General features: G+C 60.1%; 102 protein-coding genes, 5 tRNA genes, 1 other RNA gene and 1 pseudogene (1 of these 109 cut by a window edge). 58 read left to right on the top strand and 51 right to left on the bottom strand.

What is annotated here, in order from left to right; genetic code table 11:
• A protein-coding gene (locus ACFSJC_RS05665) for a class I SAM-dependent methyltransferase (RefSeq protein WP_386024429.1) crosses the window boundary here: on the bottom strand, window positions 1-484 show its 5' portion. It extends 326 nt beyond the left edge of the window; 484 of the gene's 810 nt are visible here — the first part of the coding sequence; its start codon is at window positions 482-484; its stop codon lies off the left edge, out of view.
• Between the two features lie 204 nt (window positions 485-688).
• Between ACFSJC_RS05665 and ACFSJC_RS05660 the strand changes: the two genes are divergently transcribed.
• A tRNA-Ser gene (locus tag ACFSJC_RS05660) sits at window positions 689-779 on the top strand.
• Between the two features lie 466 nt (window positions 780-1245).
• Here ACFSJC_RS05660 and ACFSJC_RS05655 read toward each other — a convergent pair.
• The 17 genes from ACFSJC_RS05655 to folD all read right to left on the bottom strand — a co-directional run bounded on the left by ACFSJC_RS05655 (window position 1246) and on the right by folD (window position 19601).
• The gene (locus ACFSJC_RS05655) at window positions 1246-2871 is read right to left on the bottom strand and encodes an AAA family ATPase (protein WP_386024426.1); all 1626 of its coding nucleotides are present in this window, start codon (window positions 2869-2871) and stop codon (window positions 1246-1248) included.
• The gene (locus ACFSJC_RS05650; protein ID WP_386024423.1) at window positions 2868-3161 is read right to left on the bottom strand and encodes a hypothetical protein; all 294 of its coding nucleotides are present in this window, start codon (window positions 3159-3161) and stop codon (window positions 2868-2870) included. Before ACFSJC_RS05650 ends, ACFSJC_RS05655 begins: the two co-directional genes overlap by 4 nt.
• 748 nt (window positions 3162-3909) lie before the next feature.
• The gene (locus ACFSJC_RS05645; RefSeq protein ID WP_386024420.1) at window positions 3910-4143 is read right to left on the bottom strand and encodes a hypothetical protein; all 234 of its coding nucleotides are present in this window, start codon (window positions 4141-4143) and stop codon (window positions 3910-3912) included.
• Between the two features lie 332 nt (window positions 4144-4475).
• Complete coding sequence (locus ACFSJC_RS05640) at window positions 4476-5348, bottom strand: hypothetical protein (RefSeq protein ID WP_386024417.1); 873 nt, start codon at window positions 5346-5348, stop codon at window positions 4476-4478.
• 27 nt (window positions 5349-5375) lie between these two features.
• Window positions 5376-6023, bottom strand: coding sequence for a class I SAM-dependent methyltransferase (locus ACFSJC_RS05635; RefSeq protein WP_386024414.1), 648 nt, complete (start codon window positions 6021-6023; stop codon window positions 5376-5378).
• Between the two features lie 16 nt (window positions 6024-6039).
• The gene (locus ACFSJC_RS05630) at window positions 6040-6903 is read right to left on the bottom strand and encodes a hypothetical protein (RefSeq protein ID WP_386024411.1); all 864 of its coding nucleotides are present in this window, start codon (window positions 6901-6903) and stop codon (window positions 6040-6042) included.
• Window positions 6904-7964: 1061 nt separating this feature from the next.
• Entirely contained in the window at window positions 7965-8396 is a 432-nt protein-coding gene (locus tag ACFSJC_RS05625) for a KilA-N domain-containing protein (RefSeq protein ID WP_386024408.1), read from the bottom strand.
• Between the two features lie 3 nt (window positions 8397-8399).
• Window positions 8400-8609 carry a hypothetical protein gene (locus tag ACFSJC_RS05620; RefSeq protein WP_386024405.1) on the bottom strand — a complete coding sequence of 70 codons (210 nt, stop codon included), beginning with the start codon at window positions 8607-8609 and terminating at the stop codon, window positions 8400-8402.
• 728 nt (window positions 8610-9337) lie between these two features.
• Window positions 9338-9565, bottom strand: a complete 228-nt coding sequence (locus ACFSJC_RS05615) for a hypothetical protein (RefSeq protein ID WP_386024402.1) — start codon at window positions 9563-9565, stop codon at window positions 9338-9340.
• A gap of 180 nt (window positions 9566-9745) precedes the next feature.
• Window positions 9746-10258: a hypothetical protein gene (locus tag ACFSJC_RS05610; RefSeq protein ID WP_386024399.1), complete on the bottom strand. Its 513-nt coding sequence runs from the start codon at window positions 10256-10258 to the stop codon at window positions 9746-9748.
• Between the two features lie 60 nt (window positions 10259-10318).
• Window positions 10319-11758 carry a hypothetical protein gene (locus tag ACFSJC_RS05605; RefSeq protein ID WP_386024396.1) on the bottom strand — a complete coding sequence of 480 codons (1440 nt, stop codon included), beginning with the start codon at window positions 11756-11758 and terminating at the stop codon, window positions 10319-10321.
• Between the two features lie 564 nt (window positions 11759-12322).
• A complete protein-coding gene (locus tag ACFSJC_RS05600; RefSeq protein WP_386024393.1) occupies window positions 12323-13225 on the bottom strand; it encodes a BRO family protein in 903 nt (300 codons plus the stop codon).
• Between the two features lie 406 nt (window positions 13226-13631).
• Entirely contained in the window at window positions 13632-14573 is a 942-nt protein-coding gene (locus tag ACFSJC_RS05595; RefSeq protein ID WP_386024390.1) for a hypothetical protein, read from the bottom strand.
• Between the two features lie 948 nt (window positions 14574-15521).
• Window positions 15522-16073 carry a recombinase family protein gene (locus ACFSJC_RS05590; protein ID WP_386024387.1) on the bottom strand — a complete coding sequence of 184 codons (552 nt, stop codon included), beginning with the start codon at window positions 16071-16073 and terminating at the stop codon, window positions 15522-15524.
• Between the two features lie 609 nt (window positions 16074-16682).
• Window positions 16683-18002, bottom strand: a complete 1320-nt coding sequence (locus tag ACFSJC_RS05585; protein WP_386024384.1) for a tyrosine-type recombinase/integrase — start codon at window positions 18000-18002, stop codon at window positions 16683-16685.
• Between the two features lie 187 nt (window positions 18003-18189).
• Complete coding sequence (locus ACFSJC_RS05580; RefSeq protein WP_386024381.1) at window positions 18190-18648, bottom strand: PGPGW domain-containing protein; 459 nt, start codon at window positions 18646-18648, stop codon at window positions 18190-18192.
• 92 nt (window positions 18649-18740) lie between these two features.
• Window positions 18741-19601: a bifunctional methylenetetrahydrofolate dehydrogenase/methenyltetrahydrofolate cyclohydrolase FolD gene (gene folD / locus ACFSJC_RS05575; RefSeq protein ID WP_386024378.1), complete on the bottom strand. Its 861-nt coding sequence runs from the start codon at window positions 19599-19601 to the stop codon at window positions 18741-18743.
• A 185-nt stretch (window positions 19602-19786) separates the two neighbouring features.
• Here folD and ACFSJC_RS05570 point away from each other — a divergent pair.
• The 10 genes from ACFSJC_RS05570 (at window position 19787) to mgtE (ending at window position 26850) form a co-directional block, all read left to right on the top strand.
• Window positions 19787-19863, top strand: a tRNA-Pro gene (locus ACFSJC_RS05570).
• A 58-nt stretch (window positions 19864-19921) separates the two neighbouring features.
• Window positions 19922-19998: transfer RNA gene (locus ACFSJC_RS05565), tRNA-Arg, on the top strand.
• Window positions 19999-20142: 144 nt separating this feature from the next.
• Window positions 20143-20218: transfer RNA gene (locus ACFSJC_RS05560), tRNA-His, on the top strand.
• A gap of 52 nt (window positions 20219-20270) precedes the next feature.
• Window positions 20271-20346 (top strand) — tRNA-Lys (locus tag ACFSJC_RS05555).
• Between the two features lie 249 nt (window positions 20347-20595).
• Window positions 20596-20793 (top strand): hypothetical protein, encoded by a 198-nt coding sequence (locus tag ACFSJC_RS05550; protein ID WP_386024375.1) that lies wholly within the window; start codon window positions 20596-20598, stop codon window positions 20791-20793.
• Between the two features lie 25 nt (window positions 20794-20818).
• A complete protein-coding gene (locus tag ACFSJC_RS05545) occupies window positions 20819-21553 on the top strand; it encodes a HipA family kinase (RefSeq protein WP_386024372.1) in 735 nt (244 codons plus the stop codon).
• Window positions 21550-22389 carry a DUF3037 domain-containing protein gene (locus ACFSJC_RS05540; RefSeq protein WP_386024369.1) on the top strand — a complete coding sequence of 280 codons (840 nt, stop codon included), beginning with the start codon at window positions 21550-21552 and terminating at the stop codon, window positions 22387-22389. The genes ACFSJC_RS05545 and ACFSJC_RS05540 overlap by 4 nt, the downstream gene beginning before the upstream one ends.
• Window positions 22390-22623: 234 nt before the next feature.
• Complete coding sequence (locus ACFSJC_RS05535; protein WP_386024366.1) at window positions 22624-24432, top strand: AAA family ATPase; 1809 nt, start codon at window positions 22624-22626, stop codon at window positions 24430-24432.
• Window positions 24429-25313, top strand: coding sequence for a general secretion pathway protein GspB (locus ACFSJC_RS05530; RefSeq protein ID WP_386024363.1), 885 nt, complete (start codon window positions 24429-24431; stop codon window positions 25311-25313). The genes ACFSJC_RS05535 and ACFSJC_RS05530 overlap by 4 nt, the downstream gene beginning before the upstream one ends.
• 94 nt (window positions 25314-25407) lie before the next feature.
• The gene (gene mgtE, locus ACFSJC_RS05525) at window positions 25408-26850 is read left to right on the top strand and encodes a magnesium transporter (RefSeq protein WP_386024361.1); all 1443 of its coding nucleotides are present in this window, start codon (window positions 25408-25410) and stop codon (window positions 26848-26850) included.
• A gap of 70 nt (window positions 26851-26920) precedes the next feature.
• On the opposite strand, the gene ACFSJC_RS05520 is transcribed toward mgtE, so the two are convergent.
• Window positions 26921-27409, bottom strand: a complete 489-nt coding sequence (locus tag ACFSJC_RS05520; protein WP_386024358.1) for a peptidylprolyl isomerase — start codon at window positions 27407-27409, stop codon at window positions 26921-26923.
• Between the two features lie 182 nt (window positions 27410-27591).
• Here ACFSJC_RS05520 and cysS point away from each other — a divergent pair, with 182 nt between their 5' ends.
• From cysS to ACFSJC_RS05500, 4 genes are all read left to right on the top strand, one after another.
• Window positions 27592-28983, top strand: a complete 1392-nt coding sequence (cysS, locus tag ACFSJC_RS05515) for a cysteine--tRNA ligase (protein ID WP_386024355.1) — start codon at window positions 27592-27594, stop codon at window positions 28981-28983.
• A 122-nt stretch (window positions 28984-29105) separates the two neighbouring features.
• On the top strand, window positions 29106-30503 hold the full coding sequence (locus tag ACFSJC_RS05510) for a PAS domain-containing sensor histidine kinase (RefSeq protein ID WP_386024352.1): 1398 nt from the start codon (window positions 29106-29108) through the stop codon (window positions 30501-30503).
• Window positions 30500-31507 carry an NADH-quinone oxidoreductase subunit B family protein gene (locus ACFSJC_RS05505; RefSeq protein ID WP_386024349.1) on the top strand — a complete coding sequence of 336 codons (1008 nt, stop codon included), beginning with the start codon at window positions 30500-30502 and terminating at the stop codon, window positions 31505-31507. The genes ACFSJC_RS05510 and ACFSJC_RS05505 overlap by 4 nt, the downstream gene beginning before the upstream one ends.
• 52 nt (window positions 31508-31559) lie before the next feature.
• Complete coding sequence (locus ACFSJC_RS05500; protein WP_386024346.1) at window positions 31560-33008, top strand: nickel-dependent hydrogenase large subunit; 1449 nt, start codon at window positions 31560-31562, stop codon at window positions 33006-33008.
• A gap of 27 nt (window positions 33009-33035) precedes the next feature.
• Here ACFSJC_RS05500 and ACFSJC_RS05495 read toward each other — a convergent pair whose 3' ends face one another.
• Window positions 33036-33425, bottom strand: a complete 390-nt coding sequence (locus tag ACFSJC_RS05495) for a hypothetical protein (RefSeq protein ID WP_386024344.1) — start codon at window positions 33423-33425, stop codon at window positions 33036-33038.
• A 191-nt stretch (window positions 33426-33616) separates the two neighbouring features.
• On the opposite strand from ACFSJC_RS05495, the gene ACFSJC_RS05490 reads away from it, so the two are divergent.
• Window positions 33617-34156 (top strand): hypothetical protein, encoded by a 540-nt coding sequence (locus ACFSJC_RS05490; protein ID WP_386024342.1) that lies wholly within the window; start codon window positions 33617-33619, stop codon window positions 34154-34156.
• A gap of 17 nt (window positions 34157-34173) precedes the next feature.
• Here ACFSJC_RS05490 and ACFSJC_RS05485 read toward each other — a convergent pair whose 3' ends face one another.
• Window positions 34174-35421 (bottom strand): hypothetical protein, encoded by a 1248-nt coding sequence (locus ACFSJC_RS05485; RefSeq protein WP_386024339.1) that lies wholly within the window; start codon window positions 35419-35421, stop codon window positions 34174-34176.
• Window positions 35422-35656: 235 nt separating this feature from the next.
• Between ACFSJC_RS05485 and ffs the strand changes: the two genes are divergently transcribed.
• The 8 genes from ffs (at window position 35657) to minE (ending at window position 41420) form a co-directional block, all read left to right on the top strand.
• Window positions 35657-35753, top strand: an RNA gene (ffs, locus tag ACFSJC_RS05480) — signal recognition particle sRNA small type.
• A 141-nt stretch (window positions 35754-35894) separates the two neighbouring features.
• Entirely contained in the window at window positions 35895-37601 is a 1707-nt protein-coding gene (gene dnaX, locus ACFSJC_RS05475) for a DNA polymerase III subunit gamma/tau (RefSeq protein ID WP_386024336.1), read from the top strand.
• 141 nt (window positions 37602-37742) lie between these two features.
• Window positions 37743-38066 (top strand): YbaB/EbfC family nucleoid-associated protein, encoded by a 324-nt coding sequence (locus tag ACFSJC_RS05470; protein WP_386024333.1) that lies wholly within the window; start codon window positions 37743-37745, stop codon window positions 38064-38066.
• A gap of 49 nt (window positions 38067-38115) precedes the next feature.
• Entirely contained in the window at window positions 38116-38712 is a 597-nt protein-coding gene (recR, locus tag ACFSJC_RS05465) for a recombination mediator RecR (protein ID WP_386024484.1), read from the top strand.
• Window positions 38713-38932: 220 nt separating this feature from the next.
• Window positions 38933-39277 (top strand): histidine triad nucleotide-binding protein, encoded by a 345-nt coding sequence (locus tag ACFSJC_RS05460; RefSeq protein ID WP_386024330.1) that lies wholly within the window; start codon window positions 38933-38935, stop codon window positions 39275-39277.
• A gap of 211 nt (window positions 39278-39488) precedes the next feature.
• On the top strand, window positions 39489-40280 hold the full coding sequence (minC, locus tag ACFSJC_RS05455; protein ID WP_386024327.1) for a septum site-determining protein MinC: 792 nt from the start codon (window positions 39489-39491) through the stop codon (window positions 40278-40280).
• A gap of 51 nt (window positions 40281-40331) precedes the next feature.
• Entirely contained in the window at window positions 40332-41141 is an 810-nt protein-coding gene (minD, locus tag ACFSJC_RS05450; RefSeq protein ID WP_007043158.1) for a septum site-determining protein MinD, read from the top strand.
• A gap of 3 nt (window positions 41142-41144) precedes the next feature.
• Window positions 41145-41420 (top strand): cell division topological specificity factor MinE, encoded by a 276-nt coding sequence (gene minE, locus ACFSJC_RS05445; RefSeq protein ID WP_386024323.1) that lies wholly within the window; start codon window positions 41145-41147, stop codon window positions 41418-41420.
• Window positions 41421-41479: 59 nt separating this feature from the next.
• Here the strand turns inward: minE and dapE are convergent, their stop codons facing one another.
• The 6 genes from dapE to ACFSJC_RS05415 all read right to left on the bottom strand — a co-directional run bounded on the left by dapE (window position 41480) and on the right by ACFSJC_RS05415 (window position 48203).
• Window positions 41480-42613: a succinyl-diaminopimelate desuccinylase gene (gene dapE / locus ACFSJC_RS05440; RefSeq protein WP_386024320.1), complete on the bottom strand. Its 1134-nt coding sequence runs from the start codon at window positions 42611-42613 to the stop codon at window positions 41480-41482.
• Complete coding sequence (locus ACFSJC_RS05435) at window positions 42613-42957, bottom strand: ArsC family reductase (RefSeq protein WP_386024317.1); 345 nt, start codon at window positions 42955-42957, stop codon at window positions 42613-42615. Before ACFSJC_RS05435 ends, dapE begins: the two co-directional genes overlap by 1 nt.
• Window positions 42957-43778 (bottom strand): 2,3,4,5-tetrahydropyridine-2,6-dicarboxylate N-succinyltransferase, encoded by an 822-nt coding sequence (dapD, locus tag ACFSJC_RS05430; RefSeq protein ID WP_386024314.1) that lies wholly within the window; start codon window positions 43776-43778, stop codon window positions 42957-42959. Before dapD ends, ACFSJC_RS05435 begins: the two co-directional genes overlap by 1 nt.
• Before the next feature lie 56 nt (window positions 43779-43834).
• The gene (gene dapC, locus ACFSJC_RS05425; RefSeq protein WP_386024311.1) at window positions 43835-45031 is read right to left on the bottom strand and encodes a succinyldiaminopimelate transaminase; all 1197 of its coding nucleotides are present in this window, start codon (window positions 45029-45031) and stop codon (window positions 43835-43837) included.
• 119 nt (window positions 45032-45150) lie between these two features.
• On the bottom strand, window positions 45151-46980 hold the full coding sequence (gene xrtD / locus ACFSJC_RS05420) for a VPLPA-CTERM-specific exosortase XrtD (protein WP_386024308.1): 1830 nt from the start codon (window positions 46978-46980) through the stop codon (window positions 45151-45153).
• Complete coding sequence (locus ACFSJC_RS05415) at window positions 46905-48203, bottom strand: lipopolysaccharide biosynthesis protein (RefSeq protein WP_386024305.1); 1299 nt, start codon at window positions 48201-48203, stop codon at window positions 46905-46907. The genes xrtD and ACFSJC_RS05415 overlap by 76 nt, the downstream gene beginning before the upstream one ends.
• Window positions 48204-48859: 656 nt before the next feature.
• Between ACFSJC_RS05415 and ACFSJC_RS05410 the strand changes: the two are divergent.
• Window positions 48860-49866, top strand: a pseudogene (locus ACFSJC_RS05410) (IS481 family transposase).
• 52 nt (window positions 49867-49918) lie between these two features.
• Here the strand turns inward: ACFSJC_RS05410 and ACFSJC_RS05405 are convergent.
• From ACFSJC_RS05405 to map, 10 genes are all read right to left on the bottom strand, one after another.
• Window positions 49919-51505, bottom strand: a complete 1587-nt coding sequence (locus tag ACFSJC_RS05405) for a right-handed parallel beta-helix repeat-containing protein (RefSeq protein WP_386024303.1) — start codon at window positions 51503-51505, stop codon at window positions 49919-49921.
• A 249-nt stretch (window positions 51506-51754) separates the two neighbouring features.
• Window positions 51755-52513, bottom strand: a complete 759-nt coding sequence (locus ACFSJC_RS05400) for a WecB/TagA/CpsF family glycosyltransferase (protein WP_386024300.1) — start codon at window positions 52511-52513, stop codon at window positions 51755-51757.
• A gap of 199 nt (window positions 52514-52712) precedes the next feature.
• A complete protein-coding gene (locus tag ACFSJC_RS05395; protein WP_386024297.1) occupies window positions 52713-53840 on the bottom strand; it encodes a glycosyltransferase family 4 protein in 1128 nt (375 codons plus the stop codon).
• A 44-nt stretch (window positions 53841-53884) separates the two neighbouring features.
• Complete coding sequence (locus ACFSJC_RS05390) at window positions 53885-55159, bottom strand: glycosyltransferase family 4 protein (protein WP_386024294.1); 1275 nt, start codon at window positions 55157-55159, stop codon at window positions 53885-53887.
• A 17-nt stretch (window positions 55160-55176) separates the two neighbouring features.
• Window positions 55177-56091, bottom strand: coding sequence for a class I SAM-dependent methyltransferase (locus ACFSJC_RS05385; RefSeq protein WP_386024291.1), 915 nt, complete (start codon window positions 56089-56091; stop codon window positions 55177-55179).
• A complete protein-coding gene (locus tag ACFSJC_RS05380; RefSeq protein WP_386024288.1) occupies window positions 56088-57515 on the bottom strand; it encodes an O-antigen ligase family protein in 1428 nt (475 codons plus the stop codon). The genes ACFSJC_RS05385 and ACFSJC_RS05380 overlap by 4 nt, the downstream gene beginning before the upstream one ends.
• A gap of 11 nt (window positions 57516-57526) precedes the next feature.
• Window positions 57527-59737, bottom strand: coding sequence for a glycosyltransferase (locus tag ACFSJC_RS05375; protein ID WP_386024285.1), 2211 nt, complete (start codon window positions 59735-59737; stop codon window positions 57527-57529).
• 17 nt (window positions 59738-59754) lie between these two features.
• Window positions 59755-60594: a hypothetical protein gene (locus ACFSJC_RS05370; RefSeq protein ID WP_386024282.1), complete on the bottom strand. Its 840-nt coding sequence runs from the start codon at window positions 60592-60594 to the stop codon at window positions 59755-59757.
• 138 nt (window positions 60595-60732) lie between these two features.
• Window positions 60733-63417 (bottom strand): [protein-PII] uridylyltransferase, encoded by a 2685-nt coding sequence (gene glnD / locus ACFSJC_RS05365; protein WP_386024279.1) that lies wholly within the window; start codon window positions 63415-63417, stop codon window positions 60733-60735.
• Window positions 63414-64274 carry a type I methionyl aminopeptidase gene (map, locus tag ACFSJC_RS05360; RefSeq protein ID WP_386024482.1) on the bottom strand — a complete coding sequence of 287 codons (861 nt, stop codon included), beginning with the start codon at window positions 64272-64274 and terminating at the stop codon, window positions 63414-63416. Before map ends, glnD begins: the two co-directional genes overlap by 4 nt.
• Window positions 64275-64634: 360 nt before the next feature.
• Between map and rpsB the strand changes: the two genes are divergently transcribed.
• The 18 genes from rpsB (at window position 64635) to ACFSJC_RS05270 (ending at window position 84342) form a co-directional block, all read left to right on the top strand.
• On the top strand, window positions 64635-65381 hold the full coding sequence (rpsB, locus tag ACFSJC_RS05355) for a 30S ribosomal protein S2 (protein ID WP_386024479.1): 747 nt from the start codon (window positions 64635-64637) through the stop codon (window positions 65379-65381).
• 138 nt (window positions 65382-65519) lie between these two features.
• Window positions 65520-66407 carry a translation elongation factor Ts gene (gene tsf, locus ACFSJC_RS05350; protein ID WP_386024276.1) on the top strand — a complete coding sequence of 296 codons (888 nt, stop codon included), beginning with the start codon at window positions 65520-65522 and terminating at the stop codon, window positions 66405-66407.
• 93 nt (window positions 66408-66500) lie between these two features.
• Window positions 66501-67223 carry a UMP kinase gene (pyrH, locus tag ACFSJC_RS05345; RefSeq protein WP_386024273.1) on the top strand — a complete coding sequence of 241 codons (723 nt, stop codon included), beginning with the start codon at window positions 66501-66503 and terminating at the stop codon, window positions 67221-67223.
• 1 nt (window position 67224) lies between these two features.
• On the top strand, window positions 67225-67782 hold the full coding sequence (frr, locus tag ACFSJC_RS05340) for a ribosome recycling factor (protein ID WP_007042250.1): 558 nt from the start codon (window positions 67225-67227) through the stop codon (window positions 67780-67782).
• A 59-nt stretch (window positions 67783-67841) separates the two neighbouring features.
• Complete coding sequence (locus tag ACFSJC_RS05335; RefSeq protein ID WP_386024476.1) at window positions 67842-68600, top strand: isoprenyl transferase; 759 nt, start codon at window positions 67842-67844, stop codon at window positions 68598-68600.
• Entirely contained in the window at window positions 68590-69429 is an 840-nt protein-coding gene (locus ACFSJC_RS05330) for a phosphatidate cytidylyltransferase (protein ID WP_386024270.1), read from the top strand. Before ACFSJC_RS05335 ends, ACFSJC_RS05330 begins: the two co-directional genes overlap by 11 nt.
• Before the next feature lie 13 nt (window positions 69430-69442).
• Window positions 69443-70630: a 1-deoxy-D-xylulose-5-phosphate reductoisomerase gene (ispC, locus tag ACFSJC_RS05325; RefSeq protein WP_386024267.1), complete on the top strand. Its 1188-nt coding sequence runs from the start codon at window positions 69443-69445 to the stop codon at window positions 70628-70630.
• A gap of 5 nt (window positions 70631-70635) precedes the next feature.
• Complete coding sequence (rseP, locus tag ACFSJC_RS05320; protein WP_386024264.1) at window positions 70636-72003, top strand: RIP metalloprotease RseP; 1368 nt, start codon at window positions 70636-70638, stop codon at window positions 72001-72003.
• Window positions 72004-72079: 76 nt separating this feature from the next.
• Window positions 72080-74425, top strand: a complete 2346-nt coding sequence (gene bamA, locus ACFSJC_RS05315; protein ID WP_386024262.1) for an outer membrane protein assembly factor BamA — start codon at window positions 72080-72082, stop codon at window positions 74423-74425.
• A gap of 54 nt (window positions 74426-74479) precedes the next feature.
• The gene (locus ACFSJC_RS05310) at window positions 74480-74986 is read left to right on the top strand and encodes an OmpH/Skp family outer membrane protein (protein ID WP_386024259.1); all 507 of its coding nucleotides are present in this window, start codon (window positions 74480-74482) and stop codon (window positions 74984-74986) included.
• Window positions 74987-75058: 72 nt separating this feature from the next.
• Window positions 75059-76105 (top strand): UDP-3-O-(3-hydroxymyristoyl)glucosamine N-acyltransferase, encoded by a 1047-nt coding sequence (gene lpxD / locus ACFSJC_RS05305; RefSeq protein WP_386024256.1) that lies wholly within the window; start codon window positions 75059-75061, stop codon window positions 76103-76105.
• Window positions 76105-76617, top strand: coding sequence for a 3-hydroxyacyl-ACP dehydratase FabZ (gene fabZ, locus ACFSJC_RS05300; protein WP_386024253.1), 513 nt, complete (start codon window positions 76105-76107; stop codon window positions 76615-76617). Before lpxD ends, fabZ begins: the two co-directional genes overlap by 1 nt.
• A complete protein-coding gene (lpxA, locus tag ACFSJC_RS05295) occupies window positions 76614-77384 on the top strand; it encodes an acyl-ACP--UDP-N-acetylglucosamine O-acyltransferase (RefSeq protein ID WP_386024251.1) in 771 nt (256 codons plus the stop codon). The genes fabZ and lpxA overlap by 4 nt, the downstream gene beginning before the upstream one ends.
• 49 nt (window positions 77385-77433) lie before the next feature.
• Window positions 77434-78591 (top strand): lipid-A-disaccharide synthase, encoded by a 1158-nt coding sequence (lpxB, locus tag ACFSJC_RS05290; RefSeq protein WP_386024248.1) that lies wholly within the window; start codon window positions 77434-77436, stop codon window positions 78589-78591.
• A complete protein-coding gene (rnhB, locus tag ACFSJC_RS05285) occupies window positions 78588-79169 on the top strand; it encodes a ribonuclease HII (protein ID WP_386024245.1) in 582 nt (193 codons plus the stop codon). Before lpxB ends, rnhB begins: the two co-directional genes overlap by 4 nt.
• A 160-nt stretch (window positions 79170-79329) precedes the next feature.
• On the top strand, window positions 79330-80976 hold the full coding sequence (locus ACFSJC_RS05280) for a glycosyltransferase family 39 protein (RefSeq protein ID WP_386024242.1): 1647 nt from the start codon (window positions 79330-79332) through the stop codon (window positions 80974-80976).
• A 63-nt stretch (window positions 80977-81039) separates the two neighbouring features.
• Window positions 81040-83679, top strand: coding sequence for a glycosyltransferase family 2 protein (locus ACFSJC_RS05275; protein ID WP_386024239.1), 2640 nt, complete (start codon window positions 81040-81042; stop codon window positions 83677-83679).
• 267 nt (window positions 83680-83946) lie between these two features.
• On the top strand, window positions 83947-84342 hold the full coding sequence (locus ACFSJC_RS05270; RefSeq protein ID WP_386024237.1) for a septal ring lytic transglycosylase RlpA family protein: 396 nt from the start codon (window positions 83947-83949) through the stop codon (window positions 84340-84342).
• A 43-nt stretch (window positions 84343-84385) separates the two neighbouring features.
• Here the strand turns inward: ACFSJC_RS05270 and ACFSJC_RS05265 are convergent, their stop codons facing one another.
• The 5 genes from ACFSJC_RS05265 to egtB form a co-directional block, all read right to left on the bottom strand.
• Window positions 84386-85417, bottom strand: coding sequence for an ABC transporter permease (locus ACFSJC_RS05265; RefSeq protein WP_386024473.1), 1032 nt, complete (start codon window positions 85415-85417; stop codon window positions 84386-84388).
• Between the two features lie 34 nt (window positions 85418-85451).
• Window positions 85452-86333, bottom strand: a complete 882-nt coding sequence (locus ACFSJC_RS05260; RefSeq protein WP_386024234.1) for an ABC transporter ATP-binding protein — start codon at window positions 86331-86333, stop codon at window positions 85452-85454.
• Window positions 86334-86342: 9 nt separating this feature from the next.
• Complete coding sequence (gene ppc, locus ACFSJC_RS05255) at window positions 86343-89135, bottom strand: phosphoenolpyruvate carboxylase (RefSeq protein ID WP_386024231.1); 2793 nt, start codon at window positions 89133-89135, stop codon at window positions 86343-86345.
• Window positions 89136-89413: 278 nt separating this feature from the next.
• Entirely contained in the window at window positions 89414-90445 is a 1032-nt protein-coding gene (gene egtD / locus ACFSJC_RS05250) for an L-histidine N(alpha)-methyltransferase (RefSeq protein ID WP_386024228.1), read from the bottom strand.
• Window positions 90442-91749, bottom strand: a complete 1308-nt coding sequence (gene egtB / locus ACFSJC_RS05245) for an ergothioneine biosynthesis protein EgtB (protein WP_386024225.1) — start codon at window positions 91747-91749, stop codon at window positions 90442-90444. The genes egtD and egtB overlap by 4 nt, the downstream gene beginning before the upstream one ends.
• A gap of 389 nt (window positions 91750-92138) precedes the next feature.
• Here egtB and ACFSJC_RS05240 point away from each other — a divergent pair, with 389 nt between their 5' ends.
• Window positions 92139-92801 (top strand): LON peptidase substrate-binding domain-containing protein, encoded by a 663-nt coding sequence (locus tag ACFSJC_RS05240; protein ID WP_386024222.1) that lies wholly within the window; start codon window positions 92139-92141, stop codon window positions 92799-92801.
• Between the two features lie 23 nt (window positions 92802-92824).
• Here ACFSJC_RS05240 and ACFSJC_RS05235 read toward each other — a convergent pair whose 3' ends face one another.
• Entirely contained in the window at window positions 92825-95482 is a 2658-nt protein-coding gene (locus ACFSJC_RS05235; RefSeq protein WP_386024219.1) for a hybrid sensor histidine kinase/response regulator, read from the bottom strand.
• A gap of 141 nt (window positions 95483-95623) precedes the next feature.
• Between ACFSJC_RS05235 and ACFSJC_RS05230 the strand changes: the two genes are divergently transcribed.
• Both ACFSJC_RS05230 and ACFSJC_RS05225 read left to right on the top strand, forming a co-directional pair.
• Window positions 95624-95950 (top strand): HesB/IscA family protein, encoded by a 327-nt coding sequence (locus ACFSJC_RS05230; RefSeq protein ID WP_386024216.1) that lies wholly within the window; start codon window positions 95624-95626, stop codon window positions 95948-95950.
• Window positions 95951-96020: 70 nt separating this feature from the next.
• Entirely contained in the window at window positions 96021-96443 is a 423-nt protein-coding gene (locus ACFSJC_RS05225; RefSeq protein WP_386024213.1) for a SufE family protein, read from the top strand.
• Window positions 96444-96498: 55 nt separating this feature from the next.
• Here the strand turns inward: ACFSJC_RS05225 and ACFSJC_RS05220 are convergent, their stop codons facing one another.
• Together ACFSJC_RS05220 and ACFSJC_RS05215 are read right to left on the bottom strand one after the other, a co-directional pair.
• The gene (locus tag ACFSJC_RS05220) at window positions 96499-98658 is read right to left on the bottom strand and encodes a xanthine dehydrogenase family protein molybdopterin-binding subunit (protein ID WP_386024211.1); all 2160 of its coding nucleotides are present in this window, start codon (window positions 98656-98658) and stop codon (window positions 96499-96501) included.
• The gene (locus tag ACFSJC_RS05215; RefSeq protein ID WP_386024208.1) at window positions 98651-99115 is read right to left on the bottom strand and encodes a (2Fe-2S)-binding protein; all 465 of its coding nucleotides are present in this window, start codon (window positions 99113-99115) and stop codon (window positions 98651-98653) included. Before ACFSJC_RS05215 ends, ACFSJC_RS05220 begins: the two co-directional genes overlap by 8 nt.
• A 308-nt stretch (window positions 99116-99423) precedes the next feature.
• Between ACFSJC_RS05215 and ACFSJC_RS05210 the strand changes: the two genes are divergently transcribed.
• Both ACFSJC_RS05210 and ACFSJC_RS05205 read left to right on the top strand, forming a co-directional pair.
• A complete protein-coding gene (locus ACFSJC_RS05210) occupies window positions 99424-100473 on the top strand; it encodes an efflux RND transporter periplasmic adaptor subunit (RefSeq protein ID WP_386024471.1) in 1050 nt (349 codons plus the stop codon).
• The gene (locus ACFSJC_RS05205) at window positions 100470-103577 is read left to right on the top strand and encodes an efflux RND transporter permease subunit (RefSeq protein ID WP_386024206.1); all 3108 of its coding nucleotides are present in this window, start codon (window positions 100470-100472) and stop codon (window positions 103575-103577) included. The genes ACFSJC_RS05210 and ACFSJC_RS05205 overlap by 4 nt, the downstream gene beginning before the upstream one ends.
• Window positions 103578-103661: 84 nt before the next feature.
• Here ACFSJC_RS05205 and ACFSJC_RS05200 read toward each other — a convergent pair whose 3' ends face one another.
• The 4 genes from ACFSJC_RS05200 to dmeF form a co-directional block, all read right to left on the bottom strand.
• Window positions 103662-104039 (bottom strand): c-type cytochrome domain-containing protein, encoded by a 378-nt coding sequence (locus ACFSJC_RS05200; RefSeq protein WP_386024204.1) that lies wholly within the window; start codon window positions 104037-104039, stop codon window positions 103662-103664.
• 267 nt (window positions 104040-104306) lie between these two features.
• Window positions 104307-105011, bottom strand: coding sequence for a response regulator (locus ACFSJC_RS05195; RefSeq protein WP_386024201.1), 705 nt, complete (start codon window positions 105009-105011; stop codon window positions 104307-104309).
• Between the two features lie 40 nt (window positions 105012-105051).
• On the bottom strand, window positions 105052-106512 hold the full coding sequence (locus ACFSJC_RS05190) for an ATP-binding protein (protein WP_386024198.1): 1461 nt from the start codon (window positions 106510-106512) through the stop codon (window positions 105052-105054).
• Window positions 106513-106636: 124 nt separating this feature from the next.
• Window positions 106637-107587 (bottom strand): CDF family Co(II)/Ni(II) efflux transporter DmeF, encoded by a 951-nt coding sequence (dmeF, locus tag ACFSJC_RS05185; RefSeq protein WP_386024195.1) that lies wholly within the window; start codon window positions 107585-107587, stop codon window positions 106637-106639.
• Between the two features lie 208 nt (window positions 107588-107795).
• On the opposite strand from dmeF, the gene ACFSJC_RS05180 reads away from it, so the two are divergent.
• From ACFSJC_RS05180 to ACFSJC_RS05135, 10 genes are all read left to right on the top strand, one after another.
• Window positions 107796-108425: a hypothetical protein gene (locus ACFSJC_RS05180; RefSeq protein WP_386024192.1), complete on the top strand. Its 630-nt coding sequence runs from the start codon at window positions 107796-107798 to the stop codon at window positions 108423-108425.
• Window positions 108426-108726: 301 nt separating this feature from the next.
• Window positions 108727-108870, top strand: a complete 144-nt coding sequence (gene pufB, locus ACFSJC_RS05175) for a light-harvesting antenna LH1, beta subunit (RefSeq protein WP_007042216.1) — start codon at window positions 108727-108729, stop codon at window positions 108868-108870.
• Window positions 108871-108888: 18 nt separating this feature from the next.
• Entirely contained in the window at window positions 108889-109086 is a 198-nt protein-coding gene (pufA, locus tag ACFSJC_RS05170) for a light-harvesting antenna LH1, alpha subunit (RefSeq protein ID WP_007043387.1), read from the top strand.
• A 93-nt stretch (window positions 109087-109179) separates the two neighbouring features.
• The gene (pufB, locus tag ACFSJC_RS05165; RefSeq protein ID WP_007043386.1) at window positions 109180-109320 is read left to right on the top strand and encodes a light-harvesting antenna LH1, beta subunit; all 141 of its coding nucleotides are present in this window, start codon (window positions 109180-109182) and stop codon (window positions 109318-109320) included.
• Between the two features lie 43 nt (window positions 109321-109363).
• A complete protein-coding gene (gene pufA / locus ACFSJC_RS05160) occupies window positions 109364-109525 on the top strand; it encodes a light-harvesting antenna LH1, alpha subunit (protein WP_386024189.1) in 162 nt (53 codons plus the stop codon).
• A 489-nt stretch (window positions 109526-110014) separates the two neighbouring features.
• A complete protein-coding gene (gene pufB / locus ACFSJC_RS05155) occupies window positions 110015-110158 on the top strand; it encodes a light-harvesting antenna LH1, beta subunit (protein WP_007042216.1) in 144 nt (47 codons plus the stop codon).
• An 18-nt stretch (window positions 110159-110176) separates the two neighbouring features.
• Window positions 110177-110374: a light-harvesting antenna LH1, alpha subunit gene (pufA, locus tag ACFSJC_RS05150; protein WP_007043387.1), complete on the top strand. Its 198-nt coding sequence runs from the start codon at window positions 110177-110179 to the stop codon at window positions 110372-110374.
• Window positions 110375-110466: 92 nt separating this feature from the next.
• A complete protein-coding gene (gene pufB / locus ACFSJC_RS05145; RefSeq protein WP_007043386.1) occupies window positions 110467-110607 on the top strand; it encodes a light-harvesting antenna LH1, beta subunit in 141 nt (46 codons plus the stop codon).
• A 38-nt stretch (window positions 110608-110645) separates the two neighbouring features.
• Window positions 110646-110804 (top strand): light-harvesting antenna LH1, alpha subunit, encoded by a 159-nt coding sequence (pufA, locus tag ACFSJC_RS05140; protein ID WP_007042213.1) that lies wholly within the window; start codon window positions 110646-110648, stop codon window positions 110802-110804.
• A gap of 642 nt (window positions 110805-111446) precedes the next feature.
• Window positions 111447-112880, top strand: a complete 1434-nt coding sequence (locus ACFSJC_RS05135; RefSeq protein WP_386024184.1) for a BCD family MFS transporter — start codon at window positions 111447-111449, stop codon at window positions 112878-112880.
• Between the two features lie 146 nt (window positions 112881-113026).
• Here ACFSJC_RS05135 and ACFSJC_RS05130 read toward each other — a convergent pair whose 3' ends face one another.
• A complete protein-coding gene (locus ACFSJC_RS05130; protein WP_386024181.1) occupies window positions 113027-113674 on the bottom strand; it encodes a thiol:disulfide interchange protein DsbA/DsbL in 648 nt (215 codons plus the stop codon).
• 25 nt (window positions 113675-113699) lie between these two features.
• Window positions 113700-114239 (bottom strand): disulfide bond formation protein B, encoded by a 540-nt coding sequence (locus tag ACFSJC_RS05125; protein WP_386024178.1) that lies wholly within the window; start codon window positions 114237-114239, stop codon window positions 113700-113702.
• Window positions 114240-114979 lie beyond the last annotated feature (740 nt).

Genomic DNA, 114979 nt, shown 5'->3' with positions numbered 1-114979 from the left:
CGGTGAGCCGACGGAATGAATCGTAACCCCCGTAGGCATCGAGAAAGAAGACACCACCCTCCTTCAGCGTCGATCTGACCGAGCTGAAATAGCGCAGCATGGCGGGGCGTTCGTTCAGCAGCCAATAGCTGAAATTCATCGCCAGCACGATGTCCGGTCGGCGTTCGGGCGGTTCGAGGACGTCGGTCTGGATGAGTTCGGCGCGTACTCGTTGATCCTCGGCCAGTGTGTCGAGGTTGTTTCGGCGCCCCCAGTCGAGCACCTCGCCGTCCAGGTCCAGCCCCCATGCATGATTGGTCTTGCGCCGACGCACCCACTCGCGGCACACCGCGCCGGTTCCGCAGAAATCTTCGCGCAACAGATGGGCCGAGCGTCCGCGCAGCATCCGAAAGGTCTTGTCGATAAAGTCGATCTCAGCGGGCGGGTTTTGGACCGAGAGTTCATAGAGCCGATGCGGATCGGCGTTGGAGGCTTGATTTTGCATGCCGATCGCTGGCGGGGCTCCGATCGAAAGGGTGGTTGATGGTGCTCATTATGGCGGGGTCGGCCTCCTTACGAAAGAAGAGGGTTTGTAAGCGGACGAAGGATACTGTATATTTGCGCGCTCTCACCGGACAGGAAGTCTGAAATCGCCGGTTTTCGCCCCTTTGAGATCGGGCTGCGGCGTTGAGAATGGCACTACACCCCCGGAGAGGTGTCCGAGTGGCTTAAGGAGCACGCCTGGAAAGTGTGTATAGGTTAATAGCCTATCGAGGGTTCGAATCCCTCCCTCTCCGCCATCTGTTCTAAAACCGTGTATCTTGTTTAAAATCAGCAGGTTGAAGCATAAGCAAATGCTGATGACCCACACGGTTCACCCACACGCAGCTCAGTGCTGGCAGGTTCCGAGAAGGACCGGGCTAGACTGGGCTGTTTGTCGTTGTGGGATTCTGCTTCCGCGAGTGCATGGTGCTTGTGCTGTCACTGACGGATTTGCTTCCGAGTCGGCTCTCGTCGTCGTCGATGGCCGAGTATCGCGTGATGGTCGCTTGCCCCAAGGGAGCAGAAGAAGGCGAAGGGGGCGCTCAAATTCCAGTGCTCCCTTCTGCTCCCTTGCACTCTTCTGCTCCCTTTGAGCCGTGGTCGCGCCAAAAAATGCTGAAGAATGCATTCAAAGAGTGCGGAAGGGAGCAAAGAGCGCGGAAGGGAGCACGTAGACTTGAGTCCATTTCTTCGCCCCCTTCCGCTCCCTTTGGCGGCTAACCGCTAGGCGGCGGCAGCCTCTCCCAGCGTCCAGGTCCACGGTCCCTGGTAACCGGACTTCTGGCGCTCGATGCCCAGTTTGGCTGCGGTTCGCTTGCCTTGATCCCAGGAATAGCCGGCTTCCTCGATCATGACCTTCATCTCCTGGGCTGTGCGTTCTCCCTTAGCCAGGGCATCCCGGATCAGCTCCTCCAGAGCGACCGCCCTTGAGCGACCGTCATGGTCCGTGGAGAGCGACCACACCCAGCCCTTGCTGAAGTCCTCCTTCCTCCGCTCCACTCCGATCCGGCTGGCAGCTCGCTTCACCCGATCCCAGGAGTAGCCGGCTCCATCGGTATCGGCCTTCATCTGCTTGGCGGATACTGGACCGTCGGCCAGGATCCCGCGAACGAAGGACTCGACATCGGCGTTGCTCTCTCCTTCACCATCAGGGACCGGCTCTGCCATGCCCAGGAGTTCCCTGGCGCTGCCTTCAAGCATCTCGCCCCAGAGGACTCGGGTTGCCTCGATCCCCTCGACCGGTTCCTCCAGTTCCAGGTCGTACCCGAACCCCTGGCCATCCTCGCCGATGTTGCTCTTGGCTCGGGCTAGGATCCGCCTCACTCCACTCGGATGGTCGTCCGGCAGCCGAGCGGTCGCCATAACCACCCGCGCCAGGGCACCGAAGGCGAGCGAGCCGGTCACCCGATCAATCGGATCTCGTCCCGAGCTGCCCTTGCTGAAGTGAGAGATCCCCAGAACAGCGCAGTGACGGGAAGCGGCGAGATCGACCAAGGGCTGCAGGGCTCGCCGGACCTCGGCGTTCCTGTGACTGTCTCCTGAGACCGCCGCCACGATGGGATCGACGATCAGCAAGGAAGGGCAAGGATCCATCCAGGCCATCTTGTCGGCCAGGAGGTCGATGTCGACGGCTGGATCGAAGGCTCTCAGGCCATCCTCGGTGTTGGTGGTCGTGATGAAGTGGACCCGATTGAGATCAGCGCCCACAGCCATGAGCCTCGGAACCAGGGTGTCCTTGATGTCGTCCTCCCCGGACCAGATCAGGACATCGCCTTGGAGGGCTTCGGTTCCATCGGGCCAGCGGCTCCCGAGCGAGACCGTCGCCGCCAGAGCCATGCTGACGGTGGTCTTCCCGGTGCCTGGGGCTCCAGCCAGGAGGTGGACCTTCCCGGCCGCGAGCCATCCGGGCCAGAGCCAACGCACGGGATCGGGCTTGATGGTCGAGGCAGCCTTGGTGTTCACGTCGATGAATCCCTCGGATGATGCGCCGAAGATGTCTCTGGGATGGATCACGCTGCCATCGGTGGCATGGACGATCCCGGTCTCGCGCTCGATCCAGTTGCCCGCTCCGTCTCGATGGACCCGGACCCATCCGGGGTTGTCGGGAGAGTGCAGCAGGTGGCTGCCTGTGCGGTCTCGAACGACCTGGGTCTCTTGGCCATCGGGTCGGCGGATGGTGACGACTGGGGTGAAGTCCGGCAGCGGAGTGTCGGGGGCTTCGGCTTTGCTGGGTGTGGAAGCTCCAGTGGATCTGGATGCTGAGGCTCCAGAGGCTCTGGATGGGGAGGTGTGCCTGGAGGTGCTGGACACCCCCTCGGCTGCGACTGCAAGGAGGGGGCTCGGGTTCATACGGACGGCACCTCCGAGGCAGCGACATTGGCTCGGATGGCGTTGATGTTCGAGCCGGTGACGGCCGACACGATCCGATCCCATTCCATCAGTCCGGCTTGGCTGGCCTCGGCGTGGGTGTCGTACCCACTCCGACTCGTCAGCTCGGCCTTGTTGAGGTAGACCTTCCACATCCAGGAATTCTGGCCGACATCGACATCCAGACTGATGGTGCTGCGGATCTTCAGATCAGCCGTCGCGATGGTCTTGTCGGTGGAGCCAGGGGCGAGGATTTGGTCGTGGGTTCTCATGGGTCGATCTCTCCAGAGTTGGATTTGAGAAATCGACCGCTCACACAGGCAATCCGATGCTGTCACTGAAGAGCAGCGTCAGAAGCAGAGGCTCTCCCAGGAGGGAGGAATGGGAACTCCAGGCACAACTTGGCCATGGATCGGCACAGTTGGGCCTTGAGCGGACAGACCAACCCCTAGGGCGGTATCATGTCCGAGCCGGTGCAAGCCGTTCAGAGCGGTCTTGCTTTGCCGTCGGGGTGCTGGTAACACCTCGGCGGACGGTTTTTACTCTACGTCAAGTTTTCCCTTCCTGCCAGCTCTCTCGTTCCTCACCTGTCAGGCGTATCGTTCGCACTGGGGCTCGCAAGGGTTCGACTCACCTTTCTCGCTCAACGGCATTGCTTGACTATGGCAATGTCAGCCCGTGTTACGCGGGAAGTGGCTAGATTTCCCTGAGATCTTTATCAGGGCGCGGCCTCGAAATGATGTGTCGCTCAAGATCCTGAGGGCGTTTCAATCATCTGATGCTCAAATGGCTTCGCGTAACCTATAGTAGTAGATTAATACATTATCGGTAGGCGCCTCCTTAATCGAGGAGGTACTGGTAGTGGCCACTTAGAATTCTAAGTAGGGCTCTAATCCAGCCGACACCAAAACCGCCGCGAGTTCTTGGTGTCGGCTGGGTGCCTTGTTTGCGCCGATTTGCAGTATGAGCAGGCCAGTAGAATAATTATCTGGCTCTCAGGTTTATCGCGGATGCACTAAGCTAACGATACTCTCTGGTGTTTTTCCTCGTATGCTTGATATTGGCAGCCAATACAAAAGCAAAGAAAGCGATAGCACCAGAGACTAATGTGCTTCCACCATCCCCTTTTTGGTAGCTGCCATATGCAAATAGACCAGCAATTACCGCGACGATAAACAACAATTTCTGCAGACCCGATAAAAATGGGTTGTGAACCGTATCTGAAACGTGACCACTTTTGTGTTGCCAGCCCATAATTTGCTCCTCTAAGTTAAAGTAGATCAAAGCGCTGGGGCTTTCCTGAATTGAGGCGTCCCTTTTCGAAGACGCCTAGTTGACACTCTTTCTATGCGTTCAGAAGCCGCCCGTAAATAGCTTGAACGGTTGGCATTCAGCAATCAAATTCAGATCAGACGTGAAGTATCAAGTCCACACAATTTTTTAGCGGACGATCTCTGATTTTATTTAGTGTGGTACAGCGATAAGACTAACCTGCACCACATTGTGCTGTGATATCGCTCTATGTAATTTCGGAAATTGGCAGCTTATTGATATTTCAAAAAGATCTGACAAATGTGTTGCGCAGCCTACCCTAGAGCATCTGGCGATGCGGTGTCATAAATCCAGTCTGCCATCCCGAAAAATTCAAATAACCTTTTAAATTTCTCTATCAAAAAAAACTCCCCGTTTACGTAAGCAACAATCATATGGAAGCTACACATAGGGAGGCCCGCTGTCACAGCCTGTGGTTCGATGGTGAAAGCACAAGAGTCAGAGATAATGTATTCGCTGGACTTGCTTATGAACTCGCGTCCGCCGCCAATTAAGCTGGCGATACTCCGAGCATCCTCCATCGTTTGCCCGTCCGGCGGTGCTCCCGTCGAAAAATAAGGGATAGTATGGCCGATGTCTGCAGCCAAACCCCCGGTTAAGCTATATGTATTATTTTTTGCGCCAAGCGTGAGCAACTTCTCCTCTGCCAATGAATGCAGTTCCGAAAAAGTCATGCCAATATTTACGGACAACGCTATTTGTCTTGTTGCCTCATAAACAGCACGGTACCACTGTCTGATGTTTGGGTCTCGTCCGCTATAGTACGTTGCAACGTGATCGCCAATCATCTTCGTTGCTCTATCAACGGCTGAAAAATAAGGATATAAAACTGTATTTTGGTTAAAGTAAACATCCGGACTAGGCCAATTGCACTGATCTCGGAGAGATTGGTATTCAAGACGATTGAAGTCGTCGGGTTCGCCAATTAATACGGAAACGCCATTTGGTGGAGGCGAGTACCAGCCAAAGGGATGAATGCTCGTTTTTGTTTTGATGTATTGCAGCCACTTGTCTGCCAGGTGCTGCTCTGTAAAGTGCATTCCAAGTTCTTGAAGCGCCTCTAGCAATGTGGTTGCCGAGGCGTCGCGGGCATGAATAATTGCTTCTAATCGGGTTGTGGCATTCATGAAAACCTCTGGTTCAAGGAAAGCAAACTATGCAAGATTGGGGCGTCTCCAAGTAAGATCTGAATCGCGATTGAATAGGGCTAATGTCATATCGCCCCCTCCTTGATGATAGCTATGGTCGATACACCAAAATTTGGTTTTAGATTTAGCAAATGCCACTACGGCTTCTGGATTCAAATATAGTTCGTTAATAACCTTATTCGAATCGTCTCGTGATGCGCTTAGCAGGTTAACAGCTAAAGCTTTCTTGCATGAAGCGAAAAGCTGAGCGATAAGTTCGAAATGATATTGAGGCTTATCCAGATCGACAAATTGAAAAACACCACTGGCAAATACATAGTCTGCGGCACCAAAGCAAACCGCGTCAAAAGCAATCTTTTCAAATTGGCCTCCGTAACGAGATCGAGCCACTGTGAGCATATGCTCGCTGTGGTCTAGGCCGCGATACTCTAGAGGAAGCCCTAAGCTTGATAAGTATGCATAAAGGTCGCCTGGCCCGCAGCCATAGTCAATAACTGAACCTCCCTTGAATTGAGACGCACGAACGAGTGAATTGAATCGCGCTACCTGGCTTTCCGAACTGCTCCAGCCGGCTAAATGATATCCAGCGCTGTTAGTTTCACTGCAAGAAATTAGCGCGTTGTGAAAATTATCGATTGTTGCTTTACGTCCCATGGAGCACCTCAAGGTATTACAGAGACAAAATTCGAGCGCCTGCATTAACCGTTAAAAAAACAAAGCACCAAAATAAAACGCTCAATACTGCCAAAGCAAATCTACCGTATTCCGAAGCGAGAAACGCTTTTCGATACTTTATGTTATCGTTAGACTCTCTCTTGGCAAAATCAGCTGCTTGTTTGAGCCAATATGCAACATTTACCAAGGTTCCAAAGATAACAACGACTACCCCTCCGCCAGGAGCCGTTGCGCTGCGGAATTGCGGGATAAAGAATAGACTCAATGACGGCAAAGATACGATTGCAAAACGAAATGCGGACCGTTGTAAACCAACTTGCAAAAATTTCTTTCTAGGTAGAGGTTCTTGGAGTTCTCCTAAGCCTATACTCGTATAAAAAGCCGTAGTCATAAGTACATACATTGTGGCGTCATAGAAAAGCAAAGCTATGGGCACAGAAATGGAAATGAGAATATTTGTAACCAGTGGGTCATTTGTTGATATTGCTGCAATAGCTAGCGCAGAAATGAAAGAAATAATTGCTCCAACAGTTAATCGAACAAAGGAAAGGACTTTGCGCCCATCCGAGTAGGCGGTTGTCGCGTCACGGATGAAAAGCATTTGAAGAACGATAAAAATATACCTCCAGATTTCAGAGAAGCTCATCTTCCACGAAAACAGGTTGTTCAGGAATGCAATTGCAATCTTTATTGCTGGATCAAGCTGGCCGATAGTAAGGTCTACGGCATGCACATATACGCTGATAATGATTGCAAAGGCTTCACTGAGTCCAAATTCTAGGGAGTGACGTAGAAGGGCAAATATGGAAAGCGCTGCGAATAGTTGACCGAGAAATCCATATATTGAGGGCGGACTCATTCCCTCTCGTGCAATCCGTAGCGCAGACTTAACCTGCAGCCGAGCAAATCTTAAGTAGATAACGATTCTTAATCGCGGAATTCTGTACGGCATTGGTAGCAGCACATGCCTTCTTATGATGATGAATTGGGAGGCAAATCAAAGCTTAAACTATTTCTGTAGGGTTAATTGAAGCATGCTCTATGCCATCCTTGTAATATTGTGCTCGACAGGCATAGCTTTACCCATAATCTCTATAGAGCGATTTGTGTGCGCCGCTATAAGGCGTCGATTCGACGCCTTGACGCCGGCAGCAACTAAATTCGCGTAACTGTTCAGACCCCCTGTTGATTTCCTGCTTCTCGGGTCATCAGTCTCTGATTCTGCTTTCTCCGACGTGGATTCTGTGGAGGGGGTCTGAACGGTTACGAATTCGCAAGGTCGAAGACAGGTGCCGTAAGTGGGCCTTGATCATTGTTCGATCCACCTGTCGCGATTTAGCCTCGGAAGAGCAATCAAGGCTCTGATCATCAAGAACTTAAATGGCGTTAGTTGACCGTGCAACAGGGTCTTGGGCGAAACGATGATCAAGGCCCGTAAGTGCTTGAGCGAGCAGGTCAGTCCGGCTTATGGGTAAAGATATGAAATCGACAGATTCCGTCTAACCATCTCATTACATTGCCCTCTCTGTCCTCGCGGTGAAGTTAAGCGAATTGCATGCCAAAACCGCTGCTGGCGGGTCATGTTATTTTTGCGGCATCAAACACGGTTTGGTCCACGTTGCTAGACGTGAAGCCCCTCTACTTGTGCCTTGATGTTGTGGCGCCGACAAGGGGCGCGCACACGGTTAGATATTAAACCTCCGTCCTCAATGGATGCAATTAGAGTCTCATGGTAGATAGTTCCGGAGGTGGCCTAGGTAAATCGTGACACGGGCCGGCGTCTGTTGTCCTGGCGCAGAATCAGGCGGACACAAATCAACTGCTTGCGGTGGGGCCGAAAGGGCGCAGCTAAGGCTACGGGAAAAATAACTGAGGCTTTGTTGATTCTTCAGCGATAATTCTCTCCGTGTGCGCCAATGCCTACTTCTGTGAAATCGCTTGTACCTCACGAGCCTGGTCGAGGATCGCACCCATGTACTTGAGCGGATCGTTGAGCACGTTTTCGGCTGCCGTGTGGTGGACAGCCACGCCTCGGGTAGCCAGCCGGTCGTAGGAGCGAATGACTTCGAGGTGGAACTTCGGGGAGATCCACATCGCATAGGCGTAGACCAACTCCTTCACGACGAAGGTGCCACCGCTGCGACCCCGGATGCGGGAAACTCCTCGAATCTGAGGAGTATCCAACTCGGCAATCAGATCGACAGCCTGCTCGGACCGTAGCCAGTTGGACGGCTGATGCTTCTTCAGTCCACCAGCAGCCGTGTGCAGATCGTTCAGGTTGAAGCGACCATCGGAATCCTGGCGGACGGTGACATCGGCGACGACGAGAGAAGAGGAAGTCAGGTTGCTCATGTCTTACTCCTCACCCAGAACAGCGACGCCATCCAAGGAACTGTCCCGTTCGAGGAACTCTTCGGGCGCAGAGAAGTAAGCCCGCTCCATGCGAGAGATCTCCTCGCCAGTCCAGCCATCGTCGAGCAACGCTCGGACGTGGTCACGATTGATGTGCTGGCCATGGCTCCAGAGGTCGATGGCTTGAGCGAGAGGGGTTTCGTAGTTGGTCATGGACCCCTTGATCGGGGGACCAACCTGAGAGGGGACGCTCGTGTCCACTGGTGGTGAAGAGGTGAGTACCCCAGTGGATGACCCAGAATCGCGCCGAATTGAAGACCTTGGCTTGACCTTCCTGGCTGATCAGAGGGGCTCTAGCGGCGAGCCTGGTGAGGCTTGAGGGGGATCATGCGGAGGCACGGGAGACGTCCCCTTGAAAACCCACAGATAGATCGAGACTGGTGGTCGAGGAGGGCGCTGGGGATCCGGGGGCAAGCTGCGGGGAAGGCGAGGAGGGGCAGAGGTCGTGCTCTTGAAAACCTACAGATATGAGCTGACAGACTACCAAAGGATTCGGCCACCTTCGAGCCACCAGGCCAGCGAGATTTGGGGAAGACCAGGGGAGCCTGTCTCGATCCCCCTTGCTGATCCCTGCGCCATCTCCGAACTACGCCATGGTCTCCCCGATCAGGGGACCATGAGCCAATCATCGCCCCCTTCTGACACTTGGAGCTAACCGCCGCAGCAGTCAGTGGGCGAACCTCGGGGCATCAAGACCGTCGCAACGGTTCCATGCCGAGCCTGGACCCTATGGTCAGGACGACACACAGCCCTGGGGTTGCCTGCAGTGCTCTGGGGACAGATCGGGGTGGAGCGAGGTGGATCTGAGGTGGTTCGGTGACCATGATCATTTCCCTGTCCTTCCAAACAAGGCGGCGCCCTGGTCGTGGTGTCGATCCGCCTCAGCGGCCACCGAAGTGGTGACGACAGATCAGCCAGGGACCAGCCAGGATTGGAGGGGTAAGGATGATGGTGATGATCCTCGGCCTTTGGCCTTCCTTGGCCATGCGAATATTCCCCGATTCAAAGGCTGCTTCTTCCTTCAATCCGGGAACATTCAGTCGCGTCATGCGGCTTGCCTGACCAAGACCCAGCCTTTGCCGCTGAGACCTACAGCCTTCCTTGGCCATGCTGAGAAACGGCCCCTGAAACCCCTAAAGAAATACTTTAGAGATGTTGGGGGCCGATTCCGGGTCAGCCTTTCACCAACGTCGCCCTTGCTCCACGTCCCTGGCCTTGAGACTTTAAGCACCATCTTCCCTATAGAAAGGAAAGCTATTAGGGACATTGGTGCCTAACCTGTGGGGGGCTCAAGCTGTCACCGCGCCGAACGGTCGAACCAGAGATCTGCCCTCTTTCATCCAGGACGGCTCCAGCTCCAACGCAATATCGATTGCTCTGGTCCCGGACATCTTTGGCAGCTCCCCAAGCTCGGGCACCAAGGACTTCAGAGCCCTGGTGCTGACCTGATCCTCGTCGAACTGCTTCAAGAACCCAGCCACGATCTGGCCAACCTTCTCGACCTTCCCTTCCTTCTGCTGGCCATAGTCCCCGATCCACTTCTCGAACCGAGCACCCCGGAAGACCAACTGCAGTCCTTTGGTCAGCTCCTTCAACTTGGGAGCGACCAACCAGAGAGTCATCCGTCCACTCTGGCATCGGTTATCCGTCGACCGACAGGCTCCACGAGAGGCGGCTTGGTAGATCAGATGCAGCGACTCGGTGACGCTGATACGGCTGGCTTGGGCCTTGTCATAGCCTGCCTCCATGTTGTCCCTGGCAGCCAGATGACAGCCCAGCAGATGGTCTGGAGGCAACTGCATGACGCCAGCCAGGATGACATGACGGCAGTACGCCCAGTTGTTGCTGGAGGTCTCCGAGCCCTAGGTGGCAATGTTGATCCTGGGTCTCTGTTCGCCGCCGATGTTCACGGTCTTGAGGGTGTCGATCCCGGCATCATCCAGAGCCTTGAGCAGCACCTGTCGCTGAGAGATCCGACCACGATCCTTGTAGGTGAAGACGAGGATTCCTTCATCCTCGGGGATCTGCTTGATCGTCCTCACCAGATCATTGACGAACCGCTTGCCGGAAGCCTGCTTGACCATGTCCTTCTGAGAAGGGATGTCGCCGAATTCCTGCTCCATGGAGTAGCGTCCCCAAGGAGCCACCATGGTTTTGATGGTCATGGCGGGGTAGGTCTTCAGTCCCTTCTCGAAGAACGGCTTCAGTCCCTGGAACTTGCCGGGGAGATCCTCGATAGCGACCGTGCGGATGTCCTCGCGCACCAGCTCACGAACGATGTAGGAGGCATCGAGAACGACCACTCGCTTCAGTTCCGACTGAACCACGGTCGTGTAGGTCGCCACCATGCCCGCTTCGGAGGGGTGAATGCGGACAGTGGATCCGGCCATGGCCAGGACAGCATGGGCAGCCTGGGACCAGTCACGCTGATAGAGGCTCTGCTGGTAGTGGACCATGTCCTCCTCGGACAGCTTGGGCAGATCGATCAGCATTCCATCGGGACCGACCTCGTCTTCCCTGGCTGCCTGGAGTGTCGCCTGGACAGCGTTGAGCCACTGGATCAGTCCGACATACTTCTTGTCGTACATGGCCTCGATGTACGCCAGGTCGGCCTTGAGCTGCCGAAGGCGGAAGGAGGTGATGTCTGCCGGAAGGAGGCTTTCGTCGTAGATCAACAGCGAGCGTTCCTGACCCTGGTAGGTGTTGAACACTGCCGTCGATTGCTCGTCACCGTTACGGACTCGGGCATGGGTGACCAGCATGAACTGCTTCTGCTCCGGCGCTTCCCAGACCGCAGGCTCGGAGGCAAAGCCATCGGGTAGCGGGGCCTCGCCTTCAAGGTAACGACGGGCGACCTCCTGGTCGTGCTTGTAGGAGTGCATGAAGCCGATCTTGTCGGCGATCTCGGGGCCAGCCAGCTTGACCAGTTCCCGCTTCAGCTCGGACAGGGCTTCCACCTTGCTGGCCGAGACTGCCAGGGAGATGTCCTCGATCCCGAACTCATGGAGAGCCAGGACCATGGCCACAATGCTGGAGGTCTTTCCGTAGCCGGTCGGTAGCGCCGCCACGACACGGGATTCCAGTTCGCTTAGACCGCCGGTAGCCAGCTTGAAGTAGAGCAAGAGCAGGTAAAGCAGCACCTGCTGTTGTTCCATGCTGGGGCTGTTGCCGTGCTCGGTCAGGATCTTGAGCAAGATCTCGTAGGCACGATAGGCAGCCAGCATCAGATGCTCTGGCAGCTCGGGATTGGTCAGGGTGTAGGTCTTGTCGTTCAGGGTGATGTCGATGGATTGGGTTGTCATTTGGGTAAACCTCATTCTGGTGGGCACCCTCATCCAGGCGACATCCATCCTCCCTGTCCCCAGCGGCCTCAAATGACGAAAGCGCTACAAGGGGATGGCAAGGATGAAGATGCCGACCAGAATGTCGGTGCTGGGGATTGATTCGATTGGGTCGGTCGATGCCTGGGATTCCAGGTATCTCAAGGCTCGGTGATGTCGGCACCGATGGGTGCGCCTTGGTGGCGCGGGTGGATCAGATTTGAGCCATACCGAGATTCCCTCCGATGGAGAAAATCTCAGGGCAGCCCGTGGGATCGGGCTTGGGTGCGCCGGGAGAGCGCGGAGTGGATCTTGGTGGGGCCATTGACCACGTTGAGTGTCGCCTTCTTAGGGGAAGGCTTCCCGACCAGAGCGGTCAGGGATTAGATATGAAGTCTGTTGCGCATCTGAAGCCCCGGTATTGCTGGGCTCATGGGCCATTATGCATCAGACTTTTGCGTCCCTTCAGTCTGATGTCGGGACACACACTGAGACAGGTGTCTCGACAGTCCACTGAGGGTGCTCTCGGTGGCGAGGTCGCTTGCGTTACGCTGTAACGGCTCTCTGGGCCAACCAGGCATTCAGGTCTCGGAGGTAGTCAGCCGCGATCTCTTCGACCGCCCAGGCGTCCCGGTGCCGCTTCGAGAAGCTGGCCAGCTCCAGGGCAGAGGGAAGGCCGCGCTGCTTGGCGATCTCCCGCAGCCTGGGAGCCAGAGCCTCGACCCAGTGCCACGGCTCCAGGTGTTCGGGGATGGAGATGCCCTGGTTCAGCAGGTAGGTGAAGGCGTCGACCAGGGACCGCTTGGTTCCACGGGCATTGAGCTTCAGCGCCTCGACGGATGGGACGGCGATCGGTTGTTCCATGGTCCCCTCGACTGGGGGCTCATGGATGGTAGGAGCCAGGCTGTCCTCTGTGGTCTCCTGATCCGGGGGGGCATGGTCTGTAGGGTGCTCCATCGTCATGGTCCCCTCTCTCAGGGGTTCATGGTCAGACGCCGATCCCTCGGTCTTCATGGTCCCCTCAACCGGGGGTTCATGGCTGACGGGAGCCAGGGCAGTCTCCATGGTCTCCTTATCCGGGGGTTCATGATCAGCGGGGCTCTGGCCAACCTCAGTGTTCCCCCTATCGAGGGGTTCATGGGGCTGCTCGACCACGATGGCCGAGGTGATCAGCTCCAGCATCGCTGTCTTGACCGGGGCTGTCTGCGGGCGGTCGCTCTTGAAGACCAGTGCAGTTAGGCCAGCAAGGCTGACCAAGCCGATCATCGGGTTGATGCCTGCCGCATCCGGGTCTCTGTAGAGCATCCGGTGCTCGGAGCTGATGTGCTTGGTCATGCCTTTGGTCTTGGCATAGCCCAAGATAGCGGCGAGCGCGGAGGCTTTGAGCCAAGGACGACCGTCGATGGTGACCATGGCCAAGCGGAGTTGATCGATAGTGTCGATGTGCATGTGTGGTGATTTCTGTTCTGGTCGCCATTCTCCAGACGCACCATCCCCCAATGCCCGAGACCAGCAACCTCACCACAAGGCGAGCACCGGAGGCATCTGAAGAATAGCGACCGGATCAGGCTGATCTTGGAATGGACGGCTTGGTGTTGTCGTGGCGGTGAATCGACTGGGTGTGTCGATCCCTGCACAGCAGGTGCGAAGCGTTCGCTGGACCGGAGAGGGTCAGGCAGTGACCTATGGACCCCCAGTTCGGGGGATCATGCATAGGTCGTGTGTGCATGGGATCAGGCTGTCGAGGGACGGTGCGGTGAAGGCTTCAGGCTCCACCTCGGTACTCTTCGCATCCTGGAGGGTCGTAGGTTCAGCCCCGGTGCTCTCCAGAATCGGGAGGGATCCCCGGTGACAGCTAGAAGTAGCTGTCCATCTGCCTCGGCGTGTCCAGGTTGCGCTTTACCTTGCTCGTGGCGATGTGCTTCTTCACATCTGCCAGATCAGGATCGAGACCCTTGGTCTCCAGATAGGGCCGCATGTCGATAGCCCTTGAGAAGGTCGGGCCAAGGATACTTTTCAGCTCGGCGTCATCGGCTTTCCCGGCCTTCAGCAACACCTCAACCGTCTTGTAAGCGGATTCGTAGGTGGCAAGGTCGTCGTTGTCGAGAACGTCTCGGATACCACAGCCGAAGAGATCGCTCCAATATCCAGCCCGGAATCCAGTCAGGATCACTGACACCTTGCTCTTCAGTCGCTGCTCTTCGCTGTTGACCGCACCCTTCAGCGCAAGCCCCTTGACTCCAGCCTCGGCGAAGGTCTTGGTGGCGTGATGATGGATGGCGTTGTCAATGCCGATGATCCGTTCACCTCGAAGCTGGTTGCGGTTCGCGAGCTTCAGGACTACGGATTCCATCAAGAGGAAGTACCGGCGGATCTCAGCGCCTTCAGGCGTGTTGGCCTGCATGGCGAGATCGGCCGCCACGCTGCGGCTGAGGGTGTAGTTTGCGGCGGGACGACCACGCTTTCCGGTCTTCTCGATTTTCGAGGAAATTTCCTCGTTATTCGCGATGGGCTTGATGTAGTGGTCAGCCCAGAAGCGGAACTGGCCATGCGGCTTCCCGATCCGCTTCCAGAGTTTCTGTGCGTCAATCTGAGGCTCCATCGGATCCTCGACGACTGGCAGAACTCGACGGGCATTCAGAATCAGCTTGGCTGCCTGCTCCTCAAAGCCCATTGCCCGGAGATCCTTGGTCGGAACTCGGTTGATGTCGTGGGTGACACTGCGACCGTCTCGCTTGGTTTTGCGCTTGCGGTTCTTCTTGCCTTCAAGCTCGATGATGTTGTCGTTGATAGACATGGTGGTTCGTTTCCTTTTCAGGTGAGCACCCACAGGCAAGCACCATCCCAAGCCAGCCCATCAACTCCCCGAACCACGGGAAACTGACCTGAGCAAGCCTGTAGATGCTGACCTGAATGGGTTGATGTAAATGAGATAGCCCTGGTGTGGGCTGTTGATCGAACGATCAGAGTTGGCGTGTTGCCGGATGGATCATTCCTGCAGAGCAGGTGCGAGAAGTCGCTAGACCGGGAAAGGACGGCACCGTGACCAAGGACCGATAGCGGTGATGGTCGTTGGCCGAGCCAGTAAAAAGAGACCCTGGCCAGCATGGAGCCGACCAGGGTTTACCGTAGGAGCAGCTGATGGCATTCAGCCTCGGGGACTCTCGGTCTCTGCCAAGAGCATCCTGGGCTGATCTACCAGGGTGACGTGTCGAGGATCCAGCGGCTTGCTTCGACCATCATGATCGGGACGATTCCCGGAACAGGCTGTTCTGAGGTCGGGGCAAGGTGTCCTCCTATGGGGTCGCTATCGTTCGGCTTCAGTGGATGCATTGCTTCCCATCGACCAAGCCTTCGGAGGGGATCTATTCGAGATGGTCATGATGGAAGACGCCACTGAAGCACCACCATCGTCACACTTCGAGCTGGGTCTTTAGTGTCTCTTCAGTGACACTTCAGTCTGTTCATCCGGGATGGAGGGATTGGGATCTCCGTCGAAGAGGGGGCAGCAATCAAGAGGTCGTCCGTAACCTATTGACCTGAATGAGGATCTCAGCGGGTGGCTCTTTCTGGATCGTGTCGGTTCCGGGTGCGGATACCCGATGCATGACCAGGACAGCCCAGAAGGGCTTCTGAGCCGCCCGCAACCTCGGTCAGCAATCCCCTTCGGTCAGGCTCCGGTCGTCTTCATGGGCTTCTCGCGGGGCCAGAGCGGCGCTCTCGCTCCTCTCTTGGCCCGCCAGGCTCAATCCCCGAGAATCCGGTAGACACTCGCTCTGCCGATTCCGAGCTGGCTGGCAATGGCTGTCGCTCCCATGCCTTCAGCGGCCAGCTTGCGGACCTCTTCGGCCTTGGCTCGGGCTGTCGGCTTCCTGCCCTTGTACTTGCCCTCGGCCTTGGCCTTGGCGATGCCTTCCCGCTGGCGCTCCAGCATGATCTCCCGCTCGAACTGGGCGATGCTGCCGACGATGTTGAACATGAGCCGACCCTGAGCCGTGCTGGTGTCCAGTCCCATGTCCAGGATCTTCAGTGCCACTCCCTTGGCCTCCAGTCGCTGCTGGATCTCGACGAGGTGTGGGACCGATCTGGCCAGCCGATCCAGCTTGGTGCAGACCAGGACATCCCCCTTGCGGCAGAACTTGACCGCTTCCTCGAACCGCTCCCGTCTCACGAGATCCACCGAGCTGACCTGCTCGATGTAGACCTCCTCGCATCCGGCTGCCCTTAGCTCGCGCTCCTGGCTCTCGATGCTGGCGACTTGGTCGATGGTGCTACTGCGGGCGTATCCGACAAGCATGGGTGTCTCTCCTGGGTCGGCTGTCTCATAAGGATCTTATATATCATGAGACGGATTGTCTCAAAACGCAATAACCACTCATGTGAGACGCGATGCCGAGGGCTTCGGTGGTTCCCACTAGGGCTTGCCCTATTGAGACACTGCTTCGGGTTGCTGTGGTGTCGACAGCCAATCGCTCCTGTCGGCGCGGACGGGATCCGGTGTGATGAATGAGGATGGAGAGAGCGGATCGGCGTCTGCCTGTGCATCAACCTGGCGGGGTTGGGCATGAGGAGGAAGAGGACCAGTAGCAGGCAGAGGCAGTCGATGGATGCCCGGCTGTCTGTCGACGATCCCAGCCTGGGGCAGGCGATGAGGTGAAGCGGAGCGATGCGGTCAGATGCATACCGAGGGGTGGGCACGGTGAATCATCGCGCATGGCAGGGAACGCCCTGGGGGTAGAGGGGGGGATGATCCAACCGGCCGGATTAGGAAGGGCATTCAGATTTTTGCGGCAAAACACTCGTGGCTCTCGTCGGGTCAGCCTCCATCTATATAGAGGAGTAGGGCGGGGGCGGCAGCCGTCCAGGCGGTATCTGCCATCCCCGCCAAAGCGCGGGCACACTACCTTCAGCTCGACGTACTTGGTCTCGGGTAGTCCAGAGCCATGATGGCGTGAGTCTGTCGCTCCAAGTTGAAGCCTTTGTGATAGACGCCCAAGGTGACGCTGTCAGCCGAGTCGTGTCCCACGATCGAGGCAACGACCGATTGCTGGACATCGGCGTTCAACAGCCGTGTGATCACGGTGTGGCGGAAGGAGTGGAATCCATGCTGGCTGGTGAAGCCCAGTTTCTTCTTCAGCCGTCCGAACCGTTTGCCGATAGCGTTTGAGCGATCCCCGTATTTGTCGGGTGTGAGCCCTGACAGGACGTATCCATCGTCAGATGACTTCGTCAAACGCTCCAAGGTCTCCTTCAGCTCTGGGTGAACTGGGACGGTTCGGATACCTGCGGCGGTTTTTGAGTCCTCGATCCTGAAGAAAGGGAAGGGCGCGTCCAGGTGGACTTGCTCGACCTTGAGACCGCACAGCTCGCTGATTCTGGCTCCGGTCCACATGCCAAGGCGAATCAGATCGGCCAATGGGGTGTCCTTGGGGGATGCTGCCTCCAGTAACTGGAAGACTTCGTCCGGGGTGTAGTCCTTTCGTTTGTCGCGTGGGCGGACAGATTTGGAGCCGTTCTGCTGGACGGATAGCTTGGTGAAAGGCTCCACGTCGTCTGGCACCTTGCCGATGTCTTGCAGGTATTTCCAGTAACCCCGGTAGGCTGGGAGAAGCCGGTCCAAAGTCTTCCGGTTCATCCCCTCCTGTTGAAGGAGGTCTTTGGCGATCCAGGAAGTCACATCAGCCTTGTTGATGTCTTGAAGATAGGCGAACTTCCGCGCCAGCCGCTCCAGATCCGAGCGGTACATCCTTTCTGTCTTGGGCTGGATGTTGTCCTTGGTGGCGAGCCAGTCGTCAATGTAGCTGTCGGTTTTGGTGATCTTTCCTGTGGCGATCTTGTAGGTTCGGATGGCTTCATCCGCCTCGGGAAGATCGCTGAGATCGTTGCCGGTGTAACCCTGCTGTCGGGCTGCACGCTCAAGTTGGTTGTCGAGCTTATCTTGCAGAATGCTGCTCAGTATCTCTCGCTCGAAGTCTGATGAGCAGGCATCGAACGCTTGGCGCCAGTATTCCCTCTCTTGTTCCAGAGGATCGATGTTCGAGTTCTTGGCCTTGGCGAGTTCCCGATGCCATCTCACTTCACAGAGGGCTGCGCGTCGCTTGGCTTCCTGTTCGTCCTCTGTCTTCAAGCTCACGACGAGTCGTTTCTTCCCTCCCATTGCCTCCCGGAGATTCGGGGGGATTTCCTGGAGTGCATACCATTTGCGGCGGCGTTTTTCGAGGTACATTGTTGGGGATCCTTGCGTGTTGACCCACACGTTTCACCCACACATATTACCTTCTATCCCTTTATACGCAAGGTTACTGGGATCGTCGGTCTGAAAATTGAGAGTCCCTCCCTCTCCGCCATCTATTCGTATCCCCCCCTCTTATTTCCCTTTAATCCCCGCTTGAGCAATCCGCTTGCCTATTTGGTCAAGGTCGTTCGCTTGCGTGCGATTTCTGCTGTCCGCAGTCGGGCGCGATCAATGGGGCGCTCCCGCCTTTTTTGCGCAGCCAATTGATGCCGCCGAGGATTCGCGGGTTGCTTGCCAGTCTGCGCTCCAACGCGAATTTGCCTGGAAAATCGCTCAGGATAATTCCCATGATGATCGTGAGCAGGCCCTGTCCAGGGAGTACCAGCATCGCGATTCCCGCAAGGATCAGAATCCCCCCTGTGAGATTCTTGAGCGCCAGAATGCCGTAATGAAGCAGTCGATGGAGGCGTTTGCGAGTCCGTTGGTGCTCGCGGTCGCAGAAATAGTCCTCGGGTATCCGAGCCACGATGAAGGGCAGGGATGCCAGGGACGCGAGACAGAGGGCCACCGATAGCCCGGCCATCCAGAGGATCTTGGCTTGATGGGCAAGCGCCCAGACGGTGAAGGTGTCGATCATGGTGGCGGCTTTTGGTGTGGCGGTATCCGGCGGATCGGTGAGATCGGGGGCAGCTCGGTCCCCCCGGTCTCTATGCGGTTTTGCTAGGGCGATCAGTGCGCCTGTGCGTGCAGTTCGGCGGCTTGAAGGGTGTTTTCCAGCAGGCTGGCGATGGTCATGGGGCCGACGCCGCCTGGCACTGGGGTTATCCAGGAGGCGCGCTCGGCGCAGGCCGCGAAGTCGACGTCTCCGATCAGCTTGCCTTCCGGCGTGCGGTTGATGCCGACATCGATGACGATGGCGCCGTCCTTGACCCAGTCGCCCGGGACGAACTCGGGTCGGCCGACGGCGGCGACCAGAATGTCCGCCGCGCGTGCTTTGTCGGCGAGGTCCTTGGTCCGGCTGTGGCAGATGGTGACGGTACAGCGCGCGGCGAGGAGTTCCAGCGCCATGGGGCGGCCGACGATGTTGGATTGTCCGATGACGAGCGCGTCGAGCCCCGCGAGTTCGCGACCGGTGCGCGCGAGCATGGTCATGACGCCCTTGGGCGTGCAGGGCCGCAGCAGTGGCATGCGCAGCACCAGTCGGCCGACGTTATAGGGATGGAACCCATCGACGTCCTTGGTCGGTGAGATGCGCTCGGTGACGGCGTTCTCGTCCAGGTGCGCGGGCAGGGGCAGTTGAACCAGGATGCCGTCGATCGCCGGGTCTGCGTTGAGTTGGTCGATCAGCGAGAGCAATGCGTCCTGTGTGATGGTCTCGGGCAGTTCGTGCAGCTCCGAATGGAAGCCGACCTCGGCGCAGGCCTTGCGTTTGTTGCGGACGTAGACCTGAGAGGCCGGATTGGCGCCGACCAAGACCACGGCGAGCCCCGGCGAGCGTTTGCCGCTGGCCAGGAGGGCGTCGACTCGGCTCTTGATGTCTTGGCGGATTTCAGCGGCGATGGATTTGCCGTCGAGAATGGCTGCGTTCATGTTGATCCTGTTTTGCGGAACGAATAGCGCATCATAGCCAGGCGCCGAGTGGGATGAAAACGTGCCGACCGGTGGATGCTGCGCCGTAAAGAAAAAATCGATCGTGGGTTGACGGCTGCTGGCCTGTTGCGTATAGTGCCCGCTCTTCGATTCGGGGTTGCTTTGAAACGCGCCGCGTCCGAAGCCGGGGTATAGCGCAGTCTGGTAGCGCGCCTGCTTTGGGAGCAGGATGTCGGGGGTTCGAATCCCTCTACCCCGACCAAACGCCGACCATGAGCGAAATGCGCTTCAGCGTGACGCTGGCGCGGAACCCAGATTCAGCGCTCGTAGCTCAGCTGGATAGAGCAACGGCCTTCTAAGCCGTGGGTCGCAGGTTCGAGTCCTGCCGGGCGCGCCAAAGGCATCGTCTCGACAGCGGACCGGCGAGGCGGATCGCTTCGTGATGATGGCACGTCTTCAAGTGTGATGGATGCAACGAAGACGTTTCGGCGAACGAATGATTACGGTATAATGCACCGTACAGGGATGATAGAGTTTTATGGTGGGTGTAGCTCAGTTGGTAGAGCGCAGGATTGTGATTCCTGTGGTCGTGGGTTCGATCCCCATCGCCCACCCCATGTGCTGAAAGCGTTGTCCTGATGATATATCGGACGGCGTAATTGAAAGATCGGGTCGTTAGCTCAGTTGGTAGAGCAGTGGACTCTTAATCCATCGGTCGTAGGTTCGAATCCTACACGACCCACCAATAAAGAGAAGGGCTTAGCCGCAAGGTTAAGCCCTTTTTGTTTTGCGCGGCCCGTTCGCGATAGGGTGCGCTCTTCGCGAAGTGTTCTTGACGCTCGACGCTCCTCCTGGCTAATCTCGCGCTGGTATGGGGACGCCGGAGCAGGTTCCGCGATCTCTTAAGCATTCACCTCTCCTGACTGCCGCCGATACAGGTTCCGCAGATCCATGATGCGGCGATGGCGTCGTTGAACTTCGCCGAGTAGCCAGCGTGTATCCGAAATACTTCGGGCTCAAAGAGCCCAGTTTCTCCATCGCCCCAGATCCTCAATACCTCTATCTGAGCGAGCAGCAAAGGAGGCAGATGCTCGAAATCGATAGGATTGGGCAGACTCACATCGACATCTATAACGAGATCGACACCCTCCTGCCCGCCATTTTCGACCGCGCATTCCAGGGGGGGCTGTGAGCGAATCCAGTCGAGCCAACATTTCATGAGGCTGCAAATCGTCGAGGTCCTACGTCGCTCCGCGCAGGGGGTGACGCGCCCTTTCATCTGCCGGTGCGAAGACGGCGAGGTCTACTTCGTCAAGGGCGTTGGTGCTGGCCGCCGCAGTCAGATCTGTGAATGGATCGCGGGCAAGCTGGGCGTGGCCCTTGGGCTGCCAGTTGCCCCTTTCCGCATCCTAGACGTGCCGGCAGAACTCATTGAGGCGGATGGTGGCCTCATGCTTGCAGACCTGGGAGCGGGGCCGGTCTTTGGGTCGCAATGGCAGGAAGCCATGGAGCTGGCGGTCTCAGCCGTTCGGGAGATTCCAGACGAGATTCAGCAAGACGTGTTGGCTTTTGACTGGTGGGTTCATAACGGCGATCGACTCCTGACCGAGCGGGGTGGCAATCCCAATCTTTTTTGGCGTCCAGCTTCGCGTGAGCTGGTCGTTATCGACCACAACCAGGCATTTGATTCTGATTTCGAACCTGATAATTTTTTGGATTGCCATGTATTTGCCGCTCAGCGGCTCCACCTCTTCGATGACATGCTGAAGCGCCATGACTACAATCTTCGCTTCGCCTCAGCGCTCGCTGATTGGCCCGAGATATGCGCCGCGATCCCCGAGGCATGGCTGTTCGCCGACCCTGAGATGACTGTGCCGGTGGATTTTGACTTGGACGCCGCCCATCAATTACTTAAGAAACACGATCACGACGATTTCTGGACGACACCATGAGCAAGGTCGCCTGCCAATACGCCATCATACGTTTTGCCCCCTATGTGGAGACGGGCGAATTTGCGAATGTTGGCATCCTACTCATGGCGTCTAAGGTTCGCTTCTTCGGATTCAGGCTACAAGCCCGCCGCTACAAGAGAATTGCCGGTTTTTTCGAGGAATTGGACTCCAAACTCTATCGCGAAGCCATTCATGCGCTCAAAGATGAATTGGAGAGAATTCATTGGGTGCTGAAGGCGAATGGATTCGATCGGCGCAGAAGCGCCAACGACATCGAATTTGCAAAGCAACTCTTTTCTGAAATTGTACGTCCTCGCGAAAGCATCCTCCGCTTTAGCGATCCTGGTGTCGTGCTTACCGACGATCCCGAGGAGAAATTGCAGGAACTATTCTCATTTTATGTTGAGCGGAGCTTCGTGACGAAGCAGTACCAGGAAACGATCTTGGAAGATGGGGTGCGCAAATGGCTGAACAATGCCCGGATTGGCGATCGCTTTCAGCGCTTGACCATCGGTGACGAGGACTATCAGGCGACCTTTCCTTTTGTCGAGCAGATCGATCAGAAACCAGTCAAAGCCATCAAGCCCCTGCATCTCGCCCAAGGTCAGCCGAGCAAAATCATGGAACACGGTGCCGCTTGGCTGTTTCGCGTGAACGAGCTGAAACATCGCGCCAGACTGCCCGAAAACGTCTTGTTTACTGTAAGTGGCCCAGAGGATAAGGATGAACGGCGTCAGCGTGCCTTCACTGATATCGTGGGGCGTTTGGAAGACACCGGCGTTGAGGTAACTGAGTACGTCAATCGGCAACGTATCCTTGAGTTCGCAGCTACCTGATACTGTTGCGAGTGCTTTTTGTTTTGCGTGCTCCGTTTACGCTAGGTCGCGCTCTTCGCTGCGAGGAGTTCTTGACGCTCAGGCCTCCTCCTGGCTAATCTGCCGCTGGTCCGGGGATGCCGGAGCAGATCCTGCGATTCCTTAAGAAAGAATTCTCTCCTGACTGCCGCCGACAGAGGTTCCGCAGATCCATGATGCGGCGATGGCGTCGTTGAACTTCGCCGAGTAGCCAGCGTGTATCCGAAATACTTCGGGCTCAAAGAGCCCAGTTTCTCCATCGCCCCCGATCCTCAATACCTCTATCTGAGCGAGCAGCACAGAGAGGCGCTCGCGCATCTGCTCTACGGAGCGGGCGAGGGCGGCGGGTTCGTGCTGCTGACGGGTGAGGTCGGTACTGGCAAGACGACCGTGTGCCGGGCCTTTCTGGAACAGTTGCCCGACGGCGTCGATGTGGCCCTGATTCTGAATTCGGCTCAGAGCGCCAACGAACTGCTGTGCAGCATCTGCGATGAGTTTCGTGTTTCGCTGCCCTCGGGACAGCTGTCGAACAAGGTGCTGGTCGATCGGCTGAACCAGTATCTTCTGGAGGCGCACGGTCGCGGTCATCGCCCGGTGCTCATCATCGATGAGGCGCAGAACCTCCGGCCCCAAGTGATGGAGCAGATCCGCCTCCTGACCAACCTGGAGACGACCAAGCACAAGCTGCTGCAGATCTTTCTGATCGGCCAGCCGGAGCTGCGGCGCATGCTGGAAAGCGATCGCTTGCGTCAGCTCAACCAGCGCATCACCGCCCGCTTCCATCTTAACCCCTTCAGCCTCAAGGAAACTGGCGACTACATTCGTCACCGTGTGGCGGTCGGCGGTGTGGACCGTCCTCTCTTCACGGCTGGCGCCATCCGGCTTATCTATCGCTATTCCGGCGGTATCCCGCGCCTCATCAACATCCTTTGCGATCGCGCGTTGCTGGGCGCTTGCGTGACGCGATCCTCCCAGGTGACACCGTCGATTACAGCCAAGGCCGCACGCGAGGTGCATGGCGAATCGGACGCTAAGCCGACCCTATCGATCGGCCGTCTCGTCATGCTGGCCTCGATCTCGTTCGTGCTGGCGCTGGGTATCGGCCTGGGGACCTTCTATCTCACCAATGGCGACCCCGAGCGCATCCTCGCCTGGGTCGAGCGCGAAGTCGGGTGGCCCGGTGTCGCGTCTTCGGATTCCATCACGGCCGAGGATGTTCCCGCCGCCGCGACCCTGTCGGAGGGAGTGAAGGAACCTTCGGCGCCGGAATCTTCCTCTGCGTCCTCGACGTCGGTCGAGGCTGGCGCTGGAACGTCTAGCGAGCCAGTTGCTTCTGAGCCGCCCGAGATCCCCTTGGCCGACTTCGCGCCCGATCAATTGGGCGCGACCCTCGGTCGTCTGTCCTTGAGCGAATCCCAGGCCATGCTGTTGCTGCTGAAACGCTGGGGGGTCGAACTCGATGAATTGGGCGCTGGGGATCCGTGCGCGCGCGCGATGCGTTTCGGTTTGAGTTGCCAGCGCGAGACCGGCAAGCTCAGTAACGTGCGTTTCTTCGATCTGCCCGCCTTGATGCGGCTCAACGGATCCGGCGCGGACGCGCGCTTCCTCGTGCTCACCGCACTGGGTGCGCGGGAGGCCGTGGTCGTGCTTCCCGACGGTCCCCGGCGCATCCCCGTCGAGGGGTTGGAGCGCATCTGGAGCGGCGACTACATCCTGCTCTGGCAGACGCCGCCGGGTGGAACCACGGTCATCGGCTCTGGGTCTCCCGGGGACGATGTGCACTGGTTGCGCGAGCTGTTGGCGCAGGTCCCGGGAATCGAGGTACCGGATCGCGAGTCGAGCCGCTACGATGCCTCATTGGTTGGGGCGCTGAAGACCTTTCAGTCGTCGAAGGGGCTTCAGCCCGATGGATTGGCCGGGCCGCGAACCCTGATCCAGCTGCATCACGCCGTCGAGATGCCCGGCGTGCCTCGGCTCGACAGGATCGACACGTCGGACGCGGCAGCGGAGGTGGAGGTGCCATGAGCTACATCCTGGAGGCGCTCCGGAAATCCCAGCAGGAACGAGAGCTTGGGCAGGTTCCGACCCTGGATTCGAGCGACCTCTTTGCCGAGGACAAGGAACCGCCTCCGACCAACCATTGGGGGCTGTTGGCGGTCGGGCTCGCCAGCCTCGCGGTGGTCATCGCGCTCTACGCGGCCTTCAGGTCACCGACCTCGTCTACAAGTGGTGTGGGCGGGCCGATGACCGACAGCGTGCCGCCAGACGTTTCGTCGGTGAATTTGGGGACCTCCGGTCGGGGCGTCCAGGATAGGGTTCCAGTCAATCTGGACGATCGGGGGATGGCGTTGCCTTCGACTCCGCTGGTCGAGGCGCCGGGACCCCGGCGTCAGGTGTCGGATGTGGTCTCGGGTCCGCCCGTCCGTCGCAATGCGCCGACCGAGCAGGTACGCTCCGAGGCGTTCGATCCCTACGGGGCCGATCTCGAAGAGGCGCTGCAGCGCCAACTCGAGGCCGAGTCCGATTTCGAGTCCGCGTCGTCCCCGGTCGAGCGTGCGTCGCGTTCCCAGGTGCCACCCGATCTGGTTCAGGATATCGAGGCGTTCAAGCAGCAGGTGCGTCGCGAGCAGGGGATTCCTCCTCCGTCGACCAAGGGGCGAGCCAAAGTCCGGATACCGAGCGATCCGACGACCTTGCGTCTGACGGCCATGCAGGCGGCCCAGATCCCCGCTTATCTGATGACCGCCCATGTCTACGATAAAGATCGGACCAAGCGCTTCGTGGTGATCAATACGCTCAGGTATCGCGAGGGCGAGCAGACCCGGGAGGGCTTCTGGGTCGAGCGCATCGTTCCAGAGGGCGCGGTCCTCAGTTATCTGGGCAATCCTTTCTTCGTCGCCCGCTGATTCCCCTGTTCGCGTTCCCGTGTCTCGCATTGATGGACCGAAGTCCGTAAAGTGCGCGGCTCGATTCCATCGACTCAGCCCTGGTGCTCTGACCATGACCGAGCAGAAGCCGCGCGATCCGGATGCCTTTCACCAACATCTTCACGATATTCAGGATCTGCTGGCGCGTCAGCAGCTGGTCGAGAGCCTGGAGCATCGCCAGAACATGCCGCATCGGGCGCTGGTCGAGACCATCACCCATAAGCAGAATCTGGCGCGCCTGAGTCGCAAGCTCGAACGTCTGCATCCAGCCGATATCGCTCGCATCCTGGAGGCGCTGCCGCTTGCGGACCGCTGGTTCGTCTGGGATATGGTGCGCGCGGACAAGGATGGCGAGATCCTCCTGGAGGTCTCGGACGCGGTGCGCGCCACGCTGCTTCGGACCATGGATCCGGACGAGCTCAAGGCCGTGGCCGAGTCGCTCGATGCCGACGAACTGGCCGATCTGGCCCCCGAACTGCCGTCCGAGATCATCCAGGACGTGCTCGATTCGTTGGATCAGAAGGAGCAGGAGCAGGTACGGGCGGCCATGTCCTACCCGGAGGGTACGGTCGGCGCCCTGATGGACTTTGACATGGTGACGGTGCGCGAGGACGTCACGCTGGAGGTGGTGCTGCGTTATCTGCGTCGTTTCGAGGCGTTGCCGGATCATACCGACAAGCTCTTCGTCATCGATCGCGATGATCGGCTTCATGGTGTTCTGACGCTCGAATCGCTGCTTATCAATGAGCCGGAGAAACAGGTGGGGCAGGTCATGAAGTCGCGCTCGCTGGTGACCTTCGGCCCGGATGACGACGCCAACGCCGCTGCCAATGCCTTCGAGCGTTACGACCTGGTCTCTGTGCCCGTGATCGACGACGAGCGCCGCCTGATCGCGCGCGTCACCATCGCCGACATGGTCGATCAGATTCGCGAGGAATCGGAGGCCGAGATCCTCAGCCATGCCGGTCTGCGCGAGGAAGAGGACATCTTTGCCTCCGTCATCCAATCGGTGAAGAACCGCTGGGCCTGGCTGGCGATCAATCTGGTGACGGCCTTTCTCGCCTCTCGGGTTATCGACCTATTTCATGACTCGATCGAGGAATTGGTCGCCTTGGCCGCGTTGATGCCGATCGTCGCCGGGATCGGCGGCAATGCCGGCAATCAGGCGATCACCATGATCGTGCGCGCCCTGGCCATGGGGCAGGTCGAGCCGTCCGGCATGTGGCGTCTGTTGAGGAAGGAGGTCGGCGTCGCGCTCATCAACGGTCTCGTCTGGGGTGGCGTGGTCGGGGTGCTGGCCTGGTGGCTCTATCGCGACCCCTATCTCGGTCTGGTGATGACCGCTGCCATGACGCTCAATCTGCTGTTGGCCGCGACGGCCGGGGTACTCATTCCGCTGATTCGTCAGCGCCTCGGGCGGGATCCGGCGCTCGGCAGCTCGGTGCTCATCACGGCGCTGACCGATTCGGGTGGGTTCTTCATCTTCCTTGGGCTGGCGACGCTCTTTTTGCTCTGAGAGCCGCCAGGCGTCAGATTTCGCCTCATGTGCCGCAACCGTCCGGGGACGGTTGCGTGCGACGCTTGGTTCAGTCGACGATCTCGGCCTTCTCGATGATGACGTCCTCGACCGGGACGTCTTGGTGGCCGTGACGGTTGCCGGTTTTGACGGCCTTGATGGCGTCCACCGTCTCCATGCCTTCCACAACACGGCCGAACACGCAGTAGCCCCAGCCGTCCTGGCCTGGATAGTCCAGGAAATCGTTGTTCGAGACGTTGATGAAGAACTGCGAGGAGGCCGAGTGCGGTGCCATGGTGCGGGCCATGGCGATGGTGCCGGTCTCGTTCTTGAGTCCGTTTTTGGCCTCGTTCTCGATGGGGCTGCGGGTTGGCTTCTGGTTGAAGTCGGCGGTCATGCCGCCGCCCTGGATCATGAAGCCGGAGATCACCCGATGGAAAAGGGTGCCGTCGTAGTGGCCGTCGCGGACGTATTGCTCGAAGTTGGCGCAGGTCTTGGGGGCCTTCTCGGTGTCCAGTTCGATCAGGATGTCGCCGTGATTGGTGGTGAGTTTGATCATGGAGATGGTTCCGGGCTTGAGCGTCGACACGCCGTAGTCACGAATCGTGCCTGCTCGTGGTGATTGATGACCGCCCATGGTAAGGACTTTGCTCGACGGTGGAAAGGCGCGGAGCGGCTCGCCCGGGGCTTTGCTACCATGATGCATTCGATGTTCGCCCTCATTGCCAAGAATTCGTGCCCATGCTGCAGATCCATAATAGTTTGACCCGCCAGAAAGATGTCTTCACGCCGATCGAGCCCGGAAAGGTGCGCATGTACGTGTGCGGCATGACCGTCTACGACTACTGTCACCTGGGGCACGCACGGGTGATGGTGGTGTTCGACGTTGTCTATCGTTACCTGCGCGCGCTCGGCTACGAGGTGACCTATGTCCGCAACATCACCGACATCGACGACAAGATCATCCGCCGCGCCGCCGAGAACGGCGAGCGCTTCACCGAGCTGACCGAGCGTTTCATCCAGGCCATGCGCGAGGATGCCGAGGCACTCGGCGTGCTGCCGCCGACCCAGGAGCCGCGTGCGACCGGGCATATGTCCGAGATCTTGGCCATGGTCGAGACCCTGGTCGACAAGGGCATGGCCTATGTCGCCGACAATGGCGACGTCTACTATGCCGTCGGCCAGTTCGCCGGGTATGGCAAGCTCTCGGGCAAGGATCCGCAGGATCTGCGCGCCGGTGCGCGGGTCGAGATCGGCGAGTCCAAGCGCGACCCGCTCGACTTCGCCCTCTGGAAGTCGGCCAAGCCGGGCGAGCCGGCCTGGGAGTCGCCTTGGGGGATGGGGCGTCCGGGGTGGCATATCGAATGTTCCGCCATGAGCACCTGCTGTCTGGGTAATCATTTCGATATCCACGGTGGCGGGGCCGATTTGCAGTTTCCGCATCACGAGAACGAGATCGCCCAGTCCGAGGGTGCGACCGGCGAGACCTTCGTCAACGTCTGGATGCACAATGGTTTCGTGCGGGTCAACGAGGAGAAGATGTCCAAGTCGCTGGGCAACTTCTTCACCGTGCGCGAGATCCTGCAGCGGTATCAGGCCGAGGAGGTGCGCTATTTCATCCTCACCAGCCAGTACCGCAGCCCGCTCAACTACGACGACGAGAACCTGCAGAACGCGCGTGGCGCGCTGACTCGTTTCTACACGGCCCTGCGCGGGCTTCCAGAGGTCGAGCCGGCATTCGGCGAGACCTATCGCGAGCGTTTCAACGCCGCCATGGATGACGACTTCAACACGCCGGTCGCGCTGGCAGTGCTTTTCGATCTGGTGCGCGAGATCAACCGGGTGCGTCCGGCCGACATCGAGCGCGCGGCGGCCTTGGGTGCCGAGCTGCGTCGATTGGGCGAGATGCTGGGGATCCTTCAGAGCGATGCAGAGGTCTATCTGCGTGGCGGCCCGAGTTCGACCGAGGATGGTCTCAGTGACGCGCGGATCGATGCGCTGATCCAAGAGCGGACCCAGGCGCGCGCAGACAGGGACTGGGCAGCGGCCGACCGCATCCGCAAGGAGCTCGCCGATGCCGGTGTCCAGCTCGACGACGGTCCGCAGGGAACGACCTGGCGCCGCGCTTCGTGAAGGTGGCGGCATGGCGCCATGGTGATCGAGCCAAGGGCCGTCCCGGTTCGGTTCCATAGCGCCAAAGGGTGATCTTCGATCCGGCCGACGCATCAATTTCGGTGGCTCCGATGAATCCTACGATGCACGATTCTCGCTACGATTCGGACTCGGTGACGAATGACGCCGATGGCGGCCTCGGTCTGTCCGATCCGGCAGATGGTCTCGACAATCGCCAGGATGCGCTCTGGATCGAGGTCATCCACAAGATGGACGAGACCTATGCCGATCTGGTGCGGTATCAGGTCGAGCTGGAGGAGAAGAACAGCGCGCTCGAAACGGCCCATCAGTTCATTTCGAGCGTGCTGGCCTCGATGACCGACGTTCTCATCGTCTGCGACATCAACGGACGTATCGAGGAGGTCAATCCGGCATTGGAAAGCCTGTCGGGTCAGTCGGAATCGGCCTTGATCGGGCGTCCCTTCCAGTCGCTCCTCACCGCCGAGTGCTTGGATCTGGCCAGCGGTTTCGTCGAGAAGATTCGCGATCACGCGGTCTACGATTGCGAGCTGGTTTTGCGCGGCGAGCACGAAGAGGTGCCGCTGGCCGTCAACTGCACCTCCCGCTACGATCCTCGCGGTCGACTGGTGGGGATGGTGCTGATCGGCCGTCCGGTGGGCGAGCTGCAGCGCGCCTACAAGGCGCTGAACCAGGCCCACGACGAGCTCAAGCAGGCCCAGCAACAGCTGGTCAGCGCCGAAAAGATGGCCTCGCTGGGGCGTCTGGTCGCCGGGGTCGCGCACGAACTCAACAATCCCATCAGCTTCGTCTATGGTAATGTCCATGTGCTCAGTCGCTATCGCGAACGGCTGCGCGCCTTTTGCGACGCGGTGGATGCCTCCGATCCGCCCGAGAGTCTCAAGGCGCTCAAGGAGGAGCTGCGCATCCAGCGCTTGCTCGACGATCTGGATCCGCTGATCAAGGGAACCCTCGAAGGCGCCGAGCGGGTGCGGGACGTGGTCCATGATCTGCGATGCTTCTCCGGCGGTCAGCAGGGCGAACGCGCGCCCTTCGATCTGGTTCGCGTGGTTCAGACCGCTGTCCAGTGGGTCACCAAGGGCAAACGGTTCGGGGTGCGGCTCGACCTGGAGCTGCCGGACCGTCTCGATCTCTGCGGCCATGCCGGACAGATCCATCAGGTGGCGATGAATCTGGTGCAGAACGCGGTGGACGCGCTGCAGCAGACGCCCGATCCCGAGATCGGGATCCGTCTCATCCGGTTCGAGCGCGAGGCCCTGGCGGAGAGCGGTATCTCCCGGCGCGACTGGGTGCGGCTCACCATCGAGGACAACGGTCCCGGTCTCTCGGAGGACGGTTTGCTCAAGGTGTTCGACCCCTTCTTCACCACCAAGCCGGTCGGGCAGGGCACGGGGCTGGGCTTGTCCATCAGCTACGGCATCGTCACCGATCATGGTGGGCGTTTGAGTGTCGACAACCGTTCCGAGGGCGGCGCTCGCTTCACCATGGAGCTGCCGCTGTGAGCGCCCCGCTCGGCGTGCTCTGGCTCCAGTCCGGCGGTTGCGGCGGCTGCAGCATGTCGCTGCTCAACGCCGAGTCGCCCGAGCTGCCGGGTCTGTTCGACGCTGCCGGATTGCATCTCATCTGGCATCCCTCGCTGAGCGAGGCGAGCGGCGACGAGGTCGTGTCGCGCCTGGAGCGCCTGGAGCGGGGCGATGAGCCGCTCGACCTGCTGTGCGTCGAGGGCGCCCTGTTGCGCGGACCGAATGGCAGCGGGCGCTTTCATCTGCTGTCCGGAACCAACCGCCCCATGATCGATTGGGTGCGATCTTTGGCCGCACGTGCCGGTTGCGTGGTTGCCATGGGAACCTGTGCGGCCTACGGCGGGATTACCGCCGGCGCTGACAATCCCACGGATGCCTGCGGCTTGCAGTACGAGGGCGTGCATCCCGGCGGGCTGTTGGGCGCCGATTTCCGAGCTGCGGGCGGCCTGCCGGTCGTCAACATCGCCGGCTGCCCCATCCATCCCGACTGGGTCGGCGAGACCCTGGCGGCTCTGGCTCTGGGTGCGTTGGCCGAAGCGGATCTGGATCCCTACCAGCGTCCACGCATGTTCTACGATCACCTGGTCCATCACGGCTGTCCCCGCAACGAGTTCTACGAGTACAAGGCCAGCGCGTTGGAACACTCGGATTTGGGCTGTCTGATGGAGCACCTCGGTTGTCTCGGCACGCAGGCGCATGCCGACTGCAACACGCGTTTGTGGAATGGTCAGGGTTCCTGCACGCGGGGCGGCTATGCCTGCATCAACTGCACCGCGCCCGAGTTCGAGGAGCCGGGTCACGGCTTCCAGCAGACCCCTTCGGTGGCCGGGATTCCGATCGGCCTGCCGACGGACATGCCCAAGGCCTGGTTCGTCGCCCTGGCTTCGCTCTCGAAGGCCGCGACACCGCAGCGGTTGCGGCTCAATGCCACGGCGGATCATCTGGTGGTCCCGCCGTCGGTTCGTCATCCCCGGCAGCGTTAGCGAGATGCGGATGCGCTTTACGGGCGAACGCCTCGCAGGGGGCGACTGAGGCATGGCTCGACTCGTGGTCGGACCCTTCAATCGGGTCGAGGGCGATCTGGAGGTCCGGCTGGATGTCGTCGACGGACAGGTGCGCGAGGCCCATGTGGTCTCGCCGCTCTATCGCGGGTTCGAGCAGATCCTGCAGGGGAAGGATCCACTCGACAGCCTGGTGATCGTGCCGAGGATCTGCGGGATCTGTTCGGTCTCCCAGTCGGTGGCCGCCGCGTCCGCACTGGCTCAGGCGCAAGGGCTCTCGATGCCGCCGAACGGCGAGCTGGCGGTGAATCTCATTCTGGCCTGCGAAAATCTTGCCGACCACCTCACCCATTTCTATCTCTTCTTCATGCCCGACTTCGCCCGCGAGACCTATGCGGGCGAGTCCTGGTATCCGGCGCTCGCCGAGCGTTTTCGCGCCGGCTCCGGGGTCGCCGCGCAGGAGTTCACCGCAGCACGCGCCAGATTGCTGCATCTCATGGGCGTTCTTGCCGGGAAGTGGCCGCACAGTCTGAGTCTCCAGCCCGGTGGCTCCACGCGTGCCGTTCAGCCGCAGGAGCGGGTGCGTCTGCTGATGATCCTCGCTGGATTCCGCCGTTTCCTCGAAGAGCGGACCTTCGGTGACCGGCTGGAGACGATCGCCGGTCTGTCCAGTCGTCGCGCGTTGCTGGAATGGCGCGATCAGGCGCCGTCGGAGACGGGCGATCTGCGTTGGTTTCTCGCGGTTGCGGATCGCTTGGGGCTCGATCGGCTGGGGCGGGCGACCGATCGCTTCATGAGTTTCGGCGGGTTTCCGCTCGGCGAGTCGCGCCTGTTTCGGCGAGGGGTCTGGTCCGATGGGGCTCAGGATCTGGACGTGGCGGCCATCACCGAGGATTTGAGTCACAGCTGGATGCTCGGTGGGGCCGAACCCCTGCATCCGAGCGCCGGGAGCATGCTGCCGCTGATGGAGAAGGCCGGCGCCTACAGCTGGTGCAAGGCCCCGCGCCTGAACGGGCAGGTCATCGAGGTTGGCGCATTGGCGCGCCAGTTGATCGATGGTCAGTCGCTGGTGCGCGAGCTGGTCGGCCATTCGGGCGGCAATGTCGCCAACCGGGTCATCGCCCGCCTGATCGAGTCCGCCCGATTGCTGATCGCTATGGAGGAGTGGGTGCGTCAGCTCTGTCCGGGCGAACCCTTCTGTGTCTCGGGTCGGCTTCCGGAAGAGACGCAGGGCGTCGGTTTGATCGAGGCGGCGCGCGGCAGTCTCGGCCATTGGCTGCGGGTGCGTAACGGTCGCATCCTCAACTATCAGATCGTCGCGCCGACCACCTGGAACTTCTCGCCTCGGGATCGCGATCGGGTTCCTGGTGCCTTGGAGCAGGCGCTGGTGGGGGCACCGGTCAGGCCGGGAGAGCGCACGCCGGTGTCGGTCCAGCACATCGTGCGCTCGTTCGATCCCTGCATGGTGTGCACGGTGCATTGACCGGTGCCCCGGTCGTAGGGCGCGAGGCTATCCGCCGTTGCGGCAGGCCTGGGCACACTCCTGATAGCGGTTGCTGCAGTAGCCGTAGAGGTTCTCGGCGCAGGGCCAGCCAGGGTAGCCGCATGTCTTGGTGTCGTAGGCGGAGGCGAGGCACCAGCGGTAATTCTTGAAGGAGGCGTCGTAGCCGGCCTGGCATTGGCTGTAGTCGTAGCGCGCATCCTCGTTGCAATGCTCCTTGGTCACCCGGCAGTCCTCTACGCAGGCGATCTCGGCGAATTGTTGCGGCAGGGTCGCATCCAGCACCAGCGGCTTGGCGCAGCCACCGAGCGCGAGTGTGAAAATGGTGATACCCAAACCGATTCCGGTGCTCCGGATGGCCGGATTGGGACTTCCTAGACAAAGATTCAGTGGTCTCATCTGTATCGCTCCTGTCCAACCATCGATCCTGTTCGGTCGGGTATGCGCGGTGCGCTCCGGTGTCGTTTCGCCCGAACTGTAGCGGCAATTCCGCCTATTGTGCACGTTCGGCGATCCTTGAGCACACTGCGAACTCGGATGCATGTAAACTCCATACCCGTTCGCTCCATAAGGCTAAGCGGAGAAAGCCTATGTTTCGATTGGTCGTCATCGCCGGTATGTCCAGTTGGCTTGCGGGTTGCGCGCTCGTGCCGCCGAATCATGTGGGCGGAATCAGCACGTCGATCTCCCCTGACGAGTACGGTAAGCGGCTGTGTCGGCATCTGGACCTGGAGGACTACTCGGCCTGCATGAGCGAGGTCCTGGACTATTTCGAGCGCCCGCGTCCCAACGAGGAGCCGGGAGACCGCTCCACGGCGGGTCCGTTCGCGGTCATGATGGGCGGAGAGGTCTATATCGGCGATTACCGAACGACCCTGCTCAAGGCGAGCTTCGATGTCTCCAACGGCCGAACCGATTGCCGCGGTCGCTATGATGCCTTCACCGTGTCGAACGATGCGCTCTTCGACGTCTATTGCAGCGACGGTCGCAGCGGCTGGGCGGACATCATCCTCGATCACGATGGGCGTAATGGGATCGGTCGGATCGGTCTCGAAGACGGCACCACGGGCGATATCGTGTTCGGCTATACGGCGCTCGGCCGGGCCGAACCCTATCCCTATCGGCCTTGAGCGATCCCTATCGATCGTCACTGCTCGGTGCGTAACTGCTGGGTCAGCTTCTCGAACTCGCGCTGCATCTGCAGATTCGCGAAGGGGCGTAGCGCCGGGACCTGACGGTTCATGAGCCCTTCGAGCAGCTGTTGGCTGGATTTGACCAATCCGACCAGCTCGCCCGAGACGCGCACGGTCTCGTAGGTGTTCCAGGCCGTCGCGATGTCCTTTTCCAGCTCCAGGCGGGCCTGCTCGACCTGTCTGGCCTGATCCTCCAGATAGCGACGATACATCTGGGCGGCCTCGATGGTGGCCTGTTGGGCCTCGAGGTTGGCGCTGAGCAGGTCGCGCTTGTCGGGCGAGGTGTGCATCAGCTCGCGCGTCTCGCCGGAAAGCGTCTGGGCCTGGCGGATGATCGAATCGATCTGGGGGAGATATTCCTCGGACACCGATTCTTCGATCTGGATGTGCATGCGCCGCAACGCCTTGAGCAGAACCACATAGAGCCCGTAGTAACGGCGCGCACTCTCCAGATTCTCGTCGCTTTCGGCGACCAGCCCCTCCAGCTCGGCGGTCATGGATTTGACGTTGTCGAACAGGATGCCGAGGTCGACCATGTTGTCGCCGACGACGGTGGTCAGCAGAAAGGCGACCTGTTCGTCGCCGAGCTCTAACCCCTTGCCGCGCAGTTCCTCGGCGAAACGGCGCTTGAGGTCCTCGATCTCGGCGTTCTTGGTCGTGATTTCCTGCTCGCGGCTCTCGATCAGCCGGTCGTAGTCGGCGACCGTCTTCTGGATCGCGGATTCGGTTGGCGCCGCGACCCGCTTCTGTCGGTACGCGGCGATTTCGGCGCGAAGTCGCTCGATCTCGCCCTGGAGCGCCTGAATACGATCACGATAGCGCAGTGCCGGAGACACCGAGAGAATCTCGACGGCTTCGTCCAGGAGCGCGTCGATTTCGGTCTGGTTCGAGCGCTGGTCGGCGCCGAGCCAGGTGCTTTCGGGCAACTGGGCCTGACGTTGCTCCAGCTCCAGTGCATCTTCGAGTCGAGGAACCGCCTCTTCCCACACATGGCCGAAATCGTCCTTCGGGCCGAGCATCCGGCGCGCGTCGTTGGCGGTCTGGGAGGCGAAATCTCTGGAGCGTTGCCACCAATCGGTCGCCGTTTCCCGCGTCTGTTCCCAGAGATCGGTTTGGGCGGACGGGTCGGCGTGGGATTGGGCGCAGAAGCAGAGTGCCAAGATAAGTAGCGGCGCAGTGGCGAGTTGATCGAGTCGGTTCATGGGCCTCTTCGCTGGATAGGGTGCCGGTCGCGAACGGCGGTTTTGGCTCGGCGCTTCGAGCGACGCGCAGGGGGTTATCCCTAATGGTACAGGTAGCCGGGATGTCGCACGCGGTTGCGTCACGATGCCAACATGGACGGTGGGAGAGATAAGACGTTTGTCTTCCTTCGCGCTCTTTGTTAACCTCTCGCGCTGTTCTCCGGCTTTGCCGCTGCCAATGCGTTATGGTGGCTTGCGCCGGTCCCCTCGCAACGTGACGCCGTGAACCCGGTCAGGCCCGGAAGGGAGCAGCCGCAGCGGTTGAATCGTGTGCCGGGGTGTGGCTGGTGCGGGCTGCCGCCCCAAATCCGAATTTGCGCGGCCGTGTGGCGGATGATCCGAGCCGGGCGCGGCGGGTTGGGCGTTTTTCGCCGACCTAGACTCGGTTCTCGCGCTTACTCTTCTCATTAGATACGGCCGAATCGACCTCGCGCATGTCCTATCAGGTGCTGGCCCGCAAATGGCGCCCCAGATCGTTCGACGACATGGTCGGGCAGCAGCATGTCGTGCGAGCCCTGTCCAATGCGCTCGATCGCGATCAGCTCCATCACGCCTATCTCTTCACCGGTACCCGTGGTGTCGGCAAGACCACGCTCGCCCGTATTCTGTCCAAGGCACTGAATTGCGAGCAGGGCATCGGCTCGCATCCCTGCGGTGTCTGCTCGGCCTGTCGCGAGATCGATAGCGGGCGCTTCGTCGATCTGCTGGAGGTGGACGCGGCCTCGCGCACCAAGGTGGATCAGACCCGCGATCTGCTCGACAACGTCCCCTATGCCCCGGCGCGCGGACGCTTCAAGGTGTACCTGATCGACGAGGTGCACATGTTTTCCTCGCACAGCTTCAATGCGCTCCTCAAGACGCTGGAGGAGCCGCCGCCGCATGTGAAGTTCCTGCTGGCCACGACCGATCCTCAGAAGATTCCGGTGACGGTCTTGTCGCGTTGTCTCCAGTTCAATCTGCGCCGCCTGCTCCCCGACGAGATTCGCGAGCGTCTGAGCTTCGTGCTCCAGACCGAGGGGTTGGCGTTCGAGGCCACCGCGCTGCCCCTGATCGCCCGCGCCGCCGACGGCAGCATGCGCGATGCGCTCAGTCTGCTCGATCAGGCGATCGCCTTCGGCGGTGGTCGCGTGGTGGAGGATGAGGTGAGGACGATGCTCGGCACCGTCAGCGGCGATCTGGCCTTGGATCTGGTCGACGCACTGGTCGATGCGGACGCGGCGCGTCTGTTGACCGAGGTTGAGCGGGTTGCGGCCCTGACGCCCGATTTCGCCGAGCTGTTGCGCGAACTGCTCACCCTGCTGCATCGTCTGGCCCTGGTCCAGCAGGTGCCAGATCTGCTGCCGCCCGACGATCCAGATCGGGATCGGCTTGCAGGGTTGGCCGGTCGCGTGTCGCCGGAGGATCTTCAGCTCTATTATCAGGTCGCCTTGACCGGGCAGGCCGATCTTCCCTTGGCGCCCGATCCGAGAACCGGTTTCGAGATGGTTCTGTTGCGCGCCTTGGCCTTTCGTCCTTCGGATGCCGTTCAAGGGCAGGGTGCCGAGCTGGCGCCAGCGGTTTCGGTGCGCTCGTCGGCGCGCGGATCTGGCCCCTCGCCGTTGGCCGGCGCTCAATCGGCGGTTTCCGGCAAGGATTCAGGGACGACGCGCCGCGTTGCGGACCCGATGTCGCGTCAGATGGGGGTTCGCGAGACGTCTGGGTCGGTTGCCAAGCCGAGCGAGGCTTCGGCCGGCACTGGCTCCGATACGCCCAGTCTGGCATCGCCGGCCGACTGGCAGCAACTCGTGGGCCGTCTTTCTTTGGGCGGGATCTCGGGTCAGCTTGCGCACAATTGCGGATTCGTCGAGTGGGGGCAGGGGTGCCTGGTGTTGAGCCTGGATCCGGCTGCCGAGCATCTGCGGGTCGCCAGCGCCGAATCGCGGCTGCGCGAGGCGCTCGCGCGTCTTCTCGGCGCTCCCCTTAAGCTCGACATTCAGGTCGTGCGACCGCAGCAGGAGACGCTGGCCCAGCGCCGGGTGCGCGAGGCCGGGGAGCGCCAGCGCGCGGCGCTCCAGTCCATGGAGGGCGATTCCCATGCCGCGCAGCTGCGTGAGACATTCGAGGCCGAGTGGGTCCCTGGCAGTATCGTTCCGAATGTCTGAGCCGCTCGGCTTCTTTCCGCTGCGCGTCACCGTTATCCTCGATGGCGTATTTGGTGAACCGGTTTTCCATTTGCCTTGGCCGGAACGGCCGAGGTATTGCGGGCTTGACTGCCCGGATTTCTCACTCAGAGGTAGGTCGCTATGAAGGCAGGACTTGGTGGTTTGTTGAAGCAAGCCCAGAAGATGCAGGAAGAGATGCAGCAGGCGCAGGCGCGTCTGGCGCAGGAAGAGGTCGTGGGCGAGGCTGGCGGCGGCATGGTCAAGGTGACCATGAATGGTCAGCATCAGATGAAGCGGGTCGAAATCGATCCCTCGCTGATGGGTGACGACAAGGAGATGCTGGAGGACCTGATCGTGGCGGCGAGCAACGCGGCCGCCCAGCGTGTCGCCGAGAAGGCCAAGGAGAGCATGTCCGAGCTGACCTCTGGGCTGCCGCTGCCTCCCGGAATGAAGCTTCCGTTCTGATGTGCCGACTGATTCCGATACGCTGAATCATCCGCGTCATCGGATCGCCGTGGCGGAGCGCTCGCTTCTCAATCAATTGACTGGCGCCTTGCGTTGTCTGCCCGGTGTCGGTCCGAAATCCGCCCAGCGGATCGCCTTCCATCTGTTGGAGCGCGATCGCGAGGGTGGACTCCGGCTTGCGCGTGTCATGGCCGAGGCCATGGAGCGTATCGGTCGCTGCCGACGCTGCCGAACCTTGACCGAGCACGAGGTTTGCGCGATCTGCGCCAATGTGCAGCGCGATGCCTCCTTGGTCTGCGTGGTCGAACAACCCTCGCAGGTGGTGGCTATCGAGCAGGCCGCCGAGTATCGTGGTCTCTATTTCGTCCTGGGTGGACGCCTGTCCCCCCTGGATGGAATCGGTCCCGGCGAACTTGGACTGGATCTGCTGGAGACCCGGCTCAGGGACGAGTCGGTTGCTGAGCTGATCCTCGCGGTCAGTCCTACCGTCGAAGGGACGGTGACCGGGCAATTCATCGCCGATCGCGCCGCGAGCCATGGGGTTCGGGTTACCCGGATTGCTCAGGGCGTGCCTCTGGGCGGTGAGCTGGAATCCGTGGATGGTGGCACCCTGGCTCTGGCCTTCGCGGGGCGTCGCGATTTCTGAAGGGTCGCTTCTCTGGTCGAGCCTTCGCAACGATCATGTATTGATCCCAAAGACGCGTCGTGTATTTTATAAAGCGATGAATTTCAATGTGTTTTCGTGATCCGATGCTCGCCCGAAAGGGAAGGTCGCTCGCGGAGCGCATCGTTGCCTTTTAGCGTGACCTTTGCGTCTTTGCGGTTCCAAGTGCCGAATTCAGGTCGATTCATTTGGGAGCAGATCTATGGCAGATACCCTTTTTGCGAAGATCGCCTCGGGCGAGATCCCTGCCGATATCCTCTACGAGGATGAGCATCTCGTCGCCTTTCGCGATATCAGTCCCCAGGCGCCGACACACATTTTGGTGATCCCGCGCAAGCCGATTCCGACCCTCAACGATGCGGGGCCCGAGGATGCCGAACTCCTCGGCAAGTTGCTGTTGGCCGCCGCCAAGGTGGCCGAGCTGGCGGGAATCGCCGAGGCTGGCTATCGCACCGTCATCAATTGCAACGCGGCGGCGGGTCAGACGGTATTTCATCTGCACCTGCATGTGCTCGGCGGTCGTCCGATGCAGTGGCCTCCCGGCTGATCCTGTCGCTTCTTGCGGTGTAGCGGCGTGTGTGTTCATTTCGCGCGCCCGAACACTATGATGATGTGCGCACAAGGGTTAGGATTGGCGCGGTCGTCGCGCGGCCTTACGCCTGCGTTCCGCGCGCCCCTCGTTGCCCTGAGTCGACATGGGGTGCAGCCGAATCGATTCATCAGGAGGTCAGTGGCGATACTCGCCCGAGTCCACGAACATGGCAGTGAACCCACAAAAAACCGGATCAGACGCTCTTAGGTCTTTTGAGCTCAAGGCGGCGAGCTTTACCTTGCCGATCATTCGTTTACTCGATGACAACGTCGAGGCGGTCGCGGCCAGATTGGGCGCCAAGGTCGAAAAGGCCCCTGATTTCTTTCGCAATACGCCGGTCGTTATCGATCTCACCGCGCTTCTCTCAAACTCGGGAGCCGTCGAGCTCCCCTTGCTGGTCGGGCTCTTGCGCGGCTATGGCATGATTCCCTTCGGGGTGCGCGGGGGCAACAAGGAGCAGCACGCGGTGGCCGAGGCGTTGGAGTTGGCCGTGCTGCGTGAGTCCTATGTGCGACGCGACCGATCGCCCGAGGACCCAAAGGGCTCGGACGCGACCGAGACTGCGGTCGAGGTCGAGGTTCCTGCATCCTCGATGCCAACGAAGACGCTTACACCGGTTCGCCGTCCCAATCAGGGGTTCATGCTGGTGACGCGTCCGGTGCGCTCTGGACAGCGGGTCTATGCGGCTGGTGGTGATCTCACCGTCTCGGCGGCGGTCAGTTCTGGCGCCGAGTTGATGGCGGACGGCAATATTCATGTCTATGGTCCGTTGCGTGGACGCGCCCTGGCCGGCATGAACGGGAACACCGAGGCGCGCATCTTCTGTCAGGACCTGCAGGCGGAACTGGTTTCGATCGCCGGACACTACCGCGTCAGCGAAAACATTCCTATCGAACTGCGTGGTGTGCCGGTTCAGATCTTTCTGGATCAGAAGCTGCTGCGTATCGAAAAACTCTAACGATCTCCACAGCCGGGCAACGGAACAGATCCCTTTAAGGAGGGTGTGACTTTGGCGAGAATTATCGTGATTACCTCGGGTAAGGGTGGGGTCGGCAAGACGACTACATCCGCCGCCTTGGCCATGGGGTTGGCTCAACGAGGCAAACGTACGGTGGTCATCGACTTCGACGTGGGTCTCCGCAACCTGGATCTGATCATGGGTTGCGAGCGGCGAGTCGTCTACGATTTCATCAATGTCATCAATCAAGAAGCCAACCTGAATCAGGCGCTGATTCGTGACAAGCGCTGCGATCATCTCTATGTGCTACCGGCCTCGCAGACGCGTGATAAGGATGCGCTGACGAAGGAGGGTGTCGGGCGCGTGCTCGAAGAACTCGCGCAGAGCTATGATTTCATCGTTTGCGATTCGCCTGCTGGTATTGAGCATGGCGCGACCATGGCCATGTATTACGCCGACGATGCCATCGTCGTCACCAATCCGGAGGTCTCTTCGGTGCGGGACTCGGATCGGATGCTGGGCATTCTGTCGAGTCGTTCGCGTCGCGCAGAGAACAGCGATGAGCCGGTTCGCGAGTTCCTGCTCTTGACGCGTTACAACGCCGAGCGTGTCGAGATCGGCGAGATGCTGAGCGTCGAGGACGTCCAGGAGATCCTGTCGCTGAATCTGCTCGGGGTGATTCCCGAGTCGAAGGCCGTTTTGAACGCCTCCAATTCGGGCATTCCCGTGATCCTGGATCGGGAGAGCGATGCCGGGCAGGCCTATGGCGACGTGGTCTCGCGCTATCTGGGGGAAGAGGTCCCGCACCGCTTCATTCACACTGAGAAGAAGGGCTTTCTGAGCCGCATATTCAGAGGGTGATCTATGGGCTTGCTCGACTACTTCCGCTCCGCGCAGGCGAAGGGTTCCGCCGGCGTTGCCAAGGAACGACTGCAGATCCTGGTGGCGCACGATCGTGCAGTACGCGGTCGTCCCTCCTATCTACCCCAACTTCAACAGGAGATCCTCGCGGTCATTCGCAAGTATGTGGATGTGGACTTGGATGCGGTATCGGTGAATTACGAGCAAGAGGACGAGCGCGAGGTGCTGGAGCTCAACATAGTGATTCCGGACGCACCTCACGCGTCTCACGCACCTTAGGCAGGGGGCTGATGCGATCCAGGCGAGGCCGTGTGGATCTGTATCCGCCTCCGCTCGATTTAGGGGCCGAGCAGAAGCCGTTCCAAGATCCTTCGATAGATGGCTGAGAGCTGATCGAGTTCCTCCACTCCGACCCATTCGTCGATCTGGTGGATACTGGCGTTGAGTGGCCCGAGTTCGAGCACTTGAGCCCCGGTGGGCGCGATGAAGCGACCGTCGGAGGTGCCTCCACTGGTTGAGAGCTGAGTCTCGATGCCACAGGTCTCGATGATGGCCGCTCGGCTGGCTTCGACTAACTCGCCGGCCGGCGTCAGGAAGGGGTGCCCGGACAGTCGCCATTGCAGCTCATAGCGGAATCCGCCGGCATCCAGGATGTTATGGATGCGTGATTTGATGGCGTCCGGGGTCAGCTCGGTGGAAAAGCGTAGGTTGAACTGTGCCTCCAGCACGCCCGGGATGACGTTTTCCGCCCCGGTTCCCATGTTCAGATTGGCGATCTGGAAGCTGGTCGGCGGGAAATGGTCGTTGCCGGTGTCCCAGGTCTCAATGCACAGCGCCCGCAGTGCGTCGGCGCAGGCATGAAACGGGTTTTCGGCCAACTGTGGGTAGGCCACATGTCCCTGCTTGCCATACACTCTGAGAAAGCCCGATAGGCTGCCGCGCCGGCCGTTCTTGATGGTGTCGCCTAGGCGCTCGCGGCATGAGGGCTCGCCCACCAGAGTGTAGTCGATCTTCTCTCCGCGCTGCTCCAAGCGTTCCACCACCTTGACCGTGCCATCGGTGGCCGGTCCTTCCTCGTCGCTGGTGATGAGAAAGGCGATCGAGCCTAAGTGATCCGGATACGCGGCGACGAAATCCTCGGTCGCCGTGATCATCGCGGCCAACGATCCCTTCATGTCCGCCGCGCCGCGACCATAGAGACGGCCGTCGCGCACGGTGGGATCGAAGGGCGCGGAGGTCCATTGATCGAGCGGCCCTGACGGCACCACGTCCGTATGTCCGGCAAAACAGACGAGTGGCCCGGTATCGCCACGTCGCGCCCAGAGGTTGCTGACTTCGCCAAAGGGCATGGGCTCGATTTGGAAGCCGATCGCTGCGAGGCGCTCGGCCATCAGGTCCTGGCATCCGGCATCGGCGGGCGTGACCGAATCGCGTGAGATCAGATCGCAGGCCAGCGAGAGGGTGGGGGACATCAGCGCAGCAGTTCCTCGTATTGGGTCTCGGAGAATCCCAGATGGCGGGTTTCTCCGGTGTCGAGCAGCGGACGGCGGATGATCGACGGCTGCTCCAGCATCAGCTGGATCGCCGTCGTCTCGTCGATCCCCTCGCGTACCGCATCCGGCAGCCGGCGCCAGGTGGTGCCCCGCCGGTTCAGCAAGGCATCCCAGCCCAGCTCATCGACCCAGGCGCGCAGGCGCGACTCATTCAGTCCCTGTTTCTTGTAGTCGTGGAACTGGTAATCGATGCCTCGGGCGTTGAGCCAGGCACGCGCCTTTTTGACCGTGTCGCAGTTGGGGATGCCGTAGAGGGTGAACATCAGATGTCGCGCAGCAACTCGTTGATGCCGACCTTGCCCAGCGTCTTGGCGTCGACCTGCTTGATGATGACCGCGCAGTAGAGGCTGTGCGTTCCGTCCTTGGCTGGCAGGTTGCCGGGCACGACCACGGCGCCGGGCGGAACCTTGCCGTAGAGGATCTCGCCGGTCTCGCGGTTGTAGATCTTGGTGCTCTGACCGATGTAGACGCCCATCGAGATGACCGCGCCCTCGCCGACGATCACGCCCTCGACGATCTCCGAGCGTGCGCCGATGAAGCAGTTGTCCTCGATGATCGTCGGCGCGGCCTGGACCGGTTCCAGCACGCCGCCGATGCCGACGCCGCCGGAGAGATGGACGTTCTTGCCGATCTGGGCGCAGGAGCCGACGGTCGCCCAGGTGTCGACCATGGTGCCCGAATCCACATAGGCGCCGATGTTGACGTAGGAGGGCATGAGCACGCAGCTCGGGGCGATGTAGGAGCCCTTGCGCGCGGTCGCGGGCGGCACCACGCGCACGCCGCTGTCGCGGAACTCGCGCGAGTTGGTGTCGGCGTACTTGGAGGGCACCTTGTCGTAATAGTTGGTGAAGCCGCCCTTCATGAACCAGTTGTCCTCGATTCGGAAGGAGAGCAGCACCGCCTTCTTCAGCCACTCGTTGACGACCCACTCGCCGTCACGCTTCTCGGCGACGCGCAGTTCGCCGCTGTCGAGGCGCTCGATGGTGTCCTGAACGGCATCGCGAACGCGGGTCTCGACGCTGCGGGGGGTGATCTCGGCGCGGCGTTCGAAGGCATCGAGGATGATGGATTGCTGGTCTGTCATGTTGGGATCTGTCCTGTCTAGCGATCTTCTGAATTTTTCGGGGCCCTATTGTAGGGCTAGAGACGTTCGATGAAAGCTCGGATGCGTCTGGCGGCGTCGACGCACTCGTCGAGCTCGGGCACCAGAGCGATCCGCACCCGGTTTTCGCCCGGATCCTGGCTGTCGACGCGGCGCGACAGGAAGCTGCCGGGCAGGACGGTGACGTTCTCCTCGGCGAAAAGCCGGCGGGCGAACTCGGTGTCCGGAATCGGGGTCTCGGGCCAGAGGAAGAAGCTGGCCTCCGGCGGCGTCAGCGACATCACATCGCCCAGGATCTCGGTGACGGCGGCGATCTTCTCGCGATAGAGACGGCGATTCTCCACCACGTGCGCTTCGTCGCTCCAGGCCGCCAGGCTCGCGCTCTGCACCGGCAGGGACATGGCGCAGCCGTGATAGGTGCGATAGGAGAGAAAGCCCTGAATGAGCGCCGCGTCGCCCGCGACAAATCCCGAGCGCAATCCGGGTGCGTTCGAGCGCTTGGAGAGACTGTTGAAGATGATGCAGCGGCTGAAGCTGTCGTTGCCCATCGCGGCCGAGGCCTGGAGCAGTCCAGTCGGTGGGGCTGATTCGTCCAGATAGATGTCGCCATAGCACTCGTCCGAGGCGATGACGAAATCGTGCCGATGGGCCAGCTCGATCAGCCGGGTCAGGGTGTTCCGGTCGAAGACCGCGCCTGTGGGGTTGCCTGGAGAGCAGACGTAGAGTAGCTGGCAACGGTCCCATGTGGCCGAATCGATGGCCTCGAAATCCGGGATGAAGCCGTTCGCCGCCTCGCAGGCCAGATAGCGCGGTTCGGCCCCTGCCAGCAGGGCGGCGCCCTCGTAGATCTGATAGCAGGGGTTCGGCATCAGCACCAGCGGATCGCGCGAGCGGTCGACGACCGCCTGGGCGAAGGCGAACAGCGCCTCGCGCGATCCGTTGACGGGAAGCACTTGGCGCTCTGGGTCGACCGAGAGATCGACGCCCTGGAAGCGACGTTTGAGCCAACCGGCGATCGTCTCGCGCAGCTCGGCCGTTCCGCGTGTCGTCGGATAGGACGAGAGCCGGTGCAGATGCGCGATGAGCGCATCAGCGATCAAGCTTGGTGTCGGATGCTTGGGCTCGCCGATCTGCAGCCCGATCGGGTCCAGATTGCGTGGCGGATCGATCCCCTGTTTGAGCGTGGCGAGTTTTTCGAACGGATAGGCTTGGAGTCGCCCGAGGTCTGGGTTCATGGTGTCGTCGATGTGCGGTGGGGCGCCCTTGCTTCAGCGAAGCAGAGTAGCGAGGCGGATAAACCGCAAAGTATACGACCACCCAGCCTCTCGGGGGGAATGCCAAGCCTACGTATCCTTCACTCAGGAATGAAGCGGTGCAGGGATGGTTCGATCTGGCGCGCGAAATCGGACAGGACCGCATCCTTCTCTTTTAGGTCCTCGCCAAGTGGCGCCTCGATCGTAAGCCTGACCAGCGCTCCGTCCGTGCGATTCCGCGTGAGCGCATCCCAGAACAGATACCACTTCACCAGATACTCGTTCGTCATCACCCGTCCGCGCTGCTGGAACCAGTAATAGACCAACAGCCGTTCATCGCCCATCTGAATTAGAGAGCGGTTGACCCGCAAGGGTTGAGTGCCAACCTCCGCGCCGGACACTTCTCGCTGGGAAAAATCCTGGATACGCCAACCGCCCCCCGGTAGACAGCTCTTGGGGGAATGTACAGAAGCACCTTTACGCTGTGATCCGTAATAGGCGACGTAGAGATTGATTGAATCGCCTGCGGTGTCGCGATAATCGGCCAGCAGATAGTCGTCGAACTTTAGGGCGTCGATATAGATCTGGTCCAACTGGCTACGCCGGCCATGCCAGTCTCCGACATCGTTAGGAAAGAAAACGAACTCTGTTCGCTGTGGGTGGATTTCATCGCGTTCTGGTAGAACAAGTGAAACTGCCGCGACCACGACGAGCATTGGCAGTACGGCATAGAATGACCATGGCAGACGGCGATGGGCGATTTTTGCGGACTTCGGAATCGGCTCAGGGCCATCGATCGCAAATGCGTCACTGAAAGACGTACGATCGGTACCGATCTTGGCAAGCAGCCACATCTCAGCGACGAGCAATGCCGCGCACGCCATGAAGACAATCCAGCCCTCAAAGTCGTGCAGGAAACCTTCGGCCATACCGATACCTTGGTAATGCACCAGAATTCCGATTACGCCGATCCGAAAGCTATTCATCAGTACCGTGATTGGAAGGGTCGAAAGAAATAGCAGCGTCTTTTTCCAAGCGGTTCCTCTGAAGAACACTGCCGCAATAAATCCAAGTGCTGATAGCGGGAATAGGTAGCGTAACCCGCTGCAAGCCTCGACGACCTGTAGTTGATAGTTGCCAAGGTCGATAACATTGCCTTCGAGAAAAACTGGAATGCTGAAAAGTCTAATTAATAAAACGCCGATTTGCGATGAAAATAGTTGAAGCTGAGATGAAAGGCTGTTGTAAATAAAGCCAGGAAGCGGGATCGTGAAAAATAGTAAAATATAAGCAGGAATAATGATTCTGAATGCCTTCAATCCCATTGTTGAGAGGATAAGGCCGCCGAAGGTTACAAGAAAGCCGTATTGAATTACGGTGTAAAGTGACCCTAGTTCGCCGGCGATGTAGAGGAAAAGTCCGAGCGTGGCTGTCGATATTCCAATCCTGCTCGGTTGAAATGGTGTTTGCGCGAGCAAAGATGATCTTTGCCAGATCAGAACGGCTGAAACGAGTGGGAGCATATAGCTGTGGCTGTATTCCTCACTTTCCCATGAGGTAAGCATGTACGTCAGTCCGTTGAAAAATATAAGTAATATCAGGGATGCTGCTATAGCGATCAGACTGAGCTGCCAAATCGGTGGTATTGAGCTGATGATCTGCGATGATGCGATCTTGCTTTTACTCTTGGTTGATGGGCGAGTGATGCGTCTATTTGCCACAAGTCTGCTCTCCTTGAGTTTGGTTGGTTTTGTCTTTTTGTCTTGATGTGGCATAGAGCGAACAGCCATTTCTGAAGCATGATGATTGGCTGTTTTTATGTTTTTTCGCGAGTGGGTCGTAATTTTACTGGTTTTTAGTTCATTGAATTTTGGTTGATTTTTGAGTGGTGCATTGAGCGGCTGGTCTTTGCGTATTCGAAAGCCCTCCACAAAAACAAGGTCATTATGAGTTCACCTGCTGCAAGAGCATAAATGCTGCCAAGTATGCCGTAGAAGTGGATGTAGGCACCTGTAATGCTCAGGACGGTAAGGGTGCTCCAAAAATTGGCGAAAGTGATGCGTTTGAATTCGACGGATGCTTGCATCAAGATGCTTATGCTGATTCTCACTGAAGTCAAGAGGCTTACGGATGCCCAGGCCAAGATAAAAAGCGAGGCGTTAGTGTATTTTTCACCAAGCATCGCTGTAGTGAGTGTGTCACGCCAAGTCCAAGCGGTGGCTGAATATCCGATAGTTACAAAGGCCATGGAAAACAAGAAGTAGAGTGATTGTGTTTCCATTTCCTGTAAGCGACCTTCGCTACGAAGCTTAGCCAATCGTGGCATCATGGCGCTACTTAATCCGGTAGTCAACAATCCTAGAGGTGCGAGAAGAAGTCGGGCGGCATTCGCTTCGGCTAGGCCGGCGAGTCCTCCTAGCCAGCTAAGAAAAAATGCATAGCTTTGTCCTTGCGTCCAATTGATTGTGGCGCCAGTGAGTGCCCACCTCCCCTGGGTCCAACACTCGAGAAATGCCTTGCGAGTCCCATAGTGAATGGGCTCCCTATGGATGCCTGACCATGCGAGGGCGGCGGATCCGCTCAATGCCCCGGCTAGTCCTGTACCTATAATGGCCCATACATGCATGTCACCCTTATCCGTTATAGCCGCGAAGGCGAGTATCAGAAGGGTTGCCGTAAGAGCCAGCGCGTCAACGGCAAAAGCCCGATAGGCTTTGAATTCGAGATAATGATAACGGCGAAAAAAATCCTGCAACAAAATGCCGGGTATTGCTATAGTTAAGGCGATAGCGAACGGGTAATCTATACTTTTAGAAAAAGAGAAATCAGTGCTTTTGTAAATTGCTGTTGCGATGAGCAAGCATATAGTGGCTCCAAATATTACCTGAGAGCGTAGCAATGCCATGCAATAGCTGCGCTGATCTGCCTGGGTCTTTTGGTTATGAGCCATTACTGTCATCGGGACTGTGAATAGCGCTGAATTGATGCTGGTAACGAGGTTGAGTAAACCAAATCCAATGATATAAAGGCCATAGTCCTCTTTGCTGGAAAGCCGGATCAATGCCATTCCGATGGCTAAGTTGCCGAAGCTGATCAACGCTTGATCTGCAAGCCCAAAAAAAGCTTGCCCATGAGTCCCTGCTACTAGGCGCATTACATATCTCATTTGGCCATGTTTTTGACATGGAGCATGGTGTTACACATAATGCAAACTCATGGAGTTTTGAACCTGCAGAGCGAGGGCAAGGCTTGCGGTGCGTTGGAGTCTAACCCATCCCATTACACACAAGCCCCGTTGCCGAGGCCTTTGCGTTCAACCGACACCGTAACTTGTTGATCTTGCATGCCTAGACTTGGCTTCCGGTGCCCTGTCGCCGCTTCTCTAAAATATTGTTTATAAAGTAATTTTAGACTTATGTGTAATTGGATAAGTTTAACCCATATATTGCCGGTCTTGGGGGGCGAGGGTGGCTGCCATGAGGGCATGGTATCGAGTGATGGCGGTTCTTCGGGGGGCATCTGGCGCTGGATGACGCAGTAGGCAGTTTTTCATTCAGCCTCGTCGAAAACAGCATGGCAAGGCATATCGAGATAGGTGCGCCTGAGGTAGATGAGCAGCAAGGCGTGCAAGCGATGATCATGTAGAAGGTGATGGCGGGCTCCAGGTGTTACGTCCCGTGTGATTATCTGCCTCGACGGAGCTATCCTGTGTTCCGAGCCCGCGAGGTGCTAGAGCACTTGAGCCATAAAGTAGCCACGCGCGGAAATCACAGTGATCCTGCTGACAGCCGACCGAAAGCCTGATTGCCGATGAACATCCGCCTGCACAAGAACGCCCGCACGACCCCAGCGATTCGTCGTGAACTGCAAGCCTCGACGTTGCCGAACACGGTCCTCGCCGCCCAGTACAACCTCTCGGTCCAGACGGTGAAGAAGTGGCGGCGACGCACGGTGGTCGAAGATGCTTCGCACCGCCCACACCGACTCTCGACGACGCTCTCGCCCGAGCAGGAAGTCCTCGTGGTGACCCTGCGTGAAACCCTCTTGCTGCCGCTCGACGATCTGTTGGCGGTTACCCGCGAATTCATCCACCCCGAGGCCTCGCGTTCAGCGCTCGATCGCTGCCTGCGGCGCCACGGGGTCTCCAACCTCAAGGCCCTGATTCCGCAGGAGGCGGACACCGCGAAGCGTCTGGTGAAGACCTTCAAGGACTATGCCCCAGGCTTCGTCCACGTCGACGTCAAATATCTGCCCCAGATGTCCGATGAAGACCGCCGAAAATACCTCTTCGCGGCGATCGACCGTGCCACCCGCTGGGTCTACGTCGAGATCCTCGACGAGACAAGTCAGCCGCTTCGGCCAGTGGCTTTCTCGAGCGCCTGATCGCGAAGGCGCCGTTCGCCCTCTCCAAGATCCTCACCGACAACGGTAAGGAGTTCACCGACCGCTTCTGCGCCACAGGCGAGCGCGCGCCGACGGGACAGCATCGCTTCGATCAGGTCTGCGCCCAGCACGCCATCGAGCATCGTCTGACCAAACCCAGAACCCCGCAGACCAATGGTATGGTCGAACGCTTCAACGGGCGTATCGCCGAGGTGCTGGCCACGACACGCTTCGACTCCTCCCAGAGTCTGGAGCACACCATCACCCGCTACGTCCAGGTCTACAGCCAGCACATTCCGCAAAAAGCACTCGGGCATATCGCCCCGATTCAAGCCCTCAAGGACTGGGCTGAGAAACGCCCCGAGTTATTCAAAAAGCGGGTATATAATCTTCGGGGATTTGACACTAATTGTAATGTCCGGATGTCACATTAGATGGCTATAACCCTGCTTCGGACAATAAATCAGTGTTTCCCTAAAAGTCGGATTATTCACTGGCCGATGTCTTTACCCTAAGCTCGGGTGGTTGGATCGATGCGCCCTTGTATTCGAATGCCCCAATATCTGGAGTGTCAATAATGGCATTGCCAAGATAATCGGATTTTAGACCAACATCTGCTCCAGCGTTTATGGCTGGGGAGCCGGCTAGAAGGGTATAATCTTTCGGGTTTGAATACGAGCCGCTAGCGTTTAGTGCCTTTGGATCAGCAACGATGTTGCTTTCGCTCATGGTGAAGTACAAGTCATTGTCTGTGTTTTTAAAAAGAAGGTTGTCTTCAAAGATAAGTTTTGATGCAGTTCCACCTTTGGACACTGCTGCTTGGCATCGTGTGATAATGTTGTTTTTGAATGCGCGGCTATATTCTTTGCCTGATAGGTTGAATCCTATTACGCCTGGTGCCCCTCCACAATCCACAGTGTTGTTGTAGAAATATTGGCCGGAACTATTGTCTGCTGAAATCACGGCGTTGCCGTAGGGGTTGATGATTATGTTGTTGTTTATTTGGACGTTGTTGCCGCTGACCGCTAATGCAGTCCAGCCGCCGGAGATATAATTTCCGCTGATGATCGCCTCGTCGCTTTGGATGTTCGCTGTCATTGATATGCCATGAGTCTGATCTTGGGCTGTGCTCATTAGTAGTTGATTGTTCATGATGCGAGCATTCGGAGATTCCACGCTCACGATCAAGGCTTGTTTCGCTTCTGTATTTGAGTGGTCGAATATATTATTATGGACATATAGGTTCGGGGCTCTTGCAACTTGTGTGCAGTCGCCTGTTACCAGCCCGTTTGTCGCGACATGATGAACGTAGTTGTTGCTGATCTCTGTATTTTCAGCTTTCCCTAGCCAAATACCATCGGCTGGAATATTGTAGATTTCATTTCCATCAATCAGGCAGTTATTGCAGGCGCCCCAAATTCCATCGGCTTCTGTCTTGTCGTTAAGATGGGCTGCGTCGTGCAGTTTTATTTTTGAAACAGTGATGTTCGAAACTTCTTCTTGAGTGCCCGTTGAGCCGAGTCGTAGTAGAAAGCGGTTATAGAGCGGCTCGCTGTCTACGCCGAAAACCTCCATGTTTTTGATTGTGATATATGAGCTTCCTTTGTCAATATAGATGCCAAATTGCCTTCCTGATGCGTTTAGGGAGGCTTGCGCCAAATCGCCTTCTTCGGAACAGTCTCCATCAACGACTGTCGGATTGCCTTCGGATCCGGATACGCCAAATAAAAATAGGAAGCTCGAAGTGCTCGCGTCAGCAGAGTTAAAAGACCCGCAGACCTTAAGTGTGTCTCCGCTATTAACAGAGATTGCCGCGAAGCCTGAAAATGCATTGCTGTAGGACGAGCCGTTTCCAGAGCCGTAGGGCCCCCCGGCTTTAGGGCGAACATATTTCGTCGCAGCATTTGCCGCTACGCTAGCTCCGAGGCATAAAATAGACATCGTCCACGCGGCGAGAAGTTTTCGTTTATATGCGGGGCGCGTTTTTTTATGGGATTTCCTGTTGCGCAAGATACTCAAAGAAACAAATAATTGAGTAAGCCAATTTTGCTCTCCGTCGATTCTTTTGTTCATCTCTATGAATACCCTATCGTGTCGCCTGGTGGGGCGGTGCTGTCATGATGTATTCGAGTCAATGAGGGAATCACTCGCTGTCTGCGACCAGTGAAGCCAGGCTGGGCTTGGCTTTCATCTCTTCTCCGTTGCGGGAGGTGTTTGGGCTCGTGACAAGGCTGGCGTGAGTCCTCGGTGTCGTTTAGACTAGAATACATGTATCTCTTTCTTGAAACTGTGAATGGACCAACAAAATCCAGGGCATGGATATCAACTAAAAGGCGAGCGGGAACGGAACTCGTTACGGATGACCGCTAGAACAAACGTCGGTGCCGATATCAGGGTACGGCGCCACAGGCGGTTCGGTTCGAGCGCTAGCCGGTAGGCCCACTCAAAGCCTAGGTTGCTGACCCAGTCGGGTGCCCTCGCCTTGGTCTCCGCGAAAAAATCGAACACGGCCCCAATGGATCCGATGACGGGAGCCTTTAGGTTTTTCCGATTGCTTTGAGCCCATTTCTCTTGTCTGGGCGCGGTCATCCCGATCCATAGTACGTCCGGTCGGGCGGTATTGATCTGCGCTAGCATTCGGCTGTTTTCTTCGTCCGTCCAGCTTCTAAATGGGGGCGCCAATGAGCCGCACAGGGTTAGGCGCGGAAAATCGGTTGCGAAGCGCCGGCCTATCGTCTCCAGGGTTTCCGGCGATGATCCAAAAAAAAAGACACGTCCTTCGCCTGAATCGTTCAGCCGTGTCATCAGCGCGCGAAAGTAGTCATCGCCTGTGATGCGTGGTCCTACGTTGATGCGGGCGATGCGAGCCATCAGGCATAGACCCGCGCCATCGGCGACGACTTGATCTGCGTTTTGAAGGGCCTCCCGAAATGTATCGTCTTTCTGCGCGACCATGACCGAATGCGGATTTGCGCAAGCAAAAACAACGCTAGGTCTTGTCCCGTGAATGGCCTCAAGGGATTCATCGATCAGTGCGCCCAGGGGGCGCTCGGAAATGGGGATGGAGAGAATTTCGCCCATAAGCTCTTTATCTTTTTGGCTTTACAGGGTTTTTGATGATCGCGGGACTTGGCTTGTGATCTCATCGTGCCTAATCGCCCAGACGCTCCCCCACCAGGGGGAGCGTCTGGGGGAGGGGCTGAGCGATTACCATGGTGCCTTTCGATCGAGCGGCGCATATTTCTTTGCAAACACCAGCATGAACATCTGTAGCCAGTGCTCAAGAATCAAGTCTGCGGCGACTGATCGATGCATAGATGGATCGGAGCTGCCCGAGATTTCTGTGAGCTGTGTACCGAGTGTCGAACAGGTTTCGGATCTGGTCTCTCGTCTTTGGATTGCTAGAGGCATTTGCCGAAGCTTGACGCACTGCTGAGATCAGCGAGTCGGAGACGTCGGGCGTAAAGGTTACGCATCCAGGAACGTTGCTGACGATTTCTTCTAGGCTCCCAATCGACGAGGCGACGACAGGGGTGCCGCACGCGAACGCCTCCAATAGGATCATTGGAAACCCTTCATACCACCGCGATGGCATGATCAAGAGACTTGCGCCTCCAATCAGTCGCAAGACGTCTTGGTAATGTTGAAATCCTAGAAATTCGACGGGTAGGTCGTGCAGGCGTGACTGCTGTTGAAGCTCGGCGCGCAACTCTCCGTCACCAGCCACCTTCAATCTCAAGTCGCGCAGCCCTTTCCAGGCCGTTAACAGCAGGTCTACCCCTTTCTCGCGTGTCAGTCTACCGACGAACAGTGCGTAACCGCCATTCCCTGTGCCTTGATCCGGTGGTTTCGCCAGAAAATTGGGTTTGACCACGATCTTGTGTTCGGGAATACCGCCTTTGACAAGGCAGGTCCTCTGAAATTGAGTCAAGGCGATATAGCGGTCCACGTTGTTTCGGTAAGAACCGACAAGCCGATTGAATTGCAGGGTAAGGGCAAGCGAGAAGGTTGCCGCGAAGGACTGTCGGTAGCAGCGATGGATCAGTGCTGGGAGCAGTGTTGTGCCGACGCAGTCCTCGCAAGGGCGGTCATTGCGCATCAATAAGGCGCCGGGGCAGATCAGACGAAAGTTGTGCAGCGTCTGAACGACGGGCACGCTATGTTTGCGGCAGACGGCGTACACGCTCGGCGACATCTGAGGAAAGGTGTTGTGGAAATGGGCAACATCCGGGCGCGTTGTTTCGATCAACTCCGACAGGCGGCGCGCCGCATCGAAAGACCATACCGTTGATAGTCCGATCTTGAGCCGCGAGGCGATGTCCTCGATCTCGATGTCGTCGTTGTGCAGCTCAAATGGAATCACTTCAATGCCGCTGGACTCCAGAAGGTTACGCTCATTGCGGTACATCACATCCTCTCCGCTGGGGGCTGAGGTGCGATAGAAACAATGTCCTAGAAGCACGCGCATGAAGTCGGATTCCCAGGGGTAGATTCGGAGCGAACGGTTTGGTCCGGTGGGGTGTCATCCAACTGTCCGGCTGCGATGTTGTCGCGTAAACAGCGTGTAATGCCGGTCGCATAGTGTGCGACCATGCGTTCCAGGGTCAGCGTTCGGCCGCTTTCCAGGCAGGCGCTCCGCACGTTGGCAGAACGCTCGCCACCCTCCAGAAACGCGCAGACCGCAGCCGCGTAGACAGTTACGTCAGGGGGCGTCATGTAACCGTTTTCGCCTGGCTTGAGATAGGCGATCTCCGGGCTATGAGGGGAATCATCCAGGGTGAACAGCGGTAGGCCGGTGGCGAAGCTGTCGATGATCACCAGTCCCACCAAGCCCGGCATCAGGAATGCCTGGCCGAGTCTGTAGTAAATGGCCCGATCCGCTCCGAAGAGGGGGCCGAGGTAACGCAACCAGGGATGCGTCCGGGCGGCTCTGTCGATCCGTTCCCGCTCGGGGCCGTCGCCGATGATCAGCAGCCGGAAATCCGGCAGACGGGCATGGATTGCCGCTCCGGCCTGGATCAAGAAGTCGAGCCGCTTATCGGGATAGAGTCCGCCGCTGTACAGGCAGATTCGGTCGTTAGGCCTGAGTTCCAAACGGCGTCGTGCCGTTGCCTGCTCGGCAGGGGTCACGGCAGCCAAATCCCGGCGTAGCGTCCCCGTATCCAGGGTGTTGTTGACGATGGTGATTCGCTCTGGTGGGAAGCCCGCTTCACGCACCAAGCGGGCGCTGAGCCTTGTGTAGGCGAACCACCAGTCGACTCGGGTAATGAGCCTGCGTTTGATTTGCTCCGAGAGTGAGTCGGGGTGAGCCGCTTGGCGGTTGCTGCCGTGTCCCCAGAAGGCGACTAGTGGGCGAGCGCGCAAGGCCCGACGTAGCATCAGCCAATGATTCAGCAACAGTGCGTTGGCTTGCTCGATGATGACGAGATCAGCGTCCTCGATCAGGTTCAGGCAGGGCTGCCAGACTGGCTTGACCGGTCCGAGCGGCAGATAGCGGTTCTGTACGCGAATGGCCCAAGGCGCGATCAGATCCACTGTTCGCGGGATCTGTCCGGGGAGTTCCTGGCCGTAAGCCAGGCGCATATCGATGTTTTCGTCGAGCAAGCGAAGACGTAATTCACTGAAAAACGCAACACGGTAATGGGGGAGAACACGCTGAACGATGACGACCTTCCGCATGGGGAAATGGCTCAGGGAAATGAAGGTGTCGGCAGGGGCGGTGGCCATGGTGGCAGTGCGGGTGCTCAGCCTGCGATATAGGGGTTTTCGGGAAGTCGGATCAGGTCGTATCCCGCATCGGTCAGGCTGGTTGCCAGCGGTTCGGCAGGTACCTCCTTGAAAAGAATGGCGGCCAGCAGTCCATGTTCGCCAATGCCAACTCGGCAGAGCGCGTCCTGAATGCCGATCATCGATTTCACCCGGCGCTGAATGGGGCCGCGAGTGGTGAGTCGCTCATACTCCGCACCCTTGAAATAAGCGCTATTGAAGCCCTTGAAGGCGACCATTCGGAGATTGATGCCAAGGGCGACCTTCTCCATCTCACGGCGTGAAATGCTGTAGACGTAATTCCCCGAGTCCTCGAAATTGTGCTTCGCGGCGGGGCGCCCCAGGAGTTGCTTGACGGTATTCTTTAAAGCCGCGAAAAACGCGCTCGTGGGTTTGGCGCCAACATACAGATCCTGTGGTTCTAGTAGACAAACCGCTTTTTTGGTAACCCTCAGCATCTCGTAAAGTGCCAACATGGGGCGTGGGAAATGATGGTAGGCCTCCTTGCAGAAGACATAATCGAAGCTCGCGTCGTCAAAGGACAGGGCCTCTGCGTTTTCCACGGCATAGTCCCGAATGAGTCCACGCTCTTGCGCCTCTTTCAGCAGCGTTTCGGAGATATCGGTCGCCAGGGCGTGACCGTCATGCTCCAGAATGTACGTGGCGTCCTTGCCAAAGCGTCCGTCGCCCACGGTCAGCCAAGCGGCTTCGGGATCCTGGGTGAGAATAGGGTCCAGCGCGCCATAGAGCCGCTCGTGTAGCCAGGCATCGACGGTATCGCGTGCGAGCCAAGTCTGCGCGTGTTCCGCCAGGGTTCCTCCGGCTGCGTGCTCGCGGAAATGGTCGGCATGCCGTTCGTAACTCTTGTCCTGAAATGACGAGTTGTTGCTCATGGGTGTCTGTGTGATCGGGTTGGGCGTCGATGGCTAGGTTCAAGCTGCCGTGGGATGGTGCGGTGGGACGCCGTGTCGGTGGTGGATGATTGGACCACCCGGCGATAGATGAGATCGAAGTACAGCAGCAGGATCAGCATCCATATTGGGTGCGTGTCGCGCGCAAGCGATGCCTCGGCGATGTTGTGGAGCAGAACCGCAGCGATCAGTGCCAAATAACAGACGGCTGCTCGATAATCCGTTTTGCGAAAGCGCCAAGCGGCGAGGCTGACCTGAGCCATCAATGCCAGGGTCAGGAATGCGCCAGCTACCCCGCTTCTAACCAGCAGGTCCAAATAGCCGCTATGGAATTGTCCGGCGGCGGAGGTCACATGATGCAATGCCTTCAGCACGGACAGGTTGGAGTCGAAGCTCCAGCCGAACCAGGGGCGTTGATTGATCAGCTCCAAGGCAACGGCCCAGAGTTCGGTGCGGCCGGTCAGGTTTGTGCTGCGGCCCAGGGCGTGCAGAAATCCTGCGTAACTCAACAGCTCAGGTTTCAGTACCAGCACCCAAAGTACCAGCAGCAGTGCCAGGCCTAATATGGCCGCGAGGCGGACCACTCGTTTGCTCGTGCTTGCGTTTTGCAATGGGGCGAACGTGAATATCAGACCTGAAAGCAACAGCGCTGCGAGCAGCGATGTTTTGCTGCCGGTGCCGATGAGGGTCAGCCAGCTTAGGGGCAAGAGCGCCCAGCGCACCAAGCGGGCCTTGGGATGTGAGGAGGTCTGGAGCACCGTCATGGCGAGCCAAATTTCGCAGAGAGCGGCAACCGCCAGTGAATTGGCATTGCCCAGTACACCGATCCACCGACCGTCGAATCCGATGCTGAGACCCGGTAACGTAAGGCAGACTGCCGCTGAAACGAGGAGGGCCGGACTGTTCAAGAGTGCGAGCCAGGTGTAGAGCGCAGACAGCCGAGCATTGAAATAGCGAACGGCCGCGATAGACACCAGCATCATGCCGACCATGTGACCGAAATTGATGATGACTTTTTCGGGGTAGTGGGACCAGAGTGCGGACGCGAGTGCAAGTCCAAGCAAGAGCGCGTAGGGAAGGCTCTGGAAGAGGATTTTGAATCCTGTGTCGGCATGCCGGAGAAACAGGTAAAGGGCGAGTAGGTAGGCTGGGCCGCGAAGCAGGGTGATCGTATAGTCGTAACCGGATGCCGCTTGAGCAGCGGCAGACGCGGCGTTTGCCAGGGCGTATTCGTCCACCTCTTGCAATTGCCAAGACAGAGGCATGCGAAGGGTCAGCTGAGGCGCCACCACGAACAGCACCAATGGCATGAGGTAGACGAAGCCAACCTTGGTGGTGTTATCGGCGCGGGAGGGTGAGGCGGCGAGCGCTTGGGCGGGGGCTCCGGTGCCATTATTCGATAGCATGCCCCGGCCTTTTATCGCGCGATATGTAGTGCATATTGGTAATGCTCCATCATAAGTAAGGCTCGGGATTGCCAGGAGAGTTCGGCAGCTCGTGCGATGGCTCCAGCCGAGAGCCGCTCTACCAGCCCCGGCTCGTGTGCTAGACGTAGGATGGCGGCAGTGAAGCCGGCAATGCTGATCTCAGGGTTGCGCAAAGGCACCGTGAGGGCACATTCGTCATTGACGGTAGTACCGAATCCGCAAGCATCGTGACAAACAATCGGTAGCCCGCTTTGCAGGGCTTCTAGGATCACCGCTGGCGTTCCCTCTTGTAAGCTGGTGAAGAGCAGGGCATCACTATCCGCCATGATATCCAGAGCCTTGGCGTGTTCGACCATGCCGTGCCAACGGCAGTGCGAGGCGATGCCTAGATGCTGCGCAAGCTCTTTCCAAGTCGTTTCGGTCATCCCGGATCCGACAATGTCAAGCTGAATATTGGCGCCTGCAGCTAGAGCCCTCTGCATCGCTTTCAGCCCCAGTGGCAAGGCTTTGCGACCAACAAATAAGCCGCACCAAACTAGCTTTAGGGGTGTTTGGGTGGAGCGGGACGGGCGTGCAGTGGTCAGTTGTGAGGTTGTGCCTTGCTCGTTTAAAAGTACCGATTCGAGGCCGTGAGTGCGCCGCAGCGCCGTTTGATCCTCTCGGGTTGCCGCCAGGATTACGTCCGCTGCCCGTACCGCTTTGCGAACCCTGCCGCTGGTGCGCATCTGAATGGCGTTTAATACGTTGCGAACGCTGTAGTGGATCGCGCTGTGTCGATCCAGAGAGGGAATGTATCGCCACGGCATTTGGGCATGGCCACCGACCGGTCCCCAAACAAAGGGGATAGGTAGTTTCCAGAGATATCCGGGCTCTCGGTAGCCAATCATATTGAGCTGATGGGCGAGGTCGAAACCAATCTCACGATGTAGATCTACCGCCTTACGGTACGCTGCCCATTGCCAATCGCGATAGCTGAGGTAGTAAAAGTGCGACCATAGCCGTTCACCATAACGATGGCGAGGGATGCCGATAATCTGGATCCGGCCTTGCAACTCAGGATGCCGCGCGATCCCTTTCTTGAGTGCCGGCACGGAGCGGTTTTCCTCCGTCAGCACCCAGAGGTCAGCGTGCAACGCCAAGTGCCGGATCCAATTCCAACCCATGCCTGCTTCTGAGCCTATATCCGGATCGCATGCGTAGGCAGAGACTAGGATCCTGAGGCGCCGGGCTGCGCTTGATCCTGTCGGTGCTTGGCGGGAGGGGGTGGCTAGCGAAAACGGCTCGGCCTGTTCCTTGCTGGCTAGCTCGTTGCTTGGTCTGTTTGCAAGGCCGATGGTCTTGGTCGCTTTGATTCGCGACCACAACCCTGGTAGCAGGAACCGACCAAATAGCTTTGCGAGCGTGAGTGGCCAGAGTGGGCCGCCGTGTTTGCTGACGAATCGGAGGTACTCCAGAGGCGGGGTTCCTTTGGGGCTGTTGAGGCTTTTCCAGCGATCGGCCAGCGAGTGGGTCGAATCGAGCCAGGCTGGTTCGGTCGTATTGAGTTGGCACTCCGCCACGTACTCGCCCGTCGCCCACAGTTGGCAGCCGGCGGCGCGCGCTCGGAGGCCATAGTCGAAATCACCCATGCCATGGGTAAATGCCGTGGAAAGGTTGCCTACCTTTTGGAACACTGCGCGAGGAATGAGTGCGAAATTGCCATTGAGGGTGTCGCAGCGTTTGGGAAATCCTTCCGGGGTCAGAAGCTCAGAGCGCATCCGCCAACCGTCTCGCGTCCAGCTCATGCCGCCGTAGCTGGGCCTGAGCGAGAGCGGATCACGAATGGATCCGACGATGTAGCACGCTTCGTTCGAGTGTCCCTCTAAGGAAGCGTGGAGATCGAACGCATGCTTGAGGGCCGACGGTAGGAGCCAGGTGTCATCGTTGAGCCAGAGGTAAAAGTCGTAATCTCCCTTGGCGGCCGCTGCCCAGGCGAGGCGCATGCCCCCACACCAGAATTGCATGCCGTCGCCTTCTATGATGCGCACATGCGAAAAAGTTGAGCGGACCGCAGAGGCGGTGCCATCCGTGGAGGCGTCGTCCACCAGATAGACATCAAGGATTTCGGGCTTCCATTCCTGTTCAAATAACCGTTTTAGACACTCAAGGGTTGTCGCCTTGCGATTGTGACACGCCATGATGACTGCGGTTTTTCGGCTCATGACTGGATTCTTATGCCCTATTGTTTTCCAGTTGGCGTTCGGGATCGAGCGAGTTGGGCATATAGGTGCGTGACGACTCTTCTGGCCCTGGCTCGCCAGGGGATCATCAGTCGTTGCCAAAGGCTAGGTTGGTAGAAGCCTCGTTGGGAATAATCGACCTTGAGACTGTGGTGCTCGAACAAGTCGCATACTGCAGCAGCATTCCATTGTCCGCGAATGATGCCTGTGGGGCGGTAGGGGATAGGGTATCGGTCTTTAGCGTTGAATTCTTCGAGGCTTTGGCAGAGAAAAGGTGCGCCAATAGAGTAGGAGCGGAGATTACCCTTGCGCTCTAGATCCCAGGCGCTCTCGCCTTCCATTAAGAGTCCGCGCAGCGCTGCCTTCTCCCATAGCCCCGCCTGCAGGCTCAGGTGGTAACTTGCCTTGGGATTGATTTCCCACAGTAGTGGATGCAGTTTTGAGGGGTAATGACCGGCGTTTCGGTCGAGCTCCATGAGTCTGACGTGAGGAACTCGCGCGGAATCCATTACTTGAGTGAATTCCTCGATCAGGTCCTGCTCCACTGGCGCGTTGAGAAAATAATCCTCTTGGAGATAAAGTACGTAGCGTGATTCGATTCCGTCGAGGCAGCGAGCCAAGCAATCACTCCAAGGGATGCGTTTTTTGTCTTGCCAGCCTTCTGCCACTCGGCTGGTGCGAAGGTCTAATCCTGGAAAGTTGAAATCCTTAGATTCGGTATTCAGTACGATCGGGTAGGGGCAGTTCGGCCAATAATGGGTGAAGAGGTGAAAGAAGGGTGTCCAACAATCGGCAAAGCTGTCGGTTGAATTAACGAGAACGGTGAGGTCGGCTTGCATTGGCGTTTTACTGGAGTATTTGCAGTGTTGTGTCCCCCTCGGCTTTTTGCTCTCCAAGGGAGTGAGTCCATACTACCTGATTCGCCTTCTGCTTGGCCTTGTTTCAATCTGCGGCGGCTGCGCTTGGATGGTTGGCGATTAGCTGTTGCGAGCCTGCGTTTCAAGCCTTTCATAAATCTCCCGTCTCAGACAGGCCAACGCCGTTTCACAGGTGATCGGCGTGTCATCCTCGCTGGTGATGAAAAAGACGTCATCGACCTCTGCGCCTACGGTGGCGATCTTGGCATTCTGTAATCTGATGCCGCACTGCTGGAAAACGGCACCGACCTCGGCGAGTAGGCCGGGGCGGTCGAGTGTGGTGAGCCGCATGATGGTGCGATGGTTGGGGTCGTCGCACGAGAAACTGATGCGGGTCTCGATGGGAAAGTGGCGCAGTCGTCTGGGGACGGCGCGGGCGACGCGGATGTGGCCGTCGCCTTCTTCGGCGATGTTGTGCGCGAGTGTGGCGCGGATTTCTTCCATGCGAAGCGTGTCATCCACCGGCTCTCCGTCCTGGTCGAGGATCTGGTAGCTGTTGACGGCCATGCCGTCGTCGGTGGTCATGACGCGGGCATCCATGATGTCGAGGCCCATTTGGTCGAGCGTGGCGGTGGTGAGGGCGAAGAGGTTGGAGCGGTCGCGGGTGTAGATGAAGATTTCGGTTCCGCCGCGCGCGGTGATCGGGCGGATGACCACCAGCGGTTCTTGTGACGTATCGACGGCGAGGATCTGGCGGGTCTGCCAGGCGATTTCGTCCGGTGAGTTGTGTAGGAAGAAGTCCAGGCTGAATTTGAGCCAGAGCGTGCCGCAGGCGCTGGGGTCGCCGCCGTAGCGTGCCACCAGTCGTATGCTCTCGGCCTGTTTCTGGCTGATGAGTTCGTCCTGGGCCTGGGGGTTGTCGAGTCCGCGCAGCAGGGCGCGCCGGGTCGCGTAATAGAGCTCGCGCAGCAGGGCGTCGATCCAGCTGTTCCAGCGTTCGGGATTGGTGGCTCGGGCGTCGGCGACGGTGAGCAGATAGAGATAGTCGAGCCGATTGGGGTCGCCGATCAGTTCGGCGAACGACTGAACCACCTCTGGATCGCTGATGTCCTTGCGCTGGGCGGTCATAGACATCACCAGATGGTTTTCGACCAGCCAGGCCACCAGTCGGCTGTCGAATTCGCTGAGGCCGTGCAGTCGGCAGAAATCCCAGGCGTCGCGCGCGCCCAGGGTCGAGTGGTCGCCGCCGCGGCCCTTGGCGATGTCGTGGAAGAGTCCGCCCAGATAGAGGAGTTCCAGCTTGGGGATGCGGCGTCCGACTGCGCTGCACAGTGGGAATTCGTCGTCGTGCTTGGGGATGGTGAAGCGGCGCAGGTTGCGCACCAGCGTCAGGGTGTGCTCGTCTACCGTGTAGACGTGCAGCAGGTCGTACTGCATGCGTCCGACGATGTTGGCAAAGGCTGGGATGTAGGCGGCGAGCACGCCGTAGCGGTTCATGCGACGGATGGCGTGAGTCAGCCCGTGCGGTTCGCGCAGGATCTCCATGAACAGGCTGCGTGCGCGCAGGTCGGCGCGGAAGTCGTCGTCGATGCGGTGGCGGTTCTCGCGGATCAGTCGGATGGTGCTCGCGCGCACGCCGTCCAGCTCGGGCCGGGTCTGGAGGATGTGGAAGACCTCCAGGAGCGCGATGGGGTAGCGTCGGAAGACGCTCGGCGAGGTGACTTCGAGATAGCCGCTGCGCGATTGGAAGCGTTTGTTGATCGGCGTCGGTGGACCGATGTCGTCGTGCAGTAGGATGGCCTCGCGAAAGAGCTGGAGCAGCATCTCGTTGAGCCGGTTGAGCTCCTGCACGGTCCGATAGTACTGCTGCATGAACTGCTCGACCGCGAGGTTGTTCGCGCCGTCGCGGAATCCGAATTGCTGGGCGAGGGTCCGTTGATAATCGAACAGCAGCCGATCCTCGCGTCGTCCGGTCAGTCGGTGCAGCGAGAAGCGGATGCGCCACAGCAGGGTTTGGCCGCCGATGAGGGCTTGGTGCTCGTGTTCGGTGAGAAAGCCATGCCCGACCAGGTCATGAAGGGTTTCTGCGTCGAAGTGGCGCTTGGCGACCCAGCCGATCATCTGGATGTCGCGCAGCCCGCCTGGGTTTTCCTTGATGTTGGGTTCCAGGTTGTAGGCTGTCTCGCCATATTTCTGCCAGCGTGCCTGTTGCTCGGTGGTCTTGGCGGCGAAGAAATGCTCGCTGCTCCAGATTCGATCCGGGCCGGTTGCGATGCGCATTTCTTGGAAGAGCGATTCGTTACCGCTCAGCAGTCGCGCCTCCAGCAGATTGGTAATGACGGTGACGTCACTCGTGGCCTCGTGAACGCATTCGGCGACGGTGCGCACGCTGTGGCCCACCTCCAGACCGATGTCCCAGAAAAAGGTGATGAGGTGTTCGAGCGGTTGGGCGAGCTGTGCCTCCGAGTCGGGTGCGACGAGGATGAGAATGTCGACGTCGGAGGCTGGCTGCAATTCCTGTCGGCCGTAACCGCCGACGGCGACCAGCGCGGCGGATTCCTGGTGGGGGCCGAGGTGGTGATCCCATGCCTCGCGCAGCACCGTGTCGATGAGTTGGCTGCGCTGCTCGACGAGCACGGCTATGGGGATGCCGAGATCGAATTGGTGATAGAGATCGTTGCACCCGGATTTGAGTCGGGATTTGAAGGACGAAATCGTTGGGGTAGGGCGGGTCGTCGCGTTTGGCGCCATGCTCGACTGCATCTGTGTCCGTGCGAGACCGGCGGTCCCCGTGTCTTCCTTCATGACTGTGCCGGCGGGGCGTCGTCGCGCTCTTCCGCGCGTAATGTCAGGATCTCGTATCCGTCCTCCGTCACCAGTACGGTGTGCTCCCATTGTGCAGAGAGACTGCGGTCCTTGGTGACCACGGTCCAGCCGTCGGGCAGGATCTTGATGAAACGCTTGCCGGCGTTGACCATGGGTTCGACCGTAAAGCACATGCCCGGTCGGAGCACGAGCCCCTCGCCCGGCTTGCCGTAGTGCAGTACCTGGGGATCCTCGTGGAACTCGCGCCCGATGCCGTGTCCGCAATATTCTCGGACGACCGAGTAGCCTTGCGCCTCGACGAACTTCTGGATGGTGTGGCCGATGTCGCCGAGCGTGGCGCCCGGGCGGATGACCCCGATGCCGAGCATCATGGCCTGCTGCGTGACGGTCACTAGGCGGCGGGCGAGGATCGATGGCTCGCCGACGAAGAACATCTTGCTGGTATCGCCGTGATAGCCGTCTTTGATCACCGTGATGTCGACATTCATCACGTCGCCCTTCTTCAGGCGCTTGTCGCTCGGGATTCCGTGGCAGACCTGATGGTTGAGGGAGGTGCAGATCGACTTGGGATAGCCCCGGTAGTTGAGCGGGGCAGGGATCGCCCCCTGCACTTCGGTGATGTAGTGGTGGCAGATCTGGTCGAGCTCTTCGGTGGTGACGCCCGGTTTGATATGAGGGGCGATCATATCGAGTACGTCCGCCGCGAGTCGGCAGGCGACGCGCATCTTTTCGATCGCTTCTGGGGTCTTGATCTTTACGCTCATCTTGTCGGTTGAGGCGTCCACAACGCTCCGTATCGAATCTCGTCTGCGTGAAGGGCGATTGCCCGTATCCAATCGGCTATGGTATAAAACGCGGCGCGCTGCCGCAATGAAGCTTCGGTTGCCCCAACCAAAGATGGGGTGCGTTGCGTCCGGCGCCAAGCGAAAAACTTTGGTTTTTCGCTTTTTTGTGTCGGCTGTCCTCGGCGCGCATGTTGCCCGCGTGCCCTCTCATCGCCCCGTCGTTGCCCGATTTTCAAAGATTGCGGGTGCTCGAGGGGGTGACGATGTGCATGTTCCGTCGAGTTTCGAACCATGTCCACACACGTATCGGCACATGCGACTGGGTGCCCGGCGATCCGGGTTGTCGCGTGGGATGCGTGGAGGTCCAACCCAACTTTACTATCAGGAAGCAAGACCTTGAGCGAAGTCACGATGCGCCAGATGCTGGAGGCCGGTGTTCATTTCGGCCACCAGACCCGTTACTGGAACCCCAAGATGGCCACCTTCATCTTCGGGCACCGCAACAAGATTCATATCGTCAACCTGGAGAAGACCCTTCCGCTCTACCAGGAGGCGGTCAATTTCATGGGGACCATGACCGCCAACGGCGGCAAGATCCTCTTCGTCGGCACCAAGCGCGCCGCGCGCGATGCCATCAAGGAAGAGGCTGCCCGCTGTGGCATGCCGTACGTCAATCACCGCTGGCTTGGCGGTATGCTGACCAATTTCAAGACCATCCGCCAGTCCGTCAAGCGACTGAAGGAGCTGGAAGCGATGTTCGAGAGCGGCACCATCGAGCGCTTCAACAAGAAGGAAGCACTCGGTCTGTCGCGCGAGCGTGCCAAGCTGGAGCAGAGCATGGGTGGCATCAAGGACATGGACGGTCTGCCGGACGCCATGTTCGTGATCGACGTCGGTCATGAGAAAATCGCCGTGACCGAGGCCAACAAGCTGGGTATCCCCGTTATCGGCGTCGTCGATACCAACAACGACCCGAGCAGTGTGGACTACGTCATTCCCGGCAACGATGACGCCATCCGCGCCGTGCGCCTCTATATCTCGGGTGCTGCCGATGCCATCCTCGATGGGCGCAACACGGCGGCCGCGATGGCTGGCCGTACCGCAGACGTGATCGAAAGCGCTGCTGTCGAGGAAGCGGACGGCGCCCCCGAGGCCTGACGCTGCACCGGCGCGCCAAGGCGCGCCGCTTCGAGTTGCTGACCGGCCCTGGCGCCCTTTGGGGCTCCGGGGCCGCCGTCACAAGCAAAGAATTCTGATTTGACTTGCCCGGAACGGGTATTACTGAGGTGATCAACCATGGCGATTACAGCCGCACTGGTCAAGGAACTGCGCGAGCGCACGGGCGCCGGCATGATGGAGTGCAAGAACGCGCTCGTCGAGGCCAATGGGGATATCGAGTCCGCCATTGAGGCGATGCGCAAATCCGGCCAGGCCAAGGCCGCCAAGAAATCCGGTCGCACCGCAGCTGAGGGTGTCGTCATGATCCGGGTCTCGGATGACGGCAAGAAAGGCGTCATGGTCGAGATCAACTGTGAGACCGATTTCGTCGCCAAGGACTCGAACTTCCAGGCATTTGCCGACGCGGTCGCCGATACCGCTCTGGTCGGTTCCGCTCAGGATGCCGCCGAGCTGGCTGGGCAGCCCCTGGCTGGCGATGCCTCCACCACTGTGGACGGCGCGCGCGAGGCGCTGATCGCCAAAATTGGCGAAAACGTCCAGGTCCGTCGTTTGATGCGTTTTGAGGCATCCGAAGGCACCCTCCATAGCTATATCCATGGTGTCCGCATCGGCGTCATGGTGGAGCTCGCGGGCGGCGACGAGTCGCTCGGCCGAGATATCGCCATGCACGTCGCGGCCACCAACCCGCTGTGTGTCAACGCTGATCAGGTGCCTGCCGAGACGCTCGATAAGGAGCGTGAAATCTTCAAGGCGCAGGCCCTGGATAGTGGCAAGCCCGAGGCCATCGTTGAAAAGATGATCGTGGGCCGCATGCGCAAATACCTCGAAGAGGTGACTCTGCTCGGTCAGCCCTTCGTCAAGGATCCCGATCAGTCCGTCGAGAAGCTGCTCAAGCAGGCTGGAGCCAAGGTCGTCTGCTTCGCGCGCGTCGAGGTTGGCGAGGGTATCGAGAAGAAGGTCGAAAATTTCGCCGAAGAGGTGATGGCTCAGGTTCGCGGCAGCTGATCGATTGGGGTATGCTGCTCCTTTAACTGTGATCGGTTCCAAGTGATCGATCTGCGATCAATTTGAAGTCAACCGGCGACGAGGTAGACGCCCATGGGGGCCTCAGTGTATCGACGCATCCTGCTCAAGCTCAGCGGTGAGGCACTCATGGGCTCGGGGTCGTATGGAATCGATCCGGATGTTCTTCAGCGCTTCGCGCGGGAGATTGCCGACCTCGTCGCCGAGGGCGTCCAGGTCGCTCTGGTGATCGGGGGCGGTAATCTCTTCCGTGGCAGTGGCCTCGCCATCAAAGGCATGGACCGGGTGACCGCCGATCAGATGGGCATGCTGGCGACGGTTATGAATGCGCTCGCCATGCAGGACGCGCTGGAGCACCTGAACGTGCCCACCCGTGTCATGTCCGCTCTCAAGATCAATCAGGTCTGCGAGGATTTCATTCGCCGCCGCGCGATCCGTCATCTCGACAAGAACCGGGTCGTCGTCTTCGCTGCGGGTACCGGAAATCCCTTCTTCACCACCGACTCGGCCGCCAGTCTGCGGGCGATCGAGGTCGGTGCCGAACTCCTGATCAAGGCCACCAAGGTCGACGGCATCTATTCGGCTGACCCTGTGACCGACCCAACCGCGACCTTCTACCGTCGGATCAGTTACGATCAGGCGCTTCGCGAGGGGCTGAAGGTCATGGATACCACGGCCATCGTCCTCTGCCGAGACCATGGAATGCCACTTCGTGTAATGAATATCAACGAGCCTGGAGCCCTGCTGCGATTGATCCGCGGCGAGGATGTCGGGTCGTTGGTGGTAAGCGGGAACTAAGATGATCGACGATATCAAGAAAGATGCTGCGGACCGGATGGCCAAGAGCGTCGAGGCACTCTCGCACGAACTCGCCAAGATTCGGACCGGGCGCGCCCACCCCTCGTTGCTCGACCACATCATGGTCTCCTATTACGGTTCCGACGTGCCGATTCGCCAGGTTGCCAACATCAACGCCGAGGATGCCCGTACCCTGTCGGTGGTGCCCTGGGAAAAAAACATGGTGCAGGCCATCGAGAAGGCGATCATGCAGTCGGATCTCGGTCTGAATCCGAATACGGCCGGTGCTGTGATTCGCGTTCCCATGCCTGCTCTGACCGAAGAGCGTCGTCGCGACCTGATCAAGGTTGCACGTAACGAGGCGGAGCAGGCGCGCGTCGCCGTGCGCAACATTCGCCGCGATGCCAACCATGAGCTCAAGGAGCTGGTGAAGGAGAAGATGATCTCCGAGGACGACGAGCGACGTGGTCAGGAGATCGTGCAAAAGCTCACCGATCAGTACATCAAGGATGTCGACTCGGTTCTGGCTGAGAAAGAACAGGACTTGATGTCCATCTGAGGTCGCGAGGGTCGACGGCGATCAACACTATTGTGGAAACAGCAGCATCAGCCGCGCTCATTGCAGAGCCCGATGAACGAATTCCCAAGCATGTCGCCATCATCATGGACGGCAATGGCCGTTGGGCGAAACAGCGCAATCTTCCGCGGACGGCCGGGCATCGCGAGGGCGTCAAGAGTGTCCGCGCCGTGGTCGAGGAGAGCGTCCGGCGTGGCGTCGGCACCCTGACCCTTTTCGCCTTCAGCAGCGAGAACTGGAAGCGACCCCGTACCGAAGTCAACGTGCTGATGGAGCTGTTCATCAGCGCCTTGCGTGGCGAAATCCGGCGCCTGCACGAGAACAACGTCCGTTTTCGTGTCATCGGTGAACGAAGCGCCTTTCCCGAGAAGTTGCAACACCGGGTCGCCCAGGCCGAGGAGCTGACCGCGAGCAATACCGCCCTGAATCTTCAGATCGCCGCCAACTATGGTGGGCGTTGGGATATCACCGAGGCGGCGCGGCGCTTGGTGGCCGATGTCCAAGCCGGCCTTCTGGATCCGGGCGACATCGACGAGCAGGCATTGACCCGCCGTCTGTCCTTTCCTGATCTCCCTGAGCCGGATCTCTTCATCCGAACGGGAGGGGAGATACGCTTGAGTAATTTCGTTCTGTGGCAATCCGCCTATTCCGAACTCTTTTTCTCCGACGCGCTCTGGCCGGATTTCGACGAGAAGGCCTACGCTCTGGCCTTGGACGATTACGCACGTCGCCAGCGCCGCTTCGGCATGACCGGCGAGCAGGTTAAAAAACGTCCGCTATTGGCCGCCTATGGACGCTGACGTCTTGCGCATATCGAGCAGTCTGCGCCAACGAACCCTGACCGCATTCGTCTTGGGGCCGCTGGTCATCGCGGCGGTGCTGTGGCTCCCCACGCCTGTTTTTGCCTTGTTTTTCGGGGCGATCGTGCTCGGCGCGGGCTGGGAATGGTGCGGCTTGGCAGGGATCGACGGGGTTGCGCGTCGTCTCGTCTATCTGGGCCTGATCGGCGTCTGTCTGGGGCTTTTGTGGCCGCATGCCGATTGGCGGCTGTGGTTGGTCGGTATCAGCATTCCATGGTGGATCTTTCAATCCGCGCGCATGTTGCGCATGCGCGAGATTGAACCATCGTCGGGCTTTCAGCCGCTGCTGCTTCCTGTCGGTCTGCTGGTGCTGGTCGCGCCCTGGGCCGCGCTGGTCGATTTGCATCGCATTCCCCATGTCGGGCCGGCGTTAGTGCTCTTTCTTATGGTCGTCATCTGGACCGCCGACTCCCTGGCCTATTTCGTCGGGCGTCGTTGGGGACGCGCCAAGCTGGCCCCGGCCGTAAGTCCGGGAAAGACGCTGGCGGGCGTCTACGGTGGCGTCGTCGGCGCCGCGCTCTGCGGTCTGCTTTTCGCTTGGCACCAATCGCTCGGTTTCGGCGCGACCCTGCTGGTGTTGCTCGTCTGCGGCGGTTCGGCGTTGATCTCGGTCGTCGGTGATCTGTACGAGAGTTTTTTGAAGCGTCGTCGAGGCGTCAAGGATTCGAGTCAGCTCCTGCCTGGGCATGGGGGGTTGCTGGATCGCATCGATAGTCTCACGGCGGCCGCTCCCTTATTCGCCCTGGGGATGACCTGGGCTCTCATGTGATCGGAGTAGGATTGTGATAGGCGTAACCGTACTGGGTGCGACCGGCTCTATCGGGGTCAGTACGCTCGATGTGATTGCTCGACATCCCGAGCGTTTCCGCGCTGTGGCGCTGACCGCCAATCAGGATGCGGAGCGCTTGGCCGAGCAGTGCCGTCAGCACCGTCCGAGCTATGCCGTCATGGTGAATCCGGATGCCGCGCGGCGCTTGGCCGATCTGCTCGCGGACATGCCGCAGCCTCCAGAGATCCTCACGGGCGTGGAGGGGCTTGAGTTGGTCGTTGCGTTGCCCGAGGCCCAGTATGTCATGGCCGCCATCGTCGGCGCGGCCGGTCTGCGTCCGACCCTGGCGGCCGCCAATGCCGGCAAGCGCGTGCTCTTGGCGAACAAGGAATCGCTGGTCGTGGCGGGTGCCATGCTGATGCGGGCGGTCGCCGAGAGCGGCGCCGAGCTGTTGCCGATCGACAGTGAGCACAATGCCATCTTCCAATGCTTGCCGCCCAACTTCAGCCAGGGTCTGGCCGAGGTGGGGGTGCGGAAGATTCTGCTCACGGCCTCGGGTGGTCCGCTGCGCGACTGGCCGATCGAGCGTCTATCCTCGGTGACGCCCGAGCAGGCCTGCGCCCATCCGACCTGGTCCATGGGGCGCAAGATTTCGGTCGACTCGGCGACCATGATGAACAAGGGCTTGGAGGTCATTGAGGCCTGCTGGTTGTTTGGGACCGATACCGACCATATACAGGTGGTCGTGCATCCTCAGAGCGTCATCCACTCCCTGGTTCAATATGACGATGGCTCGGTTCTCGCCCAACTCGGCAATCCCGATATGCGTACTCCGATCGCCCATGCCATGGCCTGGCCTGAGCGGTTCGACTCGGGTGTGGCGCCGCTGGATCTCTTCGCTGTGGCCAGGCTGGATTTTCAAGAGCCCGACATGATGCGTTTCCCCTGTCTCGCGCTGGCCTTTCAGGCGGCTCGGCAAGGTGGTACCGCGCCTGCCATTCTCAATGCCGCCAACGAGATCGCCGTTGCGGCCTTCCTGGATCGGCGCATCGATTTGCCCGGCATCGCTGCTGTGGTTGCGGGGGCGCTCGACGCGCTGCCCGAAGAGAGCGTGGAGGGGCAGGGGGTCGAATTCCTGCTCGACGTGGATCGGCGTGCTCGCGAGAGCGCCGAGCAACTGGTCGCCACACGTAGCGCCTGATCGCAATGGATACAGTCTTCACCATCGGCTCCTTTCTCGTTGCGCTCGGGATCCTGATCGCGATCCACGAGTTCGGCCATTTCTGGGTCGCGCGTCGCGTGGGCGTCAAGGTGCTGAAGTTCTCGATCGGCTTCGGTCGACCGCTGCTGCGTTGGCAGCGTGATCCGAACGCGACGGAATACGTGCTCGCGGTCATCCCGCTCGGCGGCTACGTGAAGATGCTCGACGAGCGCGAGGAGCCGGTTGCCGAGTCGGAGCTGAGTCAGGCGTTCAATCGGCAGGCGCTATGGAAGCGCTCGGCGATCGTGGCCGCCGGCCCGCTGTTCAATCTGCTGTTCGCCATCCTCGCCTACTGGGCCATCTTCATGCTCGGCGATTCGGGTTTGAAGCCCGTGATTGCTGCCGTGGAGCCCGCGTCGATCGCCGCCGAGGCCGGTTTCCAGCCGGGCGACGAACTGCTGCGTATCGGCGATCGCCCCGCCGGCAGCTGGGAGACATCGGTCTTCGCCTTCACGATGGAGGCGATGGACGGCCGGGATCTGGATGTTCGGGTGCGCGACGCCTCGGGTGTCGAGCGCGATCGCTGGATCTCGGGCGATGCCATCTCGGGTCTCACCGAGGAGCCGGATCTGCTCGGGCGACTCGGATTCACGCCGCAGCGGCCCGAGCTGCCGCCCGTTATCGGTGAGTTGGTACCGGGTGAACCGGCCGATGTCGCCGGTCTGCGCTTAGGGGATCGGGTGCTGGCCGTCAACGGCGAGCGCGTGACCTCCTGGAGGGCGCTGGTCGAAGCGGTGCGTGGGCATCCGAACCAGACCCTGACGTTGGATGTCGAGCGGCCCGATGGCGCGTCCGCTCGGGTTCAGTTGGCTCCGCGCGCGGTCGAGGGCGAGAATGGCGCCCAGGTCTGGCGTATCGGTGCAGGCGTACAGGTTCCAGACGATTTCATGGATGGCTATCTGGTCGATGTCCGTTATGGTCCGATCGATGCGATGGGGCAGGCGGTCAACAAGACCTTGGACACCAGCCTGCTGATGCTCAAGGTCATGGGGCGGATGCTAATCGGCGAGGCCTCGATCAAGAATCTGAGCGGCCCCATCACCATTGCCGAAACGGCTGGACGTACAGCGAGTTACGGGCTCGATGCATTCGTCAAGTTCCTGGCGGTCGTCAGCATCAGTCTAGGGGTGCTCAATCTGCTGCCCATCCCGGTGCTGGATGGCGGTCACCTGCTCTATTACCTGATCGAGTGGGCCAAGGGCAGTCCGGTGTCCGAACCGGTTCAGCTCCAGGCCCAGAAGGTCGGTCTCTTCCTGTTGGCGGCGCTCATGACGCTCGCGTTCTACGTTGATCTGTCACGGCTATTGGGCTGACTAGACTGTTCCCTTATACTAGCGCGCCTTGGATGCCGACTCCTGGCTGACTTGGGCTTGATTAGGGGAACCCGTCTTGCGCGCGATCTCTCAGATTTTACGCGGTGGCGTCCGGCAAACGTATCTGCTGCTCGCCGTTCTTTTCGTCCCCGTCCTTCTCGCTCCGAGTGCGTCGGCCGAGGCTGCGGTATTTCAGGTCTCGGACATCCGTGTCGAGGGGCTTCAGCGTATCGCTCCGGGGACCGTCTTCAACTATCTGCCCGTTCAGGTCGGCGATACGGTCGGTGACGACGTCACCGGCGGCATCATTCGCTCGCTCTACCAGACGGGATTCTTCGACGACGTGCGTGTCGAGCGCGACGGCAACGTCCTGGTCATCTGGGTGCGCGAGCGCCCGGCCATCGCCGAGATCAAGATCAGCGGCAACAAGGACATCGAGACCGATGCGCTCAACAAGGCGCTCGCCGATATCGGGCTGAAGGAGGGGCGGGTGTTCAACCGCTCGGTGCTCGATCGCATCGAGCAGGAGCTGGAGCGTCAGTATTTCGCCCGAGGCAAATACGGCGTGCTCATTCAGTCGACCGTCTCGCCCTTGGAGCGCAACCGGGTCGCCATCAATATCGAGGTGATCGAGGGACTGACCGCTCGCATCAAGCAGATCAACATCATCGGCGCCAAGGCGTTCAGCGAGGACGAGCTGCGCAAACGGTTCCAGCTCGGTTCGACCCGCTGGAATTCCTTCTATACGAAGAACGACCAGTATTCCAAGCAGAAGCTCGCTGGCGATTTGGAGACCCTGCGTTCCTTCTATCTGGATCGCGGTTATATCAAGTTCGACATCAAGTCGACCCAGGTCTCGATCAGCGCGGACAAGAAGGAGATCTATGTCACCGTCGTCATCGACGAAGGCGAGCCCTTCCGCGTCAGCGATATCAAGCTTGCCGGCGAGCCGAGCGTTCCCGCCGAGAAGCTCTTTCCGCTGATTCGGCTCAAGCGCGGCGAGTTCTTCTCGCGCAAAGCGACGACCGAGAGTGCCGAACGTATTTCCAGTCTGCTCGGCGACGAGGGCTATGCCTTCGCCAACGTCAACACCGTGCCCGAGATCGACGAGAAGGCCCATGAGGTTGCCGTCACCTTCTTCGTCGATGCCGGTAAGCGCGTCTATGTGCGCCGGGTCAACATGAAGGGAAATACTCGGACCCGCGACGAGGTGCTGCGTCGCGAGATGCGTCAGTTGGAAACCGCCTGGTTCTCGGCCGATCTGGTGCGTAAATCGCGCGAGAGGCTCCAGCGCTTGGGCTATTTCGATGATGTCTCGATCGAGACGCCTGCTGTTCCGGGCTCGGCGGATCAGGTCGATGTGGACGTGACGGTCAAAGAGAAACCGGCGGGCAATCTGGCAGCGGGTGTCGGTTTCTCCCAGTCGCAGGGCATTCTCTTGAATGCCAGTATCACTCAGAACAACTTTCTGGGAACGGGCAAGCGCGTCTCTCTGGCGTTCAATACCAGTACCTCGACCCGTCTGTATCAGCTGGGCTACACCAACCCCTACTACACGGTCGATGGCATCAGTCGCGGCTTCAACCTTTCCTACAGGGAAACCGATTACGACGAGTTGATCGGCGCCGACTATTCGACCGATGTCGGGGTGGCCGGGATGAACTTCGGTCTCCCGATCACGGATACCAGCCGTGCGGGTCTGGGCATCCGCTATGAATATACCGATTTCACGGCGGGGCGATCCGAGATCGCGCAGCAGTTCGTGGCGGAAAACGGCAATACCTTCAACAGCTACATTCTTTCCGCGACCTATTCGGACGACACGCGGGATACCGCGATCTTCCCGACCTCGGGCTTCACGCGCAGTCTCTTTGGCGAACTGGCCGTTCCCGGCAGCGATCTGCAGTATTACAAGATCAACTATCAGGAGCAGCACTACGTTTCGCTCACCTCGCGCTTCGTCTTGTCGATGACGGGCGACGTCGCCTATGGCGATGGCTATGGCGATATCGACTATCTGCCCTTCTTCGAGAACTATTACGCAGGCGGTCCGCGCTCCGTGCGTGGCTGGGTCGCGAATTCGCTCGGTCCGCGCGAGGTCAGCAGCGATGATCCCGTTGGCGGTAACCTCAAGCTGGTCGGCAGCGTGGAGCTGTTCGCGCCGGCTCCCATCGGCGGCCAATTCGAGAAATCACTGCGTCTGGGCGCCTTCTTCGACTTCGGTAACGTCTGGTCGACCGAGGATTCCGATCTACTGGATTCGACTGGATTCGATCTTGGCGATCTGCGTTATTCGACCGGTCTGTCGGTGACCTGGCTGTCTCCGGTCGGTGCGCTTTCGGTGAGTCTCGCCTTCCCGCTCAACGAGGAGGACGGCGACGACACGCAGGTCTTCCAGTTCGGGTTCGGGCAGACCTTCTGATTGCCGGTTTGGGTTCACCTCGTTGGAACATTTGGTGCCTTCGTGAAGATCTTATTGCACGCTCTTCCTCTGCTGTTCGTGGCCTTGGTTTCCGGTCAGGCCGCCGCTGGCGACTATCGCATCGCGGTGGTGGATCCCAATCGGGTTGTGGAGCAATCGCCTCAGTACGAGGCCGCGCGCGATGCGCTGCAGGGTGAGGTCGAGGAGCGCGAGCGCACATTGCGCGAACAGCAGGAACAGATCGCGTCGCTTCAGAACAAGCTCGAGCGCGACGGCGCGCTCATGAGCGAAAGCGAGGTCCAGCGACTGCAAAACGATATCCGTAGTCGGACCCGAAGGCTCAAATATGCGCGCGACGAGTTCCAGGAGGACTTCGCCCTGCGCCAGAACGAGCTGCGGACCAAGTTGGGGCGACAGGTCCAAGAGGTCGTCGTCGAACTCGCCAAGGAGCAGAAGATCGATCTCATCCTGAGCGATGGCATCGTCTATTCCAATGCGCGTATCGACATCTCGGATCTGGTCATCGAACGTCTCAAGGCCGAGTTTGCAAAGAAAAAGTGACGCGTTCGGCTGCGTGTGCTGTCCCCCTCGCCATTCCCTCCTGGCGAGATGCATAACGATCGGAGAGAAGTCTTGGAGATCAATCTCAATGAGCTCGCCGCGCGCGTGGGCGCGCGCCTGCGTGGCGATGGCGATGTCGTCGTATCCAGTGTGGCCCAGCTGACTCAGGCCGGGGCGGGAACCCTGTCTTTCCTCGGCGATTCAAAATACCGTTCTCATCTGGCCGAGACCAAGGCCTCGGCGGTGATCCTGACCGAGGCCGACGCGGATCAGTGCCCGGTTCCGATCTTGATCAGCGGGAATCCCTATCTGACCTTTGCGGAGGCCGCACGCATTCTGCATCCGCAACCCCCGGTGGTGGGCGGTGTGCATCCCAGCGCGGTGGTGGATCCGAGCGCCGACATCGATCCGACAGCCTGGATCGGGCCGCTCACCGTGATCGAAGCCGGTGTGCGCGTCGGTGCTCGGGTATTCGTCGGGCCGAGCTGTATTCTCGGGGCCGGTGTCGAGATCGGCGATGACTCGCGTTTGGTGGCCCGGGTCACGCTCTGCGCCGGGACGCTGGTGGGACAGCGTGCCATGCTGCAGCCTGGCTCGGTCATTGGCCGCGACGGATTCGGTTTCGCGCGCGACGGCGAGCGCTGGGTGCGGATTCCACAGATCGGGCGCGCCGTGCTGGGCGATGACGTCGAGATCGGCGCCAATAGTTGCGTCGATCGTGGGGCCATTGCGGACACGTTGGTCGGGAACGGAGTGAAACTCGACAATCATATTCAGATCGGACACAACGTCGAAATCGGCGACAATACCGCGATGGCGGCGAATACCGGGATCTCCGGTTCGACGCGTATCGGCCGCAACTGCACCATTGCGGGTGCCGTCGGCATGGCCGGGCATCTCGAAATCGGAGATGACGTCCATTTCACCGGCATGGCGATGGTGACGCGGTCCTTCACGGAGCCCGGCAGCTACAGCAGCGGCATCCCTGCGATGCCGAGCGGGGCCTGGCGACGTAACGTGGCGCGCTTCAGACAACTCGATGATCTCGCGCGCCGATTGAAGCAACTTGAGGTATCTCTCGAAACCATGAAAGACACACAAGGGCAGGAGGAATCCTGATGGATGGGGCTCATCCGACATCAGCGGATTCCGATCAGCAGCACGGCCGACCGGATAGCGTGATCAGCACCATGGACATCCATAAGGTACTGAGTCTCTTGCCGCATCGCTATCCGTTTCTGCTCGTCGATAAGGTCGTCGACTTCAAGGCCGATGATTACCTCATCGCGCTGAAGAACGTCACCTTCAATGAGCCGTTTTTCACCGGGCATTTTCCGGTGCGTCCGGTCATGCCAGGGGTCCTGATCGTCGAGGCGATGGCCCAGGCGACCGGATTGCTCGCCATGGCGTCGCGCCCGGAAGAGGTTGGTGAAAAGTCGCTCTACTATTTTGTCGGGATCGACAAGGCACGGTTCAAACGTCCCGTCGAACCGGGCGATCAGTTGATTATGGAGGTCAAGTTGGGTCCCGTGAGACGCGGGATCTGGAAGTTCGACGGCGAAGCGCGTGTCGACGATCGTGTCGTCGCCACGGCCGAGATCATGTGCACCGCGCGGGACTTCGCCTCTTGATCCATCCCTCCGCCCTGGTCGATCCAGGGGCCGAACTGGATTCCAGCGTGGAGGTCGGTCCCTTCGCCGTCATTGGACCTGGGGTCCAGGTCGGCGCGGGGACCCGCATCGGACCCCACGTCGTAGTGCGTGGGCCGACGCGGATCGGTCGCGACAATCACATCTTTCAGTTCGCCTCGGTCGGCGAGGATCCTCAGGATAAAAAATACGGTGGCGAGCCGACCCTGTTGGAGATGGGCGATCGCAATCAGGTCCGCGAATTCGTCACCTTGCATCGAGGAACCGAACAGGACCAGGGTGTCACGCGTATCGGCGACGATAATCTCTTCATGGCCTACTCCCATGTCGCCCATGATTGCCGTATCGGCGATCAGGTCATCATGGCCAACGCCGCCTCGCTGGGCGGGCATGTCGAGGTCCAGGATTGGGCGATCCTCGGCGGCTTCACCATCGTGCATCAGTTCTGCCGGATCGGCGCCCACAGCTTTTGCGCCATGGGGTCGGTCCTGACCCGTAATGTACCGCCTTACGTGACGGTTGGCGGCCATCCCGCCGAGCCGCACGGCATCAATAGCGAGGGATTGCGGCGGCGCGGCTATACGCCGGATGCCGTCCAGGCCATCAAGCGCGCCTATCGGGCGCTCTACATGTCCAATCTCAAGCTCGACGAGGCGATCGAGCGAATTCGCACCATGGTCGAGAGCCAACCCGAACTGGCGATCCTCGCCGATTTCCTGGCCGCGACCAATCGTGGTGTCGTGCGTTGATCGCACGGTTCTGACTCTCCGTTCCGCGTCACACCACAGGAGCCATCCGGTGCGTCCGCTCACAATTGGTATCGTCGCCAACGAGGCGTCGGGCGATCTACTCGGCGCGGCCATCGTGCGCGAGATCCGGCGGCAAGGGGCCGAGGTTCGCTTCGTCGGGGTCGCGGGTCCGGCCATGTTGGCCGAGGGATGCGAGACACTCTTCGATATGGACCGTCTCTCGGTCATGGGGCTGATGGAGGTGCTCGGTCATCTGCGCGAGCTGCTGGGTCTCAGGCGGACCCTGGTGCGCCATTTCATCGAGAATCCGCCGGATCTCTTCATCGGTGTGGATGCGCCCGACTTCAATCTGGGGCTTGAGCGACGTCTGCGCGAGGCTGGAATCAAGACGGTTCATCTCGTCAGTCCGACCGTCTGGGCCTGGCGGCCGGGGCGCGTGAAGACCATTCGGCGCTCGGTCGATCTGATGTTGAGCGTCTTTCCCTTCGAGGAGACCTTCCTGCGCCAGCACGGCGTGCCGGCGACCTACGTGGGCCATCCATTGGCCGACGAGATCCCGCTGGATGTCGATCGGGCTGCCGCGCGCGTCGCGCTCGGCTTGCCGGCCGAGGGGCCGGTCGTCGCCATCTTGCCTGGAAGCCGTGTCGGTGAGATGCAGCGCTTGGCCGAGCCCTTTATCGAGACGGCCACGCGTTGTCTGGCGGTGCGACCGGAGTTGCGCTTCGTTGTGCCCTGCGTGAGCCCGCGTCTGCGGACCCTGTTTGCAGCGCAGCTGGAGCGCATCGCGCCCGATCTACCTGTGGTTCTGGTCGAGGGACGCAGTCGCGAGGCTATGGCGGCGGCCGACTGTCTGCTCACGGCATCCGGGACCGCCACGCTGGAGGGCCTGCTGTTCGAGCGCCCCATGGTGGTCGCCTACCGCGTTCATCCCATCTCCTACCATGTCGTGAAGCAACTGGGTCTGGTAAAGGTGCCCTATATCGCCATGGCCAATCTGCTCGCCGGGCGCGAGTTGGCGCCCGAGTTCATCCAGTCGCGCTGTCGTCCGGATCTGCTGGCCCCGGCCGTGCTGTCCTTCCTCGACGATCCGGGGCGGGTCGAGGCGATTCGGGCGGAGTATCGCCGGATCCATCGCGATCTGCGGCGCAACGCCGCCTCGGAGGCCGCCAAGGCGCTTCTGGGACTGGTCGAGAGTCGCTCCGCATGACGCACGAGCCACGACTCATCGCCGGTGTCGACGAGGCCGGGCGTGGTCCGCTCGCCGGTCCGGTTGCGGCGGCCGCCGTGATCCTGGACCCGGCGCGGCCCATATCCGGCATCGACGATTCAAAGCGGCTCACGGCCGCGCGGCGCGAGCGGTTGGAGAGCGCGATCCGCGAGGGTGCGCTCGCCTATGCCGTTGCCTGGGCGAGCGTCGAGGAGATCGATCGGCTCAATATCCTCAATGCCACCTTTCTGGCCATGCGGCGTGCGGTCGAGTCGCTGTCCGTGCGGCCCGTTCGGGTGCTGGTCGATGGAAATCGCTGCCCGAACTGGGAGATCGAGTCGCAGGCCATCGTTGGCGGCGACGGAACGGTGGCGGCCATCGGGGCCGCCTCTATCCTGGCTAAGGTCGCGCGCGATCGGCTGCTGGTGCAGATGGATCAGGACTTTCCCGGTTACGGGTTCGCCGTTCACAAGGGGTATCCGACCCGGATGCATCTGGAGGCGCTGCGCCGGTTGGGTCCCTGTCCGCATCATCGCCGGAGTTTCGCTCCGGTGCGCGCCTTGCTCGTCGAGGACTGATTCCGTCCGCCGCTGAATCAGGAGCTGTCCGCGCATTCCAAATCCGGCGGTTGGAACCGAATCAAGTTATGATAAGCATGCTGCGTTTGGGGGTATTGCCTTGTCGGCCCTCGCGTCTTGGTTTCCGGTATCCGATGAGGCCCGTTCAGGACAACCGCCCGTGGAGCGTCCGTCTGCCTCGACCTCCGTCGCCGGTCGCGCGACGGCTTCAACCCCCGGTGTCGTCTTCTATGTGGTCGTGGCGCTCGTCGTCCTCGCGACCACTGCGGTGCGGCTGTTCGGCCTGGATCATCTGTTGGTCTGGCACGACGAGGTCTTCACCCTGATTCGGGTCTTCGGCTATACGCCGAGCGAAATCCAAGCGCATCTTTTCAGCGACACCCTACTGACGCCGGCGGATCTGCTGCGCTATCAGATGCCGGATCCGGGGCATGGCTGGGCGGACGCCATGGCGGCCTTCGCCAGTCACCCCGAGCACGCACCGCTCTACTACATCCTGACCCGCCTGGCGACCGACCTTCCGGTCGAGCCTATCGTGGCGGCGCGCGGTGTGTCCGCGCTGTTCGGCGTCTTGCTGGTCCCCGCGACCTACTGGCTGATGCGCGAGCTCTTCGGGCGCGGACCTGCCCCCTGGATCGCGGCGCTTCTGGTCGCCTGTTCGCCGCTGGATCTGCTCTATGCCCAAGAGGCGCGTCAGTACGCGCTCTGGATGTGCATGATCCTGGTGTCGAGCGCCGCTCTGGCGCGCGCCCTGCGTGACGACCGCAAGGGCGACTGGTGGCTCTATGGGATCGCGGTCGCCCTGGGTTGCTATTCGCACCTGCTCTTCGCGCTCATGATCCCGGTGCATGGTCTCTTCGTCCTGGTCAGCTATGCAGAGCATCGGCGCGCGTTCGCCGATCTCAAGCGTCTGGCGGTGCGCTGGTCGATCGCCATCCTCGGCGCGGTGTTGGCCTTTTCGCCCTGGTTGCTGGTCTTCTTGACCGGTCGGGATCAGGTCGATCAGTTCACGGCCTGGATGCTGCGGCCCATTGGGCTTTCCGACATCTTCTTGGCTTGGGTCGGACACCTCTCGTCCGCCTTCGTGGATTTCTCCCCCGAGGCCGAGCCCTGGTGGGGGTTGATCCTGATCCCGCTGGTCTGGGCGCTCTGGCGTTTTCTGCTTCGGGCACCACGGGCCGGGATGTGGTTTCTGGTCGCGACGTTCGGGGTCTATGTGGCCATCGTGCTCGGCCCCGATCTGCTTCTGGGCGGCAGCCGCTCGTTACATGTGCGTTATGCCCTGCCGGCGATCCTGGCGATTCAGCTCATGGTGGCTTGGGTGCTCGGCGGTTTGGTTGCCGCGCCCGTTGGAACGCGCGCTCGTACCTCCGGCATCCTGCTGCTGGTCTCGCTTGTGATGCTTGGAGGGCTGTCCGAGCTCCAGATCATGCGCGCATCCACCTGGTCGAGTAAGAATTTCAGCGCCCGCAACCTGGAGGTCGCTCAGGTCGCGAACGCGGATGCGCGTACACTCGTTCTGGCCAGCGACAACAGCAGCGGCGTCGCCTCCGGCGAACTCATCTCGCTGGCCTATCATCTTGCTCTCCAGGTTCGTATCTGGGGCGAGTCGCGCGGCGGAATGCCGGTCATTCCGTCCGGTTTCGGGCGGATGATCGCCTTGACGCCGACCGAGGCGCTTCTGCACCAGCTCGAACGACAGGGAAGGGTGGTGCCGCTGGCCGGTACCTGGCAATGGCTCATCGTCGAGCCCGTGGCGGAGGCCGCGAACGAGGGGTTACAGTCCGATCGTCCAAAGGGCGATTAGGTTTCAGTCAGGGCCGTGGTTTCGGCCGCAGCGATCGAACCAGCCATTACGCAGATTCCAGTCATGAACCGTTCCATCAACTTTGTCATCCCAATCCTGATCGCGCTGCTGACCGTGTCGGCCTGGTGGTTGCTGAATCAGCCGTCCGAGGAGCCGCCATGGCCGAGTCGGATCCAGGGCTTCTCCTTCTCGCCGATGCGTGCCGATGACGATCCGAGCAAGAAGATCTTCCCCTCGTTGCTGGACATCGATGCCGATCTGGCGTTGCTGCAGGGCGATGCCCACGCAGTTCGCACCTATACGGTCGAGAGCACCCTGGCCGCCGTGCCGCGCCTGGCGGCGGCCCATGACCTCAATGTGACGCTCGGCGCCTGGATCGGTGAGGACAAGGCCTTCAACGATCAGGAACTCAAGCGGCTGGCCGACGTGCTCGCCGAGGGGAACCGCAACGTGGTTCGGGTCATGGTGGGCAACGAGGCGATCCTGCGCGAGGACGTCGAGGTGCCGGAGCTGATCCAGTATCTCGATCGGGTGCGCAAATTCACCTGGCTGCCCGTCAGTACTGCCGAGCCTTGGCATGTTTGGCTCAAATATCCGGAACTGGTCGAGCATGTGGACTTCATCACCGTCCATCTGCTGCCCTATTGGGAGGGCGTGCCCGTCGATCAGGCCGTGGACTATGCGATCAACCGTTACAACGAGATCAAGGAGACCTATCCGAACAAGCCCATCATCATCGGCGAGGTCGGCTGGCCCAGCAATGGCCGGCGCAATCGTGGCGCGGAGCCGTCACCGACCAATCAGACGCGCTTTCTGCGCCGCTTTCTCGCCCGGGCAGAGGCCGAGCATTATATCTATTACGTGATGGAGGCCTTCGATCAGCCCTGGAAGGCGAGAGTAGAAGGGGCGACCGGAACCTACTGGGGCGTCTACGACGCCAATCGGGAGCCGAAATTCGCCTTCACCGAACCGGTGGTGCGCATCCCGCACTGGCGCGAGCTGGCGGCCTTGTCGGTCGTCATGGGCGTTTTGCTGCTGGTGTTTCTCTATCGCGACAGCTCAAGCATGTCCAAGCGCGGCAAGGGGTTTCTGGCCCTCATCACCTATGCGATCTCGACGGCCGCAGTCTGGATCGTCTACGACTACACGCGTCAGTACATGACGCCCGCCACGGCGATCGTCGGTCTGCTGCTGATGGTCGGCGGTATCGGCGTCATCGTGCTGCTGATGGCCGAGGCGCACGAGTGGGCCGAATCGCTCTGGTTGCAAAAATGGCGGCGCCCCTTCCCGCTGAGAAAGGTCGCGGACGATCGGCTTCCGTTCGTCTCCGTGCACGTTCCGGCCTACAACGAACCGCCCGATCTGCTCAAAGAGACGCTCGACGGACTCGCGGCGCTGGATTATCCGCATTTCGAGGTCTTGGTGATCGACAACAACACCAAGGATCCGAATGTCTGGCAGCCGGTCGAGGCCTATTGCCGCGAACTGGGACCGCGTTTCCGCTTCTTCCACGTGGATCCGCTGTCCGGGTACAAGGCGGGAGCTCTCAACTTCGCACTGCGCCAGACCGATCCCGGGGCCGAGGTGGTCGCCGTTATCGATGCCGATTACATCGTGAGACCCGAGTGGCTGCGTCATCTGGTTCCGGCCTTCGCGGACCCCGAGGTCGCCATCGTGCAGGCCCCGCAGGATTATCGCGATGCCGACGAAAATGCCTTCAAGGCGATGTGCATGGCCGAATATCGCGGCTTCTTCCATCTGGGGATGGTCACGCGCAACGAACGCAACGCCATCATTCAGCACGGCACCATGACCATGATCCGGCGCGAGACGCTGGACGCTGTCAATGGCTGGTCCGAGTGGTGTATCACGGAAGACGCCGAACTGGGGCTGCGGCTGTTCGAGGCCGGCTACAAGGCGCTCTATATCCCCTGTACCTACGGCCGGGGTCTGATGCCGGATACCTTCTCGGACTTCCGCAAGCAGCGCTACCGTTGGGCCTATGGGGCGGTTCGTATCCTGCTCCACCATTGGCGGGAACTGCTGGGTGTGCGCAAGAGCGCGCTTTCGGCCGGTCAGCGTTACCACTTCGTGGCCGGTTGGCTGCCCTGGTTCGCCGATGGCTTCAACCTGCTTTTCAACTTCGCTGCCCTGGGCTGGTCGGTGGCGATGGTCATGTTCCCGCTGTACGTGACGCCACCCTACATGACGGTCGCTCTGGTGCCTCTGGTGCTCTTCGTCTTCAAGATGACCAAGAGCTTCTTCCTCTACCGCCGTCGGGTGACCGCTACGTTACGCCAGAGCTTCGCGGCCGGATTGGCCGGTCTGGCGCTGTCTCACACCATTTCGCGCGCCATGTTCGGCGGACTGATCACGGGTAAACTGGGCTTCTTCCGAACGCCAAAGAAGGCCGAGGCATCCGCCGTGATGCGCGCCCTGGCGGATGCGCGCGAGGAGGCCCTGTTCGGCTTCGCCTTCTGGCTGGCGGCGAGCCTGGTCATGATGCGTGACGATGCCTTTATGCTCGATGTGCGCATCTGGGCCTCGGTGCTGGTGGTGCAGTCGATCCCCTATCTGGCATCGGTCGTGGTCGCGCTCATCAGCGCCCGGCAGCATCTGTCCGCCAGCCTGGTGGGGCCGATGCATGATATGGCGTGTCAGGATGTCAAAGAGGGCGAGCAGCCCGTAACACGCGATGTCTAACGGGTTGTTTTAAAAGGTGCGTTGGCTTGAGAGCGTCTGGCTGCGCGGACCGATCGCCGCTGACACGGCGATCGGTCACGGGTCGGTCATCCCGATGCGTGTGTCGATGCGATCGGTTTTTGTAGCGAAAATCGGGGTATTTTTACATTCATTAGGGTTTACCCCATATAGGGTTTCCACTTAGACTTGGGAAGTCCTGAATTCTGGCGTCGTCGTTGCGTTGACTGTACGAATGAACGCGGCGCCTGTCGAAATGAGGTTTGCCCCATGAAAAAGACCCTTGCCACGGTCGCACTCTTAACGCTGCTGCTGCCCGTCGGCAGCGACGCAATGGCTCGAAGCGGCATCGGCCATGTCCAGAAGGGCATCGCTTCCTACTATCACGACAGTCTCAACGGTCGCCGGACGGCCAGCGGCCAGGTCTACAACAAGAACCGACTGAGCGCGGCGCACAAGACCCTGCCATTGGGCTCCAAGGTCCGTGTCACGGACACCAGGACCGGACGCAGTATCGTCGTCAAGGTCAACGACCGCGGTCCCTTCGTCAAGGGCCGCATTATCGACCTCTCCAGGAAGGCCGCTCGCGAACTCGGAATCGTCAAGCGGGGGGTTGCCAAGGTCGAACTCAAGGTCCTGAGCGTGCCTTCGTCCTCCGACTCCTGATCGCTGGTCACTGTTTCGTTCCCGCTCCCAGTGAGCGGGGCTCCTACTCCCATCGAAAGAGTCGGGCCGCGATTCCAAGGAAAAGCGCCGCGATTCCCAACAGCAATCCGATCTGCGGCAGCACGTCCAGCACTCCGCCGCCATCGATCATGATCTGCCGTGCGGCATCCACCAAATAGGTCATGGGCATCAGTCGCGAGAGGTCTTGAGCCATCGCACTGGTTCCGTCCACCGAGAACCAAATCCCCGAGAGCAGCAGCATGGGCCAGGACAGCAGATTGAGTACGCCGTCCGCGACCTCCTCCGTGCGCAGTCGCGACGAGACGATGAGTCCCAGGCTGATGAAACAGAGCGCCCCGGCGACATAGACCAGGACGAGTGCGAGATAGGATCCGTGCATGGGTGGGTGCAGGAGTAGGGCGGCTCCGAGATAGACCACCAGGCTCGCCGCCATCACAACAAAGAGTCGCGAGATCACCTGCGCGGTCAGGAATTCCCAGGGTGTCAGCGGTGTGGCCTTGAGCCGCCGCAGCACGCCGTTCTTGCGATAGCGCACCACCACCCAGCCGACGCCCCAGAGACTGGAGAACATGAGGTTCATCGCCAGCACGCCTGGCAAGGCCCAGTCCACATAGCGCAGTGCCTTTCCATCCAGCGTCCGGCGCTCGGGGACGACACCCTGAGCCGGTGTCGCGTAAGCCCCTTGCAGCAGTCGCTCGGCGACATAACCGTTCGTTGATTCACGGTTGATCCAGTAGACGGGCGTTGCGCGCAGATCGAGCAACAGATCCAACTGGTGACGCTCGACCTTCGGTATGGCGGAGTCGGGTGTCGCAAAGGGGACGAAGCGGATGTGATCGAGTCCGAGGAAGGGCGAGGAAACGCTGGCCAGGTCTCCTCCGGGGGCGACGACCCCGACCTTGAGCTGGGTGCTGCCCTGTTCGTCTGGGAAGAGAAAGGCGAAGGCCATCACCATGACGATGGGCATCAAGATGTTCCAGCTCAGGCCGGCGCGGTCGCGATAGAACTCGCGATTACGGGCGATCAGGATCGCGAGCGTTCGGTGCCACCACATCCCTCGATGCTCCTTGTTGTGTTTCGGTTCGATGTCAGGCACGCAATGCGTGTCCAGTGAGCTTGAGGAAGAGATCCTCCAGATTGGGGATGTCGACTCTCAGTGCGCTGAGATCCGCGCCTAGCCGTTCCAGATCGGCGATCGCGGCGGTGACCTCTTCGGCGAAGAGTTCGATCTCGCCATCCCGGGCCACGGCACCCGCAGGCAGGGGCGTGCCCTCGGGCCAGGCCGAGTCCGGCAGTCGGATCACCCGCGCCGGGAAGTGCTCGCGGATCAGTTGGCTCGGCTCGCCCTCGGCGATGACGCGGCCTTGATCGACGATCGCCACGCGATCGCAGAGTCGTTCCGCCTCCTCCATGTAATGGGTCGTCAGCAGCACGGTGGTGCCGCGCCGTTTGACGCGCTCGATCAGTCCCCAGAAATTGCGACGCGCCTGCGGATCGAGTCCGGTGGTCGGCTCGTCGAGAAAGACCAGCTCGGGGTCGTTGACGAGCGCGATGGCGAGCAGCAGCCGCTGGCGTTGTCCGCCCGAGAGCTTGCGGGTGTCGCGATCGAGGATCTCTGCCAGGTTGCAGATGCGGATCAGCGTGTCGCGATCGGCCGTGCGGCGATAGAGGCTTGCGAACATCTTTAGCGACTCGCCGACGGTCTGGAAGTCCTGTAGGGCCGTTGCCTGGAACTGGATGCCGATCCGCTCGTGATAGTCCCGATCCAGAGGGCGACCTTTGTAGAGCACCTGGCCCGAGGTCGGTTTCTGGATGCCTTCGAGCAATTCCAGCGTGGTCGTCTTGCCGGCCCCGTTGGGACCGAGCAGGCCGTAGCACTGCCCGGGCTCGACCCGTAGGCCGATGCCGTCGACTGCGCGCACCCCGGGATAGAGACGGACCAGATCCCGGGCCTCGATCAATGGGTTCATATTCGTGTGCTATCCCGTGTTGCGCATGCCAGCGGCGATGGCGTTGATGGATCGTAGCAGCGGGTCCAGCCATTCTTCGCGCCGTTCCTCGTCCTCATCGGCCCGATAGCGCTCCAGCAGCGAGACCTGAATGTGGTTCAGCGGGTCCAGATAGAGATTGCGTCGGGCCAGCGAGAGATGCAGGTCGGGGGTTTCCTCCATGAGGACGCGCAGTCCGGCCACGTTCAGCACCTGCGTCACGGTGCGTCTGTGCTCTTCCTCGATCAGGCCGAAGATGTGAGCGGCGCGCTCCTGATCCTCCGCGAGTCGGGCATACTGGCGCGCGATCCGCATCTCGGCCTTGAACAGCGACATCTGGGTGTTGGACAGGAGCGAGCGGAAATAGGGCCACTCCTGATACATCTTCTGTAGCTTGGCCAGACGTTCCAGGTCGTTGCCACGGTAGCGCTCGATCGCCTGGCCGATGCTGAACCACGCCGGAATGGTGTGTCGTGACTGACCCCAGCCGAAGACCCAGGGGATGGCGCGAATGGATCCGAGCGAGCGGTCGGCCTTCTTGCGGTGCGAGGGTCGCGATCCGATGTTGAGCAGTCCGATGCCGTCGAGCGGTGTGCACTCGTAGAAATAGTCGAGAAAGCCCTCGGTGTCGCGGACCAGGGCGCGATAGGCCTCCTCGCCGTATCGGGCCAGCTCGTCCATGATGCCGAGATAGTCGTTGCGCTCCTCGTCTGGAGGCTCGATGAGACAGCGGCTGGCCTTGATCAGACCGCTGACGCCCATGGTCAGCTCATAGCGGGCCGTCTCCGGATTGGCATAGCGGTAGGACAGCACTTCGCCCTGTTCTGTGAACTTGATCTGGCCATGCACCGTATCGACCGGCTGGGCCATGATCGCCTCGTGCGTGGGGCCGCCGCCTCGTCCGACGGTGCCGCCGCGACCGTGGAATAGTCGGCAGGCCACGCCCCGATCGTCGGCGAGTGCGATCACCTTGTTCTGGGCCTCGTAGAGGTTCCAGCTCGCCGAAAGGATGCCGCCGTCCTTGCAGGAGTCGGAATAGCCCAGCATGACCTCCTGCTGATTGCCGGACGCCTTGAGCAGGGACTGATAGGTCGGGTTGTCGAACAGGGTGCTCATGACCTGGTCGATGTGGCCCAGGTCCTCGATGGTCTCGAACAGCGGCGAAACCTGCAGGCTGCAGAACCAGCCCTGACGATCCTTGCCGACCAGTCCGGCGAGACGGGCCAGCAGCATCACCTCCATGACATGGCTGGCCGCGTGGGTCATGGAGATGACGTATTGGCCGAAGACCTTGTCGCCCACCTCGGCGCGCATGCGCGCCATGACCTCGAAGACCTCCAGGGTCTCGCGCGTCTCGGGGGTCAGAGTCGCCTTGTCGATGACGAACGGATGGGGGTGGGCGACGGCCTCGGCCAGCGCCATGAGACGCTGCTCTTCGCTGAACGCCTGGTAGTAGGGCGAGCCGGGCTGGCGGGCGAAGAGTTCGGTCACCGCCTGGGTGTGACGGGTGGATTCCTGGCGAATGTCCAGGTGGACCAGATGGAAGCCGAACGATTCGGCCAGACGGATCAGGTCTTGCAGCGGACCGTTGGCCGCGCTGGCGTCGCCGTGGTGGATCAGCGAGTCGCGGATCAGATAGAGATCGTTCAGGAAATCGCGATCGCTGGCGTAGCCCGCCGGCAGTCCATCGTCGTCGCGTCCCTCCATACGGGCGTGCAGCCGGTCCAGGTTGGCCTGGAGTCGGTGTCGCATCATTGCGAGCTTGCGACGGTAGGGCTCATAGAGGAACAGGCGCTGGTTCTGTCCCATGGTGTCGATCCAGTAGTCCTCGTCGGCGTCGAGGCTGTCGAGGAAGGCGGGGGAGGGCTGGCAGAGCGAACTCGAATGGCTGAGCATCCGGCGCAGCTGCTTCAACCGTTCGAGATACTCCTCCAGGATCAGCTCGGCGTGCATGCGCACGGCCAGTTCCGTCGTTTCGGGTTTGACGAACGGATTGCCGTCACGATCGCCACCGATCCAGGAGCCGAAACGGATGAAGCTCGGGACCTTGATCCCGCTCTTGGGCCCGTAGGCGCGTCGAACCGACTTTTCCAGAAAACGGTAGATGTCCGGAACCGCCTCGAACAGGGATTCACGGAAATAGTGAAGTCCCTGGCGAATCTCGTCGGTCACCTGGGGCTTGTGGATACGGACCTCGTCGGTCTTCCAGAGGATCTGGATCTGGGTCAGGATCTCCTGCAGCTTTTCCTCCAGCTCCTCTTCGTTGAGTCGGCGGCGGTGCAGATCCTGAGCGATGAGAAAGATGCGTCTGAAGTTGTCCGATATGGTGCGTCGTTTGGACTCGGTCGGATGCGCGGTGAAGACGGGAAGGTAGACGAGATGTTCCAGCAGGCTTTGGAAGTTCTCGGGACTCACGCCGTCTTCCTGAAATTGTCGGACCGTGTCGTCGAAGGAGCCGACCCATAGCCGCTCGCCCGCCGAGATACGATCCATGCGCTTGAGGTGGGCGTTGAGTTCCTCGGCCGTGCTGACCAGTCCGAAATAGATGTTGAAGGCGCGGATCACCTCGGACAGGGTCTGGGGATCCAGTCCTTCGATGCGTTTCATCAGCCGATCGCGCAACTCGGGGTCTTCCTGCTCGCGCAACTGCATGAAACCGTCGCGCAGGCGCTCCACGATCACCAGCACGCGCTTGCGGCTGTGTTCGCGCAGCACCTCGCCCAGGAGGGCGGTAAACAACTGAACATCGCGTTCTAGCGTCTGTTCCGGGGAAATTTCGTTCATCGGGGCGATACTCGATGCCGGCGGCCTCGGAATGGGGCCGGTGAGCCTGGGATACTACCTTGACCCACGCCGACGGACAAAAATGGGCTGTTGCCAGGCGTTAGCCGCCAGCTTTCAGCCTCCAGCCGTCAGCCATACAATCTTGCTGGTAGCTGGTAGCTGGTAGCTGGTAGCTGGTAGCTGGTAGCTGGTAGCTGGTAGCTGGTAGCTGGTAGCTGGTAGCTGGTAGCTGGTAGCTGGTAGCTGGTAGCTGGTAGCTGGTAGCTGGTAGCTGGTCGTTACGTCAGTCGCAGCGCATGCACGCTGAAGAGCTGATGGGGATCGGTCCAGACACGCTCGGGTTGGAATCCGGCATCTCTGGCCAGTGCGTGGAAGTCGTCGAGTCCGTATTTGTAGGAACTCTCGGTGTGGATGGTCTCGTCTTGCGTGAAGTGGAAGGTGTGTCCCGCGACCTTGACCTCCTGATCTCGAAGGCTGACCAGATGCATTTCGATGCGGCTGTACGCTGCGTCGAAGAAGGCCCGGTGCGAGAAGGCATTCAGGTCGAAGTCGGCGTCGAGCTCGCGATTGATGCGGGCGAGCAGGTTGAGGTTGAAGTCGGCCGTGACGCCCTGGGCGTCGTTGTAGGCGGCATTCAGTGTCTCGGGATCCTTGCGCAGATCCACGCCGATCAGGAGGTATCCGCCCGATCCCAGCACCTCGCCGACCCGCAGCAGAAAGCGGCGTGCCTCGTCTGGGTCGAAGTTGCCGATGCTGGATCCGGGGAAGAAGGCGGTGAGATCCGACCCGTTAGGATCGAGCGGTAATTCGAAGGGGACCGAGTAGTCGGCGCAGGCGGCCCGGATCCGCAGCCAGGGGAAGCGTTCCGCAAGCGTTCGCGCGGAGTCGAGCAGATGGTCGCGCGAGATGTCGACCGGGACATAGACTGCAGGCTGTAACGCGGCGAGCAGTGTCTGGATCTTGAGGCTGCTGCCGCTGCCGAGCTCGATCAGTACCCGATGCCGACCGAGTAGGTCGGCAATTTCGTCGCCGTGTGCGCGCAGGATCTCGATTTCGGTACGGGTCGGATAGTACTCGGGCAGTTCGGTGATGGCGTCGAACAGCTGCGAGCCGCGCCGATCGTAGAACAGCTTGGGCGGAAGGCGTTTCTGAGTCTGGGAGAGTCCAGCGAGCACCTCGGCGCGCACATCAGAGGGCGTCGGGTGGTAATCGTGGAAACGGATCCGCTCGGACGGGTTGGCGCCGCTGTCTCGGTGCTCCGGTTCTCGGATGTCCTTGGGGGGGCGACGCGTTGCTGCAGCGGTGGTCATTGGACGGTCTCCGCGAGTCGGAATCCCTTGAATTGCCAGCGTTCGTGAGGATAGAAAAAATTGCGGTAGCTGAGTCGCGCATGATCGCGCGAGGTCGCGCAGGATCCGCCCCGCAGCACCATCTGGTTGCACATGAACTTGCCGTTGTATTCGCCGAGCGCCCCCGCTGGCGCGCGATATCCGGGGTAGGGCAGATAGGCCGAGCCCGTCCATTCCCAGACGTCACCGAAGAGCTGTCTCAGGCCGTCCGTCTTCTCCGCTGGACGCGGATGCAACCAGGCGTCGTCGACGAAATTTCCGGCAATGGGGCGATCCGAGGCCGCGCGCTCCCATTCCGCCTCGGTGGGCAGCCGCTTGCCGGCCCAGGTGGCGAAGGCGTCGGCCTCGTAGTAGCTCAGGTGACAGACCGGCTCGGCCGGATTCAGCGGGCGCATGCCTCCCAGCGTCATGATCCGCCAGTCGTCGGGGGTGGCGTCCGCTTGGCCCTCCCAGTAGAGCGGACAGCTCCAGCCCTCGCGCCGGATGGTCGCCCAGCCGTCCGAGAGCCAGAAGGCCGAATTTCGATAGCCGCCGTCGGCGATGAAGTCAAGGTACTCGCCATTGGTGACGGGGCGATCGGCAATCGAGAAGGGTTCGAGGAAGACGCGGTGGCATGGGCGCTCGTTGTCGTAGGCGAAGCCTTCCGGGCCGGCCCCCAGTTCAATGAGCTCCGCGTCGAACTGCGTCCAGGTGAGGGGAGCGGGGGAGGCGATCGGCGCCACGGGCAGGTCCGCCCGGTAGGCCGGTCGCAGCGGGTTGTGTGCAAAGTGCCGCTTAATGTCCGTGACCAGCAGCTCTTGGTGCTGCTGTTCGTGGTTCAGTCCGATGCCCAAACGCATCTGCACCTTGGGCCAGACGTCCGAGGGACAGGTCGCGATCAAACGCTCCATGGCGTCGTCGACATGGTGGCGGTAGTCGTAGACCTCGGAAACGGTCGGGCGTGATAGCAGTCCGCGCTCGGAACGCGGCCAGAAACCGGTGCCGGTTTGTTCGTAATAGCTGTTGAATAGATATTCGAAGCGCGGATGAAAGACCGGGTAGTCGGGAAGAAAGGGGCGCAGCAGAAAGGTCTCGTAGAACCAGGTGACGTGGGCCAGGTGCCATTTGGGCGGGCTGGCCTCCGGAACCGTCTGTAGTCCATAGTCCTCGATGACCAGTGGCTCGCAGAGCTGCTCGCTGAAGCGGCGGATGCGCTGGAAATCGCGTCCCATCGCGAGCCGATCCGTGTCTGCGTGATCCTTGTGTGCCGGTCTGTCCTGCTGCATGTCGTCCTCGTCGAGTTCGGTGTCTGGTAGCACAGAATGCGGCCTAGCCGGATGATTTCCAGTCTGAGATGTCGCGCGTTGTCTCTGTCCCTCGTCGAACTGTGCGTCAACTAGCGTGGCGTGGCGTGGCGCTTTGGCGGACTCGATCGTGTCCCCGATTCCGCTCGCGCTCCATCCGGGCTACGGGATTGAGATTTAGGTTTGCTGCGATCCGCGAACGGCTCGATGATGCCATCGGTTCATTGCAGGCGTTGGTCGGTGCGGTGTCGACCGACGCCGGTCAAGCTGGGGAACGGGCATGGGTGCCCCAAATTACCTGGAGCAAGGCCCTTTTTCGACTCGAACTATTGGCGATGCGCCCTGAGGGGGCTCGCAGCCTGGAGTAGATGATGACGCGCAATCCATTCTTTCCGACATTCTCCGATCTGCCCGACGAGCTCGCCATCTTTCCGCTTCCCGGCGCCGTGGTCATGCCGGGCGTCCAGTTGCCGCTCAACATCTTCGAGCCGAGATATCTGAGCATGGTGGGGGACGCCTTGGCGTCCACGCATCTCATCGGGATGGTTCAGCCGACCAGCGAAACGGCCATGGACGCTGTTCCAGAGATCCATCGCGTCGGCTGTGTCGGTCGGATTACCTCCTACAGCGAGACCTCGGACGGCCGTATCGTTCTGGTTTTGAGCGGGGTGTGTCGTTTTCAGGTGTGCGAGGAGCTCGAGGGTTACAAGGGGTATCGCCGCGTCTCGGTCGATTGGGAGCGGTTCGCCGTGGACTATCACGCCGAGGGTGAAGCCATGGCTGACCGCGCTGGTTTTCTGACCTCGCTCAGAGCCTATTGCAAGCTGAACTCGGTCGAGATCCCCTGGGACGATCTCGACAAGATGAACGACACGGATCTCGTCAATCTGCTGTGTGCCCATCTACCCTTGAGCCCGGAAGACAAGCAGGCGCTCGTCGAGACGCTGTCGACGGGTGAGCGTGCCGCCTTGATGCGCGGTCTTCTGGACATGGCCTCGGTCTCCAGCATGCGTGTCGCCGAGCACCGTCACTGAGCGCCTCTCGTTCTGGATCGCGGTCAGTTCAGCTGTTCCAGCAGCTCGACCAGCACCTTCTGTTCGAGGGGTTTGACCAGATGCCGATCGAATCCTGCCGCCAAGGAGCGTTCCCTCGCCTCCTCGTGACCCAGTCCAGTGAGGGCGATCAGCATGAGTCGGTCCGGGTCCGGGAATTCCGCGCGTAGCTGGCGGGCCAGCTCCAGGCCGTCGATGTCTGGAATTCCGATATCCAGGAAGGCGACCCGAGGACGGAAGCGTCGGGCCGCAGCGATACCGTCGATACCCGAGTTGGCCGTTTCCACCTGATAGCCTAGGACTTCCAGCAGCAGGGCCAATGCGCCGGCGACGTCCGGGTTGTCGTCGACGATCAGGATGCGCTTGGTATTGGACGCTGGGTTGGGTTCGGTGCAATCGATGGGGGTCGGGTCCTGTTCGCTCGCTGCGGAAGGTCGCAGCCGAGGTAGATGAAGTCGCATCTCCGTGCCCTGTCCGACACCCGCGCTAATGGCCTGCAGCCGTCCTCCGTGCATCTCGGTCAGACGCCGGGCGATGGCCAGTCCGAGTCCGAGTCCACCGCTCGGGGTGTCGATGGGGCGCATCCCAGGGGAGAAGAGCTTGAAGAGCGAATCGATCTGTTCCTGGCTCATCCCTTGCCCGTTGTCGCGGACCCGGATCCTCACCTCATCGGCTGTCGACTCGGTTTCGACACTGACCCGGCCGCCTTCCGGGGTATATTTGGCCGCGTTGACCAGCAGGTTGAGCAGGACCTGGGAGAGGCGGACCGAGTCCCCCTCGACCTGGACCTCCGGGTCGGGAAGCGTCCAGGTGAAATGGTGGTGGCGTTCGTCCATCAGGAAGCGCACGCCGTCGGCGACCTGCTGGACCATGTCGCTGATCTGAACCGGGCGATGTTCCAGCTCCAGTCGTCCGCTGACGATCCGCGAGACGTCGAGCAGGTCGTCCAAGAGGCGTCCCATGTGGGCCGTCTGGCGGTCGAGCAACTCGACCGCCCATTGGATGCGCGTATCCTCGCCGATTCCGACCCGGCGGATGATCTCGACTGCGTTGCGGATGGGGGCCATTGGATTGCGCAGCTCATGACCCAGCATGGCGAGAAACTCGTCCTTGCGTCGATCGGCCTGCCGCATGGCCTCCTCGGCGGCCTTCTCCTTGCGGATGTCGCGGGTCACGGTCGCGAATCTCATGGGGCGGCCGGTTTCGGGATCGTCGATTCGCAGTGCGTCCCAGTAGACGTCGATCGGCTCTTCGGTGACGAAGTGACGGAAACGGATCTCACCGGCCCAACGACCCTCGTTCATGACGGTTGGAAGGACGGTGTCCTTGGCGAACGGCAGGTCCTCGGGAAAGATGAAATCTAGGATCTGCGTCGTTCGAACGGATGCGTCGCCGTCCAGTCCGACCAGCTTCTGGCCGGCGTGATTGATATAGATGCCACGCTCGTGCAGGTCGGCGACGCCGATGAAATCGGATGAGCACTCGACGACGGTGGCCAGCTCGCGCGCGCGCGTCTCCGCTCGGCGTCTGTCCGTAATATCGATGACGGCCGCGACCGTTTTCAGCGGATGTCCCGCAGCGTCACGGATGAAGGCGGCGTTGACCAAGGCCCAGACGATCTGTCCATCCTTGCGGATATAGCGTTTTTCGGTGAAATAGTCGTCCTTTTCCTGACGCATGGCGCGCTGGAAGCTCACCAGATCCTGTTCGCGGTCTTCCGGGTGAGTCAGATCGTAGAAGGACATGCCGAGTAATTCGTCGACCGAGTAGCCGAGCAGTCGGCAGAGCTGCTGATTCACATGGAGGATGGCGCGGGTCTCCGGGTCCACGAGCGCCATTCCGACTGTTGCCAGCTCGAACATGAGTCGAAACTGATTTTCGCTTTCCCGCAATGCGTGTTCCATTTGCATTCGATCCGTGACATCGCGATTGCTGGCGCGCTTTCCGGCGAATGCGCCATTCGATTCGAAGACCGCCTGACAGATTTGCTCGATCCAGCGGATCTCGCCGTCCGGCCTGAGGATGCGAAAGGTCAGGGTGTCCGGTTCCCTGTCTCGGCAGCGCTGTAACAGGTGCCGTGCGACCATCGCTCGATCTTCGGGATGGATGATGCTATCCAGCAACTCGGGGTCGAGGAAGAAGGCGGTCGGCTCGCGGCCCGTGACGCGCTCGCTTGAGGGCGACATCCAGCGCAGGCATCCTTCTGGGGTGATCCAGTATTCCCAGTCGTAGGTGTAGTCCGCCGCCAAGCGGTAGCAGTCGGCGCTGTTTGCTATCTCCTCCTCGGCCAGCAGCGAATCGGTTACATCGAGGACGCAGACCATGAGGCCGCTCGCGGTACCGTCGGCGCTTTTCACCGGGGCCAACGTGAGATCGAACAGACGGGCTCCGGTCGGCTCGCGTAGCGTCAGTCCACGGCGTTGCGCCGTTCCCCCTTCCCAGGCGTGTCGTGCGGCGTGAATGAACTCGGCATCCCCGGTGAGGCGCTCGGTCCATGGTCCGGCTGAGCCCGTCTCGGAGGACGTTTCGTGCAGGGCGTCAGAGGCATAGAGCCAGGTTGGATTCAGCTCGGCATCCAAGATGCACAGGCCAAGGGGGATGCCCGTATCGATTTCTGGCGATCGGCGCTGGTCCAGGGGAAAGGTGGTCGGGTCGAGAGGCAAGAGCGGCTGGTCTTCTAGGCTATGGTCCCAACGTTGCGCTGAAGATACTCGCGGTGCATGTTGGCTTCAACCTTGAAAACGGCCGCCCGGATGTCAAATTCTGCCTCCAATGACATCATCTAAAGGTAGGGGATCACCAGCATGGCAGTCACACTGACCGAAGCGGCCGCTCAACACGTTTCTAACATGCTCGCCAAGCGTGGTACAGGGGTGGGCCTGCGCGTCGGAACCAAGAAAAGCGGATGTAGCGGCTACGCCTACGAGATCGATTACGCGGACGATCTGGCTTCCAGCGATCGGATTTTCGAGAGCCATGGGGTTAAAGTGGTCGTCGACGAGGACAGCATTGGACGGATCGACGGAATGGAGATCGATTTCGTCAGGTCGAATCTGCTCAATCAGGGCTTCGAATTCCGCAATCCGAACGCCAAGAATCCATGCGGTTGCGGCGAATCCTTCGGCGTCTGAGCCTGTTTCGGGCCGCACGCTGGTCGATCGGATGGCAGGCCTATCAACAGACATGCGCGACAGGGCACAGATGCGAGAGACAGAAATCAGCGACATCATCGACGACTTCGAACTGCTCGGTGATTGGGACCAGCGTTATCAGTATTTGGTCGAACTCGGTGAAGGGTTGGCGCCCATGAACCCGGAAGACAAGACCGACGCCAATCGGGTCGTCGAGTGCATGAGTCTCGTGCATGTATGTGCCCGCCAGGATCAGGCTCGGACGGATCGCATTCAGTATCAGGGCGATTGCGATACGGCCATCATCAAGGGGGTGGTTGCGCTGCTGGTCGGGCTTTTCTCTGGCAAGACGCCCGCCGAGATCGACGCACTCGATGTGGACGTCCTGTTCGAGGGGCTGCATCTCCAGGAGCATCTCAGCCCCAACCGCCATGTCGGCGTTTATGCCATCGTCAACAAGATGAAGCGCCAGGCGGCCGCTCTGGCCGACTGATAGGCCACTCCCATCGATGTCTGCGCGCCTGGTCGAGACTGGCCTGGCGTGCGGTTTATCCCAGTCGGATCGGCAGCGATCGAACCGGCTGGCCGGTCAGAGAGAACAGCGCATTGGCGACGGCCGGAGCCATGAGGGGCGAAGCGAGTCCGCTGACGCCGCCAGGCTCCGCATCGCTCTTCACGAGATGAATGCTGATGTCCGGCATCTCGCTCGCCTTGAGCAGCGGATAGTCCCGAAGTGTCGATTGGTCGACTCGTCCCTTGGTCAGCGTGATCTCGCCCTTGAGCGCAGAGGTCAAACCGAAGACGATCCCGCTTTCGATTTGGGCGCGAACCGTCTCCGGATTGACGGCCTGTCCGCAATCGACGGCACAGATGACCCGTCGAACCCTCACCTCGGTTCCTTCGATGGAGACCTCCGCGATTGCGGCGATCAGGCTGCCGAATGCCTCCATGAGCGCGATGCCGCGTCCTTGGCCGGATGCGGGCGGGTTGTCCCACTCCGCTTCCTCGGCCGCCCTGTTCAAGAGTTTCAAGAGACGCGGCCGATCGGTCAGGTGGTCGCGTCGTAGCTGGAGGGGATCTCTGCCCGAGACATGGGCCAGTTCGTCGAGGAAACATTCGGTGACGAAGACGTTGTGTCCCTGTCCGCCGCCAGGCCAGAGTCCGATCGGTACCGGTGTGTCGGCGCGGCGGTACTCGATACGCCGGTGGGCGATGCTGTAGGGCAGGTCGGTTGCTCCAGCCATCATGAAGGGGTCGACGCCGTTCGCGATGCGCTCAGGTGCGATACGCGCCAAAACGGAGGGTCCGGCAACGCGATGGAACCAGGCGGTCAGCCGTCCCTCGGCATCGATGCCGCCGCGCAGTCGATGAAGGCTCATCGGTCGGAAGAAATCGTGGCGCAGGTCGTCTTCGCGCGTCCAGATCACCTGCACCGGGCGCTTGAGTTCCTTTGAGAGTTCGACCGCGTCCACGACGAAGTCCTGCTCGCGACGGCGTTCGAAACCGTTGCCTAGGAAGGTCGTGTGGACGGCGATTCGATCCGCCGGAAGTCCGGTGATGCGTTGAGCCGTCGCCCGCGCCCTGGCCTGGGCCTGGGTGGGGACATAGAGATCGCAGCGGTCGTGGCGGACATCCGCCGTGCAGTTCATGGGTTCCATGCAGGCGTGGGCCTGAAAGGGAACCTCGTAGATCGATTCGATTTGGTGGGGCGAGGCGTTGAGCGCTGCGCTGACGTCGCCTTCCTTATAGGCGACGGCAGCGCGCCCCTTGAGCGCGACCCGTAGACGGTTGCGGATGCGCTGGGTGTCGGCCGCGAGGTTTGTGGACGGGCGGATGCTGAGCTCCAATCGCTCGCGACCACGCAACGCGGCCCAGCTGGACTCGGCGATTACGGCGATCCCGTAACGAACCGCGAAGACGTTCAGAACGCCGGGAATTGCGCGCGTGGCGTTGTCACGCCAACTGGCGATGCGTCCGCCGATGAGATCGCAGCGTGCGATCGATGCATAGAGCATGTCTGGAAGTCGGACGTCGAGTCCGAAGCGCGCGGCGCCAAGCACCTTGTCCGGTGCGTCGATACGCCGTTGCGCGGTGCCGATCAGGCTCCAGGTTTCGCGCGGCTTGAGCGCGGGCACGGCTGGCAGCGGCAGCTTAGCGGCTGTGGCGGCTAGCTCGGCATAGGAAAGGCTGCGCTGATCGTCGACTAGGTGGATCATGCCGCGTCGCGCCTCGCAGCGGCTTTCCGGCACCGACCAGGTCGCCGCCGCTGCTGCGATCATGAGCTGGCGAGTCACGGCCCCGGCCTCGCGCAGAACCAGCCAGGCATCGCGGATCGAGGTGCTCTCGCCCGTCGCCTGCTCTCCCAGTAGGTGGTTGACGTAGGCCGCGCCGACTGGGGCTTGTTCCACCCGGATCTGATCGAGTCCGACCTCCAGTTCTTCCGCCAGCAGCATCGCCAGGCTGGTGGTGACCCCCTGTCCCATCTCCGAACGGGCGATGACCAGCTGGATGCCGCCATCGCGATGGATGCGGATCCAGGCATTGGGTGCGAGGGTCTCGGTGCCGCCATCCTGTTGCGGTTGATCGGGGACGCTGGTGTCCGCCTGCGCCGGAAACAGGATGCCGAGCGCCAGTCCGCCGCCCGAGGCCACCGCGACACGCAGCAAGGCCCGCCGGCTCAGGAGCAGCTCCGTGTCTGAGTCAGCCATTCTGGACCTCGGGATTGGACGCGCGGAGGATCGCGCGTCGGATGCGACTGTAGGATCCGCAGCGGCAGAGGACCTCCGACATGGAGGCGTCGATCTGTGCTTCGGTCGGGCGCGGATGCGTTGCCAGGAGGGCGGCGGCCGTCATCAGTTGGCCGCTTTGGCAATATCCGCACTGCGGCACCTCTTCCATGATCCAGGCCAGCTGAAGCGGATGACGGCCGTCTGGAGACAGTCCCTCGATCGTCCTGACGGATCGGCCGGCCGCCTCCGAGAGTGGGGTGATGCAGGCGTTGACCGGTTTGTCGTCAAGATGGACGATGCAGGCCCCGCATTCGCCCTCGCCGCAACCGTATTTGGTTCCGGTGAGTCCAAGGTGGTCTCGGAGAACCCATAGCAGCGGGGTGTCAGGATCCAAGTCGAATTCCAGCGTTTCGCCATTCAGCGTTACGGAGATCATCGTGTCCCCAATCAGGATCAATCGAACAAAAGGCCGCTAGCATTGCAGATTTCGCTCGGCGGCGAAAGCGAGCCGCCAACCGGCGGCGCGCCGAGCGTCTACTGGCTCGCGGTGGACTGGCAATCCCTGTTGCGGTTTGCTGTCGCGCATGCACTGGGGATCTTTTTCCGAGTCCGCAACTCAGAGTCCAGTGCCTTGTCGATGGGATGTTCCATCGAATCCCGTACCTGGTCTCGGTCTCATTCTCAACGGACATCTCTGTGCGCCATTCGGATAGTCTTTTGCTCGTACACGGTTTCCCGCTCGCGATGCTGCTGTGTGGCGCGCTCTTCACGGCCCCAGCCGGCCTCGCTGCGCCTGTGGCCGGGGTCGTGGTCATGGTTGCCGAGGTTCAGCGCCAGACGCTCGCCGAGCCTGTCGAGGCGCTTGGAACCCTTCAGGCCAACGAGTCGGTGGCCATTACCTCCAATGTGACCGAGACCATCTCGGCACTACATTTCGACGATGGACAGCGGGTTCGCGCCGGGGATCTCCTGGTCGAGATGACCAATGCCGAGGAGCATGCCTTGCTGGAAGAGGCGCGGGTCCGCGCCGCCGAGGCGGAGCGCCAGTTTCGTCGCGTCAAATCGCTGGTCGCTCAGGGCTCGGCGTCGGAGTCGCTGTTGGACGAGCGTCGGCGGGATTTGGATGCGGCGCGTGCCATGCTGGTGGCGCTCGAATCCCGGTTGGCGGATCGTGTGATCAAGGCACCCTTCAATGGGGTTCTCGGTCTGCGCAACGTCAGTCAGGGTGCCTTGGTCGAGCCGGGCGATCTCATCACGACGCTGGATGACGATAGCCGTATGAAGCTCGACTTCTCGATTGCCAGCGTTTTCCTCGGGGCGCTTGCACCTGGGATGACGATTTCGGCCAAAACGGCGGCCTTTCCCGGGCAGGTCTTCACGGGGCAGGTGACGGGTATCGACACTCGCATCGATCCGGTGACCCGCTCGGTCAAGGTGCGAGCGCTGATTCCCAATGCGGAAGGGCACCTCAAGCCCGGATTGCTGATGCAGGTCGAGTTGCGGATCAATCCGCGCGAGACGCTCGTGATTCCCGAGGCCGCCGTTCAGCACCGGGGTGAAGAGCATTTCGTCATGCGGGTTTCGCAAGGGGAGGCGGGGCCGGTAGCGGAGCGTCGCGCGATCGCGACCGGGACGCGCCAGGCTGGGGTGGTTGAGGTCCTGTCCGGTCTCGATCTCGGTGATCGGGTCGTGACGGATGGCAACGAGAAGATCCACTCCGGTCAGTCGCTGCGCATACTGGCGAAGGCTGGGCAGGCGCGTCCCGAGGCATTGAAGATGGAAGCGAGCCCGTGATCCTGTCCGATATCTCCATTACCCGGCCGGTTTTGGCCGCCGTTCTCTCGCTGCTCCTGGTGGCCTTCGGTCTGGTCTCCTTCGATCGGCTGCCGTTGCGTCAATTTCCGGACACGGATCCGCCCGTGGTCTCGATCGATACACTCTATCCGGGGGCGGCAGCGGCCGTCGTCGAGAGCCGTATCACACAGCTGATCGAGGACCGCATCTCGGGCCTGGAAGGCATTCGGACGCTGGAATCGAGCAGCGAGGACGGGCGTTCTCGCATCACTGTCGAGTTCGACATCGATCGCGACATCGATGGCGCCGCGAACGATATCCGCGATCGGGTCTCCAGCGTCCTGGATCAGTTGCCGGACGAGGCCGAGCCGCCCGAGATCGAGAAGGTCGACAGCAACGAAGACGTCATCATGTGGCTGAACCTGGTCAGCGATCGGATGTCGGTGCCGGAGCTGACCGATTATGCGCGGCGTTATCTGGTCGATCGCTTCTCGGTGCTGGACGGCGTGGCGCGTGTGCGTGTCGGCGGCAATCAGGTCTATGCCATGCGTATTTGGCTCGATCGCAGCGCGCTTGCGGCACGCAATCTGACCGTGGCGGACGTCGAGGATGCTCTGCGCGCCGAGAATCTCGAATCGCCGGCGGGGGAGGTCGAGTCGATCGATCGCCAGTTCAGCGTGCGTCTGACCCGCGCCTTCGAGACCCCGGAGGATTTCGCGCGTCTGGTGCTGGCGCGCGGCAGCGGCGGACATCTCGTGCGTCTGGGCGACGTGGCGCGCGTCGAGCGTGGCACCGAAGAGGACCGTACCCTGTTTCGCGGCAACGGGGTGCCCATGGTTGGGCTCGGCATCATCAAGCAGTCCACCGCCAACACCATCTCCGTCGCCGATGCGGCCAAGGCCGAGATGGCGCGCATCAACCCGACCCTGCCGGAAGGCATGGCGCTCAAGCAGAGCTACGACACCTCCGTCTTCATCCGTGGCGCCATCAAGGAGGTCTACAAGACGTTGGGGATCGCCATCGGTCTGGTGGTGCTGGTGATTTTCCTCTTCCTCGGCAGCTTGCGCGCGACCCTGGTTCCTGCGGTAGCCGTGCCCGTGTCGGTCGTGGCGACCTTCACGGTGCTGCTGGTGCTCGGCTTCTCGGTCAACATTCTGACCCTGCTCGCCCTGGTGCTCGCCATCGGTCTTGTGGTCGACGATGCTATCGTAGTGCTCGAAAATATCCATCGACGCATGGAGGACTATGGCGAAACGCCTTTGGTGGCCGCCTATCGGGGGGCGCGTCAGGTCGGTTTCGCCGTCATCGCCACGACCATCGTGCTCTGCGCGGTGTTCGTGCCCATCTCCTTCCTGGAGGGCGACATCGGCCGGATCTTCTCCGAGTTCGCCCTGACCATGGTCGCCGCCGTGCTCTTCTCGTCCTTCGTCGCGCTGTCGCTGTCACCCATGCTGGCGTCGAAGTTTCTGACGGCCACCGATTCTGGGCATCCGCGACGTGCCGCCTTGTCGCGGGGCGTCGATCGTCTCTTTCAATCCCTTCGGCGTGTCTACGGCCTGGTGTTGCGCTGGTTGTTGCGTCGGCCCTGGGTCGTTCTGGTTGGACTGCTGGGGACGTTGGGGGTGGCGGGCTGGCTGTTCGAGCGCATCCCCCAAGCCTATACGCCGCGCGAGGATCGAGGGGCCTTTTTCATCCTGGTCAATGGTCCCGAGGGCGCCTCTTTCTCCTACATGCAGTCGTACATGGACGAGATCGAGCGCCGCCTCATGCCCTACACCGAGTCGGGCGAGGTGCTGCGTCTGCTGGTGCGCGCCCCTCGCTCCTTCTCCAACACGGCGAGCTTCAATTCGGGCATGGTCGTCATCGTGCTCAACGACTATGCGCAGCGCCGCTCGGCCTGGACCATCATAGACGAGGTGCGAGCCACGCTCGGAGACCTGCCCGGCGTCAAGGCCTTTCCCATCATGCGCCAGGGTTTCGGCGGGCACACGCGTAAGCCGGTGCAGTTCGTCATCGGTGGCGGGACTTACGAGGAATTGGCCGCCTGGCGCGATACCCTGCTGGCCGAGATCGAGAAGGACAATCCGGGGCTGACCGGAATCGATTGGGACTACAAGGAGACCAAGCCGCAACTGCGGGTCGCGATCGACTACGATCGCGCGGCGGATCTCGGGGTCACCATCGGCACCATCGGGCGTACGCTCGAAACGATGCTGGGGTCGCGAAAGGTCACGACCTACCAGGACGACGGCGAGGAATACGATGTGATTCTGGAGGGCGAGCGCGATGAGCAGCGCACGCCCGGCAGCTTGGACAATCTCTATGTGCGCTCTGTCAGGAGCGATCAGCTGATTCCCTTGGCGAATCTTGTGCGGATCTCGGAGACGGCCGATTCCAGCAGCCTGAAACGCTTCAACCGCGTGCGAGCCATTACCATCGAGGCCAATCTGAGCGACGATTTGGCCTTGGGCGACGCGCTGGCCTATTTGGATTCCAAGGCGAAGGCGTCTCTGCCGGACCGCGTGCAGATCGACTACAAGGGCGACAGTCGTGATCTGCGCTCCAGCAGCGAGAGTGTGTTGTTCGTCTTTCTGCTCGGCGTGGTGGTGGTCTATCTGATCCTGGCGGCGCAGTTCGAGAGCTGGGTCCATCCATTCATCATCATGCTCACGGTTCCGCTGGCGATGGCGGGCGCCTTGATGGGGCTCTGGCTGTCCGATCAGACGCTCAACATCTACAGCCAGATCGGGCTCATCATGCTGGTGGGGCTTTCGGCCAAGAACGGCATTCTGATCGTCGAGTTCGCAAATCAGCTGCGCGATCAGGGGCGTGAGTTTCGGGATGCGCTGTTGGAGGCGTCGGATGTGCGTTTGCGCCCCATCCTCATGACGGGGATCACGACGGCAGCCGGTGCGATTCCGTTGCTGATGTCGAGCGGCGCGGGCGCCGAGACCCGCGATGTAATCGGCACCGTTATCCTGACCGGGGTGCTTGCGGCGACCTTTTTCACGCTCTTCGTGGTACCGGTCGCCTATGATCTGCTCGCCCGCCGCACGAAGTCTCCCGGCGCGGTCAAGCAGCGTTTGGAGCGGGAGAGCGTCTGAAGGCGTTCAGATGATTTGGCGCGATCAGCGGCGCGATACGCGGATTGCGCCGCTGGTTCGACTTGAGGAACGACTCGCGCCGGATCAGTTGTTCTGTGCGCCTTGCTCGATCCACTGCTCGATCGTGGCGATCTGAGCGTCGCTGATAGGATCCTTGCCGTGCGGCATCCGGATGGATTGGTCGACCTCTCCCGCCACCAGCCGGTATAGGCTGCTCGACAGCGGATCGCCAGCGACGATCACCGGACCGAATTTTGTTCCCTTCATGACGGACTCATAAGACTCCACCAGGAAGCCGCTGGCATTGAATCCCTGGCCTCCCTTCAAATGGCATTCGGCGCAGTGTTGCTTGAGGATGGGCTGAACGTCCTTCTTGAATGTCACATTCGGTTGCTGTCCGCAAGCGCTCAGGCAGATGGCGAGCGGCAAGGCGATAGCGCTGGTTTTCATTGTTTTTTTCATCGTGTTACTCCTGCTCCGGCGAAAGGTAAGGTCGCGGCAGCTCCCGCAGAGGGGCCGCGGAGTCTTGAGTCTGCGTTCCGTGCGGCGATGACATTATTATCCAATGGCAAACCAAAACCATGATCGAGACAGCAGTTTCGACGGAAAATCGATTTTTTGTTGTCGTTCGGCAGAAGCGCGGAGAGAGGGGTGGCTCTGGTGGCGTCCAGGATCCGTCTCGGACGCTGTGTGCGTTCGGGGCGGCGGACGGGTTCCGCCCTCGCTGCGTCAATCGGTCTGATCTCCCTCCAGCTCTTCGTAGCGGTAGCCGACGCCGTAGACGGAGTGGATGATTTCCCTGTCGGGCAGGAGTTCGGCGAGCTTGCGCCGGAGCTTCTTGACGTGGCTGTCGATGGTGCGATCGGAGACGATACGGTGATCCCGGTAGATGCGATCCATCAGGCTGTTGCGGGAGAAAATCCGTCCCGGCGCGGCATAGAGCGTCTCCAGCAGGGAGAACTCGACAGCGGTCAGTTCGATTTCCTTGCTCGTCGTCTTCACGCGCAGGCTATCGGGGGCCAGGGAGAGTATGCCGGAACGTGCGGGTTTTTCTTTCGCCTGGGTCCGCCTTAGGATGGCCTTGACACGCGCCACGAGTTCGCGCGGGCTGTAGGGTTTGCAGACATAGTCGTCCGCGCCCAATTCCAATCCCAGCAGACGGTCGATCTCCTCGACGCGGGCGGTGGTCATGATGATCGGGATCTCGCTGTGCGCCCGTACCTCGCGACAGATCGTCAGTCCGTCCTTTCCGGGCAGCATCAGGTCGAGCAGGATCAGGTCGGGTTCATGCTCTCTGACCCAATCGGTCACGCCAAGGCCTTCGCTCAGATGCTGCGTCTGGTATCCGGCGATCTTGAGATAGTCGGCGACGAGCTGCGCAAGGCGTTCTTCGTCTTCGACGATCAGGATCAGTAGCTGGGTTTGACTGCTCATCGCTTGGCTCGTGTCTGCTGTGTTGGTGAGGATCGACGGCCTAAATCGGTAGCTGAATGCGGATCCACAGCCCCCCGATCGGTGCCGCAGCGGCACTGATCTGTCCTCCATGCGCTTCGACGACGTTCCTCGCGATCGCCAGTCCCAGTCCTGCGCCGCCCGTGTGGCGGCTGCGCGAGCTGTCGGCGCGGTAGAGGCGCTCGAATAGGCGGGGGAGGGACTCGGGCGGGACCGCCGGGGAGGTGTCCTGAAAATCGATCTGGATGAGATCTTGTCGGCGCGCGATCCGAACCGTCAATCCGCCGCCCGCATCCGTGTATTGAAGGCTGTTGCGCAACAGGTTGCGGAAGAGCTGGGACAGCCGTTGCCCATCGGCATGCACGACCTTGGGCTCGTCTAGTTGATCCTGATAGACGAGTCTGAGCCCCGCCTCTTCGAATCGGCGTCGAAAGGCGTCTAGATCCGCGCCTAAAACCTCTGCGATCTCCGTGGGCTCCATGCGATACCCGAGCGCTCCCATATCGGTCGTCGAGAGTTCGTAAAGATCGTCCACCAAGCGACCGAGCCGCATCGAGTCGGCGTGCAGTCTGTCGAGCGATGCAGCGTCCAATGGGCGGATGCCGTCCTGAAGTGCCTCCAGCTCCGCGAGGAGCAGCGCGATCGGGGTGCGTAGCTCGTGCGAGATGTCTGCGACCCAACGTCGACGGGCCTGCTCGTTTCGTTGGAGCGCTGCAGCGAGGGCGTTGATATCGCGCCCAAGCTTGGAGATCTCGTCGCTGCCATACACTGGCGCTCGTGCGCTGAAATCTCCCGCAGCCAATTGGCGCGCGGCACTCTGGAAGTCCCGGACCGGCCTCACTAGTCGTCGTGAGAGTGGATAGGCCAGCGCGGCCGAAAGCAGGAGCATCCCCAGGGCGATGATCCATAACCGGTTGCCCTGGGTGTTGCGGAAGCGAAGCTCTGCTTTCTCCGGCAAGGGCGGCCCGGGTGTCAAGGTCAATGCTCCAATCCGATGGCCGTCGAGCTCCAGGGGGTATTGGCGGCTGTTCTGTGCGAGTTGCGTGCGCCCGAAGATGACGTTTCCATCCTGGTCGCGGAGCGTGAGCCGCATCCTCAGCGGTGTTGGTCGCCGATGTTTGTTCGGAGGCTTCGGCATGCCCTGTCGCGACCAGGGGGCGTCCATGAAATCCTCTGGCCGAGGTGGCGGTTGATCGAGACGGCCGGGCTCGGGTGGAGGCTCGGACCTCGAGCAGGAGCGACTCCCCAATGCGTTGCGCCAGAGCTGGTGGTTTCGGGCGAGCGAGTCCCATGAGTGGTCTTGGCGGTAGATGTCGATCAATCGATCGGCGATCTGTTCTATGCGCTCCTGTTCGCGGGCGTCCGCCATCTCGACGAGTCCGCGTTGGAAAGACCACTGCACGAAGGCCTGGGTGCCGATCAACACGATCACGCATGCCAGGAGGACCGTGAGGAAGAGCTTGGAGTGGATGGATAGCCGCATGAAGCAATGGTGGACGGCCAGGTTGCAAGAAGAATGGATTCCCGATCCGTCCAGGCCATTGGTTACGGGCGACTCGCTCGGCGCGGATTGGCATTAGGATCGCGCCTTCCTCTCGGCGAGAGGATCAGGTGTGGGCGCCTTGGGTGCAGCAGGGGTTGATCTCGACCGTGACATGGGCCAATCCACAATGGGATGGCAGTAGTTTCTTTATCTCCAAAGGCGATTTGGGGTCGTGGGACACGACCGAAATGGCTGCAGCGTACATGTCAGGTCCTATCGACCAAAGGTGTAGGTCGGAAACGCGATCTTGCGAGTCTTGCTCGATCGCTGTGCGAATCTTCGAGCGAATCGTCTCTGGACCCTGTCGATCGACCAGGACCGCGCTGGTCGTTTCCAGCAGCCGCCACGACCAGCGTGCGACCAGCACGGCTCCGACGATGCCCATGAGTGGATCCATCAGAACCCAGCCGAAATACTTGCCGGTCAGCAGTGCGAAGATCGCCAGGAGAGAGGTGAGGGCGTCCGCCAGCACGTGCAGATAGGCCGAGTGGAGGTTGTGGTCTTGATGATGCGCATGCCCGTGCTCGCCGTGGTGCTCATGCCCGTGCTCATGCCCGTGCTCGGCGCCAAGAATCAGCACCGAGGCGCCGTTGACGATGAGCCCGATCACGGCGACGGCGATGGCCTGGTCGAATGCGATCGAGACGGGGTCGAGCATGCGTGCGAGGCTTTCCCAGGCCATGATGAGGGCAAAGATAACGAGCAGGATGGCCCCGCTAAAGCCCGCCAGCGCATTGACTTTACCGGTTCCGAAGCTGAAGTCGGTGTTTTTGGCGTGCTTGCGCGCATAGATATATGCGAAGGCCGCGATGCCCAGTGCGGCCGCATGCGAGGCCATATGGAGCCCGTCCGCCAACAGCGCCATGGACCCAAAGAGCAGACCGGTCCCGATTTCGATCACCATCATCGCTGCCGTGATGGCGATAACGATGAGGGTGCGCTGTTCTCCGGGACGTCTCTGTTCCTGCCCGAATACATGATTGTGTTGCCAAAGGTGAAGGTGTTCGGCGTGCATCTGGTGTCTCGCTCGCTCGTTCGATTGCGTGTGAATGTGTCGCCTCGTGCGTCGGCATCAAGATTTAAGGCGCGGTCGGCATCGATCTTAAGAAGAATCAATCTTATTATCGCCTTTGGCTGCCGGGCAAGATCTTGCTGCAATCGGCGCTCACGCACATGCGGTGCCGTCCGTCGTGCGCTGGCCCCCACGGCGTCCCGGTGACAATGTGTCGACCTGCAAATACAATCCCCTGAATGTTGTGGGCGAACTCCACCTTAAGGCGAAGGCAGGCGCGATTGGTCGCTCGACCTCCAGTCACGTCGTCTGCGCCGTCGCCCTCGTCTGCGTCAACGACCCCAGCGTTCGTCTGGATGATGCGACGAGAGATCATCCTTGGCTCCGAATCAATGAGGAATTGCTCGTGAAGTATGCGGCGAAGAAGACCTGGCCCGAAAAATCCCAGTCCTGGGAACATCAGGGCGACAGTGAATCCATTGAGGCATTCGCAAACGAATTTGCTGTCCTCGAACAGCTTGGCGCTGACAGCGAGTTCGTTGTGATGGAGAAGGAGGCCGCGTCCAGCCCCAGGTTGCAGTTTTTTCGTGTGGCGAGCGTGTCTCCGCTGGAGCTTGTGGCCGCCGAGCCTAGGGCGACGGCCAGCACCGAGCCGGCTGTAGCCGCGCATGCGGAAGAGTCAGAGGTCGAGGAGGGTTCGGAAAACGAATCTGCGGGCATGCCGAACTTGCGTCCGGTTATCTCGACCTTCTTCTATATGGGCAAAGTGGCCTTCATTGCAACGGTTGGCATTGCTTTGATGGCGGTCCTGATCTCGTTTCTCCGACGGCTTCTGGGCTAGATCCAGGTCGTTGTTCGGGCTTGGAATAATGCCGTTTGCGGTTGTTGGCCTCATGCGTCTTCATGGGGCTAATGTCTTGATGCGAAAGACTTCAGGGGGCGTGTTCCGGTTCGTTTGACGGTATGTAAAACATACTTGACATCTTGTCATGTCAAGCTAAGATGACACCCAGGATCTCTGATGGGTCCTAAGGTTTTTGAAGTCCCATTCAGGTGGGCGTGGCATGCATCTGGTGGCTTCCTTCGCGTGGTTTCCAGAGTGTTGAGTAACGGCATCATTTTCTTAATATCGGAGGCCAATCATGGCTGATATGAAGAGTCTGTCGGGTCTGACCGAGCAGCAGGCAAAAGAATTCCACGAGCAGTTCAAAGTGACCTACACCGCATTCGTCGGTCTGGCCGCTCTGGCTCATTTGTTCGTCATCGCCGCCAATCCTTGGTGGTAATTTAGAGAGGGCATGACAATGCAATTCATGGGTTACAAGCCGCTCGAAAACGATTACAAAATCTGGCTCGTCGTCAATCCTGCGACCTGGCTGATTCCTACCCTGATCGCCGTTGGTGCTCTGGCGATCCTGGTTCACGTCGTTGCGTTCTCGCTTGACGGTCAGGGCTGGCATGCGCCTGCGCCGGCAGCTGTCGAGGCTGCTCCGGCCGAGTAAGATCGTCTCCGCGTGGCGTCAGTGCGTCACGTTTAATCATCGTCAACCGTTTTGACGGTGGTCTAGTCGAAAATCCTTTTAGGAGGTATACCAATGGCCGAGCAATCCCTGTCGGGTCTCACCGATCAGCAAGCGAAAGAGTTCCACGAGCAGTTCAAGGTCACCTACACCGCGTTCGTCGGTCTGGCGGCTCTGGCTCACCTGTTCGTCATTGCTGCCAATCCTTGGTGGTAAGACCTGCTGGTCTTAATTTTCTCTTAATTTAGAGGTGAAAGAAATGAGCGACGTCGCAAAGCCTAAGAATCCCGAAGACGATTGGAAGATCTGGCTGGTTGTCAATCCTGCTACTTGGCTGATGCCGATCCTTTTCACCGTTCTGGCTATTGCCATTGCTGTGCACTGGGTGGTGTTCGCTGTCGGCTTGGGCTGGCACGCTTAAGTCGTATAAGGCTTGGCAGCGGTCTACGGCCGCTGTGGCCCTGGGCGCACCTTCGGTGCGCCCAAATAGTGTTTGAAATCGGTTCCCATACGTTTTTTTCCCCTTCCCCTTTCTTTTCCCTTTTCCCTCTGTTTTGCCTGTTCTTCGGGCGTTTGCTTTTTTGTCTTCATGCGTTCGTGGTGTGCGTCGCTCAGATGCCAGTTTTCCACGCCTCGATTATCCCCTGTTTTCTCGATTTGCTATTCGTTGGATTGATATCTATTGCGTTTGACTTTGGGCTGTCGCGAGCGATGTGCGGCCAAAATGCAGCGGCTATGGCTGGCTGAGAGTCTTGATGTCGACCTGTGTCTAAGAGGCTTGACATATGCGCATGTCAAGCTAAGATGACACCTGTGGGTCTGCTGAGGATCCTGAATGTTTTGAGGTCGGCAAGCACACTGCCTGCGCTGCCGAGCAATGCGAATCGGTTTATCCTAATGGAGGCCAATCATGGCTGATATGAAGAGTCTGTCCGGTCTGACCGAGCAGCAGGCAAAAGAATTCCACGAGCAGTTCAAAGTGACCTATACCGCATTCGTCGGTCTGGCGGCTCTGGCTCACCTGTTCGTCATCGCCGCCAATCCTTGGTGGTAATTTAGAGAGGATATGACAATGCAATTCATGGGTTACAAGCCGCTCGAAAACGATTACAAAATCTGGCTCGTCGTCAATCCTGCGACCTGGCTGATTCCTACCCTGATCGCCGTCGGCGCTCTGGCGATCCTGGTTCACGTCGTTGCGTTTTCGCTCGACGGTCAGGGCTGGCATGCGCCGGCACCGGCAGCTGTTGAGGCTGCTCCGGCCGAGTAAGATCGTCTTTTGCGGTCGTTTCTGCCGCAATTGAACCCTTGCCAACTGCTGTAGCAGTGGCTTATCAAAACATCCCTTTGGGAGGCAATACAATGGCCGAGCAATCTCTGTCGGGTCTCACCGATCAGCAAGCGAAAGAATTCCACGAGCAGTTCAAGGTCACCTACACCGCGTTCGTCGGTCTGGCTGCGCTGGCTCACTTGTTCGTGATCGCCGCCAATCCTTGGTGGTAATCTGCTTCTTATTCACTCTAGATTAAGAGAACATTGCAATGAGCGACGTCGCAAAGCCGAATAATCCCGAAGACGATTGGAAGATCTGGCTGGTTGTCAATCCGGCTACCTGGCTGATGCCGATCTTCTTTGCTCTGCTGGTCCTCGCGATCGCAGTGCATTGGGTTGTTTTTGCTGTCGGCCTCGGCTGGCAGTAAGATCCCTCTGGGATCGATGTGGCCGCATCAGCGACCACGACCGTGCCGGCCGTATGGCCAGGTACGATGGTAGATGGGGTGTTCGTCGATTGATCGAAGCCCCATCTGCCAGGATGATCGACTTAGGTCGGCTGTTGGGCCAGGATTGAGTCCTGAGTTATAAGTCATCCGTCTTCCGCCTTCCCCCCCTTCCTCGCTTGACCTTCTCAGCTTGAAATCCGCTCTGCCGCATCTTGCATGCGTGAACATTCATAATGCTCCCGAGATCTCGCGGCTGCCGGCCTCCAGAAGCATGGCGGCTTGATGTGGATTTTCGTTTGCTCCCGCTTCAGTGGGTGAAATGCGTATGCATTCGTATCTGTAAACATGGGAAACCCCTTGTTCGGCGGCTCTTTGGTGTGGGCTGTCCGTTGATGCCTATTCTTCTCTCGCCTCCATGCTGTGTGCCATCCTTTGCGCTGGATTCTGCGGCCTTCCAAATGGTCCCAATGGGGCGTACCATCGCCGCCTTCCGTTCCGGTAGCGCCTTAGGGGCGTCCGAGTCGTGGGCGGGTAATCTGTAAGTGAGATTGGATAGGGTGCCATCGGTTTCTTTCGTCCAACCCTTTTCATCTCGAATCACAAGTGGGAGATGACCTCGGCATGAGTCAATCTGTTGATCCCCGAGTCGCCGCCGCGTGGCGCGAACTCCTGATGCGCTTGATGCCGTTTGCTGATGTGGCGTCGGCGGACTTGCCGTTGCGGCGGCTGCTGCGCCTATCGTTGTTTCAGGTTTCGGTGGCGATTGCGATGGTTCTGTTGACCGGGACCCTTAACCGAGTGATGGTGGTCGAGCTTGGTGTGCCGACCTGGTTAGTCGCAACCATGGTTGCCTTGCCATTGGTCTTTGCGCCGTTTCGCGCCCTCATCGGACATCGTTCCGACTATCATCATTCTGCGTTCGGTTTACGACGTATTCCCTATATCTGGTTCGGCAGCATGCTGCAGTTCGGCGGATTCGCAATCATGCCGTTCGCGCTTCTGTTGCTGGCCGATGCTGATAACGCTTTGAATTTGCTTGGTAAGATTGGTGCTGCGCTGGCTTTCTTGATGGTTGGCGCTGGTCTGCATACCACCCAGACGGCCGGTTTGGCCTTGGCAACCGATTTGGCTCCGCCGGATAAGCGCCCGCGGGTAGTGGCGCTGCTCTATGTGACCCTGCTGTTGGGCATGTTGTTGAGCGCCTTGTTGTTTGGCCGATTGTTGACCCATTTTTCGCAGCAATTGTTGATCCAGCTCATCCAGGGTGCCGCTGTTGCGACCATCTTCCTGAATGTCGTGGCTTTGTGGAAGCAGGAAGCCATTAATCCCGCTCGGGCCGCTGCGCCAGAGAAGAGACCGCCGTTCATAGAGTCCTGGCGCGCCTTCTCGCGTGGTGGAAGGGCAAGTCGCCTGCTGGTTATCGTCGGTTTGGGGACCGCCGCCTTCACGATGCAGGACATCTTGCTCGAACCCTATGGAGGGCAGGTGTTGGGGATGACGGTGTCGCAGACTACTGCGCTGACCGCTTTGCTGTCGGCGGGTACCTTGGCCGCCTTTGCGGTTGCAGGCTATGTGCTGGGGCGTGGTGGTAACGCCTATCGGATCACCGGTTTCGGTGCGCTCGTCGGGCTCGTCGCCTTTGCTGCAGTGATCTATGCGGCGACCATCGGTTCGACGGATATCTTCCGTGTCGGAACGGCGCTGATCGGGTTCGGGGCGGGGTTCGTCTCGGTTGGAACCCTGACAGCGGCCATGGATCTTGCCGACGGAGGGCATAGCGGTCTCGCTCTTGGGGCTTGGGGCGCGGTTCAGGCAACGGCCAATGGTGTTGCGGTTGCTTTTGGGGGCAGCATGCGGGACATCGTTTCCGGCCTCGCCGAGGACGGGGCATTCGGTCCAGACTGGGCTGGGCCCGTGATCGGCTATACCTCGGTCTACATGCTCGAGATCGTTCTTCTCCTCGTGACGCTCGTTATGCTCGTTCCGCTGCTGTTGCGTCGTGAGCCAGCAGTCAAACGTTCCGCGTCCAAGATCGGTCTCGATCAGCTGCCTTGACTTCCCCGGGGTGCTATCCTTGGTGCCTTGTCGACGCCACGATTGACCTGGGTTTCCTAGGCTGTCGGCGTCGGCGCTAACCTCCTCGTCGTGATCCGTCTCCCCCTCGATCGCTGAGCGCGCTCGATCGAGGGGGCTCTGTCGTTTCAGCCCTTCGCTTGTGCTCGTACCCGCGTGATCAGGCCGTCCGCGATCGCGAGGATATCCTTCAGGCTTTTTGCATTGCGCCCAAGTACGACAAACTCTCCGCCAACGGTTAGGGTTGGGACGGCGTCGATCCGAAAACGCCCCGCGAGGTAGTCCGCGCGCCCGACTTGGGTTTGCACGTCAAAGGAATTGAATACATTCATGAATGCGCCCGTGTCGACGCCCTCTCCTTTGAGCCACTGTAGCATTTCATCTTCCTTGTAAAGCTTCAGTCGCTGTTTGTGCATGGCGTCGAAGACGGCTTGGTGAAGCTGTTCGAGTCGCCCAAGGTCCTTTAGCGTATAGAAAAGCCGTGACAGATTGCTCCATGCGGCGCGACCGAACGAGACGGGTACCTGTCGGAAGGCGATGTCCTCGGGAAGTTCCTCCGCCCAGGGCGTGATCAGTGGGTTGAGGTGACTGCAATGAGGGCAGCCGTAAGAGAAGAACTCCAGAACCTCTATTTTTCCTGGCGTATCGCTTGGATATGGGGGGGTTATTTTGCGCCAGTCCTGACCTTCCGCAGGTTCTGCGGCTGCGACAGGCAGTGCGTAGTAGCCCAGGCTGGCTATCAGAAGCTGATTGAACTGACGGCGGCTCAAGGTCACTGAGAGTCTCCTATCGAAAATGGATTCATCGGATGTCGGGGTCCGTTTGGGTCGGGCTGTGGTTGTAAGAGGTCTGGGACTGCCACAAGATCCATGCCCCGGCTGCGAGGCTGATCGCGAAAAAGATCAGCGCCCAGTTGGCCAGTGAGAGGCCCGCGATGGTCATTCCTGCATCCTCGCAAAATCCAGTGGCTAGAAACGCGGTTGGCCAATGTTCCCCGAGCCACTCGACTACCTGTTCGATCATGCCTGGATTGCCCCCGGTGCAGGTCACCACGCCGCTCGGCTGTATCTGCAGCCAGCTTTGGTAAGAGGCGGCGGCGATTCCGGCGAACGCTGTCGTTGCAAAGCTGGCTTGTGTGACCAGGCCCAGGATCCTGATTCCGTATGCCAAGGCTGCTGCCAAGGCCTCTGCGGCCATAATGAAGAGCAGCAGACGTTGAAATACGCAGAGATAGCATGGGTCGAGGTTGAGTTGCTCGGTTAGCATGATGGTAAGGATTGCCACCGCGCCAGAGGTGACCGCGAGGGCCGACCAGATTAGGCGGGGCGTTGTCCTGGTCATTGAGGGTACTCCCATTCTGATTGGTGAAATTCAACCTGGCGCGCTGGGGCCTGACTTGGTGACTCAGGTCCGTGCAAATCATACCGGAAGGCCGTGGTGTTCCGGGGAAGGGCGGGGCGACTTCGGCTTTCCGTCGCTTCGCAAACGACAACGGTTAGGTTTGAAAGATCCCAAAGAGTTCGCGAGTCGCTGATCCGCAGCTGTCCGGCTGCTTTTGACGAATGTTCTCAACGGGGCTTGACAGTCTGTCTAGAATCGCTAGAATGCGCCGCTCTGCTGAGGGAGCGGCGGGAAAGCGGGAACGGATTCGGGCGGTACAGGGAGTGCTGCAGACGCGCGGAGCGCGTTGAAGTGTTTGTGAGCTGGGCGGGAAGCTCTGAATAAAGCTCTTGACACGCTGGGCGCTGGATGTGCTAGAATTTTCGGCTCGCTGATTAGGAATTTGGCGAGGCCCTGCAGCGGCAGGGCGGCCTCCTCGGAAACGGAGGGGTTGACAGACCCGAAGGGACGTGTAGAATGGTCGGTCTTGGCGGTGATTAACTGCTCTGATCGAAACGCTCTTTAACAATCTGTTCAGATAATTTGTGTGGGTGCTCCGGTGTCGCTTTGGGTTCCAAAGAGATATCGAAGGAGCATCTTCAGTGAAGATGAACCGTCGAGCAAGGATTGTCTCTATCTTCGGATAGGGAAGCAAGTATTGAACTGAAGAGTTTGATCCTGGCTCAGATTGAACGCTGGCG

Source organism: Thiorhodococcus fuscus, assembly GCF_042682685.1.
Classification (GTDB): domain Bacteria; phylum Pseudomonadota; class Gammaproteobacteria; order Chromatiales; family Chromatiaceae; genus Imhoffiella; species Imhoffiella fuscus.
This window is presented reverse-complemented; position numbering and strand designations above follow the sequence as displayed.

Coding starts and splice junctions, on each gene's coding strand:
- ACFSJC_RS05645 (WP_386024420.1), bottom strand. CDS start 4,143: ATGGGCTGGCAACACAAAAGTGGTCACGTTTCAGATACGGTTCACAAC.
- pufA (WP_007043387.1), top strand. CDS start 110,177: ATGCAATTCATGGGTTACAAGCCGCTCGAAAACGATTACAAAATCTGG.
- ACFSJC_RS05635 (WP_386024414.1), bottom strand. CDS start 6,023: ATGGGACGTAAAGCAACAATCGATAATTTTCACAACGCGCTAATTTCT.
- ACFSJC_RS05495 (WP_386024344.1), bottom strand. CDS start 33,425: ATGAGACCACTGAATCTTTGTCTAGGAAGTCCCAATCCGGCCATCCGG.
- ACFSJC_RS05610 (WP_386024399.1), bottom strand. CDS start 10,258: ATGCAGTTGCCTCCAGACCATCTGCTGGGCTGTCATCTGGCTGCCAGG.
- pufA (WP_007042213.1), top strand. CDS start 110,646: ATGAGCGACGTCGCAAAGCCGAATAATCCCGAAGACGATTGGAAGATC.
- ACFSJC_RS05415 (WP_386024305.1), bottom strand. CDS start 48,203: ATGCGCCTAGTAGCAGGGACTCATGGGCAAGCTTTTTTTGGGCTTGCA.
- ACFSJC_RS05650 (WP_386024423.1), bottom strand. CDS start 3,161: ATGAGAACCCACGACCAAATCCTCGCCCCTGGCTCCACCGACAAGACC.
- pufB (WP_007043386.1), top strand. CDS start 110,467: ATGGCCGAGCAATCTCTGTCGGGTCTCACCGATCAGCAAGCGAAAGAA.
- ACFSJC_RS05390 (WP_386024294.1), bottom strand. CDS start 55,159: ATGGCCACCGCCCCTGCCGACACCTTCATTTCCCTGAGCCATTTCCCC.
- ppc (WP_386024231.1), bottom strand. CDS start 89,135: ATGAACGAAATTTCCCCGGAACAGACGCTAGAACGCGATGTTCAGTTG.
- ACFSJC_RS05520 (WP_386024358.1), bottom strand. CDS start 27,409: ATGATCAAACTCACCACCAATCACGGCGACATCCTGATCGAACTGGAC.
- ACFSJC_RS05220 (WP_386024211.1), bottom strand. CDS start 98,658: ATGGCTGACTCAGACACGGAGCTGCTCCTGAGCCGGCGGGCCTTGCTG.
- ACFSJC_RS05375 (WP_386024285.1), bottom strand. CDS start 59,737: ATGAGCCGAAAAACCGCAGTCATCATGGCGTGTCACAATCGCAAGGCG.
- pufB (WP_007043386.1), top strand. CDS start 109,180: ATGGCCGAGCAATCCCTGTCGGGTCTCACCGATCAGCAAGCGAAAGAG.
- ACFSJC_RS05485 (WP_386024339.1), bottom strand. CDS start 35,421: ATGAACCGACTCGATCAACTCGCCACTGCGCCGCTACTTATCTTGGCA.
- mgtE (WP_386024361.1), top strand. CDS start 25,408: ATGACCGAGCAGAAGCCGCGCGATCCGGATGCCTTTCACCAACATCTT.
- ACFSJC_RS05600 (WP_386024393.1), bottom strand. CDS start 13,225: ATGCACATCGACACTATCGATCAACTCCGCTTGGCCATGGTCACCATC.
- ACFSJC_RS05190 (WP_386024198.1), bottom strand. CDS start 106,512: ATGCGGCTATCCATCCACTCCAAGCTCTTCCTCACGGTCCTCCTGGCA.
- ACFSJC_RS05200 (WP_386024204.1), bottom strand. CDS start 104,039: ATGAAAAAAACAATGAAAACCAGCGCTATCGCCTTGCCGCTCGCCATC.
- ACFSJC_RS05500 (WP_386024346.1), top strand. CDS start 31,560: ATGGCTCGACTCGTGGTCGGACCCTTCAATCGGGTCGAGGGCGATCTG.
- minE (WP_386024323.1), top strand. CDS start 41,145: ATGGGCTTGCTCGACTACTTCCGCTCCGCGCAGGCGAAGGGTTCCGCC.
- ACFSJC_RS05405 (WP_386024303.1), bottom strand. CDS start 51,505: ATGAACAAAAGAATCGACGGAGAGCAAAATTGGCTTACTCAATTATTT.
- ACFSJC_RS05125 (WP_386024178.1), bottom strand. CDS start 114,239: ATGACCAGGACAACGCCCCGCCTAATCTGGTCGGCCCTCGCGGTCACC.
- dapD (WP_386024314.1), bottom strand. CDS start 43,778: ATGACAGACCAGCAATCCATCATCCTCGATGCCTTCGAACGCCGCGCC.
- ACFSJC_RS05435 (WP_386024317.1), bottom strand. CDS start 42,957: ATGTTCACCCTCTACGGCATCCCCAACTGCGACACGGTCAAAAAGGCG.
- ACFSJC_RS05605 (WP_386024396.1), bottom strand. CDS start 11,758: ATGACAACCCAATCCATCGACATCACCCTGAACGACAAGACCTACACC.
- pufB (WP_007042216.1), top strand. CDS start 110,015: ATGGCTGATATGAAGAGTCTGTCCGGTCTGACCGAGCAGCAGGCAAAA.
- ACFSJC_RS05230 (WP_386024216.1), top strand. CDS start 95,624: ATGGCAGTCACACTGACCGAAGCGGCCGCTCAACACGTTTCTAACATG.
- ACFSJC_RS05490 (WP_386024342.1), top strand. CDS start 33,617: ATGTTTCGATTGGTCGTCATCGCCGGTATGTCCAGTTGGCTTGCGGGT.
- ACFSJC_RS05460 (WP_386024330.1), top strand. CDS start 38,933: ATGGCAGATACCCTTTTTGCGAAGATCGCCTCGGGCGAGATCCCTGCC.
- ACFSJC_RS05400 (WP_386024300.1), bottom strand. CDS start 52,513: ATGGGCGAAATTCTCTCCATCCCCATTTCCGAGCGCCCCCTGGGCGCA.
- ACFSJC_RS05225 (WP_386024213.1), top strand. CDS start 96,021: ATGCGAGAGACAGAAATCAGCGACATCATCGACGACTTCGAACTGCTC.
- pufA (WP_007043387.1), top strand. CDS start 108,889: ATGCAATTCATGGGTTACAAGCCGCTCGAAAACGATTACAAAATCTGG.
- ACFSJC_RS05370 (WP_386024282.1), bottom strand. CDS start 60,594: ATGCAAGCCGACCTCACCGTTCTCGTTAATTCAACCGACAGCTTTGCC.
- ACFSJC_RS05215 (WP_386024208.1), bottom strand. CDS start 99,115: ATGATCTCCGTAACGCTGAATGGCGAAACGCTGGAATTCGACTTGGAT.
- pyrH (WP_386024273.1), top strand. CDS start 66,501: ATGGGGGCCTCAGTGTATCGACGCATCCTGCTCAAGCTCAGCGGTGAG.
- rnhB (WP_386024245.1), top strand. CDS start 78,588: ATGACGCACGAGCCACGACTCATCGCCGGTGTCGACGAGGCCGGGCGT.
- cysS (WP_386024355.1), top strand. CDS start 27,592: ATGCTGCAGATCCATAATAGTTTGACCCGCCAGAAAGATGTCTTCACG.
- dnaX (WP_386024336.1), top strand. CDS start 35,895: ATGTCCTATCAGGTGCTGGCCCGCAAATGGCGCCCCAGATCGTTCGAC.
- ACFSJC_RS05395 (WP_386024297.1), bottom strand. CDS start 53,840: ATGTACCGCAATGAGCGTAACCTTCTGGAGTCCAGCGGCATTGAAGTG.
- rseP (WP_386024264.1), top strand. CDS start 70,636: ATGGATACAGTCTTCACCATCGGCTCCTTTCTCGTTGCGCTCGGGATC.
- ACFSJC_RS05470 (WP_386024333.1), top strand. CDS start 37,743: ATGAAGGCAGGACTTGGTGGTTTGTTGAAGCAAGCCCAGAAGATGCAG.
- minC (WP_386024327.1), top strand. CDS start 39,489: ATGGCAGTGAACCCACAAAAAACCGGATCAGACGCTCTTAGGTCTTTT.
- ACFSJC_RS05580 (WP_386024381.1), bottom strand. CDS start 18,648: ATGATCGACACCTTCACCGTCTGGGCGCTTGCCCATCAAGCCAAGATC.
- rpsB (WP_386024479.1), top strand. CDS start 64,635: ATGCGCCAGATGCTGGAGGCCGGTGTTCATTTCGGCCACCAGACCCGT.
- ACFSJC_RS05270 (WP_386024237.1), top strand. CDS start 83,947: ATGAAAAAGACCCTTGCCACGGTCGCACTCTTAACGCTGCTGCTGCCC.
- ACFSJC_RS05210 (WP_386024471.1), top strand. CDS start 99,424: ATGCTGCTGTGTGGCGCGCTCTTCACGGCCCCAGCCGGCCTCGCTGCG.
- egtD (WP_386024228.1), bottom strand. CDS start 90,445: ATGACCACCGCTGCAGCAACGCGTCGCCCCCCCAAGGACATCCGAGAA.
- pufB (WP_007042216.1), top strand. CDS start 108,727: ATGGCTGATATGAAGAGTCTGTCGGGTCTGACCGAGCAGCAGGCAAAA.
- ACFSJC_RS05330 (WP_386024270.1), top strand. CDS start 68,590: ATGGACGCTGACGTCTTGCGCATATCGAGCAGTCTGCGCCAACGAACC.
- folD (WP_386024378.1), bottom strand. CDS start 19,601: ATGAACGCAGCCATTCTCGACGGCAAATCCATCGCCGCTGAAATCCGC.
- ACFSJC_RS05595 (WP_386024390.1), bottom strand. CDS start 14,573: ATGTCTATCAACGACAACATCATCGAGCTTGAAGGCAAGAAGAACCGC.
- ACFSJC_RS05620 (WP_386024405.1), bottom strand. CDS start 8,609: ATGACCAACTACGAAACCCCTCTCGCTCAAGCCATCGACCTCTGGAGC.
- ACFSJC_RS05260 (WP_386024234.1), bottom strand. CDS start 86,333: ATGAACCCATTGATCGAGGCCCGGGATCTGGTCCGTCTCTATCCCGGG.
- ACFSJC_RS05380 (WP_386024288.1), bottom strand. CDS start 57,515: ATGCTATCGAATAATGGCACCGGAGCCCCCGCCCAAGCGCTCGCCGCC.
- pufA (WP_386024189.1), top strand. CDS start 109,364: ATGAGCGACGTCGCAAAGCCTAAGAATCCCGAAGACGATTGGAAGATC.
- dmeF (WP_386024195.1), bottom strand. CDS start 107,587: ATGCACGCCGAACACCTTCACCTTTGGCAACACAATCATGTATTCGGG.
- ACFSJC_RS05510 (WP_386024352.1), top strand. CDS start 29,106: ATGCACGATTCTCGCTACGATTCGGACTCGGTGACGAATGACGCCGAT.
- ACFSJC_RS05545 (WP_386024372.1), top strand. CDS start 20,819: ATGAGGCTGCAAATCGTCGAGGTCCTACGTCGCTCCGCGCAGGGGGTG.
- ACFSJC_RS05540 (WP_386024369.1), top strand. CDS start 21,550: ATGAGCAAGGTCGCCTGCCAATACGCCATCATACGTTTTGCCCCCTAT.
- ACFSJC_RS05135 (WP_386024184.1), top strand. CDS start 111,447: ATGAGTCAATCTGTTGATCCCCGAGTCGCCGCCGCGTGGCGCGAACTC.
- dapE (WP_386024320.1), bottom strand. CDS start 42,613: ATGTCCCCCACCCTCTCGCTGGCCTGCGATCTGATCTCACGCGATTCG.
- ACFSJC_RS05530 (WP_386024363.1), top strand. CDS start 24,429: ATGAGCTACATCCTGGAGGCGCTCCGGAAATCCCAGCAGGAACGAGAG.
- ACFSJC_RS05615 (WP_386024402.1), bottom strand. CDS start 9,565: ATGGCCAAGGAAGGCTGTAGGTCTCAGCGGCAAAGGCTGGGTCTTGGT.
- ACFSJC_RS05625 (WP_386024408.1), bottom strand. CDS start 8,396: ATGAGCAACCTGACTTCCTCTTCTCTCGTCGTCGCCGATGTCACCGTC.
- ACFSJC_RS05640 (WP_386024417.1), bottom strand. CDS start 5,348: ATGAATGCCACAACCCGATTAGAAGCAATTATTCATGCCCGCGACGCC.
- ACFSJC_RS05265 (WP_386024473.1), bottom strand. CDS start 85,417: ATGTGGTGGCACCGAACGCTCGCGATCCTGATCGCCCGTAATCGCGAG.
- ACFSJC_RS05630 (WP_386024411.1), bottom strand. CDS start 6,903: ATGAGTCCGCCCTCAATATATGGATTTCTCGGTCAACTATTCGCAGCG.
- egtB (WP_386024225.1), bottom strand. CDS start 91,749: ATGCAGCAGGACAGACCGGCACACAAGGATCACGCAGACACGGATCGG.
- glnD (WP_386024279.1), bottom strand. CDS start 63,417: ATGAAGGAAGACACGGGGACCGCCGGTCTCGCACGGACACAGATGCAG.
- ACFSJC_RS05590 (WP_386024387.1), bottom strand. CDS start 16,073: ATGCTTGTCGGATACGCCCGCAGTAGCACCATCGACCAAGTCGCCAGC.
- ACFSJC_RS05275 (WP_386024239.1), top strand. CDS start 81,040: ATGAACCGTTCCATCAACTTTGTCATCCCAATCCTGATCGCGCTGCTG.
- fabZ (WP_386024253.1), top strand. CDS start 76,105: ATGGATGGGGCTCATCCGACATCAGCGGATTCCGATCAGCAGCACGGC.
- dapC (WP_386024311.1), bottom strand. CDS start 45,031: ATGAACCCAGACCTCGGGCGACTCCAAGCCTATCCGTTCGAAAAACTC.
- ACFSJC_RS05240 (WP_386024222.1), top strand. CDS start 92,139: ATGACGCGCAATCCATTCTTTCCGACATTCTCCGATCTGCCCGACGAG.
- tsf (WP_386024276.1), top strand. CDS start 65,520: ATGGCGATTACAGCCGCACTGGTCAAGGAACTGCGCGAGCGCACGGGC.
- ACFSJC_RS05385 (WP_386024291.1), bottom strand. CDS start 56,091: ATGAGCAACAACTCGTCATTTCAGGACAAGAGTTACGAACGGCATGCC.
- ACFSJC_RS05195 (WP_386024201.1), bottom strand. CDS start 105,011: ATGAGCAGTCAAACCCAGCTACTGATCCTGATCGTCGAAGACGAAGAA.
- ACFSJC_RS05655 (WP_386024426.1), bottom strand. CDS start 2,871: ATGAACCCGAGCCCCCTCCTTGCAGTCGCAGCCGAGGGGGTGTCCAGC.
- frr (WP_007042250.1), top strand. CDS start 67,225: ATGATCGACGATATCAAGAAAGATGCTGCGGACCGGATGGCCAAGAGC.
- ACFSJC_RS05585 (WP_386024384.1), bottom strand. CDS start 18,002: ATGTACCTCGAAAAACGCCGCCGCAAATGGTATGCACTCCAGGAAATC.